Annotated in this window: 91 protein-coding genes and 2 tRNA genes (1 of these 93 running past the window's edge); 41 read left to right on the top strand and 52 right to left on the bottom strand. The window is 72.8% G+C overall.

Translation table 11 applies throughout. The features are described from left to right. Both K330_RS0101645 and K330_RS18455 read left to right on the top strand, forming a co-directional pair. Nucleotides 1-320, top strand: partial view of a class I SAM-dependent DNA methyltransferase gene (locus K330_RS0101645; RefSeq protein WP_022920116.1) — the 3' portion only. It extends 304 nt beyond the left edge of the window; only the last 320 of its 624 coding nucleotides appear in the window; the start codon falls outside the window, past its left edge; it ends in the stop codon at nt 318-320. 71 nt (nt 321-391) lie between these two features. Further along, nucleotides 392-2,323, top strand: a complete 1,932-nt coding sequence (locus K330_RS18455; protein WP_022920115.1) for an adenylate/guanylate cyclase domain-containing protein — start codon at nt 392-394, stop codon at nt 2,321-2,323. Nucleotides 2,324-2,375: 52 nt separating this feature from the next. On the opposite strand, the gene K330_RS0101635 is transcribed toward K330_RS18455, so the two are convergent. Further along, nucleotides 2,376-3,386 (bottom strand): MsnO8 family LLM class oxidoreductase, encoded by a 1,011-nt coding sequence (locus K330_RS0101635; protein ID WP_022920114.1) that lies wholly within the window; start codon nt 3,384-3,386, stop codon nt 2,376-2,378. Between the two features lie 47 nt (nt 3,387-3,433). Here K330_RS0101635 and K330_RS0101630 point away from each other — a divergent pair, with 47 nt between their 5' ends. Further along, on the top strand, nt 3,434-3,799 hold the full coding sequence (locus tag K330_RS0101630; protein ID WP_022920113.1) for a bleomycin resistance protein: 366 nt from the start codon (nt 3,434-3,436) through the stop codon (nt 3,797-3,799). Between the two features lie 48 nt (nt 3,800-3,847). On the opposite strand, the gene K330_RS18450 is transcribed toward K330_RS0101630, so the two are convergent. From K330_RS18450 to K330_RS18445, 3 genes are read right to left on the bottom strand one after another with little or no spacing between them, the layout of a single operon-like run. Continuing rightward, nucleotides 3,848-4,432: a GNAT family N-acetyltransferase gene (locus tag K330_RS18450; protein WP_022920112.1), complete on the bottom strand. Its 585-nt coding sequence runs from the start codon at nt 4,430-4,432 to the stop codon at nt 3,848-3,850. Nucleotides 4,433-4,459: 27 nt separating this feature from the next. Next, complete coding sequence (locus K330_RS0101620) at nt 4,460-5,884, bottom strand: serine hydrolase domain-containing protein (RefSeq protein ID WP_022920111.1); 1,425 nt, start codon at nt 5,882-5,884, stop codon at nt 4,460-4,462. Between the two features lie 43 nt (nt 5,885-5,927). Then, nucleotides 5,928-6,347 carry a winged helix-turn-helix transcriptional regulator gene (locus tag K330_RS18445; protein WP_022920110.1) on the bottom strand — a complete coding sequence of 140 codons (420 nt, stop codon included), beginning with the start codon at nt 6,345-6,347 and terminating at the stop codon, nt 5,928-5,930. 104 nt (nt 6,348-6,451) lie between these two features. Between K330_RS18445 and K330_RS0101610 the strand changes: the two genes are divergently transcribed. Both K330_RS0101610 and K330_RS0101605 read left to right on the top strand, forming a co-directional pair. Continuing rightward, nucleotides 6,452-7,345 (top strand): S1C family serine protease, encoded by an 894-nt coding sequence (locus K330_RS0101610; protein WP_169448449.1) that lies wholly within the window; start codon nt 6,452-6,454, stop codon nt 7,343-7,345. A 35-nt stretch (nt 7,346-7,380) separates the two neighbouring features. Beyond that, nucleotides 7,381-7,869 carry a mycothiol transferase gene (locus K330_RS0101605; RefSeq protein ID WP_029202194.1) on the top strand — a complete coding sequence of 163 codons (489 nt, stop codon included), beginning with the start codon at nt 7,381-7,383 and terminating at the stop codon, nt 7,867-7,869. A 6-nt stretch (nt 7,870-7,875) separates the two neighbouring features. On the opposite strand, the gene K330_RS0101600 is transcribed toward K330_RS0101605, so the two are convergent. Next, a complete protein-coding gene (locus tag K330_RS0101600) occupies nt 7,876-9,162 on the bottom strand; it encodes a serpin family protein (RefSeq protein WP_202804483.1) in 1,287 nt (428 codons plus the stop codon). A gap of 53 nt (nt 9,163-9,215) precedes the next feature. Further along, nucleotides 9,216-13,064, bottom strand: a complete 3,849-nt coding sequence (locus K330_RS0101595; protein ID WP_022920106.1) for a replicative DNA helicase — start codon at nt 13,062-13,064, stop codon at nt 9,216-9,218. 342 nt (nt 13,065-13,406) lie between these two features. Between K330_RS0101595 and K330_RS0101590 the strand changes: the two genes are divergently transcribed. Beyond that, nucleotides 13,407-14,714, top strand: a complete 1,308-nt coding sequence (locus K330_RS0101590) for an MATE family efflux transporter (RefSeq protein ID WP_022920105.1) — start codon at nt 13,407-13,409, stop codon at nt 14,712-14,714. 109 nt (nt 14,715-14,823) lie between these two features. Here the strand turns inward: K330_RS0101590 and mnhG are convergent, their stop codons facing one another. From mnhG to rpsF, 10 genes are all read right to left on the bottom strand, one after another. Continuing rightward, on the bottom strand, nt 14,824-15,207 hold the full coding sequence (gene mnhG / locus K330_RS0101585) for a monovalent cation/H(+) antiporter subunit G (protein WP_022920104.1): 384 nt from the start codon (nt 15,205-15,207) through the stop codon (nt 14,824-14,826). Further along, a complete protein-coding gene (locus tag K330_RS0101580) occupies nt 15,204-15,497 on the bottom strand; it encodes a monovalent cation/H+ antiporter complex subunit F (RefSeq protein ID WP_022920103.1) in 294 nt (97 codons plus the stop codon). Before K330_RS0101580 ends, mnhG begins: the two co-directional genes overlap by 4 nt. Continuing rightward, nucleotides 15,494-16,123 carry a Na+/H+ antiporter subunit E gene (locus K330_RS18440; protein ID WP_022920102.1) on the bottom strand — a complete coding sequence of 210 codons (630 nt, stop codon included), beginning with the start codon at nt 16,121-16,123 and terminating at the stop codon, nt 15,494-15,496. The genes K330_RS0101580 and K330_RS18440 overlap by 4 nt, the downstream gene beginning before the upstream one ends. Then, nucleotides 16,120-17,652: a Na+/H+ antiporter subunit D gene (locus K330_RS0101570; protein ID WP_040657602.1), complete on the bottom strand. Its 1,533-nt coding sequence runs from the start codon at nt 17,650-17,652 to the stop codon at nt 16,120-16,122. Before K330_RS0101570 ends, K330_RS18440 begins: the two co-directional genes overlap by 4 nt. Nucleotides 17,653-17,669: 17 nt before the next feature. Then, the gene (locus K330_RS18435; protein WP_022920100.1) at nt 17,670-18,158 is read right to left on the bottom strand and encodes a Na(+)/H(+) antiporter subunit C; all 489 of its coding nucleotides are present in this window, start codon (nt 18,156-18,158) and stop codon (nt 17,670-17,672) included. Then, the gene (locus K330_RS0101560) at nt 18,155-21,079 is read right to left on the bottom strand and encodes a Na+/H+ antiporter subunit A (protein ID WP_022920099.1); all 2,925 of its coding nucleotides are present in this window, start codon (nt 21,077-21,079) and stop codon (nt 18,155-18,157) included. The genes K330_RS18435 and K330_RS0101560 overlap by 4 nt, the downstream gene beginning before the upstream one ends. A 167-nt stretch (nt 21,080-21,246) precedes the next feature. Then, nucleotides 21,247-21,693 carry a 50S ribosomal protein L9 gene (gene rplI, locus K330_RS0101555; protein ID WP_022920098.1) on the bottom strand — a complete coding sequence of 149 codons (447 nt, stop codon included), beginning with the start codon at nt 21,691-21,693 and terminating at the stop codon, nt 21,247-21,249. Nucleotides 21,694-21,719: 26 nt separating this feature from the next. Then, on the bottom strand, nt 21,720-21,956 hold the full coding sequence (gene rpsR / locus K330_RS0101550; protein WP_022920097.1) for a 30S ribosomal protein S18: 237 nt from the start codon (nt 21,954-21,956) through the stop codon (nt 21,720-21,722). A gap of 69 nt (nt 21,957-22,025) precedes the next feature. Continuing rightward, a complete protein-coding gene (locus tag K330_RS0101545) occupies nt 22,026-22,640 on the bottom strand; it encodes a single-stranded DNA-binding protein (protein ID WP_029202191.1) in 615 nt (204 codons plus the stop codon). A gap of 61 nt (nt 22,641-22,701) precedes the next feature. After that, on the bottom strand, nt 22,702-22,989 hold the full coding sequence (gene rpsF, locus K330_RS0101540; RefSeq protein ID WP_022920096.1) for a 30S ribosomal protein S6: 288 nt from the start codon (nt 22,987-22,989) through the stop codon (nt 22,702-22,704). A 298-nt stretch (nt 22,990-23,287) separates the two neighbouring features. Here rpsF and K330_RS0101535 point away from each other — a divergent pair, with 298 nt between their 5' ends. Then, nucleotides 23,288-24,454 carry a nucleotide sugar dehydrogenase gene (locus K330_RS0101535; protein ID WP_022920095.1) on the top strand — a complete coding sequence of 389 codons (1,167 nt, stop codon included), beginning with the start codon at nt 23,288-23,290 and terminating at the stop codon, nt 24,452-24,454. A gap of 8 nt (nt 24,455-24,462) precedes the next feature. Beyond that, nucleotides 24,463-26,637, top strand: a complete 2,175-nt coding sequence (locus tag K330_RS18430; RefSeq protein ID WP_022920094.1) for an acyltransferase family protein — start codon at nt 24,463-24,465, stop codon at nt 26,635-26,637. Here the strand turns inward: K330_RS18430 and K330_RS0101525 are convergent. The 4 genes from K330_RS0101525 to rfbB are packed head-to-tail and all read right to left on the bottom strand — an operon-like array spanning nt 26,634 to nt 30,173. Continuing rightward, nucleotides 26,634-26,849: a biotin/lipoyl-binding carrier protein gene (locus K330_RS0101525; protein ID WP_022920093.1), complete on the bottom strand. Its 216-nt coding sequence runs from the start codon at nt 26,847-26,849 to the stop codon at nt 26,634-26,636. The two genes, K330_RS18430 and K330_RS0101525, sit on opposite strands and share 4 nt — an antisense overlap. Before the next feature lie 29 nt (nt 26,850-26,878). Beyond that, a complete protein-coding gene (gene rfbA, locus K330_RS0101520) occupies nt 26,879-27,742 on the bottom strand; it encodes a glucose-1-phosphate thymidylyltransferase RfbA (protein WP_022920092.1) in 864 nt (287 codons plus the stop codon). Then, nucleotides 27,739-29,157, bottom strand: coding sequence for a sugar nucleotide-binding protein (locus K330_RS0101515; protein ID WP_029202190.1), 1,419 nt, complete (start codon nt 29,155-29,157; stop codon nt 27,739-27,741). The genes rfbA and K330_RS0101515 overlap by 4 nt, the downstream gene beginning before the upstream one ends. A gap of 2 nt (nt 29,158-29,159) precedes the next feature. Beyond that, entirely contained in the window at nt 29,160-30,173 is a 1,014-nt protein-coding gene (gene rfbB / locus K330_RS0101510; protein WP_022920090.1) for a dTDP-glucose 4,6-dehydratase, read from the bottom strand. 58 nt (nt 30,174-30,231) lie between these two features. Between rfbB and K330_RS0101505 the strand changes: the two genes are divergently transcribed. From K330_RS0101505 to K330_RS18420, 3 genes are all read left to right on the top strand, one after another. After that, nucleotides 30,232-31,227: a glycosyltransferase gene (locus tag K330_RS0101505; RefSeq protein WP_022920089.1), complete on the top strand. Its 996-nt coding sequence runs from the start codon at nt 30,232-30,234 to the stop codon at nt 31,225-31,227. 75 nt (nt 31,228-31,302) lie between these two features. Continuing rightward, the gene (locus K330_RS18425) at nt 31,303-33,372 is read left to right on the top strand and encodes an acyltransferase family protein (protein ID WP_022920088.1); all 2,070 of its coding nucleotides are present in this window, start codon (nt 31,303-31,305) and stop codon (nt 33,370-33,372) included. Nucleotides 33,373-33,416: 44 nt separating this feature from the next. Further along, nucleotides 33,417-35,129 carry a glycosyltransferase family 4 protein gene (locus K330_RS18420; RefSeq protein ID WP_022920087.1) on the top strand — a complete coding sequence of 571 codons (1,713 nt, stop codon included), beginning with the start codon at nt 33,417-33,419 and terminating at the stop codon, nt 35,127-35,129. On the opposite strand, the gene K330_RS22360 is transcribed toward K330_RS18420, so the two are convergent. The 7 genes from K330_RS22360 to K330_RS0101460 form a co-directional block, all read right to left on the bottom strand. Beyond that, nucleotides 35,099-37,300: a glycosyltransferase family 4 protein gene (locus tag K330_RS22360; RefSeq protein ID WP_022920086.1), complete on the bottom strand. Its 2,202-nt coding sequence runs from the start codon at nt 37,298-37,300 to the stop codon at nt 35,099-35,101. The genes K330_RS18420 and K330_RS22360 overlap by 31 nt on opposite strands. Continuing rightward, nucleotides 37,297-39,855, bottom strand: a complete 2,559-nt coding sequence (locus K330_RS22355; RefSeq protein ID WP_022920085.1) for a glycosyltransferase family 2 protein — start codon at nt 39,853-39,855, stop codon at nt 37,297-37,299. Before K330_RS22355 ends, K330_RS22360 begins: the two co-directional genes overlap by 4 nt. Beyond that, nucleotides 39,852-40,250, bottom strand: coding sequence for a hypothetical protein (locus tag K330_RS0101480; protein WP_022920084.1), 399 nt, complete (start codon nt 40,248-40,250; stop codon nt 39,852-39,854). Before K330_RS0101480 ends, K330_RS22355 begins: the two co-directional genes overlap by 4 nt. Nucleotides 40,251-40,321: 71 nt before the next feature. Further along, a complete protein-coding gene (locus tag K330_RS18405; RefSeq protein WP_022920083.1) occupies nt 40,322-41,497 on the bottom strand; it encodes a glycosyltransferase in 1,176 nt (391 codons plus the stop codon). Further along, nucleotides 41,494-42,405, bottom strand: a complete 912-nt coding sequence (locus tag K330_RS18400; protein WP_022920082.1) for an ABC transporter ATP-binding protein — start codon at nt 42,403-42,405, stop codon at nt 41,494-41,496. The genes K330_RS18405 and K330_RS18400 overlap by 4 nt, the downstream gene beginning before the upstream one ends. Then, complete coding sequence (locus K330_RS0101465) at nt 42,392-43,303, bottom strand: ABC transporter permease (protein WP_022920081.1); 912 nt, start codon at nt 43,301-43,303, stop codon at nt 42,392-42,394. The genes K330_RS18400 and K330_RS0101465 overlap by 14 nt, the downstream gene beginning before the upstream one ends. Next, entirely contained in the window at nt 43,300-44,553 is a 1,254-nt protein-coding gene (locus tag K330_RS0101460) for a nucleotide sugar dehydrogenase (RefSeq protein ID WP_022920080.1), read from the bottom strand. Before K330_RS0101460 ends, K330_RS0101465 begins: the two co-directional genes overlap by 4 nt. Nucleotides 44,554-44,761: 208 nt before the next feature. Here K330_RS0101460 and K330_RS0101455 point away from each other — a divergent pair, with 208 nt between their 5' ends. The 4 genes from K330_RS0101455 to K330_RS0101440 all read left to right on the top strand — a co-directional run bounded on the left by K330_RS0101455 (nt 44,762) and on the right by K330_RS0101440 (nt 50,538). Then, nucleotides 44,762-45,850: a UDP-N-acetylglucosamine--LPS N-acetylglucosamine transferase gene (locus K330_RS0101455; protein WP_040657593.1), complete on the top strand. Its 1,089-nt coding sequence runs from the start codon at nt 44,762-44,764 to the stop codon at nt 45,848-45,850. Beyond that, on the top strand, nt 45,847-46,500 hold the full coding sequence (locus tag K330_RS0101450; RefSeq protein ID WP_022920078.1) for a hypothetical protein: 654 nt from the start codon (nt 45,847-45,849) through the stop codon (nt 46,498-46,500). Before K330_RS0101455 ends, K330_RS0101450 begins: the two co-directional genes overlap by 4 nt. A 74-nt stretch (nt 46,501-46,574) precedes the next feature. Then, complete coding sequence (gene wecB, locus K330_RS0101445; RefSeq protein WP_022920077.1) at nt 46,575-47,678, top strand: non-hydrolyzing UDP-N-acetylglucosamine 2-epimerase; 1,104 nt, start codon at nt 46,575-46,577, stop codon at nt 47,676-47,678. Nucleotides 47,679-47,688: 10 nt separating this feature from the next. After that, a complete protein-coding gene (locus K330_RS0101440) occupies nt 47,689-50,538 on the top strand; it encodes a hypothetical protein (RefSeq protein ID WP_022920076.1) in 2,850 nt (949 codons plus the stop codon). On the opposite strand, the gene K330_RS0101435 is transcribed toward K330_RS0101440, so the two are convergent. From K330_RS0101435 to K330_RS0101425, 3 genes are read right to left on the bottom strand one after another with little or no spacing between them, the layout of a single operon-like run. Beyond that, complete coding sequence (locus K330_RS0101435) at nt 50,493-52,259, bottom strand: glycosyltransferase family protein (RefSeq protein ID WP_156875644.1); 1,767 nt, start codon at nt 52,257-52,259, stop codon at nt 50,493-50,495. The genes K330_RS0101440 and K330_RS0101435 overlap by 46 nt on opposite strands. Then, nucleotides 52,256-55,240: a glycosyltransferase gene (locus tag K330_RS0101430; protein ID WP_169448447.1), complete on the bottom strand. Its 2,985-nt coding sequence runs from the start codon at nt 55,238-55,240 to the stop codon at nt 52,256-52,258. The genes K330_RS0101435 and K330_RS0101430 overlap by 4 nt, the downstream gene beginning before the upstream one ends. 40 nt (nt 55,241-55,280) lie before the next feature. After that, a complete protein-coding gene (locus tag K330_RS0101425) occupies nt 55,281-55,631 on the bottom strand; it encodes a hypothetical protein (protein WP_022920073.1) in 351 nt (116 codons plus the stop codon). 81 nt (nt 55,632-55,712) lie between these two features. On the opposite strand from K330_RS0101425, the gene K330_RS0101420 reads away from it, so the two are divergent. Beyond that, nucleotides 55,713-56,918: a glycosyltransferase family protein gene (locus K330_RS0101420; protein WP_022920072.1), complete on the top strand. Its 1,206-nt coding sequence runs from the start codon at nt 55,713-55,715 to the stop codon at nt 56,916-56,918. Between the two features lie 10 nt (nt 56,919-56,928). On the opposite strand, the gene K330_RS22350 is transcribed toward K330_RS0101420, so the two are convergent. Together K330_RS22350 and K330_RS0101410 are read right to left on the bottom strand one after the other, a co-directional pair. After that, nucleotides 56,929-59,046, bottom strand: a complete 2,118-nt coding sequence (locus K330_RS22350) for a glycosyltransferase family 4 protein (RefSeq protein WP_022920071.1) — start codon at nt 59,044-59,046, stop codon at nt 56,929-56,931. A gap of 78 nt (nt 59,047-59,124) precedes the next feature. Further along, the gene (locus tag K330_RS0101410) at nt 59,125-60,195 is read right to left on the bottom strand and encodes an inositol-3-phosphate synthase (RefSeq protein WP_022920070.1); all 1,071 of its coding nucleotides are present in this window, start codon (nt 60,193-60,195) and stop codon (nt 59,125-59,127) included. Nucleotides 60,196-60,320: 125 nt separating this feature from the next. Between K330_RS0101410 and K330_RS18390 the strand changes: the two genes are divergently transcribed. Together K330_RS18390 and K330_RS18385 are read left to right on the top strand one after the other, a co-directional pair. Then, nucleotides 60,321-62,603: a transglycosylase domain-containing protein gene (locus K330_RS18390; protein WP_022920069.1), complete on the top strand. Its 2,283-nt coding sequence runs from the start codon at nt 60,321-60,323 to the stop codon at nt 62,601-62,603. A gap of 3 nt (nt 62,604-62,606) precedes the next feature. Then, nucleotides 62,607-64,025, top strand: a complete 1,419-nt coding sequence (locus K330_RS18385; protein WP_156875642.1) for a glycosyltransferase 87 family protein — start codon at nt 62,607-62,609, stop codon at nt 64,023-64,025. Here the strand turns inward: K330_RS18385 and K330_RS22345 are convergent. The 3 genes from K330_RS22345 to K330_RS0101385 are packed head-to-tail and all read right to left on the bottom strand — an operon-like array spanning nt 63,987 to nt 68,720. Next, complete coding sequence (locus tag K330_RS22345) at nt 63,987-66,425, bottom strand: acyltransferase family protein (RefSeq protein WP_022920067.1); 2,439 nt, start codon at nt 66,423-66,425, stop codon at nt 63,987-63,989. The two genes, K330_RS18385 and K330_RS22345, sit on opposite strands and share 39 nt — an antisense overlap. Then, nucleotides 66,422-67,201, bottom strand: coding sequence for a hypothetical protein (locus K330_RS0101390; protein ID WP_022920066.1), 780 nt, complete (start codon nt 67,199-67,201; stop codon nt 66,422-66,424). Before K330_RS0101390 ends, K330_RS22345 begins: the two co-directional genes overlap by 4 nt. Then, on the bottom strand, nt 67,194-68,720 hold the full coding sequence (locus K330_RS0101385; RefSeq protein ID WP_022920065.1) for a CCA tRNA nucleotidyltransferase: 1,527 nt from the start codon (nt 68,718-68,720) through the stop codon (nt 67,194-67,196). Before K330_RS0101385 ends, K330_RS0101390 begins: the two co-directional genes overlap by 8 nt. Before the next feature lie 79 nt (nt 68,721-68,799). Here K330_RS0101385 and K330_RS0101380 point away from each other — a divergent pair, with 79 nt between their 5' ends. The 7 genes from K330_RS0101380 to trxA all read left to right on the top strand — a co-directional run bounded on the left by K330_RS0101380 (nt 68,800) and on the right by trxA (nt 79,118). After that, nucleotides 68,800-69,282 carry an NUDIX hydrolase gene (locus tag K330_RS0101380; RefSeq protein ID WP_022920064.1) on the top strand — a complete coding sequence of 161 codons (483 nt, stop codon included), beginning with the start codon at nt 68,800-68,802 and terminating at the stop codon, nt 69,280-69,282. A gap of 7 nt (nt 69,283-69,289) precedes the next feature. Beyond that, nucleotides 69,290-71,920 (top strand): DUF6049 family protein, encoded by a 2,631-nt coding sequence (locus tag K330_RS18375; RefSeq protein ID WP_022920063.1) that lies wholly within the window; start codon nt 69,290-69,292, stop codon nt 71,918-71,920. Next, nucleotides 71,917-75,930 carry a murein biosynthesis integral membrane protein MurJ gene (gene murJ / locus K330_RS22340; protein ID WP_022920062.1) on the top strand — a complete coding sequence of 1,338 codons (4,014 nt, stop codon included), beginning with the start codon at nt 71,917-71,919 and terminating at the stop codon, nt 75,928-75,930. The genes K330_RS18375 and murJ overlap by 4 nt, the downstream gene beginning before the upstream one ends. Further along, nucleotides 75,927-76,502, top strand: a complete 576-nt coding sequence (gene sigM / locus K330_RS0101365) for an RNA polymerase sigma factor SigM (protein ID WP_022920061.1) — start codon at nt 75,927-75,929, stop codon at nt 76,500-76,502. Before murJ ends, sigM begins: the two co-directional genes overlap by 4 nt. A gap of 178 nt (nt 76,503-76,680) precedes the next feature. Next, nucleotides 76,681-77,601: a hypothetical protein gene (locus tag K330_RS18365; RefSeq protein WP_022920060.1), complete on the top strand. Its 921-nt coding sequence runs from the start codon at nt 76,681-76,683 to the stop codon at nt 77,599-77,601. A gap of 145 nt (nt 77,602-77,746) precedes the next feature. Then, nucleotides 77,747-78,733, top strand: a complete 987-nt coding sequence (trxB, locus tag K330_RS18360) for a thioredoxin-disulfide reductase (RefSeq protein ID WP_022920059.1) — start codon at nt 77,747-77,749, stop codon at nt 78,731-78,733. A 61-nt stretch (nt 78,734-78,794) separates the two neighbouring features. Continuing rightward, on the top strand, nt 78,795-79,118 hold the full coding sequence (trxA, locus tag K330_RS0101350) for a thioredoxin (protein ID WP_022920058.1): 324 nt from the start codon (nt 78,795-78,797) through the stop codon (nt 79,116-79,118). A 94-nt stretch (nt 79,119-79,212) separates the two neighbouring features. On the opposite strand, the gene K330_RS0101345 is transcribed toward trxA, so the two are convergent. The 8 genes from K330_RS0101345 to rpmH form a co-directional block, all read right to left on the bottom strand. Then, nucleotides 79,213-80,346 (bottom strand): ParB/RepB/Spo0J family partition protein, encoded by a 1,134-nt coding sequence (locus tag K330_RS0101345; protein WP_022920057.1) that lies wholly within the window; start codon nt 80,344-80,346, stop codon nt 79,213-79,215. Continuing rightward, nucleotides 80,343-81,449: a ParA family protein gene (locus K330_RS0101340; RefSeq protein WP_420329249.1), complete on the bottom strand. Its 1,107-nt coding sequence runs from the start codon at nt 81,447-81,449 to the stop codon at nt 80,343-80,345. The genes K330_RS0101345 and K330_RS0101340 overlap by 4 nt, the downstream gene beginning before the upstream one ends. A gap of 198 nt (nt 81,450-81,647) precedes the next feature. Beyond that, a complete protein-coding gene (rsmG, locus tag K330_RS18355; RefSeq protein ID WP_022920055.1) occupies nt 81,648-82,412 on the bottom strand; it encodes a 16S rRNA (guanine(527)-N(7))-methyltransferase RsmG in 765 nt (254 codons plus the stop codon). A gap of 42 nt (nt 82,413-82,454) precedes the next feature. Further along, a complete protein-coding gene (locus tag K330_RS18350; RefSeq protein ID WP_022920054.1) occupies nt 82,455-83,135 on the bottom strand; it encodes a Jag family protein in 681 nt (226 codons plus the stop codon). 75 nt (nt 83,136-83,210) lie between these two features. Continuing rightward, a complete protein-coding gene (gene yidC / locus K330_RS0101325) occupies nt 83,211-84,191 on the bottom strand; it encodes a membrane protein insertase YidC (RefSeq protein ID WP_022920053.1) in 981 nt (326 codons plus the stop codon). A gap of 30 nt (nt 84,192-84,221) precedes the next feature. Further along, the gene (gene yidD, locus K330_RS18345) at nt 84,222-84,608 is read right to left on the bottom strand and encodes a membrane protein insertion efficiency factor YidD (protein WP_022920052.1); all 387 of its coding nucleotides are present in this window, start codon (nt 84,606-84,608) and stop codon (nt 84,222-84,224) included. Continuing rightward, nucleotides 84,605-84,991, bottom strand: a complete 387-nt coding sequence (rnpA, locus tag K330_RS0101315) for a ribonuclease P protein component (RefSeq protein WP_022920051.1) — start codon at nt 84,989-84,991, stop codon at nt 84,605-84,607. The genes yidD and rnpA overlap by 4 nt, the downstream gene beginning before the upstream one ends. Before the next feature lie 25 nt (nt 84,992-85,016). Beyond that, on the bottom strand, nt 85,017-85,154 hold the full coding sequence (gene rpmH, locus K330_RS0101310) for a 50S ribosomal protein L34 (protein ID WP_022920050.1): 138 nt from the start codon (nt 85,152-85,154) through the stop codon (nt 85,017-85,019). A 486-nt stretch (nt 85,155-85,640) separates the two neighbouring features. Here rpmH and dnaA point away from each other — a divergent pair, with 486 nt between their 5' ends. The 8 genes from dnaA to K330_RS24425 all read left to right on the top strand — a co-directional run bounded on the left by dnaA (nt 85,641) and on the right by K330_RS24425 (nt 97,781). Then, nucleotides 85,641-87,113, top strand: coding sequence for a chromosomal replication initiator protein DnaA (gene dnaA / locus K330_RS0101305; protein ID WP_022920049.1), 1,473 nt, complete (start codon nt 85,641-85,643; stop codon nt 87,111-87,113). A 591-nt stretch (nt 87,114-87,704) separates the two neighbouring features. Continuing rightward, nucleotides 87,705-88,838 carry a DNA polymerase III subunit beta gene (dnaN, locus tag K330_RS0101295; protein WP_022920047.1) on the top strand — a complete coding sequence of 378 codons (1,134 nt, stop codon included), beginning with the start codon at nt 87,705-87,707 and terminating at the stop codon, nt 88,836-88,838. A 100-nt stretch (nt 88,839-88,938) separates the two neighbouring features. Further along, entirely contained in the window at nt 88,939-90,033 is a 1,095-nt protein-coding gene (gene gnd, locus K330_RS0101290; protein WP_022920046.1) for a phosphogluconate dehydrogenase (NAD(+)-dependent, decarboxylating), read from the top strand. A 28-nt stretch (nt 90,034-90,061) separates the two neighbouring features. After that, complete coding sequence (locus tag K330_RS0101285; RefSeq protein ID WP_022920045.1) at nt 90,062-91,294, top strand: DNA replication/repair protein RecF; 1,233 nt, start codon at nt 90,062-90,064, stop codon at nt 91,292-91,294. Next, nucleotides 91,287-91,880, top strand: a complete 594-nt coding sequence (locus K330_RS0101280) for a DciA family protein (protein ID WP_022920044.1) — start codon at nt 91,287-91,289, stop codon at nt 91,878-91,880. Before K330_RS0101285 ends, K330_RS0101280 begins: the two co-directional genes overlap by 8 nt. Nucleotides 91,881-92,138: 258 nt before the next feature. Continuing rightward, the gene (gyrB, locus tag K330_RS0101275; protein ID WP_029202184.1) at nt 92,139-94,196 is read left to right on the top strand and encodes a DNA topoisomerase (ATP-hydrolyzing) subunit B; all 2,058 of its coding nucleotides are present in this window, start codon (nt 92,139-92,141) and stop codon (nt 94,194-94,196) included. 238 nt (nt 94,197-94,434) lie between these two features. Continuing rightward, nucleotides 94,435-97,038, top strand: a complete 2,604-nt coding sequence (gene gyrA / locus K330_RS0101270; protein WP_229665807.1) for a DNA gyrase subunit A — start codon at nt 94,435-94,437, stop codon at nt 97,036-97,038. Next, nucleotides 97,035-97,781 (top strand): DUF3566 domain-containing protein, encoded by a 747-nt coding sequence (locus K330_RS24425; protein WP_268238289.1) that lies wholly within the window; start codon nt 97,035-97,037, stop codon nt 97,779-97,781. The genes gyrA and K330_RS24425 overlap by 4 nt, the downstream gene beginning before the upstream one ends. 64 nt (nt 97,782-97,845) lie before the next feature. On the opposite strand, the gene K330_RS0101260 is transcribed toward K330_RS24425, so the two are convergent. From K330_RS0101260 to K330_RS18340, 3 genes are read right to left on the bottom strand one after another with little or no spacing between them, the layout of a single operon-like run. Further along, nucleotides 97,846-98,088, bottom strand: a complete 243-nt coding sequence (locus K330_RS0101260; RefSeq protein ID WP_022920041.1) for a helix-turn-helix transcriptional regulator — start codon at nt 98,086-98,088, stop codon at nt 97,846-97,848. A 6-nt stretch (nt 98,089-98,094) separates the two neighbouring features. Further along, a complete protein-coding gene (locus K330_RS0101255; protein ID WP_022920040.1) occupies nt 98,095-98,955 on the bottom strand; it encodes an ABC transporter permease in 861 nt (286 codons plus the stop codon). Further along, a complete protein-coding gene (locus K330_RS18340; RefSeq protein ID WP_022920039.1) occupies nt 98,952-99,893 on the bottom strand; it encodes an ABC transporter ATP-binding protein in 942 nt (313 codons plus the stop codon). Before K330_RS18340 ends, K330_RS0101255 begins: the two co-directional genes overlap by 4 nt. A gap of 133 nt (nt 99,894-100,026) precedes the next feature. On the opposite strand from K330_RS18340, the gene K330_RS0101245 reads away from it, so the two are divergent. The 3 genes from K330_RS0101245 (at nt 100,027) to K330_RS0101235 (ending at nt 100,404) form a co-directional block, all read left to right on the top strand. Then, nucleotides 100,027-100,103, top strand: a tRNA-Ile gene (locus K330_RS0101245). Nucleotides 100,104-100,134: 31 nt separating this feature from the next. Next, a complete protein-coding gene (locus K330_RS24100) occupies nt 100,135-100,263 on the top strand; it encodes a DLW-39 family protein (protein ID WP_022920038.1) in 129 nt (42 codons plus the stop codon). Between the two features lie 68 nt (nt 100,264-100,331). Further along, a tRNA-Ala gene (locus K330_RS0101235) sits at nt 100,332-100,404 on the top strand. A 135-nt stretch (nt 100,405-100,539) separates the two neighbouring features. On the opposite strand, the gene K330_RS0101230 is transcribed toward K330_RS0101235, so the two are convergent. From K330_RS0101230 to K330_RS0101220, 4 genes are all read right to left on the bottom strand, one after another. Continuing rightward, nucleotides 100,540-101,589 (bottom strand): Fic family protein, encoded by a 1,050-nt coding sequence (locus tag K330_RS0101230; RefSeq protein ID WP_022920037.1) that lies wholly within the window; start codon nt 101,587-101,589, stop codon nt 100,540-100,542. Between the two features lie 464 nt (nt 101,590-102,053). Continuing rightward, nucleotides 102,054-102,287, bottom strand: a complete 234-nt coding sequence (locus tag K330_RS23075) for a helix-turn-helix transcriptional regulator (RefSeq protein ID WP_229665802.1) — start codon at nt 102,285-102,287, stop codon at nt 102,054-102,056. 107 nt (nt 102,288-102,394) lie between these two features. Continuing rightward, nucleotides 102,395-103,612: a site-specific integrase gene (locus K330_RS0101225; protein WP_022920036.1), complete on the bottom strand. Its 1,218-nt coding sequence runs from the start codon at nt 103,610-103,612 to the stop codon at nt 102,395-102,397. Beyond that, entirely contained in the window at nt 103,609-103,857 is a 249-nt protein-coding gene (locus K330_RS0101220; protein WP_229665803.1) for a helix-turn-helix domain-containing protein, read from the bottom strand. The genes K330_RS0101225 and K330_RS0101220 overlap by 4 nt, the downstream gene beginning before the upstream one ends. A gap of 376 nt (nt 103,858-104,233) precedes the next feature. Between K330_RS0101220 and K330_RS0101215 the strand changes: the two genes are divergently transcribed. The 4 genes from K330_RS0101215 to K330_RS23065 all read left to right on the top strand — a co-directional run bounded on the left by K330_RS0101215 (nt 104,234) and on the right by K330_RS23065 (nt 112,550). After that, on the top strand, nt 104,234-105,493 hold the full coding sequence (locus K330_RS0101215) for an IS256 family transposase (RefSeq protein ID WP_022920034.1): 1,260 nt from the start codon (nt 104,234-104,236) through the stop codon (nt 105,491-105,493). An 80-nt stretch (nt 105,494-105,573) separates the two neighbouring features. Next, entirely contained in the window at nt 105,574-107,511 is a 1,938-nt protein-coding gene (mobF, locus tag K330_RS23070) for a MobF family relaxase (RefSeq protein ID WP_029202179.1), read from the top strand. After that, nucleotides 107,402-109,252 carry an ATP-dependent DNA helicase gene (locus K330_RS22335; protein ID WP_229665808.1) on the top strand — a complete coding sequence of 617 codons (1,851 nt, stop codon included), beginning with the start codon at nt 107,402-107,404 and terminating at the stop codon, nt 109,250-109,252. Before mobF ends, K330_RS22335 begins: the two co-directional genes overlap by 110 nt. A gap of 574 nt (nt 109,253-109,826) precedes the next feature. Further along, a complete protein-coding gene (locus K330_RS23065; RefSeq protein ID WP_084617014.1) occupies nt 109,827-112,550 on the top strand; it encodes an HD domain-containing protein in 2,724 nt (907 codons plus the stop codon). A gap of 292 nt (nt 112,551-112,842) precedes the next feature. Here K330_RS23065 and K330_RS0101195 read toward each other — a convergent pair whose 3' ends face one another. Both K330_RS0101195 and K330_RS18325 read right to left on the bottom strand, forming a co-directional pair. Continuing rightward, on the bottom strand, nt 112,843-113,343 hold the full coding sequence (locus K330_RS0101195; RefSeq protein WP_022920032.1) for a hypothetical protein: 501 nt from the start codon (nt 113,341-113,343) through the stop codon (nt 112,843-112,845). Between the two features lie 344 nt (nt 113,344-113,687). Continuing rightward, a complete protein-coding gene (locus K330_RS18325) occupies nt 113,688-113,906 on the bottom strand; it encodes a hypothetical protein (RefSeq protein ID WP_420329248.1) in 219 nt (72 codons plus the stop codon). A gap of 144 nt (nt 113,907-114,050) precedes the next feature. Here K330_RS18325 and K330_RS0101180 point away from each other — a divergent pair. Next, nucleotides 114,051-115,216, top strand: a protein-coding gene (locus tag K330_RS0101180; protein ID WP_156875640.1) for an IS3 family transposase whose coding sequence is annotated in 2 segments (ribosomal slippage) — nt 114,051-114,335 and nt 114,338-115,216 — 1,164 coding nt in all. Because the reading frame shifts where the segments join, the coding sequence is not laid out codon by codon here. The last annotated feature ends 127 nt before the right edge of the window (nt 115,217-115,343 follow it).

Below are 115,343 nucleotides of genomic sequence, written 5' to 3'. Positions count from 1 at the left end.
CGCCCGGGCGCTTCGACCTCATCGTCTCCTCGCTGGTGCTGCACCACGTGCGCACGCTCCGGCCCGTCCTGGAGGGCCTGGTGAGCATGCTCGAGCCGGGCGGGCACCTGTGCGTCGCCGACCTCGACGCCGAGGACGGCTCCTTCCACGGGCACCGGCACGACTTCGACGGCCACGACGGCTTCGACCGCGGCGACCTGTCGCGCTCCCTGGAGGCCGCGGGCCTGACCGACGTGGTGATCTCGGACTGCACGACCATCCTGCGCGAGGGCAGGCCCTACTCCGTCTTCCTGGCCACCGCCCGCAAGCCGGTCGACTAGGCCGTCGCGGGCCGCGCACCACCCTTGTGCGGCCCCCGCGGTGGTGACACCATGAGGCGGTAGGGCACCTCATGACCCAGACCGCCGCGACTCCCGACGCCGGCCGCCAGGCAGCAGCGCTTGGCCACTGGAGGGACGCCTACGCCGCCTTCGCGGAGGCAGACGCGAGCGCCCTGGCCCCCGAGGACGTCGAGGTCTACGGCGAGGCGGCGTTCTGGACCTGCCGCCAGGACGAGGCGATCGCGCTGCGGGAGCGCGCGTTCGCGGGCTACCTCGCGCAGGGGGACCTGGCCGCGGCAGCACGGGTGGCGGCGTGGCTGTCCTGGGACCACGTCAGCCGCAACTCCTTCGCGGTGGCGCACGGCTGGCTGGCGAGGGCGGAGCGCCTGCTGGTCGGCCAGCCGGAGTCCGTCGCGCACGCCCACCTCGCCCTCGTCCGGGGGGTGCAGCAGATGGAGTCGGGCAACGTGGCCGAGGCCATGGTCGACCTCGACCGGGCCATCGACCTGGGTGCGCGCTCGGGCGCCAAGGACATCGAGTCCATCGCGCGCGTCTTCAAGGGCCACGGTCTGGTCCGGGGCGGTGAGGTCGACGCGGGGATGGCCCTGCTCGACGAGTCGGCGGCGGCGGCGCTGAGCGGGGAGCTGCCGCCGTTCCCGGCCGGGCTCGTCTACTGCGTCACCATCGACACCTGCCAGGAGGTCGGGGACCTGCGCCGGGCCGCCGAGTGGACCGACGTGGCGAACACCTACTGCGACCGCTTCGACGTCAGCGGGTTCCCAGGGGCCTGCCGCATCCACCGGGCGCAGATGCTGCGGGTCCGGGGCGACTGGGCGGCCGCCGAGGAGCAGGCCACCACCGCCTGCGAGGAGCTGCGTCGCTTCAACTACTGGGTCACCGGCAACGGCCTGTACGAGATCGCCGAGATCCAGCGCATCCGGGGTGACTTCGGAGCGGCGCTGCGCACCTACCGGGAGGCGCACGAGCTCGGCCGCGACCCGCAGCCCGGTCTGGCCCTGCTGCGGCTGACCGAGGGCAAGGTCGAGGCGGCGGCCGCGGCGGTCCGGCGCGCGCTGGAGGCGACGGGTGAGCGGCTGACCCGGCTGCAGCTGCTGCCGGCGCAGGTCGAGATCGCGCTGGCGGCGGGCGACCTGCGCACGGCCCGCGCCGCGCGCGAGGAGCTGGAGAACGGCGTGGAGTCGTTCAAGATCGCCAACCGGGTGGCCCCCGCGTTCGACGCCACGGTGGCGTTGGCGTCGGGACGCATCGCGATGGCCGAGGGCGACTGGGCGCAGGCCGAGCGGGCGCTGCGACGGGCCCGTGACGGCTGGCTGCAGGTCGGGGCCCCCTTCGAGGTGGCGCGGGCGCGCCTGCACCTGGGGATGGCCTACCGTCGGCAGGGGGACGAGGACGGGGCGACGGCCGAGCTCGAGGCGGCGCTGGCGACCTTCGAACGGCTCGGTGCCCGGCTGGACGAGGAGCGTGCCCGCGAGCTGCTCGGGCGGCTGAGCACCCGGCGCACCTTCGTCTTCACCGACATCGTCGGCTCCACCCAGCTGCTCGAGAGCCTGGGCGACGACCGGTGGCGCCGGCTCCTGGCCCGGCACGACGAGCTGGTGCGCACCCAGGTGCTGGAGGCGGGCGGCGAGGTCATCAAGCAGACCGGCGACGGGTTCTTCGCCGCGTTCGAGCAGCCGCAGGCGGCGGTGCAGGCGGCGGTCGGCGTGCAGCGCGCGCTCGACGCGGAGATCGTCGCTCCCGACGTGCGGATCGGGGTGCACACCGGCGGCGCCTTCCACCCCGAGGGGGACGAAGCCGACTACGGCGGCCAGGGCGTGCACATGGCCGCCCGGGTGGGTGCGGCCGCCGGACCCGGGGAGATCCTCGTCAGCAGGGAGACCCTCGACGGCGTCGCGGGCGCGTTCAGCCTCTCCGAGCCACGCGAGATCGCGCTGAAGGGCTTCGCGGAGCCCGTCGGGGTCGTGGCGGTGGACTGGCGCTGACGTTCCTGGGGACCGCCTCCCGGACGTGCGGCCCTCAGGCACGCCCGGGCCGTCAGGTCAGCCCGTCACCCCGGAGCGCGGCGAGCGCCGCGTCCGCCTGCGCGAGGGCGTCGCGGTCGTAGGTCGAGGTGGACGCCAGCACCTCGACGGCTCCGGTGCGTTCGACGAGGCGGGTCAGCTCGTGCGTGACGTCCTCCGCCGTCCCGTGGACGGACAGTGCGAGCTGCTGCTCGACGACTCCTTCCTGGCGGGCTGTCAGCCGCTCCGGCGGGTCGGGCCGCAGGGGCGGGAAGGCACCGGTCGCCCGCGACTCCGCCATCGCCCACGCCTCGGGCAGCAGCAGCTCACGAGCCTCCTGCCTCGTCGCGGCGATCATGACGTCGAGGCTGATGATGACCTGCGGCTCGGCGCACCGGTCGCTCGGCCGGAAGGCCTCGCGGTAGGCCGAGAGCGGCTCGAGGTCGCCGCGCAGGAGCGGCCCGCCGACGACGACCGGTAGCCCCAGGCGGGCGGCGACGCCCAGGCCGCTGCCGGTGGCCAGGACGAGGACCGGTGGCGGGTCCACGCCACGCGGCATCGCGGTCACCGGCCCGTCGTCGTCGAGGTAGGCGAACACCGCCGCAAGATCCTCGGCGAACCGCTCGGGGCCGTAGCGCTCCACCCCCAGGGCCCGGCGCACCGGCGCGGTGAACCCCAGCGAGCGGCCCAGCCCGAGGTCGATGCGCCCAGGGTGGAGGGCCTCCAGCATCCGGGCCTGCTCGGCGACCACGATCGGCCGGTGGTGGGCCAGCATGACGCCGCCGGAGCCCACCCGGATCCGGGACGTCCGCGCGGCGACCTCGGCCATCAGCACCGGCGGGCTGCCACTGGCGATGCCGGGCACCGCGTGGTGCTCGGCGACCCAGAAGCGGCGGAAGCCCAGCTCCTCGGCCCGCCGGGCCCGCTCGACCGTGCCGAGCAGGGCGTCACCGGGCGCCTCCCCCCGGCGGGTGCGGGAGCGGTCCAGGAGGGAGACGGGCACCGGCAGCCTCGCGGTGCCCGGGCGGGCAGCGTCGTCGTCCATCGCCCCGACCGTATGCCACGCGGCCCCCGGCAGCGCTACCGTCAGACATGGACCACGCGACCCCCAACCTGCCCGCACGGGACCTCACCGCCACCGCGCAGTTCTACGGGCACCTCGGCTTCGAGGAGGCCTACCGCGACGAGTACTGGATGATCCTGACCCGCGGCAGCGTCATGCTCGAGTTCTTCCCGGACCCGCACGTGGACCCCGCGACCAGCAACGTCAGCTGCTGCCTGCGGCTCGACGACGCCGACGCCTTCCTCGAGGTATGCCGTGGCGCCGGTCTGCCCGAGACCGACCAGGGCTGGCCGCGCGTCCACCCGCTGCACCGCGAGGCCTCCGGGCTGCGCATCGGCGCCCTCGTCGACCCGGACGGGTCGCTGCTGCGGGTCATCGAGAACCCCTCCGGCTGACCGGCCACGTGGTGCCCGTCCGGGTGGGGGCGCACCACCGTGGTGCGCTCAGCCGCCGCTGCGCACCTGACGGGCCGAGGAGTCCCACTCGTCCGCGAGCAGGCCGAAGCACAGGCTGTCGGACCAGCCCAGCTCGCGGTGCAGGCCCTCCCGCACGAAGTGGGCCTCCAGGCGCAGACCGACCTTCTCCATGACCCGCCGGGAGGCGTGGTTGCCGGCGAAGCAGTTGGCCTCGACCCGCCGCACCCCCAGCTCGAAGGCGATCGTGACGAGCTCGCGGACGGCCTCCGTCCCGTAGCCCTGACCCCGGTGCGCCGGTGCGACCGCCCAGCCGAGCTCGGCCTGGGTGCCCCTGGCGCGCTCGGCCGCCTCCCGCTGCGCCCAGCCGTCGCGGACGGAGAGCATGAGGTCGCCGACCACCTCGCCGTCGTGCTCGACCACGAGTCCTCTCACGCCGTCGAGCAGCGTGGCGGCGACCTCCTCCACCGACGTCGCGACGGCGCTCAGCCAGTAGGTCGTCGCGGGGTCCGAGCGGTAGGCGTGGACCGCGTGCATGTCCTGCAGCAGCGGCGGCCGGAGCAGGAGCCGCTCGGTGCGACGCGGCCAGGCGAGGTCGGTCAGCGCGCGGGACACGCCCCTGACGCTACTCCCGATGGAGCGTCAGGGGTCGGCGGAGAGCCGGCGCAGCAGGGCCGCGGCCTCCCCGTCGTCGGGGTCGAGCCCGAGCGCGCGGCGCGCGTGCTCGACGGCGTCCGCGGGCCTGCCGTCGACCTCGTGCGCCCAGGCCGACGTCGACCACATCGCCGCCGACCCGGGCCGCAGCCGGCGCCACAGGTCGAGCACCGGTCGGGCCACGTCGGTGCGGTGCATCTCGACCGCACCCCACACGGCGTCCTCCAGGCCGTCGTGCTCCGCGTCGGCGAACCGGGGATCGTCGGCCACCAGCTTGCGGTGCGCCTCGACGGCCGCCGGCACCCCATACCTGTGCAGCACGGGCCCCAGCGGGACGGCCGCGGGCGGTGGTGGTGGGTCGGGCGGTGTCCGGCCGAGCAGCACGTCCACCGCGGCCTCGGCGAGCTGCATGATCGGCGCGGTGTTGCTGTCGGCCAGGACGACGACCCCGAGGCCGAGGTCGGGCCAGAGGGCCAGGTGGGTCTCGAAGCCGGGGTCGGAGCCGGAGTGGTTGACGACGGGGAGCCCGCGGCAGGTGCCCCAGAACCAGCCGAGCGCCGTCTCCGCCTGCCAGACGCCGCCCGAGGGGCCGCGGGGCCTCCACATCGCGGCGTGCGCCTGCGGGGACAGCAGCCCCGCGCCTCCCGCCAGGTGCGCCACCATCCACGTCCCGAGCTCGGCGGCACCGGCGTGCAGGCTCGAGCTGGGCGCGTGCTGCCGGGTGTAGGGGTAGGCGCCGTCCAGCACCCGTGACGGAAGACCCAGGTGCGGGCGCGCGCCGAGCCCCTGCGGGACCTCGGCGGGGAGGAAGGTGCTCGTGGCCATGCCGGCCGGTCGCAGCACCCGGTCCCGCAGGTGGTCCTCGAAGGTGCGCCCGGAGACCACCGCGAGCAGGTGGCCGAGCACCTCGTAGGCGGCGTTGGAGTAGGCGTAGGCGCTGCCCGGGTCCCGCTCCAGCGGCCACCCGGCGACCTGGTTCGCGAACCGGCCCAGCGCCCCGTCGTCGAGCTCGGGCTGGTGCCAGCCGTAGTCGCTGACGTCGCCGATGCCGGAGCGGTGGGAGAGCACGTCGACGAGCGTGATGTCGCCGGCCCGCGGGTCGGCCCACGGCAGGTCCGGCAGGTAGGTCGTCAGCGCCCCGCCGAGGTCGAGCTCGCCCGCCTCCACCAGCTGCATCACCGCGGTGGCCACGAACGACTTGGAGATCGAGGCGAGGTGGAAGGGCGTGTCCGGCGTGACCGGCTCGCCGGTGGAGCGGTCACGGGTGCCGAAGCCGCGTGCCATCACCCGGTCGCGGTCGTGCACGACACAGACCGCCAGGCCGGGGAGCGCCCAGGTGTCGAGGACCTGCTGGACGAACGGCCACAGCAGGGCCTCGACGCGGTCCTCGATGGCCGCCGCCGCGCCGCCCACGGCACGAGGCTACTCCCCTGCGGTGCTGCGCGCCGGGGACGGCTCAGCACCACACGTCGGCGGTGACCTCGTCCCCGGCGACCGCGCGGTCGCACGTCGGGCACCACGGCCGGGTCCGCACCACCGACCCGCACGCGCCGTGCGTCATCCCTCCCGGACGGCCCTCGCGCACGGCGCCCCACTCCGCGAGCGCGACCACCGCCCCGGCCAGCCGGGCCCCCTCCTCGGTGAGGGCGTAGCGCATCCGCACCGGCCGGTGCTGGTAGGGCACGGCCGTGACCACACCCTCCCCGGCCAGCGCCCGCAGGCGGGAGGAGAGGACGTTGGGGGCGATGCCCTCCACCTGCGCCGCCAGCGCGGAGAACGTCCGCTCGCCCTCCAGCAGCGCCGCGACGATCCGCAGGCTCCACCGGTCACCGATCCTGCTGACCGCGCCGTCGAGCGAGCCGGGGTCGATCGTCATACCGGCATCGTAGGCGGAAGTCACTTGCAATGTGCAAGTGACCGTGCTGCGATGGGTCTGTGCAGTGCTCGCCGAGCACTCGCGACACGTGACGGGTGATGAGCATGGACGTGCTGCAGGCGCTGGAGGACACGGCCCGGACGACGCTGGAGCGCGTCGGGCCGTCGGTGGTCTCGATCGGGCGGTCCGGCCGGGGCACCGGCTACGTCGTGGGTGAGGGTCGCGTCCTGACCAACGCCCACAACCTGCGCGACCGCACCACCCAGGTCGGCTTCACCGACGGCAGACGGGTGCAGGGCAACGTCGTCGGCAGCGACCTCGACGGCGACCTGGTCGTGCTCGACGTCGACACCGGGGACGCCCCGGCCCTGGTGTGGGGCGCCGATGCCGCCCGCACGGGTGACGTCGTCCTGTCGGTGACCGCGGGCGGGCACCTGCTGCGCGTCACCTGGGGCCAGGTCACCGGGGTCGAGCGCGGCTTCCGCGGGCCCCGCGGTCGTCCCGTCCACGGGGCGCTCGAGCACACCGCACCGGCCGCGCGCGGGTCCTCCGGCGCGCCGCTCCTCGACCGCGCCGGCGGCGTCGTCGGCGTGAGCACCCACCGTCTCGAGCACGGCTTCTACCTGGCCAGGGCCGCGGACGCCGCGCTCCAGGAGGCGGTCGCGGGTATGCAGCAGGGCCGGCGCCTGGAGCCGGTGCGCCTCGGGGTCGCGCTGGCCCCGAGCGACGTGGCGCGCCGGTTGCGCCAGGCGGTCGGGCTCGCGGACCGCGAGGGGGTCCTGGTCAGGACGGTCGTCGACGGTTCGCCCGCCGACGCCGCCGGCCTGGCGGTCGGTGACCTGCTGGTGGGCGCCGGCGGGCGCGCACTGCATACCCCCGACGACCTGATCGCGGTCCTGGACGGTCTGCGCCCCGGGGACGAGCTGCGGATCGAGGTGATCCGCGGCGAGAGCCCGACCGAGGTCACGGTCCGCTTCGAGGCCGACGACGGTTCCTGAACCCTCGTGCGACCCGCCTGCCGTACGGTGCGGGGATGACGACGCCCGAACGCCGCATGCTGCAGGCCCACCTGCGGGCCGGGCGCGACCACGTCCTGGCCGCCGTCGAGGGCCTGGGCGAGGCGGACCTGACCCGCACGGTCGCCCCCTCGGGCTGGTCCGTGGCCCGGCTGCTCAACCACCTCACGCACGACGTCGAGATCTTCTGGGGGTGCGCCGTCGTGGGCGGGGACGAGGAGGCGCGCGGCCTGCTCCAGGACGGGTGGGCCGTCCCCGTCACCTCCGGCGCGGAGACGGTGGAGCGCTACCGGGCGTGGTCCGGGCGCACCGACCGCGTGCTCGCCACAACCGACCTCGACGCACCGCCCCGGTGGTGGCCGCCGGCCGACCTCTTTCCCTTCCCGCCGTTCGGCACCGCCCGGCAGGGCGTCTTCCGGCTGCTGGTGGAGACCGCCACGCACGCGGGCCACCTCGACATGGCCCGTGAGGGCATCGACGGCCGCCAGCACCTGGTGGTCGGGTAGCGGCGCCTACTCCTCCTCGCCGCGGGGGTCGGCGACGTTGGCGAGGAACAGGGGCCACCCGGTCTGCCGGTCGGCGACGCGGACCAGGTAGGGGCGGTCGACGACGACCTCCAGCGGGGGCTCGATCGGGGCGGAGCCGGCCATCCCCATCTCGGTCACCGCAGCGGCGACGGTGCCGTCCTCGTCGATGACGAGGACCCCCTGCTGCACCGCCTGGCTGACCAGGAGCGGCTGGTCGCTGATGCCGGAGAAGCCGCCACGCAGGGCCGAGGGCGCGCTCTCCTCCAGCAGGCCGAGCAGGTCGAGGCTCGAGCTGCCGTCGACGGTGGGCATGCGCAGCAGCAGGGTCGTGTGCTCGGGCTCGTCCAGCCCCGAGAGGATCCGGGACAGGAGCGTGGTGTCCAGGTCGGCGGGCAGGGTGCCGTGCGGCGGCAGGAGGACCTCGGCGGCCAGCCGCCCACCCGTGTAGGGCAGGCGCACCGCCTGCCACCCGTCCACCTCGGCGTAGGCGGTCTCGCGGGGCTCGCCGGTGCTCATCATGTCTACCTCCACCTCCTCCCCGGAGCTCAGCGTGAACGGCGCCGGGTGGGTCAGCTCCGCCAGGAAGGGCTGCTCCCAGCGGGCGGCCAGCACGACGGCGTCCTGCAGGGCGAGCTGCAGCTCGGGACCGGGGACGATGGCGGAGCGAGGCACCAGACCTCCGGTGTGCTCCTTCACCCACGCGTCGAGCACCGCCCTGGCGTCGTCACTGCCCAGGTCGGTGGTCTGGGCCGGGGCGTCGTAGGAGCGGGCGAGGGCGTCGACGAACGTCTGCCGCACCGTCAGCGCGTCGTCCAGGACCAGCCGGCTCGCGCGGTGCACGACCGGGTCGGCGGGCAGCTCGTCCTCAGCGACCACGGACGGGTCGCCGTCCAGGTCGGCGAGCGAGGTGGTCAGCGCGTTGACCCCCTTGCCCCGGTCGGGCCCGGCCGCGCCGACGAGCGTCTCCAGCTCTGCCAGCGTCGCGCCGTCCGCACCCTCGGCGAGCATCGACAGCGTGACCTGGAGGCTCGCGGGCGAGGTGACCGTCGTCTCCGCTCCCCCGAGCGCGAGCATCTGCAGGCCCAGGGCGTCGGCGGCGGCGACCAGGTCGGGCAGGGCCACGGCGTCGGAGGGGCTCACCGTCTCCCGGTCCACGTCACTGGTCAGCTGCGCGGCCGCCGGCGCCGGCCGGTCGCCGCACGCGGCGAGCCCCGCCAGGGAGCACATGGCGACCGCCGCCCAACCGGCGAGGGTCCTGGTGCGAGACCGCATACCCGGCACACTAGACGGGACCGGGACACCGCCGCCGGAGCCCGGGTGTCGGTCTAGAAGTTGCTCGCCATGTTGGTGAAGCGGCTGTAGTGGCCCTGGAAGGCCACGACGACGGTGTCGGTCGGGCCGTTGCGGTGCTTGGCCACGATGACGTCGGCCTCGCCCTCCCGGGGCGACTCCCGCTCGTAGAGGGACTCGCGGTGCAGCAGGATGACGACGTCGGCGTCCTGCTCGATCGAGTTGTGCACCGCGATGCCGTTGGCGATGAAGTTGTGGTGACCGAGCACCGTGGCGTCGTAGACCTCCTCGACGCCGTCCAGCTCGACGCTAGCGACCTCGTCCCAGAAGACGTCGTTCACGGCGAACAGCTCGAGCTCGGCGCTGTCGAGGACCGCCGCGACCCGTGCCAGGCGCTCACGCGTCGGCGCGCTCTTGTAGAGCGCGCTGCCGCTGTAGGACACGCCGAGGCCCTCCTGGAACTGGCGGGTCGTCATGCCCTGCTCGGCCATGACCCGACGGACGTCGCCCCAGACCTCGGTGGGGACCGTGTCGACGTTGGTGCTGGCCTGGCGGTCGCGGATGACGTGGAGCAGCTGCGCCGCCGAGGCCGACCGGCCGCCGAACACCCCGATCTCCTGCAGGAACCGGCGCTGGCTGTCGCTGCCGGAGATGTCCAGGGTGTAGCCGTCGCGGTAACCAGCCTTGCGCACCGTCCGGATCCGGGTGCTGATGCCGAACCTCAGCAGCAGGCGGGACACGTCGTCGATCAGCTGCCGGCTCGTCGAGGCGTAGTAGACGCGTCCGCCCGTCTGCGCCTTGTTGACGGTGACCGAGCCGTCGGTCGCCCACAGGTGGCGCAGGAAGAGCGCGATCTGCCGCTTGGAGGCACGGAACACGCGCTCGGGGACGAGCTTCTCGTGGCTGCGCAGCCCGAACACACCCAGGTCGTCCAGCCACTCCGCGATGGGGTTGCGGCGGCCGCGCGCAAGGCGGTAGGGCGAGCGCAGGCGCAGCGTCGTGCACCGGGCCGCGGGGTCGTCGTCCCGCACCGCCATCACACCGAACGACAGCGCGGCGGTGGTCACCGCGCGCAGGTTCTCCTCGTCGACCGAGGCGTAGCGCAGGGGCTGGCGCGGCAGCATGGACCCGTCACCGAGCAGGTGGGCCAGCAGGACGAGGTGGTTGTCGTCCTCCCAGGGATCGTGCACCTCCGGCGCCGGCACGTGCCGCGGCACCGCGACACGGTCCCCGGTCCGCAGGTCACCCAGCTGCTTCCAGCCGTCGTAGGTGAGGAAGGGGTGGTTCTCGGTCGCCCGGATCGTCTTGCCCGAGGTCAGGGTCAGGCGGAAGACCGGACGGGTCCCGGTGGGAAAGACGTGCGTGAGGTGACGGCGGACGTAGCGCAGGGACTCGTCGAGGGACCACACCGGCACGTCGGTCGCGCCCGTGGCGTGCAGCTCGCGCATGGTCACCTCGGCACCGGTGTCCGCGCGCAAGACCCGGGTGTCGGCGGTGAGGCAGCCGGACTCGCGAAGGTCGCTCATCTGCGGCTTCTTGTCCGTGCGCTGCTCAGGCCCACGGTTCAGCTGCGAGAGCGCGATCAGCGGCACCTCCAGCTCCTTGGCCAGCAGCTTGAGCGCACGGCTGAATTCCGCCACCTCCTGCTGGCGTGACTCCACGCGCTTGCCCGAGCTCATCAGCTGCAGGTAGTCGACGATGACGAGCTTGAGGTCGTTGCGCTGCTTGAGCCGTCGGCACTTGGCCCGGATCTCCATGAGCGACATGTTGGGCGAGTCGTCGATGAACAGCGGGGCGTCGTGGATGCGGCCCTGCGTCTCGGCCAGGCGGGTCCAGTCGCGGTCGCGCATGTTGCCCTTGCGCATGTTCTGCAGCGGGATCTCCGACTCGGCGGAGAGCAGACGCATGGTGATCTCGGTGCGGCTCATCTCCAGGGAGAAGACGACGCTGGGCATCCGCGCCTTGATCGCCGCCGCGCGGGCGATGTCTAGGGCGAAGGTCGAGTTGTGGGTCGGGATCATCGACCGCCCGGCCAGGTAGAGGTGGTCGGGGCTAGTGACCTGCACGCACCGGACCGGCGTGGACGGGACGGGACGCACGGCGGTGATGAACCGCGAGTTCCTGCGCTGCAACGACCGCTGCCGCAGTCGTTTGTGCAGCAAGTTCTTGCGCTCCAGACGGAAGATGTCCTCGTCTGCGGAAAACGTGAGGGTGTAAGCCACCGATGTGTCGGTGCTTCGCCCGCGGACCACCTTGCGGCTACGCCCACAGCGGTAGCCCAGACCCACGATGAGCTCGTAGACGTCGTCCGCCAGGCGACGCGATGTCGTCGTGAACTGCGGACAACCACCGGCCGTGACGGTGCCGTCCGTGTCGAGGAGCCCCGAGAGCAGCGCGCGCCGCTGGGTCTCGTCGGCACGCTGGTAGGAGGCAGGGATGTGCTTACTCCCCAGGACACCCACCTTGCGCAGCAGCGCCTTGACCGAACCATGATCGTGGAAACAGGACTGGCATCGACGTCCCCCGCTCGAGGGTCCTCCGCAGTCGACGCACGTCGCTATCGACGGCTCACCCAGACCGCGCGACCGCCCACCACACTTTCGCCCGCAAGTCTTGACCTGGGACGTTTGCGGGATGAATGTCGTGCCGCAAACCACGCAGTCCCGCTCGGCGATCTGTTCCTTGGGAAGGGTCAAGGAGTAGAGCATCCCCCCCATCGGCCGCACATGCAGACCCTCGCCCTCCAGCAGCATGACCATCTCTGGGTCGGCGGAGGTCAGACGCGCGCCGGCCGTCTCACCATCACCCAGCCATGCGCCCAGCACGTAGGGGGACAGAGGAAGGTCGGCGGGCGGCAGAGAGAGTGGCTGTGTGAGGGCGACACTGTGATTCAGCCTGCGGTCCGCCGTGTCACAACGAAGCGTGTTGCGAATGTCGACGGTGCTTCGTGCCGAACTCTCTCCATCGCGCAGGCCGCGGCGTTCCGCCCGCGTGCTCGTCTGCCACAGGTGCTCGGCATCAGCGACGATCGTCGAGCCGTCGGAGAACTCGACCTCGAAGCAGGGACGCCCTTCCATCACCTCGGTCGCTGCCACCACGGTGGTCGGCCGACCGTCGGCCCCAAGCAGCTCGTCACCCACCGCGACGTCGCCCATCGTTGTCCAGCCGGTGGGTGTGGGCAGGGGCGTTTCGAGGGCAAGAGCCTTGCCCACGGCCGGCCTGGCCGCCACGATGATCATCTGCCCCGGGTGCAGGCCGTTGGTCAGCTCGTCGAGCTCGGTGAAGCCGGTCGGGACGCCGACCATGTCCCCCGAGGACGACGCGTTGTGCTCGATCTCGTCGGTCGTCGGCTGGATCAGGTCGCCGAGGGCGTGGTAGTCCTCACCCCCGCGGCGGTCGGCGACCGCGAACACCTCGGCCTGGGCGGCGTTGACGATCTCCTCGACGTCTCCCCCGCCGTAGCCGATCTGCACGATCTTGGTGCCGGCCTCCACGAGGCGGCGCAGGATGGCCCGCTCGGCGACGATCTCGGCGTAGTAGGCGGCGTTGGCCGCGGTCGGCACCTGGGCGATGAGCTGGTGCAGGTATGCCGTGCCGCCCACCCGGGCCAGGTCGCCGCGCTTGGTCAGCTCGTCGGCGACGGTGATCGCGTCGACCGGCTCGCCGCGCGAGAACAGGTCGATGACCGCGTCGTAGATCCGCTCGTGGGCCGGGCGGTAGAAGTCCGGCGCCTTGACGATCTCCGAGCACTCGCCGATGGCATCCTTGGACAGCAGCATCGCGCCGATCGCGCTCTGCTCGGCGGCGACGTCCTGAGGGGGGAGACGGTCCTCCGCGGGGCTCTCCGAGGCCCCGTAGGCCTGCTCCAGCTCGCTCAGCGACATACGCCCTCCCGCTCCTCGTCCGACCGTGCGAGCAGTCCAGCACCGCCCACTGACACACGAGCTCGCCCGCCGGTCATCAGGTCACCGTAGGGCGTGCCCCGACCCCCACCAAACGGGCCTGTGGACAACATGTGGACCAGGTGTGGAGAGACCGTGGACGACGCGCCGCGCGGGCGCCCCGCGGCTGTGGACAGCCGCTGTGGACCACCAGATAGTTCGCGCGCAAAACCATGGCTGACCTGCGGAGACGCAACACACAGGCTGTGGACGAAAACTCGTCTGCCAGACTCCTCCCTCGTGAGCCACTCCGATCCCTCCCCGTCGCAGGAGCCCGTCCGGGGCATGCGTCGCGAGGTGCTCCGGCTGGCCGTCCCCGCCTTCCTGGCCCTCGTCGCCGAGCCCTTGTTCCTGCTCGCCGACTCCGCGATCGTCGGCTACCTGGGCACCGCCTCCCTCGCCGGCCTGGGCGTGGCCAGCGGGGTGCTGCTCACCGCCGTCAACATCTTCGTCTTCCTCGCCTACGGCACGACGGCAGTGGTCGCCCGCCGCCTGGGCGCCGGCGACCAGCGGGGCGCCCTCGGCGCGGGGGTCGACGGCCTGTGGCTCTCGCTCGTCCTCGGCCTGCTCGCCGCCCTGGTGATCGCGGTCTGGGCCGAGCCCCTCGTCACGCTGTTCGGCGCCACGCCCGACGCGACGGCCGAGGCGGTGACCTACCTGCGGGTCTCGACGCTCGGCATACCCCCGATGCTCATGGTCCTGGCCGCCACCGGCGTCCTGCGCGGCATGCTCGACACCCGCACGCCGCTGGTCGTGGCCACGGTCGGCTTCTCCGTCAACGCGGCACTGTCGCTCCTGCTGGTCCACGGGGTGGGGTGGGGCATCGCCGGCGCCGCGTGGGGCACGGTCGTGGCCCAGACCGGCATGGCCGTCGCCCTGGTGGCCGTGGTCGTGCGGGGCGCCCGGCACCTGGGTGCGCCGCTGGGCTTCACCGCCGGCGGGGTGCTGCGCGCCGCCGTGGACGGGGTGCCGCTGCTCGTGCGCACGCTCGCGCTGCGCGCCGTGATGCTGCTGACGGTCTGGGTCGCCGCCGGCCTGGGCGAGCCGGAGCTGGCGGCCCACCAGGTCGCGATGACGGTATGGAGCGCGCTGGCCTTCGCCCTCGACGCGCTCGCGATCGCCGCCCAGGCGCTGACGGGCCGCTCCCTGGGCGCCGGCGACGTCGAGGGCACCCGGGCCGTCACCTGGATGATGGTCCGCTGGAGCGTGTGGTTCGGGGTGGCCCTCGCGGTGCTCATCGTCGCCCTCCACCGCGTCATCCCTCTCGGCTTCAGCAGCGACGAGCAGGTGCGGGCCGCCCTGGCCGCGGCCCTGCTGGTGGTCGCGGTCGGGCAGCCGGTGGCCGGCGTCGCGTTCATCCTCGACGGGGTGCTCATCGGGGCCGGGGACGCACGCTGGCTGGCCGTCGCCCAGACCGTCTTCCTCCTCGCCTACCTGCCGATGGTGCTCGGTGTCTGGGGCTCCGGCGCCGAGGGTGTGGCCGGCCTGGTCTGGCTGTGGGTCGCCTTCACCGGCTACATGGCCGTGCGGTCGGCCGGGCTGGTGTGGCGGGCCCGCGGTGACGCGTGGATGGTCACGGGCGCCGCGCGCTGAGCGGCGCCATCGCCCTCGTGCGGTCGACCCCGCCCGTGCGCGACCGACATCGCCCAGGTGGGCGATGTCGACCGCCGAAGGGCGACCACGTGGTGCCCCGCGACCCGGCTCAGGGCCGTTCCGGCTGCTCCGCCACGGGCTGCTCCGCCCCCGGCTGCAGGCGCCGGGCACGGCTGCCCAGGTGGATGTCGGCCAGCTCCACCTGGCCGGTGCGGAAGCCGGCGCGGCCGACCATGTGCGCGCCGGCGGGGATCGTCAGCAGCTGGAAGACCCCGATGAGCACCAGCATCCCCACGTCGAGACCGGAGCGGGTGCGCAGCCCCACCCCGACGATGACGAGCAGCACGCCCAGCACCTGCGGCTTGGTGCCCGCGTGCATCCGGGTCAGCAGGTCGGGGAAGCGCAGCAGGCCGATCCCGGCGACGAGGCACAGCGCGGCCCCCAGCAGCAGGAACACCAGGCCCGCGACGTCGGCGACGGTCGTCCAGGTCATCGGGGTGCCTCCGGGTCGCGGTCGCGGGCGACGAACCTGGCCACCGCCACCGAGCCCATGAAGCCCACCAGCGACAGCGAGATGAGCAGCGGGAGGGTGGAGGAGCCGTCGGTCAGCGCCGCCTGCGCGCCCAGGGAGCAGACGACGATCGAGACGAGCACGTCGGAGCCGACGACCCGGTCGAGCACGCTCGGGCCGATGGTGATGCGGATGAGGGCCAGCAGGGCCGACACGGCCAGCAGCCCGCCGATCGCCCAGGCGAGCACGCTCTCGAGCAGGTCCAGGGTCATGCGTCCTCCTCGGCCACGACGTCGTGCGCGGCCCGCCGCAGACCGCGCGGCTCGTCGGGCTGCACCTGCGCCAGCGCCGGCACCGCGGGCCGGCGGCGCGGGTCGAGCACGGATTTGGGGTCGGGGTGGAAGGCGCGCAGGACCCGGGCCTCCTGCGCCAGGACGCGTCGACGCACCGTCTGCGCCTGCCGCAGCGTCGTGACGTCGAGGGCGTGCAGGGTGAGCAGGCGCTTGTGCGGCTCGAGGTCGATGACCACGGTGCCGGGCACGAGGGCGACCATCTCGGCCGTGATCGTCTGCAGCAGCTCCTCGTCACCGGCCAGCTCGATGTCCATGACCGCCCCGCGGGTCGTCGGGCCCCGGGCGACCGCGAGCCAGGACACCTCGAGGGAGGCCTTGACCAGGTCCCACAGGAACCGGGCGAAGAGCAGCACGGTGGCGGCCGGTCGCACGACGAAGCGCACCCGCACGCGCGGCAGCGGGAAGAGCAGCAGCACGACGACCGCCACGAGCACGCCGCCCACCAGGGTCAGCGGCGTCGGCGCACCCCACAGCAGCACCCACACCGCCGTCAGCCAGACGACCGAGCCCCAGGCGACCCGTCGCCGGGAGAAGCGAGGATTCACAGCGACACCCCCGCCCCGAGCACCGCGTCCAGGTAGGGCTGGCGCATCATCAGGTCCACGGCGGCCCGCGTGGTGACGTCGTAGAGCGGGCCGGCCAGGACGCTCAGCCCCACGGTGACGGCGACGAGGGCGGAGGTGGGCACGAGCACGCCCAGCCCCAGCGCCTCGTGGTGGCCGCCCCGGACCGGGCCGCTGCCGGTGACCCCCTCAGGGTTCTCCGACCAGAAGGCGCGCCCCCAGACCCGCGCGACGGCATACAGGGTGAGCAGTGAGGTCACCACCGAACCGACCACCACGGTCAGCGCCAGCCAGCTGCCGTCGTCGACGCCGGCCTGGAGCAGCCCGACCTTGCCCAGGAAGCCGGTGAAGGGCGGGATGCCGCCCAGGTTCATCGCGGGGATGAAGAAGAGGATGCCCACGACCGGCGAGATCCGGGCCAGGTCGCCCAGGCGACCGGTGTCGCTGGAGCCGCCGACGCGCTCGATGAGGCCCGTCACGAGGAACAGCGTGGTCTGGATGAGGATGTGGTGCACGACGTAGAAGATCGCCGCCGCCAGGCCGATCGTGCTGCCCACGGCGATCCCGAAGAGCATGTAGCCGATGTGGCTGACGAGGGTGAAGGACAGCATCCGCTTGATGTCGTCCTGGACGACCGCGCCGAGGATGCCCACGACCATCGTCAGCAGCGCCGCCCACAGGAGCAGGTCCTCGAAGCGGGACGTGGGGAAGAGCAGGGTCTGCACGCGGATGATGGCGTAGATGCCGACCTTGGTGAGCAGGCCTGCGAACACCGCGGTGATGGGCGCCGGCGCGGTGGGGTAGGAGTCGGGCAGCCACCCGGACATCGGGAAGACGGCCGCCTTGACCGCGAAGCCGATGAGCAGCATGAGCTGCAGGACCGCGACCGTGCCGCCGGGCAGGTCGCCGATCCGCTGGGCCAGCAGCGCCAGGTTGATGGTGCCGGTGGCGGAGTAGACCAGGCTGATCGCGATGAGGAAGATCAGCGAGGACAGCAGCGAGACCAGCACGTAGGTGGTGCCGGCGCGGACCCGTTCTGCGGTGCCACCGAGGGTGAGCAGCACGAAGCTGGCGGCCAGCAGCATCTCGAAGCCGACGTAGATGTGGAACAGGTCCCCGGAGATGAACGTCGTGGTCACCCCGGCGGCGAGCACGAGGATCGAGGGGTGGAAGACGGGCAGGGGCGAGTGCCCGTCGCTCTCGTCGTCGAAGGAGCTGCGCCCCTGGCCGATCGAGTAGCCCAGGACCCCCATCGTGACCGTCGTCGAGACGATGACCATCAGGGCGGCGAGCCGGTCGACCACCAGCACGATGCCCTCCCACGGCATCCACCCGCCCACGTAGACGACCTGCGCACCCTCCTGGTCGGCGGCCCAGAGCAGCACGCCGGCGAGGACGAGCATCGAGCCGAGCACCGTCATGCTGACGACGCGCTGGACCCAGGTGCGGCCGGCCGCCGCCAGCGCCAGACCCGCGCCGACGAGCGGCAGGACGACGAGCAGCGGCACCATCCAGGCGTATGGGGTGATCACCGGTTTTCCCCGTCCTCGCCGCGGGCGGGCCGCCCGGTGTCGCCGTCGTGGTAGCGGCTCTCGGTGCGCTCGCCCTCGGCCGCGATCTGGTCGGAGACCGCGCGGGCGGAGGGGCTGCCGGTGTCGTCCGCCTCGGCCCGGGCGTGGATGCGCGCCGACTCGGTGTCGTCGGTGACGAGGTCGACACCGGAGAGCTGTCGGGCTCGGTGGGCCAGCGCCAGCACGAACGCGGTCATCCCCAGGGTGATGACGATGGCGGTGAGCACCAGCGCCTGCGGCACGGGGTCGGCCATCGGCCCCTCGGTCTTGCCGACCAGCGGCGGCGCCCCGGCGGGCCCGGAGGCGACGATGTAGAGCAGGTTGGCGCCGTTGCCCAGGAGCAGGAAGCCCATGAGGGCACGCACCAGGGACCGCGACAGGAACAGGTAGGTGCCGGTGGCGACGAGCACGGAGGCCACGACGATCGTGGTGATGTTGGGGCTCACGCGTCCACCTCCTCGCGCTCGGCGGCCTGCTCGCGCTCGGTGCGGATCTGGTCGTCGATGCCGGAGCCGAAGCTGCGCAGGATGTCGAGCATCAGCCCGATCACCACAAGGTAGACACCGAGGTCGAACAGCAGCGAGGTGACCACGTGGACGTCTCCGAGCAGGGGCACGTGGACGTCGGCGACCCAGCTGCGCAGCGGCGGCGAGCCGACCAGCATGGGCAGGCCGGCGGAGCCGGCGGCGATGAACAGCCCGGTGCCCAGGAGCGATGCGGGCCGCACGGGCAGCGCCGCCCGCAGCTCGGCGCCGTAGCCGGCCAGGTAGCGCAGGCACAGCGCCAGACCCGCCACGATGCCGGCCGCGAAACCGCCGCCCGGGTCGTTGTGGCCCGAGAACAGCAGGTAGACCGACCACAGCATGATCGTGTGGAAGACCAGGTGGGTGACGATCTCCAGGATCGTGGAGCGACGGTCGGGGTCGAGGACGTCGGTGCCGGCGATCCACGAGGTGCCCGACGGGGTCACCGGCTCGGCGTCGGGCTCGACGCGGGCACCGGCCCACCGGGAGCGGGCGCGCAGCAGCCCCTGGGCGGCTCGCTGGAGGTTGTCGTCACGCAGGAAGATGAGACTGGCGACGCCGGTCGCGGTCGCGAGCACCACGGAGAGCTCGCCCATCGTGTCCCAGGCGCGGACGTCGACGAGGATGACGTTGACGACGTTGGCGCCGCCGCCGTAGTCGTAGGCGCGCTGGCCCAGGCCGATCCCCGCACGCTCGTGCACCCGCGAGCCCGCCGCTACGAGGGCCAGCACGCCGACGGTCGTGCCGACGGCGATGCCCAGCAGCGCCCGCACCCGACGGGTCAGCCGCGTGGGGTCGTCGGGGAAGCGGCCGGAGAGGCGCCGCAGCACGAGCACCAGCACGACCAGCGTGACGGTCTCGACCAGCAGCTGGGTCAGGGCCAGGTCGGGGGCGCCGTGCAGCAGGAACAGCATCGCGGTGCCGTAACCGGTCACGCTGACCAGGAAGACGGCACGCAGCCGCCGGCGGGCACGCGTGGCGAGGAAGGCGCCCAGGACGACGAGCGCGCCGGTGAGCACCTGCGCCGGGGAGTCGGCCCAGCGCACGTCGTTGGGCCAGGAGATCCCCCGGACGACCATCGTGACCCCGGGCAGCACGACCACGACGGTGAAGATGATGCCCAGCAGCACCGGCAGCGAGCCGCGCTGCATGAAGCCCGTGGTCTCCAGCGCCACCCGGTCGACACCGCGCATGAGGTGGTGGTAGCTGCGGCCCGCGTCGAAGGGGACGAGCGGGACCGGCACCTCGACGGGCCGCCGGGCCTGGGCCCACCACCAGGCCAGGCCGAGGGACCAGATGCCGACCGACACCAGGAGCGGGGCGCCCACCCCGTGCCAGAGGCCGAGGTGCACCTCGTGCGACTCGGCGACGTGCGTGACGGTGGTGGTGTGCGGCTCGAGCACCTTCTCCAGGGAGGTGGAGGTCACCCCGAGGACCAGGCCGCCGAGCGAGAGCAGCGAGGGGACGCCCACGAGGACCCACGTCGGGGGGTGCCAGCGCGGCGGGGTGGGCTTGCCCATCGGCGGGCGCGCGCCGTCGGTGAAGGCGCCCCAGACGAACCGGGTGGAGTAGGCCATGGTCAGCACCGAGCCGAGCACGACCGCCACCGCGGCGGCGCCCTGCAGCGACCACCAGCCGTCCGCCGGGTGGATGACCGACGCCACGGCGGCCTCCTTGCCCACGAACCCGAGCAGCACCGGCAGCCCGGCCATCGACATCGCCGCGAGGGTGGCGAAGAAGGCCAGGACCGGCATGTGCTGCCGCACCCCGACCAGGCGGCGGATGTCGCGGGTGCCGGTGGAGTGGTCGATGGTGCCGACCGCCAGGAACAGGCTGGACTTGAAGAGCGCGTGCGCCACGACCAGGGTCAGGCCGGCCAGGGTCGCTCCGGTGCTGCCGTAGCCGAGGAGCAGGATGAGGAACCCGAGCTGGCTCACCGTGCCGTAGGCCAGCAGCAGCTTGAGGTCGTTCTGCCGCGTCGCCCGGAAGGCACCGAGGAGCATCGTGCTGCCGCCGAGCACGAGCACGACGACCTGCCAGGCCGGCAGGTCGCCATACCCCGGCGCGAGGCGGGCCACGAGGTAGACGCCGGCCTTGACCATCGCGGCGGCGTGCAGGTAGGCGCTGATCGGGGTGGGGGCGACCATGGCGCCGGGCAGCCAGAAGTGGAAGGGGATGAGCGCCGACTTGCTCACGGCACCCACCAGCAGGAGCACGATGCCGACGGTGACCGTGGGGGAGGTGACCGGGTGGGCCACCAGCTCGCTGATCCGGTAGGTGCCCGAGGCGTGCCCCACCAGGACGATGCCCACGAGCATGGCCAGGCCGCCCGCGGTGGTGACGATCAGCGCCTGCTTGGCCGCGCGCGTGCTCGCCTGGCTCGTCGACAGGTAGCCGATGAGCAGGTAGGACAGGACGGTCGTGATCTCCCAGAAGACGTAGAGCAGCAGCAGGTCGTCGGCGGTGACGAGCCCGAGCATCGCCACGGCGAAGGCCACGAGGCAGGCGGCGAGCAGCCCGACGTTGTCCTCGCCCTCGGCGTCGACGTAGTGGGCGCAGTAGACCAGGACCAGCGCGCCGACGCCCGAGACGATCAGCGTCATCACCCAGGCCAGGGTGTCGAGGCGGAAGACCAGGTCCATGCCCAGGTCGTCGACCCAGGACATCCGCTCGGAGTAGGGGTCCTGCGTGCCGGCCGCGGCCAGCTGGGTGACCGCCCAGGCGGCGGTGCCGGCCGGGACGAGGGCGAGGACCGCGAAGGCCCGGGAGCCGAGGACCCGGACCAGGGTGGGAGCCAGGACCGCGGCCCCCACGTGCATCAGCAGGAGGATGGCGACGGTCACGAGCGCGGGCCCTCCTCGGGTCTGCTGTCGGCTGGCTGAACCAGCAGTCTACCGGGGCCCGGCAGGCGCGACCGACGCCCCTTCGCACCGGACGCGCTCCGGCCCCGGTCCGCACAGGGCGGGCCGGGGCCGGAGCGACCGTGACCGGGCGAGCCCGGTCACCTCCCTCAGGAGGCGGTGACGGTGATGGTGAGGTCGGCGGAGACGCCCTCGTGCAGGCGCACGTGGACGGGGTGCTCGCCGACGGAGCGGATCGGGGTCGGGACCTCGATCTGGCGCTTGTCGACCTGCGGGCCACCGGCGGCGACGATCGCGTCGGCGATCTCCGACGGGGTGACGGCGCCGAACAGGCGACCGCCCTGACCCGCACGGGCGGCCACGGAGATCGTGGTGCCCTCCAGGCGGTCCTTGGCCGCCGCGGCGTCCTCGGCCGACTTCAGGGCACGCTTGGCGCGGCCCTGGGTGATCGCGTCGACCTGCTTCTGGCCGCCCTTGGTCCACGGGGTGGCGACCTTGCGGGGCAGCAGGAAGTTGCGGGCGTAGCCGTCCTTGACGTCGACGACGTCACCGGCGGAGCCCAGGCCCGAGACGGGCTGCGTCAAAATGAGCTTCATCAGCTTCTCCTCTAGCGGCGCGGGGGTCAGCGGGCGGAGCTGCTGTAGGGCAGCAGCGCCATCTCGCGGGCGTTCTTCACCGCGTTGGCGATGCGGCGCTGCTCCTGGACGGAGACGCCGGTGACGCGACGGGCGCGGATCTTGCCGCGGTCGGAGATGAACTTGCGAAGCAGCGCGGTGTCCTTGTAGTCGATCGACTCGATCTTCGCGGACTTGAGCGGGTTCGCCTTCTTCTTGGGCTTACGCACTACGGGCTTGGCCATCGTGGTGCTCTCCCCTTTCGTGAGAGCCCGAGCTGTGCTCGGGATGGTGTTCTTCGGGTATGGAGTGGATCAGAACGGGGGCTCGTCGTAGGACGGCGCGCCGCCCCACCCACCACCGGCCTGCTGGCCGGACTGGCCGGACTGGCCGCCGGTCGCCCACGGGTCGGAGTCGGGCTGGCCGCCGGCGGCCTGGCCACCGGACTGTTGCCCGCCGGACTGGCCGCCCCAGCCGCCGGACTGCTGTCCGCCGGAGGAGGCGCCACCTGCTGCGGGCTGACCGCCCTGCTGGCCACCCCAGCCGCCCTGCTGACCGCCGCCGCGCTGGGCCTTGGTCACCTTGGCGGTCGCGTAGCGCAGCGACGGGCCGATCTCGTCGACCTGCATCTCCATGACGGTGCGGTTCTCGCCCTCCTGGGTCTGCCAGGAGCGCGAGACGAGACGACCGGTCACCACGACGCGGGCGCCGCGGGTCAGGGACTCGGAGACGTTCTCCGCCGCCTCGCGCCAGACCGAGCAGCGCATGAACAGCGTCTCGCCGTCCTTGAACTCGTTGGCCTGGCGGTCGAACTGGCGGGGGGTCGACGCCACGGTGAAGTTGGCGACAGCCGCACCGCTGGGGGTGAAGCGCAGCTCCGGGTCGGCCGTCAGGTTGCCGACGATGGTGATGGGGGTCTCTCCGGCCATGTCAGGTCGTCCTCGATCCGTTGGTCTTCGAAATGTCCTCGGGGGGTGTGCGCCTCGACGCTCAGGCGTCGCGGCGCAGCAGCTTGGTCCGCAGGACGGACTCGTTCAGGCCCAGCTGGCGGTCCAGCTCCTGGGCGGTCGCGGGCTCGGCGGTCATCTGGACGACCGCGTAGATCCCCTCGGCCTGCTTCTTGATCTCGTAGGCCAGGCGGCGACGTCCCATGACGTCGATCTCGTCGACGGAGCCACCTTCCTTCCCCACGACGGTCAGCATCTTCTCCAGCGTGGGCTGGAGGTTACGCTCGTCGGTCTCGGGGTCGAGGATGATCATCAGCTCGTACTGACGCATGCGTGAACCCACCTCCTTCGGTCTCATGGCGGTCACGGTCTCTCCGTGACAGGAGGGCTTCATACGTCGCCACCGCTCCGCACAGCCTGCCACCGGCCGCGCGGGCCGGACAGGAGTTGTCCACAGGCACGTGGCCCGTGGACGGTGGAACGGTGAACCCCTCCACGATACCGGGCGGGGAGGGGAGCCTCCTAATCCCCGTCCGCACCCGGCCGCGGGCCTGCCCTGCCGGCCTCATCCTGCTCTCACCGACGCCACGACATACTGGACCGGTCCGAGAGCAGCACGAGGAGCCTTGATGAAGATCGCCGTCGCCGGTACTGGTTATGTGGGCCTGTCCAACGCCGTGGTGCTGGCCCAGCACCATGAGGTGGTGGCCCTGGACATCGACGAGGCGAAGGTCGGGCTGATCAACGCCCGGCGCTCCCCGATCGTGGACCCCGAGCTGGAGGACTACCTGGCGCACAACCACCTGGGCCTGCGGGCCACGACCGACCCCGGTGAGGCCTACGACGGCGCGCAGGTGGTGGTGATCGCCACCCCGACCGACTACGACACCGAGACCAACTTCTTCGACACCTCCTCGGTGGAGAAGGTGCTGGTGGACGTGCTCGCGCGCGCCCCGGAGGCGACGGTGGTGATCAAGTCCACGATCCCGGTCGGGTTCACCGAGCGGCTGCGCGAGACCCACCCGGGCGCGGCGGTGCTGTTCTCCCCCGAGTTCCTGCGCGAGGGCCGGGCGCTGCACGACAACCTGCACCCGTCCCGGATCATCGTCGGCGACACCGGGCAGCGGGGGCGGATGTTCGCCGACCTGCTGCTGGAGGGGGCGGTGGACAAGGACGTGCCGGTGCTGCTGACCGGGTCCACCGAGGCCGAGGCGATCAAGCTGTTCGCCAACACCTACCTGGCGATGCGGGTGGCCTACTTCAACGAGCTGGACACCTACGCCGCCACCCGCGGCCTGGACACCCGCCAGATCATCGAGGGCGTCGGCCTGGACCCGCGCATCGGGGACCACTACAACAACCCCTCCTTCGGCTACGGCGGCTACTGCCTGCCCAAGGACACCCGCCAGCTGCTGGCCAACTACGGCGACGTGCCCCAGACCCTGATCACCGCGATCGTGGACGCCAACACCACCCGGATGGACTTCATCGCCGCCGACATCCACGAGCGCCGCCCGGCCACCGTGGGCATCTACCGGCTCATCATGAAGGCCGGCTCGGACAACTTCCGCGCCTCCTCCATCCAGGGCGTCATGTCCCGCCTGCAGGCCCGAGGCACCGAGATCGTCATCTACGAGCCCGCCCTGGACGCCGACACCTTCCAGGGCGCCCGCGTCACCGACGACCTGGCCGAGTTCACCGCCGCCGCCGACGTCATCATCGCCAACCGCCTCGACGAGACCGCCGCAACCTTCGGCGACAAGCTCTACACCCGCGACCTCTACAGCCGCGACTGACGCCCCCCGTGACCGCAGCGACCGGCACCACCGCCCCGGCCAGCACGCCGGCGGACGAGCGCCCGCCTCGCCGCGCCCCGCTGCGGGGGGACATCGAGGGGCTGCGCGCCGTCGCCGTGCTCATGGTGCTGCTCTACCACGCGGGCGTGCCGGGCTTCGGCGGCGGCTTCGCCGGCGTCGACGTCTTCTTCGTCATCTCCGGCTACCTCATCACCGGCCAGCTGGTCGCGGAGGCGCGACGCTCCGGGACGGTCTCCCTGACCCGGTTCTACGCCCGGCGGGCACGGCGGCTGCTGCCGGCGGCCTCCCTGGTGCTCGTCGTCACGGCCGTGGCCGGCTGGTGGCTGCTGCCTGCGGGCCGTCGGGGCGAGCTCGGCACCGACGTCGTGGGCGCGACGCTGTATGTCGTGAACTGGGTCCTCGCCGGCCGCGAGGTGGACTACCTCGCGGAGGACTCGGCCCCGTCCCTGCTGCAGCACTACTGGTCGCTGTCGGTCGAGGAGCAGTTCTACGTCGTCTGGCCGCTGCTGATCCTGCTCGTGCTGTGGCTGTGCCGGCGGCTGCGGCTGTCCCTGACAGCCGGGCTGACGCTCACCCTGGGGCTGGTGGTCGCCGCGTCCCTGCTCTGGTCGGTGGTGCACACGGCGCAGTCGCCCGGCACCGCCTACTTCGTCACGACCACGCGGGTGTGGCAGCTGGGGGTGGGCGGGCTGCTCGTCCTGCTCACCCCGCAGCTCGCCCGGCTGCGCCGGCCGGCGGCAGCCGGACTGGCCTGGGCCGGCCTGGTGCTCATCGGGCTGACGGTCGTGCTGGTCGACCCGGGCACGCCCTGGCCGGGCAGCGCCGCCCTGCTGCCGACCCTGGGCACCGCCGCCGTCGTCGCGGCGGGGGCCGCCTGGGCGCACAGCCCACCCGCCCGGCTGCTCGGGGTGGGGCCGATGCGCTTCCTCGGCGGCCTGTCCTACGGCCTCTACCTGTGGCACTGGCCCGCGCTCCGGCTCCTGGAGGAGACCCGCCCGGACTCCGGGCTGGCCGCCCGCCTCGCCGTCGCCGCCGGCTCCGTCGTCCTGGCCTGGGCGACCCTGCGCCTGGTCGAGAACCCCATACGCTTCCACCCGGCCCTGGCCCGCCGGACCGGCCGGGGCCTCCTCTACGGCGCGGCCAGCATGGCCGCCACCGCCGCCGTGGGCGCGGCCGTCCTCCAGACCGCTCCGCAGTTCGACCCGCGCCAGCTGGGGGACGTGCCCCCCACCGCCGGAGCCGTCGGGCTGGTGGACCCCGCCAGCCGGACCACGGACCGGCTGCAGCCCGTGCCCGACCCCGAACGGCTCTTCACCACCACCGGGACGGTCTACCCCGACCCCGACATCGCCGTCGAGGACACCCCGCGGGCCGCCTACGGGGCGGGCTGCCAGGTCGCCCAGGGCTCCAGCGAGATCACGCCCGACCACGTCTGCGTCTTCGGCGACCGCGAGGGCGAGGTGTCCGTCGCCCTGGTCGGCGACTCCAAGGCGCTGCAGTGGGTCTCCGCCCTCGAGCCGATCGCGGTCCAGGAGGGCTGGCGGGTCAAGGTCTACACCAAGTCGGCGTGCGGCTTCGTCGCCGTCGAGCAGGAGCCGGACTGCGTCGACTACAACGCGGCCCTGTCCGAGCGGCTCGGCTCCGCCGAGCACGTGCCCGACCTGATCCTGACGTCGATGGGCCGCTACGGCGGGGAGGAGATGGCGACCTCGCTGGTCGAGCACCTGCAGCCGGCCGTCGACGCCGGGGCCCGCGTGGTCATGCTCGCGGACAACCCCGCCCCGGACCGGGAGGAGCTGCCGGACGGGCTCACGTCCTACGAGTGCGTGGGGGCGCACCCCGACGACTACGGCGCCTGCGCCTACGAGTCCGGACGGGGCTCGGGCACCCCGGTGCTGACGCTCGCCTCCGAGGAGCTGGGGGTGCCGCTGCTGGACCTCAACCGCTGGGTGTGCCCCGGCAGCGGTCCGGAGCCGGCCTGCCCGTCGGTGGTCGGTGACGTCCTGGTGTTCCGGCAGGGCAGCCACCTGACCGCGACCTACGTCCGCTCCCTCACCCCGGTGCTCCACCACGAGCTGGTCGGCGCCGGTGCCGCCCGGACCCCGCTGGAGCAGATCGAGTGGCGGGTCGCCGGCCTCGGCCGGGCGACCAGCGGCCTCTAGCCGATCACCACCACGACGTCGCCCTCCTGGACGACATCGCCGGGTGACACGTGGACCTCCACCACCGTCCCGGCGGCCTCGGCCAGCAGCGGGATCTCCATCTTCATCGACTCCAGGAGCACCACCTCCTCGCCGGCCTCGACCCGCTGGCCCACGGTGACGTGGACCTGCGCGACGCTGGCGACGAGCTCGGAGGCGATCTGCTGCGGCATGGGCGGCATCGTCTCAGACCCCGCTGGGCTCAGCCGTCGAGGAGGGCGAGCAGGTAGTCGCCGTAGCCCGACCTGCGCAAGGGCTGGGCGCGTTCGGCGAGCTGGGCGTCGGTGAGGAAGCCCATGCGCCAGGCGACCTCCTCGGGGGCCCCGACCTTGTAACCCTGCCGGGCCTCGAGGGTGCGCACGTAGGAGGAGGCGTCGTTGAGGGAGTCGAAGGTGCCGGTGTCGAGCCAGGCGGTGCCGCGGGGCAGGACCTCCACGTGCAGCTGGCCCTGCTGCAGGTAGCGGCGGTTGAGGTCGGTGATCTCCAGCTCGCCGCGGGCCGAGGGCCTCAGGGCGCGGGCGTGGTCGGTGACGTGCTCGTCGTAGAAGTACAGGCCCGGCACGGCGTAGGAGCTCTTCGGGCGGGCGGGTTTCTCCTCCAGGGAGACCGCCCGGCCGGCGTCGTCGAACTCCACGACGCCGTAGGCGGTGGGGTCGGCCACCCGGTAGCCGAAGATCGCGGCGCCGACGAGGTCGTCGAAGCGGCGCAGCTGGGTGCCCATGCCGGGGCCGTAGAAGATGTTGTCGCCCAGCACCAGCGCGCACCGGTCGCCGGCGATGTGGTCGGCCCCGAGCAGGAACGCCTGGGCCAGCCCGTCGGGGGAGGGCTGGGTGGTGTAGCTGATCGAGATGCCGAACTGGGACCCGTCGCCCAGCAGCCGGGTGAACTGGTCGGCCTCGTGCGGGGTGGTGATGACCAGCACGTCCCGGATCCCGGCGAGCATGAGCGTGGACAGCGGGTAGTAGATCATCGGCTTGTCGTAGACCGGCACCAGCTGCTTGGAGATCGCCAGGGTGATCGGGTGCAGCCGCGAGCCGGTGCCCCCGGCCAGGATGATGCCCTTCATGCCTGCTCCTCGCTCGTGCCGGCGCGGGCGGCCAGGTATGCGCTCAGCGCCGCGGTCTGGTCGGTGGGGGTGAACCCGGTCGTGGTGATCCGCTCCAGCGACAGGACCGAACGGGCCGGGCGGGGTGCGACCGGCCCGCTCGATGCTGCCGCGGCGGTGTAGGCCTCGGTGGTGGTGTCGCTGACCGTTGCCGGGTCAGCCCCCAGGTGCTGGTAGACCTCGCGTGCGACGTCGGCCCAGCTGCACGGCTTCCCGGTGGAGGTCACGTCGTAGGTGCCGTACGGGGCACCCGTGGTCAGCAGGTGGGTGGTCGCGGCGGCCAGGTCGGCGGTGAAAGTCAGCCGCCCGACCTGGTCGGCGACCACCGCCGGGACCACGCCGCGGGCGGCGAGGTCGGCCATCGTGGCCACGAAGTTCCTGCCCTCGCCCACGACCCAGGAGGTGCGGATGAGGTAGTGCCGTGGGGTCAGCGACACCGCGAGGTCACCGGCGGCCTTGGACGCGCCGTAGACCCCCAGCGGCGCCAACGGGTCCTCCTCGTCGTAGACCTCCTGGGTGCCGTCGAAGACGTAGTCGCTGGAGTAGTGCACCAGCGTGAGACCGTGCTGCACGGCCGCGCGGGCCAGCGCCGCGACGCCGGTGGCGTTGGTCGCCCACGCCTCGCGCCGCCCCTGGGGCGTCTCGGCGGCGTCGACCGCGGTGAACGCCGCCGCGTTGAGGACCACCTCGACCCCGGAGAAGTCGAACGCGGCCACGGCGTCCGGGTCGGCCAGGTCCAGGTCCTGGTGGCCCAGCCCCTGCGCACCCGGCAGCGCCGCCAGCAGGGCCTTGCCGAGCTGGCCGCCGGCGCCCAGGACCAGGGCCCGTCGTGGCGGCACCGGGGTGACGTCGGCCAGGAACGGGTGGTCCCGGTCCTTGGCGGAGACGACGGCCTGCTCCAGCGGGACCGGCCAGTCGATCCCGACCGTCGGGTCGGCCAGGTTCAGCATCGTGTAGGACGCCTCCGGTGACCAGTGGTCGTTGACCAGGTAGGAGTAGACGACGTCCTCGGTCAGGGTCTGGTAGGAGTTGGCCACCCCGCGCGGGACGAACACCGCGGTCCCCTCGTCCAGGGCCTGGGTGTGCACCGCCCCGAAGGTGGGCCCCTCGCGCAGGTCGACCCAGGCCCCGAACGCCTTCCCGTGGACCAGGGAGACGAACTTGTCCCACGGCTCGGCGTGGAACCCCCGCGTCACCCCCACCGGGCCGTTGGAGGCGACCGAGTGCTGCACCGGGGCGAAGTCCGGCAGCCCGGCCGCGACCATCCTGGCCCGCTGCCAGTTCTCCTTGAACCAGCCCCGCTCATCACCGTGCACCGGCAGGGACACCACCAGCAGCCCCGGGATGCCGGTGGGGCTCACCGCCAGCTCGGCCACGCTCACTGCCCCTTGGCCGCGTAGGCCGCCTCGACCCGGGCCTTCTTCGGGCGCCACCAGTCCGCGTGCGCGGCATACCACTCGATCGTGCGCGCCAGCCCCTCCTCGAAGGAGGTGAAGCGCGGCACCCAGCCCAGCTCGGTGCGCAACCGGGTCGGGTCGATCGCATACCGCAGGTCGTGCCCGGCCCGGTCGGTCACGTGGTCGAAGTCGTCGGGGTCGCGGCCCATCAGCTCCAGGACCAGCCGCACCACCTCCAGGTTGGACCGCTCCCCGTCCGCCCCCACCAGGTACGTCGCCCCGATCACACCGCGCTCCAGGATCGCCAGCACCGCACTCGAGTGGTCATCGGCATGGATCCAGTCACGCACGTTGGCCCCCGACCCGTACAGCTTGACCCGCCCCCCGTCCAGCACGTTCGTGATCTGCCGGGGGATGAACTTCTCCACGTGCTGCCACGGACCGTAGTTGTTCGAGCAGTTCGACAAGGTCGCCGCCACCCCGAACGAGCGCACCCACGCCCGCACCAGGTGGTCCGCCCCCGCCTTGGACGCCGAGTACGGGCTCGAGGGCCGGTACGGGGTGGACTCGGTGAACCGGCCCGGGTCCTCCAGCTCCAGGTCGCCGTACACCTCGTCGGTGGACACGTGGTGCAGGCGCACCCCGTGGGCCCGCACCGCCTCCAGCACCGTGAACGTGCCCACGACGTTCGTCGTCACGAACGGCGAGGGATCGGCCAGGCTGTTGTCGTTGTGCGACTCCGCCGCGAAGTGCACCACCGCACCCCCCTCCGCGTCCGCGAGCTCGCCCACCAGCGCACCGACCAGGCCCGCGTCGCAGACATCCCCCTCCACCACCCGCACCCGATCGGCCGGCAACCCCTCCAACGCCTCCCGCGACGCCGCATACGTGAACGCGTCCAGCACCGTCACCCGGGCATCGGTGTGCTCCAGCACGTGATGGACGAAGTTCGAACCGATGAACCCGGCACCACCGGTCACCAGGAGACGACGCATGCACCGACCCTATCCATACCTGGCACCCGCCGAGGGGAGCGTCAGGCACGATGTGCCCATGGCGATCTCTCGTGACGTGACGACGACCGTCCGCCGGCGTGCCCGCGGCGCAGCCCGGAGGCTCCGCGTCGCAGGCCGGGTGCTGGTCACCGGGCAGGGGGCCCCGGCAGGTGCCGAGGCCGCGGAGGTGACAGCCGTTCCCGCGCAGGGCAGCGCCGACCCGGTCTACTTCGGCTGGACCCGCTACAGCGCCCACTTCACCGACGACAAGGGCCTGGCCTTCAAGGCCAGCAAGCGGTTCAAGGACGAGAGCGCCTACCTGGACCACCTCTGGTCCCCGGAGCGGATGACCGCCCGCGACCAGATCTTCCTCGATCTCGCCGTGCCCGTGCTGCAGCGCTGGACGGAGAGGCACGACTACCGGCACGTCGTCACCTACTCCCCCGAGATGCCAGAGCCGTGGATCGGGCGGCTGCGCGCGGCGGCCGAGCGGTATCCGGTGCTCTCCCTGCACCCGGTCGAGGACGGCGGCATCAACGAGATCGTGCGTCGGACCCTGGAGGCAGAGCGTCCCGGCTCCCGCCCCGTCGTGTGGCTGCGGGTGGACGACGACGACCTGCTCAGCCTCGACTTCATCGACGTCCTCGACGGGCACGTGCGCTCGCACGGTCCGGGGTGGGCCGTCTCGCTGTCCAAGGGGCTCGAGGCCGTCTACCACGAGGGCCGCGTCACGCACCTGCGTGGGCGCCACTACGTGCTCGGCGCCCTGGGCCAGGCGGTCGTGGGGAGCTGGGACGCCGAGCAGGGCACCCTCGACCTGCCCCGTCCCGGCAACCACATGACGGTGGACACCCGGTTGCCGACCGTGCTCGACTCCCGGCGGGCCACCTTCGCCTACCTCAAGCACACCGGTCAGGACTCACGCACCACGAAGCCGCCGACGATCGAGGAGCTGGTGGCGACCCATCTGCGCAACACGGCCGTGGTGCGGCACCCCCACAACGTGCTGCCGCGCTTCCCGACCCTCGCCGACGTGTACGACCCTGAGGGATAGCCGTCTCACAGGTTGCACCCCGCAGGGCGTGAGACCATCTCTCGCCCCTGTACCCCAGCCAGGACCTCACCTCCCGTGACCTCTCCCTCTCCCACGCCCCCGTCGCACCGGCCGGTCCGCCGGGACATCGAGGGACTCCGGGCCGTCGCCGTCGGCACCGTCCTGCTCTACCACCTGCACGTCCCGTGGTTCCCGGGCGGCTTTGCCGGCGTGGACGTCTTCTTCGTGATCTCGGGCTTCCTGATCACCTCCCTCCTGCTGCGCGAGGTGGCCAGGACCGGCACCGTCTCGCTCCTGGAGTTCTACGCCCGCCGGGCCCGTCGCCTGCTGCCCGCCGCGTCGGTGGTCATCGCGTTCACCCTGGCAGCCGGCTGGCTGGTGCTTCCCGGCAGCGAACGGACCAACCTGCTCAGCGACGTCCTCGGCTCGACGCTCTACGTCGTCAACTGGGTGCTGGCCGCGAGGTCGGTCGACTACCTCGCCCAGGACGCGGGGGTCTCACCGCTGCAGCACTACTGGTCGCTGTCGGTGGAGGAGCAGTTCTACATCATCTGGCCGGTGCTGATCCTCTTGGCCGTGACGTTGGCGGCGCGCTACCGGCTCCGGCCCCGCCGGGTCGCGCTGCTGCTGCTCGCCGGCCTGGGTGCCGCCTCGCTCGTGTGGTCGGTCCTGGAGACCCGGGCCAACCCCGCCACGGCCTACTTCGTCACGACGACGCGGCTGTGGGAGCTGGCCGCGGGCGCCGTGCTCGCCTTCCTCGTGCCCCGGCTGACCCGGATCCCCCGGTGGCTCAGCCAGGCCGGGGTCCTGCTCGGGCTGGCGATGATCGGGTATGCCGTGGTCGCCCTCGACGCGAGCACACCCTGGCCGGGGTCCGCCGCCCTGCTGCCCGTGCTGGGCTCCGTGCTCGTGATCGCCGCGGGGACACCTGGGCACCGCACCCTGGGCGGCAGCGTGCTCAGCGTGCCCGTCATGGTGTGGGTCGGCGGACTGTCCTACGCGATCTATCTGTGGCACTGGCCTCTCGTCGTGCTGGCCGAGGCGCGCTGGGGATCGCTCGGCGTCCCCGCGCTCCTGCTGCTCGGCGTCCTGTCCGTCGGTCTCGCCTGGGCCACGAAGCACCTGGTCGAGGACCCCGTGCGCTACCAGCGCAGGCTGGCGGCCCGACCTGCGCTGTCCCTGGCCGCCGGCGGGACGACCATGGCGGTCATCTGCGCCGTCGCGCTGGCGGGCTGGGTCACCCGGCCGAGCCTGCCCAGCACCGTCACCAGCCCGGGTCCGGCCGCCCTGGTCGTCGACGCGGACGCCACCCCCTGGCAGCCGTTGGAGGACCCGGCACCGGCCTACCCCTCGGAGGGCGAGCTGCAGCCGCTGCCCGAGCTGGCCACCGAGGACGTCCCTCCCTACTACGACGACGGGTGCCAGATCGCCTCCGGGGAGCCCGACCCCCGCCAGGACTGCGTCTACGGGGTCCCGGGGTCGCAGACCGAGGTCGTGCTCTGGGGCGACTCCAAGCTGGGTCAGTACTTCTCCGCCTTCGAGGGGATCGCGCAGCAGGAGGGGTGGCGGCTCACCACATACCTCAAGAGCGCCTGCGCGGCCACCGTCAGCGGCGGCGAGGAGGACTGCAACCAGTTCGGTCGCACGGTTGTCGACAGCCTGCTGGAGCGGGAGCAGAAGCCGCACCTGGTCGTCGTCTCCTTCGGAGCCACCGCGCGGCCGGCGCTGCACGAGGGGAGCACCGCCGCCCTGGCGGAGCTGCGCGCTGCCGGCATCCCCGTCGTCGTGATCCCCAACAACGCCCACCCCGGCCAGGAGGCCTACGAGTGCGCGGCCGAGCACGCGGACGACCTGCGCGCCTGCGACTTCCGGGCGAACCCGGAGGCCGCCGAGCTGACCACCGAGGTGGCGCAGGACGCACAGGTCCCCGTCCTCGACGTGCTCCCGTGGATCTGCACCGACCCGGCCCGGTGCCCGGTTGCGATGGGCGGCCAGCTCGTCTACCGCCAGGGCAGCCACATCACCGACACCTTCGCCCGCTCGCTCACCCCGTTCATCTACCGCGAGCTCAGCGCCCTCGGCCTCACCGCCGCGGAGGCGGAGGACATCGAGCTGCACGAGGTGCCGGTGCGGGCGGCCGGCTGAGTCGGGTCGCGGCGGACGACCTCCTGCCGCGTATCGTCGGGCAGGTGGCTGATCTCAAGCGCTGGGCCGACCGACTCCGCCGCCGCCTCGCCGCGGGACGTCCGTCGACCTCCGACACCTCCTCCGAGCCGGCCCCGGCACCCGCGGTCCCGGACCGGCCCACGTCGGGGCCGATCGACGTCGACGACCACCCGGTCGCCCGGCACCTGGCCACGCTCACCCAGGAGGGCCGGCACGCCGAGGCCCGGGCGCTGGCCGCTGCCGAGCTCGACCGCCTGGAGCGCGAGGGCGGGGAGGACCACACCCTTCTGCGGCAGATCCAGCTCAGCGCCGTGAAGGCCGGGGAGATCAACCTGCACCTGCGGGTCCTGCGCCGGCGCCTTGAGCTGTTCCCGGGGGACCCCGGCCTCACCCGCCAGCTGCGCACGCAGGAGGGCAGGTGGCGCGAGACCGACACCGGCTGGCTGCCCACGGTCGACCCCGCCGTGCTGGCCGGCCTCCCGGCCCGGGACGCACGGCGCGAGCCGTCCGGCCGGGTCCTGCACCTGCTCAAGATCGGTATGCCGCAGCGCCAGAGCGGGTACTCGATGCGCAGCATGTACACCCTCACCGGAGAGGTCCGCGCCGGTCTGCAGCCCGTCGCGGTGACCGCGCTCGACTTCCCCCGCACGGTCGGCGTCGCCGACGCCCCGCCGGTGGACGAGGTGGGCGGCGTCCGTTACGTCCACCTGTTCCGGGACCAGATCCCGCCCCACGAGCCCTGGGACGCCTACCTCGACGCCTACGCGAGCGCGCTGGCCCCGGTGGTCGCCGCCGAGGACCCCGACCTGATCCACGTCCACTCCGGCAACCGGGGGTATGAGGCAGCCCTGGTCGCGCTCGCCGTCGGACGGGCCCTCGGCCTGCCGGTGGTCTACGAGGTGCGCGGCTTCTTCGAGTCCCTGTGGACCTCGGAGACGGCGTGGGCCGAGCGCTCGGAGGTCTACGAGCGCCGCCACGCCCAGGAGGCCCGGTGCATGCGGGACGCAGCCGCCGTGGTCACGCTCAGCGAGTCGATGAAGGACGACATCGTGGCGCGGGGCATCCCGGCCGGGCACGTGCGCGTCGTGCCGAACGGTGTCGACCCCACCGTCTTCGTGCCGCGGGAGCGGGACGCCTCCCTCACCGCGCGGCTCGGCCTGCACGACCGCTTCGTCTTCGGCTACGTCTCCAACCTCGACCACTACCGCGAGGGCCAGGAGCTGCTCATCGACGCCGCCGTCGAGCTGCGCCGTCGCGGCGTGCCGGCGACGGCGCTCGTCGTCGGCGACGGCAACCGCCGGGAGCAGCTCGAGGCCCGCGCGGAGCAGATGGGCGCCGGTGACGCCGTCCTCTTCACCGGCAAGGTGCCGCACGACGAGGTCGGCGACTACTACGCCCAGCTCGACGTCTTCGTCATACCCCGCATCGACGAGCGGGCCGCGCGCCTCGTCACCCCCCTGAAGCCCTACGAGGCCATGGCCCTGTCGGTCCCGCTCGTGGTCTCCGACCTGCCGGCGCTGCGCGAGATCACCGGTGACGGCGACCGCGGCGAGACCTTCGCCACCGGGGACGCCGCGGACCTCGCGGACGTCCTCCAGCGGCTGCACGACGACCCCGCGCGCCGGCGCTCGCTCGCCGCCACCGCCCGGGAGTGGGTCGTGGCGGAGCGCGACTGGGCGCGCAACGGCGAACGCTACCGCGCGATCTACGACGCGGTGCTGCTGCCGAGCAGCTGACGGTAGACGCCGTCGACGGCGTCGGTGATCCGGTCCCAGTCGCGCTCCGCCACGACCCAGGCCCGGGCGGCCCGACCCAGGCTGCGGCGCTGCTCCGGGTCCTCGATCAGCTCACCGAGCACCCGTGCGAGGTCGTCCGCGTCGCCCTTGGTGAAGAGGCGTCCGGTGACACCGTCCTGGACGATCTCCGCGAGCGCGGCCACGTCGGAGGCGACGACGGCCTTCTCCATCGCCATCGACTCGAAGGGCTTGATCGGGGAGATGAGCTCGCACACCGGCAGCGGCTTGCGGGGGAAGGGGGTGATGTCGACCAGCGACAGGTAGTCCTCGACGAGGTCGTGCGACACCCGCCCGGTGAACGTCACCCGGTCCTCCACCCCCAGCTGGCGGACCGTGCGGTGCAGCGCCCGCTCGTGCGCCCCGTCGCCCACGACGAGGACGTGGAAGTCGTCCCGGGTCCGGCCGAGCCGGGAGACCGCCTCGAACAGCAGGTCCAGACCCTCGTAGTGCACCAGGCCACCGACGTAGCCGATCACCGTCGTGCCGCTCAGACCCAGGCGCTGCGCCAGCTCCTCGTCGCGCTCACGCGGCTCGAACCGGGACACGTCGACGCCGTTGGACACGACGGTGACCCGGTCGGGGTCGACCCCCATCGCCACCATCTGCCGGCCGAGCGCCTCGGTGATGACGAACAACGCGTCCGCCTCGCGGGCCACGGTCCCCTCGAGCAGGTCGAGGTAGCGGTGACGCGGCGACTCGGCGAACTGCGGCTGCCGGGCGCTCTCGAGCAGCTGCTTCAGGCCGCGCATCTCGTAGACGAACGGCACGCCGACCTGCCGGGCCGCGGTCAGCCCGGCCATGCCCACGTCGTAGAGGCTCGAGGCGTGGACGAGGCTGGCCCGGTGCGTGCGTGCCAGGTCGGCGATGCCCTGCGCACCGGCCTCGACGTAGGGCAGGAGCGGGGTGCGGGGGTAGGAGCGCGCCCCCTCGGGGAGCAACCGGTGGTAGGGGACGCCGTCGACGACGTCCACCGGCGCGACGACCCGGTCGTCGTCGTGGCTCCACCACAGGTCGTAGGGGAAGCCGAGCCGCGTCACCGCGTTCATCGTCCAGCCGCGGCGCACGAGGCTGGTCAGGATGCCGTGCGAGCGGGTCGCGTAGCCGCCGGAGCGCAGCGGCAGCGACTGGCCCAGGACGGACACCACGCTGACCGGGTCGAGGGCCCCGGGCTCGGGCCGACGCCCGTCCCGGGCGGGTGGCGTCCAGCCCTCGGCGGTCGTGCGGGCCTCGTCCTCGCCGGCGGCGACCATGCCCCGGAGGGTGCTGACGACCTTCTCCTCGTCGGGCAGCCCGGCGACACCGGGCAGCGCGAGCTCGGCGCTGCGCCCGGCCAGCTCGCTCCAGCCGAGGCTGGTCGCCCGCTTCGCCACGTCCCGCCAGGTGCCGGTCGGCACGCGGGCCGCCTGCTCGTCGGTGAGCCCCGCGACGAGCACCTGGAGGTCGTCGAAGCGCCGAGCACCCATGAGCGCACGCACCACCCGGCTCGGGCCGGAGGGGTGCTGCAGCGCCTCGGCGACGATCTCCTCCAGCGCGGCGCCGCGCCGGAGCTGCTCGGCGAGACGGACCTGCAGGATCGCCTCGTCGACCTCGTCGAGGTCGAGCTCGGGGGCAGCCCTGGCGGCACGCTCCCGCCACTCGATCAGCCGCGGCAGCTGGGCCGGCTCGACGTGCCGCAGCACGTCCACGCTCTGCCGGACCCCGCTCATGCGCACCGGCGTCAGCCCCAGCAGGTGGTCGACGGCCTGGCGGGCACGCTCGGTGTCGCCGGCGGCCACGGCGGCCCGGCGCAGCCGCAGCGTGTCACCGATGCCGGCGTAGCCCTGCTCCACGGCGCGGGAGTCCAGCTCGACGACGCGCTCGTGCCGCTTGGCGCGGGCGGCAGCCTGCGCCGCGAGGCGCCAGACGCGAGGCGCCACCCCGGGTCCGAGCTCGGCCTCGAGCGCCTCCAGCGCACCGACCGGGTCGCTCTTGATCCGCCGGCCGGCAGCCTCCACCCGGGCGTCCCTGCCCAGCCGGCGCACCGGTGCCGGACCGAGGTCTCGCGGCAGGAACCTCGCGGCCCGGAGCAGCGCCGCGCGGGCTCGACGGGTGACGGGACGGGCAGGGCTCATGCTCGGGCTCCTCGAGGGCTCTCGACGACGGTGGTCAGGGAACGGACCGCCTCGGCCCAGGTCTGCAGCCGTGCGTGGGGGGTCGCGGAGGCCGGGTGCGGGTGCGACACGGTCGGTGCCGCGTCGCGTGCCCGGGCCGCCTGCGTCCCGGCGATCTCGAGCAGCTCAGCCGTGGCGGCGTGCACGCCCGCGGGCTCGACGCAGCGGACCGACTGCGCGGGCACGGCGCCGTCCGTGTCGTCGGGAGGTGCGAGCCCAGCTGTCGCCGCCGGCGCCGGCAGCACGCACGGCAGCCCGGCGGCGAGCGCCTCCAGCGCCGCGACCTCCGCGGTGACGTCCCACTCCCCCTGGTAGACGAAGACGTCCAGGTGGCTGAGGAACTCGCGTGACGTCATACCCGTCCCGGCCAGGGAGAGCCAGGACGGGGGGGGCAGCGTCCGCCGGAGGGCGCGCGTCGGGGTCGCGGCGCCGTGCAGCAGGCGCACGTCGAGCCCGTCCTCGGGGTAGGCGGCACGGATGTCGTCCGCGGAGCGCGGCCAGCGCGCCCTGCGGTCCGGGAGGTGGTGACCCACGACAGGTGGCCCCGTCGGGCGCCCGAGCGCGGGGTTGCCACGCCCGACGCAGGTCGCCGCGGGGTCGACCACGGGCAGCAGGTCGGCGTCGAGGAGGCGGTCGGCCGGCAGCTCCTCCCGCAGGCCCGGCCACCGGCCGAGCGGACCGCCCCACCGCGGGAGCCGGCCGAAGAGCTCCTGGCAGCGCGCGTCCACGGCGGCGACGGACCACCCTGCCGCGGCGGAGGGCGGTGCGTCGGCGACGACGAGCACCTGCCCGACCGACAGCCCCCCACCGGGCAGGTGCAGGAGGGCAGCGGGACCGTCGACGACGAGCAGCGCCACCTCGTCGGGCTCGTCGACGTCGGTGAGGGCGAGGCGTCCGTCGCTCACGGCAGCCACCGCCGCGGGCAGCAGGTCGGGGCGGCGGGTGGCCAGCGGGTCGGGCACCTCACCGTGCGCCAGGGCGGTGGTCCGGCCCGTGGCGGCCAGCGCGACCGCCAGGGCCGAGGTCCGCCCGGCGGAGGGCTGCTCGGCCCGCAGGTCGCCGAGGACGACCAGCTCGTGGGTGCGGGGCCCGCTCTCCCGGGGCGGGTCCGGGGCCCAGGCGGGGTCGGGCAGGGGGAAGGGCCGCCGCGCGGCCGGCAGCACGGCGTCGGCGCGGCCGGCGGCGATCCGGCGGTGCCACTCCAGGTAGAGGTCGCGGTAGGCCAGCCGCGTCCACCGGGTCCATCCGGGGACGGCGTCGGTGCGCGACAGCGACCCGCCGCGCAGCTGGGTGATCGCCAGCGGTGCCGGGTGGCGGACGTCGCGGTGGCTACCGGGCCGGACGGCGTTGAGCCGCAGCGGCAGCTCCATGTCGGCCGACTTGCGCGTCGCGTCGAAGGCACCGACCAGGCGGGTCGTCTCGAGCCGGTCCACGAGCAGCGAGGAGGCGTTGAGCCGCTCGGGCGGGTAGCCGACGTAGGTGAGCGTGAGGTCCGGGTAGGCCCGCAGGGTCCACGTGCGGCAGGACAGCAGGCCCCGGCGGTCCTGCAGCGCCTGCACCTGCACCTCGACGCGGCGGGGGTGGGTCCAGTCGTCGCTGTCGTGGAAGGTCATCCAGCGGCCCCGGGCTGTCCGCAGGGCGAGGTTGCGCGCCTCGTAGGTCCCTCCGTTGCGGGGCGCACGCACGACCCGGACGCGCTCGTCCAGGCCTGCGACCTCCTCGAGCAGGGCCTCCGAGCCGGGAGGCGAGGCGTCGTCGACGACGAGCAGCTCGACGTTGGTCCAGCTCTGGGCCAGCACCGACCGCACCGCGGCCAGGATGTCGTGGTCCGGACGGTAGGCCGACATCACGACGGTGACCAGCTCGCCGTCCACCGTCGACCCGGGCTCCGCCGTGAGCCGTTGGTATGGAGTGGCCCCGGTCGGGGCCAGCCGCACCGGCTCGAGCCCGTCCGCGGCGTGCACCTCGTTGAGCACCTCGAGCCAGGCCAGCTCGGCGGCCTCGTCGACCGCCGGGGTCGGCGAGGCGTCGGTGCGCCAGGGGTTCGCCAGGTCGGCGCGCAGGCCCCACCGGTCGATGTTCGACAGCGGCAGCGGGTCGTCCTCGTCGGCCAGCAGGGCGCGCAGCTCGTCGTCGCGGCCCGACCTCAGCAGCAGCTGCGCCCAGGTCGTGGCCGCCCGTCGGCCGAGGGCGTGCGCGGGGACGCGGCGCACCAGGGCCTCGAACACCTCGGTCCCACGCTCCCGCGCGTCGGGGCGCGGCCCGAGCGCGAGCAGCCGCGCGGTGGCGGCGCCCCAGACGGGGTCGAGGCCGGGGGTCCCGCCCGCGCGGAGGTCCTCCAGGAGCGAGGCCAGGTCGTGCGTCCCTCCGCTGGCGGCGAGCGCCACCGTGTCCGCGGCCAGGGGGCTGCGGGTGCGCAGCGCGAACTTCTCGACCGCCTCGGCCGCGGCGTCGTCGCGGTCGGGCAGGGCTCGCGCCGCGGCGGCGGCGAGAGGGTCGGCCGGCGTGGTCCTCACCGCCCGTCGCGGGAGCGGTCGTGCAGGGCGTCGAGCAGCTCGACCCGGGTCCGCTCGGTGCTCGCGACCAGGCGTGCGCCCAGCGCGTCCACCCGTCGCTGCAGGTCGGCCAGCTCCTCGCCCCCGCCGGCTGCGGGCCCCGCAGAGGTCGGCACGGTGGTCGTCGACGAGCCCGACGCGGCCGGGACGGCTCGCGCGCGGCCTGCGCCCCACGGCCCGAGCACGGCGACGGCGGTCCCCAGCTGCAGGGCGACCAGCCCGGTGACGGCCAGGGCCCACTGCTCCGTCACCGCCAGCACGACCGTGAGGGCGCCGACCAGCCCGAGCACGGCGAGCACGGCTGTGCGCGACACCCTGCGCAGGGCTGCGCCGGCGGCGCGTCTGGTCCGGACCACGGTCGTTTCCCTCCCGCCCGGACGCGGCGCCCGGACCTGTCCAGGATGCCACGGCGTGCGGCGAGGTCCGTTCACTCCCCGCCCCGCCGGGACCCGTCGGCGGCGGCCTCCATCGCCCTGACGAAAGCGGGAGCCTGGCTGGTCCAGTCGAGCTCGGCGCGGGCGAACGCGTGACCACGACGGCCGACCTCCTGGGCGCTCGCAGGGTCCTGCGCCCACGCCAGCGCCTGCTCGACCGTCTCCTCCACGTCCTGGAAGGGCACCAGCACGCCTCCTCCGCTGCGCTCGACCAGGTCGACGGCCGTGGGCAGCGGGGTGGAGATCACCGGCACCCCCTGGGCCAGGTACTCCACGATCTTGGTGGGCACGCTGGGACGGAAGTTGGCGATGTCGTGCAGGGTGGACAGCCCGGCCAGCGCCCCGCCCAGCATCGACAGCGCACGGTCGCTGGGGACGAAGCCCTCCCAGTCCAGGAGGCGCTCCGCGCGGGCCGCCTGCATCACGGCCTTGGCCGGGCCGTGCGCGGGGCCGATCACCTGCAGCCGCACCGTGCCCGAGGAGGCCTCCTGCAGACGCCGGCCGATGGTGACGAGCTCGTGCACCCCGCGCTCGACCGTGACGCTGCCGAGGTAGACGACGCGGCGCACCCCCTGCTCGTCCGGGACGGCCGCCACGGGTGGCTCCTCCGGGACGACGGTGGTGTTGAGGACGACCGGGTGCGGTCCGGCGAAGCGGGCTGCGTAGTGCTCGTCCGCCAGCAGCAGGGCCATGCGGCGCTCCGCGAGCCGCTCGACGCCGCGCACGCCGCCGGCCACGAGCGGGCGGAGCCGGTCCGGCAGCCAGGGGCGCACGGCCACGGCGGCCGCCGTGTCCTCGTGCACGTCCCACACGACCGGAGGCAGCCGCAGACCGAGGGTCGTCGGAACCAGCTCGGGGTCGTGCAGGAGGACCACGTCGTGGGCCGGTCCCTGCGAGCGCAGCACGGCGCGCGCCGAGCGCTGGGCGGCCAGACGGGCACGGCCGACGGCCCGTCGGACGTCCACCGTGGTCAGTCCCTCGGGCGCGCGCTCGGCCTCCACCCCGTAGTCGGTCCACGGGGCCGCGTAGGTGACCTGCCAGCCGGCGGCGAGCAGGGCCGGGATCTGGCGGTGCCGGATGCGGGCGTCGTGGGGGTGGTGCACGACCGTCACCACGAGCGCCCTGCGCCCGCCGCCGGTCCGCCCGTCCTCGTGCGCCGCCGCGCTCACGGCGCCGTCCGCCTCTCCCAGCGCCGGAGGTAGCGGGCCGCCGCCTCGGGGCCCTCGACCTCCTCGATGCGTGCCGCCTCCTCGAAGCGCTGTCGCCACACCTGACGGTGCCTGCCGTACTTGCGGGCGTAGAGGCCGTTGACCGGGCCCGGTGCCCCGTCGGCCAGCAGCCGGCCCTCGTCGATCCACAGGGCGCGGGTGCACATGCTCTTGATGGTCTTGTCGCTGTGGCTGACGATGAAGACGGTCCCGGCCGCCTCGCGGATCTGGGTGATGCGCTCCTGGGCGCGGGCCCGGAAGTGCGCGTCGCCGGTGGAGAGGGCCTCGTCCACCACGAGGATGTCGGGGGTGACCGCGGTGGAGATCGCGAACCGCAGCCGGGCACCCATGCCGGAGGAGTAGGAGGCCATCGGCAGGTCGAGGAAGTCACCGATCTCGGCGAAGTCCACGATGTCGTCGAAGCGCGCACGCACCTGCGCCGGGGTCAGCCCGAGGGCCTGGGCGCCGATCCAGATGTTCTCCCGGCCGGTCAACTGGGGCATGAGGACGGCGTTGACGCCGAGCAGCGAGGCCTTGCCGCCGAGCCACAGGCTCCCCGAGGTCGGGGGGACCAGGCCGGCGATGGTCCGCAGCAGGGTGGACTTGCCCGACCCGTTGCGGCCGACGATCCCGATGGACTCCCCGCGGTAGGCCACGAAGGAGACGTCGCGCACGGCGTGCACCTCCCGCACGCCCACGCCGCGGGTGCTGCGGCTGAGCAGCCGCCGCACCGACCCCTCGGCGTCGTTCTCCTCCCGGCCGACGCCGTAGACGCGGTAGGTGATGGACACGTGCGAGCACACGACGGAGGGCGTGCGCCCCTCGTCGCTCGTGCCGGCCGGCGCGCGGTCCGTGTCAGGTGCGGCCATAGGTGCCCTCGGCGCGCCAGAAGACCAGGAACCCGGTGAGCAGGAAGAAGGCCGCCCAGCCGCACGCGACCGCCCACGTGGTGCCGTCCAGCGGCAGGCCGCTCATCAGCGTCTGCCGCACGATTGTCAGGGCCACGGCGCCGGGCTGGAACTCCAGCAGCGGGCCGAGCCACACCGGGGCGTCGTCGATGGCGGCGACCCGCGCCTCGATAGAGAAGAACACCCCGGAGACGTAGCGCAGCAGCCGGACCACCAGGGGGACGACGTTGGCCAGGTCGCGCGCCGCGTGGACGACCCGCGCGACGAGCATCGCCATCCCCAGGCCCATCGCCGCGACGACGAGCAGGGCCACGGGGAACAGCAGCCAGGACCAGGTGACCGGCTCACCGGTGGCCAGGGCGATGAGCAGCAGCACCAGGAAGGCCGGGATGTTGGACACGAACCCGGACAGCACCACGACGAGGGGCAGCAGCACCCGGGGGAAGGCCAGCGAGCGCATCACGCTGACCTTGCCCAGCAGCGCCTTGGCGCCCGAGGTGAGCGCCGCGGAGAAGAAGACGAAGGTGAACAGCCCGATCGTCAGGAAGGCGATGAAGTTGTCGACGTCGCGCTTGAGGTCCAGCAGCACCCCGAAGATGAGGTAGTAGGCGACCCCGAGCATGATCGGGTTCAGCACCGCCCAGAGCAGCCCCAGGTAGTTGTCCCGGTGCTGGCTGACGAACTCTCCCCGGGCCATCGACCAGGCCAGGTGGCGGTAGCGCCACAGGTCCCTCAGGTACGAGCCCAGGGTGGGCCTGACACCGACCTGCTCGAGGCCGTGCCGGGCGGCGAAGGCCTCGGCCTCCTGCTCGGTGAGCGCCTCGGGGAGCCGGGTCGGGTCGGGCCCCAGGTCGGTCACAGCCGGTGGACCCTCTCCCCGGGCTGGGTCTTGCCGCGGGTGTCGAAGAACAGCTGGGCGGCGCCGGTGAGGGCCTCCAGGTCGTACTCGCGGTGGTTCTGCACCAGGACCGTGAGGTCCGCCGCACCCGCAGCGGCCGCGGCGTCCTGGACCCGGACCGCGTCGGGCACCGCGCGCCAGTCGGACACGTGCGGGTCGTGGTAGGTCACCACCGCGCCCTTGGCCAGCAGGTTCTTGGCCAGCGGCACCGCCGGGGACTCACGCTGGTCGGCGATGTTCGGCTTGTACGTCACGCCCAGCAGCAGCACCGTCGAGCCCTTCAACGGCTTGCCCGCCGTGTTCAGCAGGTCCTGGGCCCGCGAGACCACGTACGCCGGCATCCCGGTGTTGATCTCCTGGGCCAGCTCCACGAACCGGAACGGGTAGCCCAGCCGCGCCCGCACGTTGTGGCTCAGGTAGTTCGGGTCGATCGGGATGCAGTGCCCACCCACCCCCGGACCGGGGTAGAACGCCTGGAACCCGAACGGCTTGGAGCTCGCCGCCTCGATCACGTCCCACAGGTCGATCCCCAGCTCGTGGCAGAACCGGCTCATCTCGTTCACCAGCGCGATGTTGATGTGCCGGTAGGTGTTCTCCAGCAGCTTGGCCGTCTCGGCCTCCCGCGTGCCCCGCGCCCGCACCACCGAGTCCACGAACGCCCCGTAGAACTCCGCCGCCGCGTCCCCGCACTCCGGGGTGTGCCCACCGACGACCTTGGGGGTGTTCTTCGCCCCGAACTGCTCATTCCCCGGGTCGATCCGCTCCGGGGAGAACGCCAGGCAGAAGTCGGTCCCCGCGACCAGCCCACCAGCCTCCAGGCGCGGACGCACCACCTCATCGGTCGTGCCCGGGTAGGTCGTGGACTCCAGGATCACCAGCATCCCGGGGCGCAGGTTGCGCGCGACCGCGTCCACCGCCGACTCCACCGCCCGCAGGTCCGGGCCACCCTCCTCCGACAACGGCGTCGGCACGCAGATCACCGCGACCTTGGCCTCGGCGATCCTCGACTCGTCCGTCGTCGCCTCAAAACCCCCGGCGATCATCTCCGCGATGTCCGCGTCCGTCAGGTCGTCGACGTGGGACCGGCCCGCGTTCAGGTCCTCCACCACACCGGAGTTGATGTCAAAACCCAGGACCTTCTTGCCCGCCCGGGTCGCCTCCTGCGCCAACGGCAGACCCACATACCCCAGGCCCAGAATGACGGCGTCCACAGTAGCCACGGTGGTCGTTCTCCTTGATCGCACGGGCGAGCCCCACCCGGTGATCACGACCGCACCAGCACCCTGCCGGCACGCCGCTGCTCGAACCACACCCTCACCCCCGCGGGGGCGGGCGGCCTCGCGCGGGCTCGCACGCCGAAGAGCACGGCGCGCCAGCATCATAACCGCCGGACCCCCGGTGCATGTCATCATCGGGGTCATGCCCGCCACGCCCACCGTGCTCCTGCTGTCCAGCAACGGCGCGGGTATGGGGCACCTGACACGGCTGCTCGCCTACGGCCGCCGGCTGCCGGGGCAGGTGCACCGGCACGTCCTCTCGCTCTCCCAGGCGGTGCCCGCCGTCGAGGCGGAGGGGCTGACCTGGGAGTACCTCCCGAGCCAGGGGGCCTCGGGGCTGCGGCCCGCCACGTGGCGGGCCCTCTTCGCCGACCGCGTCACCGAGGTGCTCGAGCGCGTCGACCCCGACGTGCTCGTGTTCGACGGCACCCACCCCTACTCCGGCCTCGACGTCGCCCTGGCCCGGCACCCGCGCACCCGGGCGGTGTGGTCCCGGCGGGGCATGTGGAAGCCCGGCCGCAACGGCCACCAGCTGCAGAAGGCGGCGTGGTTCGACAGCGTCCTGGAGCCGACCGACCTGGCGGCCCCGGCCGACACGGGGGAGACCGCGGACGCCGAGGCCGTGCGGGTCCGGCCGGTGACCCTGCTGGACCGCGAGGAGCTGTCGGGCCGGGCCGAGGCCCGTGCGGCGCTCGGCCTGCCGGCCGACGGCCCGCTCGCACTCGTCTCGCTCGGGGCCGGCAACATCAACGACACCGACGACGAGGTGGGTGCCGCGGCCGCGGCGCTGACGGCGAACGGCATCGGGGTCTGCGTGACCGCGCCCTCCATCGCCGAGCGCGCCTACGCCGGCTCCGACGTCCACCTGGTGCGGCACTTCCCGCTCTCGAGGCACTTCCGCGCCTTCGACCACGCGGTCGTGGCCGCCGGCTACAACTCCTTCCACGAGACGCTGCGCCTCGGCGTGCCCACGCTCTTCGTCCCCAACACCGCGACCTCCCTCGACGACCAGGCCGCCCGGGCGCGGTATGCCGATCGCCGCGGCTGGGCGCTGGCGGCGCCGACGCTGACGGACGGACGGGCTCCGGCCCTCGTCGCCGAGCTGGTCGAGCGGGGGCCGGAGCTCGCGGCGCAGGCGCAGGCCGACGACCCCGGCAACGGCGCGGCCGACGCCGCCGCCGAGCTGCTGCGGGTGGCCGCCCTGCCGACCCGGACGGGAGCCGCCCGATGAGCGCCCGCCCCGGCACCGTCCGCGCGCGCCAGCAGCAGCTCGCCCGCTGGGCACGCCGCACGCCTGGCTACCAGGCCACCGTGCAGCACGTGCTGCCCGCGGTGCGCCGCAACGCCACCCTCACCGACCTCGTCTGGCGCGTCTTCATGCCGCAGCACGGGGTCGGCACGCTCCCGGTGCCCTTCACCGGCGGGCGCCACGTCGGCGGACGCGACGCCGCGCTGCTGCCCGTCGTGGGGGTGCTCGCCCTCGGGCTCGACCACGACGAGGTGGAGCGCCTGGTCGAGCAGGTGGCCGACCTGCAGCGCTGCGAGCGCTCCTTCCGCCCGCTGCTCGTGCTCGACCGGCCCGACTTCGCGACGGCCCGCCGGCACGGGTACGTGGTCGAGCTGGTCGTGCCGCAGCAGCACTGGGCGGACCACCCCCAGGCGGGCTCCCGGACGGAGGGTGCGGCCACCAGCTGGTCGGCCTACCTCGGGCGCCGCCTCGCCGACATCGTCGACCACTACCAGCTGTGGCACCTGGCCCGGGTGGGCCCGGTGGGCCTGGACCCCCTCGACCTCGCGGTGCTGCGCGCGATCGCCCCGCGACTTCCCGCCACTCTCGAGGTGAGCGTCCCCACCGAGCAGCCACCGGGCCCACCGGGCTGACCGGCCCGGGCCCCACATCTGGGTGTGGCAGCATGACGCGAACCCGCTCGACCGTTCCTAGGAGGACTCTCGTCGTGACCGGCTCCCAGCCGCTGGTGGTGCACATCACCGGTGCCCGCCCCAACTTCCCCAAGGCCGCACCGGTCATCGCCGCGCTCGCCGAGCACCCGGTGCGCCAGCTGCTGGTGCACACCGGTCAGCACTACGACGAGCGGATGAGCGAGGTCTTCTTCCGCCAGCTCGGCCTGCCCGAGCCCGACGTCAACCTCGGCGTCGGCTCCGGCCCGCACGGCGCCCAGACCGCGGCGACCATCGTCGGCCTGGAGGAGCTGTTCACCGCCGAGCGCCCCGACCTGGTCGTCGTCTACGGCGACGTCAACTCCACCGTGGCCGCGGCCCTGGTGGCATCCAAGATGGGCATCCCCCTGGCGCACGTGGAGGCCGGGCTGCGCTCCTTCGACATGACCATGCCCGAGGAGATCAACCGACTGGTCACCGACCGGCTCTCGGACCTGCTGCTGGTCACCAGCCCCGACGCGATCGCCCACCTGGGCAACGAGGGCGTGCACCCGGACAAGATCCACCTGGTCGGCAACCCGATGATCGACACCCTGCTGCGCCACCTGGACGCCCTGGACACCGCCGCCGTCGCCGACTCCGTGGGCCTGGACCGCACCGAGCCCTACCTCGTGGCCACCCTGCACCGTCCCGGCAACGTCGACGACCCCGCCGACGTGGCCGAGCTGGTCCGGGCCGTCCACGCGGTGGCCGACCAGGTCCGCGTCGTCATCCCGCTGCACCCCCGCGGGCGCGGGCGCCTGGAGCAGGCCGGCTTCATGGACCACGACAACCTGCTCGTCATCGACCCCCTCGGCTACGTGGAGTTCCTCGGCCTGGTCCGGGGCGCGGCCGCGGTCGTCACCGACTCCGGCGGCGTGCAGGAGGAGACCACCGTGATGGGCGTACCCTGCCTGACGCTGCGGCCCAACACCGAGCGCCCCGTGACCATCACCCACGGCACCAACCAGCTCATCACCCGAGCCTCCCTGCCCGCCGCCGTCGCCGACGTCCTCGCCGCCGGCCCCGCCGAGCCCGGCACCACCCCCGTCCCACCGCTGTGGGACGGGCACGCCGGCCCCCGCATCGCCGCCGTCCTCGCCGCCTCGCTCGGGGTCTGACGGCCGGCCCGTGAGCCAGCAGCCGCCGGGCGTGGCGCCGCTGTCCTGCGTCCGGCACGACGCGGCGGGCGAGGTCGACGAGGGCCTGGTCCTCGACGGGGCCCACGGCCACGGCTACCTGCTGCTCTCCGCCGGGGTGCCCGCCCCGGCCGCGGTGCACGGCTGGCGCCGGGTCGACGGTGCGCTGCCCGGCCTGCACCTGTTCCTGCACCCCCGCACCGTGCTGTCCCGGGCCGCCACCGACCGCGGGACCGTCGTCCTTCTCGGGCACCCCGTCGACGTCGCGGCGGGCACCGCCGACGGGGACCGTATCGCGGCCACCCTCGCGGCGGCCTGGGCCGGTCCGGGCGCGGAGGCGATGGTGCGCGAGGCCGCATACCTCGGCGGGCGCTGGACGCTGCTCGCGCGGCGGACCGGGAAGGACGGGGAGGCACCCGACCTGCTCGTGGTCCCCGACACCCACGCCACCCAGCCTGTCTTCCACGCCACCAGCGGTGGGCGCCTCGCCCTCGGCAGTGCACCGTCCCTGCCGGCCGAGGCCCTGGGCCTGCCGGTGGACGAGGGCGAGGTCGCCCTCCGGGAGGAGCTGCGCCGGCGTCGCCCCGGCGCCGTCACCTACCTGCCCGGACGCCTCACGGGATACCGCGGCGTCGACCCGCTCGTGCCCAACTGCCTGCTGCGGGTGGACCTCGACCCGGTGCGGGTGGAGCACCGCCGTTTCTGGCCGTGGCAGGAGCACGCCGAGACCGAGGACGTCGACGCGGTGTACGAGCGCTTCCGGGCACGCATCGGCGCGCACGTGGAGCTGCTGGCCGGCCTCGGACGGCCCGCCGTGAGCCTGACCGCCGGAGGGGACAGCCGGGTGACGGCCGCGGTCGCGCACCGGGTGGTGCGCGACGGGGGTGGCCTGGCCTTCACCTACGTCAACCCGCGCGACGCGCGCCGCAGCGCGGCGGCCATGGCGGACGTCACGGGGGCGAGCGCCGTCGCGGCGCAGCTCGGCCTGCCCCACCGGGTGCTGAGGTGGCGCCAGGCCCCGCCGGACGGCACCTTCGCGACGCTGCACCGGCGCACCTTCGCCCCGCTGCCCGGGTCGCACGGCGCGGCGTTCGCCATGTGGTCGGACCTGCCCGGCGACCTCGTGCAGCTGCAGTCCAACTGCGCCGAGACAGGGACGGCCTTCCTGCGGCACCGCACCGACGAGCCCCTGGACCCGCTGCGGCTGGCCCGCATGATGATGCACGCGACCGAGGGCCTGGAGGACCTCGCCGGGGCGATGTACGGCGACTACCCGGACTACGCCCAGATGACGCCGGCCCGGATGCTGGGCCACGACCACCACGACCTCTTCTACTGGGAGCAGCGCATCGGCCGCTGGGGCTGGCAGAAGTTCGCCGACGGCGACCTGGGGCACCGCGTCCTGCTGCCCTTCAACGACCGCGCGCTGGTCGAGACGATGCTGTCGCTGCCCTACCCGCTGCGGGAGTCCAAGCTGCTGCTGAGGCGGATCCTCGAGGAGGAGCCGGCGGCCCGCCTGCCGGTCGTCCCGTCCACGCTCGGCTCACGGCTGAGCACCCGGCTGCGGCGGCTGCCCGGCCCGGTGCGGCGACGGGTCGTGCCCCGGGTCCGGCGGGCGACGGAGCGCCCCGGGGTGGCCCGGGCCACCTTCCCGGGCGGGTATGCGGTGCTGCCCTCCGACGGCGCCGGCGTCACCGTCCCCCGTGGGTGGGCTCGGCTCGCCCTGCCCGAGGGGGTGCTCGGGCGCGCCTCCGGGGTCGAGCTGCGCCACCACCGTCGCCTCGCCCACGCCCTGGCGGGTGACGCGGAGGGGTGGGTCCTCGTGCTGGGCGAGCCGGTCCTGGTGGGGGCGGGGCTCGTCGGCGCCCGCCCGGTCGCCGACGCGCTGGCGCGCACGCTCGCCGGGCCCGGCGCGGCGACGCCGCGGGGCCGGGGCGAGGTGCTCGACTCCGTGGTGCTGCGGGCGGCCTGCCTGGCCGGTCGCTACCTGGTCCTCGCCGGGGACGTGCACCGGACCGTCGCCGTGCCTGACCCGCTCACCGCCCTCGGCGTGCAGCTGCTCGACGGTGGGGGCGGGCGCCCGGGCGGCGGGACGGGTGCCGGGCTGGTGTCCCACCCGCTGCTGGCCACCGGCCGGACGCGGCCCGTGGGGCCCGACCAGCTGGTGGTCGTCAGCCGTCGCGGGGGCGGGGCCGGGATGGGCGTCCGCCCGCTCGGCTCGACGGTCGACCTGCGCTCGGTCGTTCTCGACCGCCACCCGGAGGAGGCCGTCACCAGGGACGGGCGGCTCGCCCGCCACGCGCAGGTCCTGGCCGGGCGGGGGACGCCGTGGCTGGGGCTGACCTCCGGCCCCGCGAGCGCCGGGCTGCTCCCGCACGTCGCCGCGGCCGGTGGGTCGGCCCTCACCTGGTGGGACCGGGCGGCGGGCGACGCCGCCGCGCACGAGGTGTTCGCCGCGTCGGCCCTCGCGCGGGGGGCGGGTGTCCCGCACCGGGTCGTGGGGCTGCGGGAGGACGTGGACGGCAGGGACACCGAGCCCGGCAGGACGGCTCGCGCCGTCGCCGCACGGGGACTCGCCGCCACCTGGGGGCCCGGTGCGGACGACACCCTCCCGGTGTCGGCCGCCGTGGCCCGGGCGCTGCCCGGCGACGCCGTCGTGTGGTTCGGCTCGCGACCGGGCGAGGATGGCCTCACCGCCCTGGCCGCGAGGCCGTGGGAGCTGCTGCAGGACGCTCGTCCGTGCGCCCTCCCGTGGTCGGACCGCCTGCTGGACCTCCTACCCCCGGGCGGGTGGCGTCACGGCCCGGGCGGGCACCCCTCCGGCGGCACGGCAGGCGCCTGACGGTCGCTCCCGTCCCGCCGCAGGACCAGGTAGCCCTCCCGCTCCCTGGGCGGGCCGTAGCCCTCGTCCAGCGCCGCCACGACCGGGTCCTGCGACGCCAGCGCCTCCCACCCCCCGGCACGCTGCACCGCTCCCGGGTGGACGACCGCGACGTCCGGCCACCGTCCTGTCCGCTCCCACCAGTCCACCGTCCAGGCGTTGGCCTCGCCGAAATCCGACAGCCACACGATGTTGGTGTCCATCCGGGCCGTGCTGTAGGCGTAGCCACCGGGCCGGGCGTAGAAGAAGACGCTCTCCCCCGCCCCCACCCACGCCGGCACGAGGGCCCGAAGCCGGCAGTCGGCCTCCAGCAGGTCGGCGTCGGTCAGCAGGCCCGCGAGGGGGCCGGCCGCCACGCGGCCGACGAGCTGGCGGGGGTCGGCGTTGTGGAAGGTCCGCAGCGGGTGTACCGCCACCAGGGACCCGACGAGCGCGACCACGGCCAGGCCCGCGGCCCAGGGCCGCCCGTGCCGGGCGGCGCCGAGGACGACGGCCGCGCCGAGCGCACCGAAGAGGGGTTGCACGGGCGGGGCCGCGACGCCCCACTGCACGTGCGCGGAGCTGAGCATCGAGAACGAGACGACACCGACGACGGCGAGCGGGGTCGTCAGGGCCAGGAGCGTCCGGACCTCGCGTACCCGACGCCGGTGCGCCCAGACCGCGACGGGCAGCCACAGCAGGGGGGTCACGACCAGGACGAAGGCACCGCTGTGCAGCCCCAGCGGCTCACCCGGGACGATCGTGGACGGCACGACCGCCCACGCCGCCGCCGCCGCGGCGACCGGCACGCCCGCTGCTGCCGCCGCACGCCAGCCGTCGGGCAGGCGGGGCAGCACGGCGAGGGCGGCCAGCGCCGCCGCCGGGGTGAAGCGCCAGCTCCGCACCCCGTCCAGGTAGCGGAGGGTGGCCTCCCGCAGGCGCTCGAGCGGCGGGCGGCGACCCGCCTGGTACTCGGCCGTGTAGGCCAGCGTGTCGCTCAGCGCCGTCAGCCCCGGGCCCACCACGAGCAGGAGGACGATCAGCAACGACACGGCTCCGCCGCCGGCGAGGACACCGAGCCGCACAGGTCTTCGGCGTGCGAGCACCAGCAGGGTCAGCGCCATCACGGCACAGGCCGGCAGGCTGGCCGGGTGCGACAGCACAGCGACGGCGAGGGCGGCGCCGGAGGTGGCCGACCAGCGCGGTGAGCCCGTGACCAGCGCCGCGAAGCCGGCGCAGGCCGCCAGCCCGAGGGTCAGCACCGGCATCGTGTTGTAGCTCGTGACCAGCAGCCCGTAGGGCACGGGACCGAGCATCAGCACCGCGGCCGTCAGGGCGGCGCCCGGCGGCAGGGCGACCCGCAGGGCGCGGTAGCACAGGGCCCCCACCCCGAAGGCCAGGACGAGGTAGAAGAGGCGCGAGGCCAGCACGATGCCCTCGACCCCGACCAGCTGCAGCCACAGCCACACGAAGGGGACGGCCGGCAGCGAGCCGAACGCCTGGACGTTCATCTCGTCGGCCAGCACCGCGTCGCCCTGGGCCATGCGCATCGCGAGGGCGACGACGTGCGTGCCGTCCGACAGGTCGGCGCCGACGCTCGCGCGCCAGACCGCGAGGACGGCGAGCACCACGGTCACCAGCGGCACGAGCACCCCGCGTCCGGCGGGGCGCGGCGCCCGACGGGTCGGCGCGCCGGTGCTCACGAGCGGCTCTTCGGGGCGGGCCGCCCGCCCGGCGCGTGCAGGTGCAGCTCGCGGGCGCCGGCGCACCGCTCCCAGGACAGCCCGCCCTCGGTGCGCAGGTGCGGCCCGGGCACGACGGTCACCTCGCCGTCGCGGCACAGGACCGCGGCCCAGACCTCGCGCCAGGCGTCCACCACCCGGCGCACCCCCGCCTCGAGCTCGTCCTGGCCCGGCAGGGTCATTACCTCGCCCAGCTGCCGGACCGCCTCGCCCGGAAGGGTCTCGTGGACGAGCACCAGCTGGTCGGCGCGGCTGCCGTCCGCGGCGGAGCGCAGCGCCACCGCGCTCACCGACAGGGCAAGCCCGGCGGGAGCGCGGACGTCGACCTCCAGCGGCGGCCCGGGCGGGCCGCCCGGCCGGACCAGCACCGTCGCGACCGCCCCGTCCCGGGCAGGCGCCGGGCCGGGCTGGTTCCCCGGTCCGGTGACCGCCCCTACCGGCGGCGCACCCAGGAGGCCCTCGAGCCGCCGGACGAAGGAGGCGTGCGAGTAGCGCTCGCGGACGAGGTCCTGCACCTGCGCCACCCGGGCGCGGTAGCGGTCCGGCTCGGCGACGTAGCCCTCGATGACGGCGCGCGCCTCCCCCGGCAGGGCGTAGTCGAGCACCTCGCCGAACACCCGGCGGTGCTTGGGGTGGGCGACGACGAGGACCCCGGAGGCGGCCGCCTCCAGCAGCACCCGCCCGAAGGCCTCGTGCCGGCCGGGGTGGTCCTGGTAGAGGAAGACGTCGAGCCCGGCCAGGAGCTCGCGCGGGTCGACGGAGCCGCCGGGCAGCATCTGCCACTCCCGCGGGGTCGGGGTGTCCTCCGGCAGCCCGGCCTCGACGGCCAGCCGCCTCCACGTCGCCCGCGCCCCCATGAGGCGCACCACATACCCCGGGCCGAGGTCGTAGGCCGCGAGCAGGTCTGCGTGGGTGGCCGGGAACTTCAGGGGGTGGTCGCGGGAGTAGCGGCCCACGACGACGGGTGCGCCACCCGCCCCGGGCGCCCGGTCGTCGCGCACGTGCCAGGCGTCCACGTCGATCAGGCCGGGGTTGTCCCACTGCGTCAGCGCGACGCCCGGGTCCTGGTCCCGCAGCACGTCACGGACCACCGGCCCCTGCGGCACCCAGACCGGTGGCACGCCGAAGAGCTCCTCGGCCCGCGCGGTGACGTCGGCGACGACGTAGCGCTGGTCGGAGCCGTCCGGCTCCAGCGGCGCCTGGTTCGCCACGACGAGAAGGTGCCGCGGCCGCAGGCTCCGTCCGGCCGGCACGTGCGGCGGGTGCTGGAGGACGAGGGGGTAGCGGACCATGAGCACGTCGACGTCCACGTCGTCGTCGACCTGCACCCACTCGACCTCACCCCGGCGGACCAGCTCCGTCACGGGGGCGCACAGCGGAAGGTCCTTGGTCGTCGCGAAGCGCAGCGCCTCGAGGTGCAGCACGCCCACGCGCAGACCGGCCTCGCGGGCCGCGCGGATCTCCTCGAGCATCGAGCGCTGGGGCCCGCCGTAGCGGCGCCAGTCACCGCCGAGCACCAGGTCCAGGTGCCGGGGCGGGGGGAACGCACCGCTCAGGGGCCGGCGCCAGCGTCGCGGCTCGGGGAAGACGCGCGGGCCGTCGGGGTCGAGGTATGCGGTCGCGCCGTCGGCGATCTCCTCGTGCCAGGGCGTGTAGACGGCCTTGTAGGCGTGCCGCGCGGGGTGGCGCCACATCCGGGAGAACTCCGAGGAGGAGAGGGTGTCCTCGCCCGAGCGCAGCAGGAGCAGGCACTCGTCGACCGTGCGCACCGAGCGGCGGCCGAAGGCGGCCTGAAGCCGCCGGGCGTACTCGGTGTCGGCGCTCTTGCGGGTCGGGTCGAAGAATCCGACCCGTGACAGTGCCGGGTCCAGCCGCACCAGCAGGGTCGGGGCCGCGACCGCGCGGTGCCGGTAGCCGAGCCGGACGAGGCGCAGGTCCTCCGACACCCGTGCGCCCAGGGCCCGCGTCGCGACCAGCCCCGGGTCGGCCTCCAGCGTGCGCACGAGCGTGGCGACGGCCTGGGGGTGCAGCCAGTCGTCGGAGTCGAGGGTGGTCAGGTAGGCGCCCCGGGCCTGGCGCAGGGCGGTGTTGCGCGCCCGGTAGGTGCCGCCGTTGACGGCCTTGCGGATCACCCGGACGCGCGGGTCGAGAGCCTCGACCTGCCGCAGCCACGGCTCGGCCTCCGGGCCGGACGCGTCGTCGACGACGAGGACCTCCAGGTGCTGCCAGGTCTGGGCCAGCAGCGACCGGACCGCCGTGAGCAGGGGCGCACCGGGGCGGAAGGTGCTCACGGCGACGGTGACCAGGCGGTCGCCGTCGACGTCCGCGCGCGGCAGCGGGTCGGTCGTGAGCCGGTCGAACGGCGGGCCGGGCCGGTCGGGGTCGAGCCGCAGCGGCGCAAGGGCGTCGGAGTGCAGCGCGGCGCCGAGCAGGGACAGCCACCCCTCGACGCCCTCCTGCGGGAGGCGGTCGCCCGCGACGGGGTTGGCCAGGTCCGCGCGGACGGCCGCGGCTGCGTCCTCGGGGACCGCGGGGTGCGCCAGCAGCGCCCGGCACCCTTCCTCGTCACCGTCCAGCAGGCGCAGGTGGAGCAGGACCAGCACGGCCTGCGGGTGGAGCGCGTCGAGCCGGCCCGCGGCGGCGAGCGCCTCGAGCAGGGTGCGGCCGCGGGTTACGTCGGCGGGGTCGGCGGTCTGCAGGGCGTAGACCCTGGCCAGCTGCCCGAGGTGGAAGGCGTCGGCGCCCTCCGGCAGCCCGGCGGCACCCGGTCCGCAGCTGCGGGCCGCCGCGGCCCAGGTGTCGACCTCCTCGGCGGAGCGTCCCGGCCAGGCCGTCTCGACGAGGACCTCCCTTGCGTGCAGGGACCGGGTGCGCAGGGCCGTGACGGCGAGCGCGTCCGGGTGGTCCCGGAGGATCTTGTTGCGCGCGGTGTCGCGGCTCACCCCCGCACGGGTGGCGACCGGACCCTCCGGGGTCGGCCGCTCAGCCCCGGTCATCACGTCGGCGCAGCGCCTGCTCGACGGTGTCCTGGAGGCGGTCGAGGCGCCCGGTGTACTGGGCCTGCAGGACGCGGACGGTGCCGACCACGTCCTCGGTGCTGGGCGCCGCGCGGCCACCGGTCGTGTCGATCGCGGCGACCTGCGCGCGCACGAAGGTGCGCAGCTCCCGGACCCGGCGGTCCGCGTCGAGGGCGACCAGGAGCGCGGCGCTGACCAGGAGCATGCCCGCGAGGACGACCAGCCACCACCAGTGCAGCACGGCCGCGACGACCGCGACCACGGTCAGGACGCCGGACGCACCGGCGCCCGCCAGGAGGAGCTTCTGGGCGCGCACGGCGCCACGCTACCGTCCCGGGACCGGCGCCCGGGGAGGTGCCCGGCCCCCGACCGGGCGTGCACCTCATACAGTGTCGCCATGGTGCCGCCCGACCGCTCCCCCGCCGGCCCGGGCCACGGCGCCGCACGGGACCTGGTCGTGGCGTTCGCGTTCGCGCCGTTCGTGGACACCGCGGCGGTCGTCGCGGCCAAGCGCGTGCACGAGACCGGTCGGCCGGTGGACCTCATCACCAACGACATGTCCTCCCAGCGCGCCGTCGACCCGGCGCTGGACCAGATCGCCGGCGACCTGGTCCGCCGGCGCGCGACGCTGGCGACGCCCACGTGGTTCTCGTCGTGGAAGGCGGTCGAGCGCTTCACCGTGGAGGGACAGCCGCAGGCGCTGGCCTGGGACCGGGAGGGCCACGGCTACGAGCGGGTCTACAGCCGCGCCCACTGGGTGCCCAGCCACGTGCTAGCCGCGCGGTTCAAGGTCGAGCGGCCGCACGTGCGGTGGACCGCCGAGTTCTCCGACCCGTTGTCCGTCTACGTCGACGCGACCGAGCGCCACTCACCGGTGGCGGAGGGTGCGCTGCTGGACGCCCTGCGCCGGGACGTGCGGGCCGCCGGCTTCCCCCCGCCCGGCGACAACCTCTTCGAGTGGGTCGAGACCCTGCCCTACGCGCTGGCCGACGAGCTGCTCTTCACCAACGCCCACCAGCGCGACCTGATGCTGAGCCGGATCTGCGACGAGGCCCTGGCGGCCCGTGCCCGGCAGCGCTCGGTCGTGCGTCCCCACCCGACGCTGCCGCCCTCCTTCTACCGGCTCGCGTCGCCGGAGGCGGAGCTCGAGCCCCGCTGCCGCCACATCGGCTACTTCGGCAACTTCTACGCGAGCCGGGGCATGAGCACCGTGCTCACCGCGCTGGCCGCCCTGCCGGAGGAGCTGCGCGCGCGCCTGCGCCTGCACATCTACACCGGCCAGCAGGAGGACCTGCGGGCAGGCGTCGCCGCGCGGGGGCTGCAGGACGTGGTCCGGGTGCGCCCGTTCGTCGGCTTCCTCGACTTCCTCGCCCTGAGCGCGCGGATGGACGTGCTGCTGATCAACGACGCGGTGACCGAGGGCATTTTCCCGGCCAACCCCTACCTGCCCTCGAAGTGGAGCGACTACCGCGGCAGCGGGAGCAGGGTGTGGGGTGTCGTGGAGCCCGGCAGCACCCTGTCCGGACAGCCGTTGGACCACCGCTCGCCGGTGCGCCACGTCAGCGCCGCCCTGCAGGTCCTGGCGCAGATCGCCCGGGGCTGACCCGGCTGCCTCAGCCCCCGCCGCCCAGGACGACGGCGGCGAGCCGGTCGGCCGGTGCCGGGGAGAGGAACCGGGAGGTCACCTCGGCCCGCGCCTCGGCGGAGGCGGGGCCCCACGCCTGCGGGGACGCGTGGTCGAGCACCCGCCGGACGGCCTCCTCGACCGTGTCCACGACCCAGTCCGGCGGAAAGAGGCGTCGGGCGCCGTCGAGCGGGGCGAAGATCGGCCAGCTGCGCACCACCGGGACGGCGCCGGACGCCGCCCCCTCCACCAGGCCCAGGCCGAAGGACTCACGCCGGCTGCTGCTCAGCACGAAGCCGGCCGCGGCGAGGCAGGGCGCGACGTCGGTGGTCTCGCCCACGAACTCGACCCCGCCGCACACGTCCGGCTGCACCAGCCGCCGCCGGAACTCCTCCACGTAGTCGGCGCCCGACCGGAGCGTGGCCGGCGAGAAGTCGGGTCCTACCAGCAGCAGCCGCCAGGCGGGGTCGTGCGCGCGCAGCCCGGCCAGGACCTCCAGCGCCCACACGGGGTCCTTGACGCGCTGGGCCCAGCCGATCATGAGCACCGTCCGGTCGGCACCCTCGGCCTTGCCCCCCTCCGGCAGCCGGGTCGTGTCGACGGCGTTGGGCACGACATGGACCCGGGTGCGCCCGAGCCGCGGACCGACGAGCCGGACCATGAGGTCGCGGAGGTGGTCGCTGACGACGACGAGGTCGTCCACCCGGCCCCAGTCGAGGAGGTGCACCCCCGGGGACAGGGCGTCCATGCTGTGCACCCGCAGCGTCACCGCCACGCCGTCCGGGACGGTCATCAGGGCGGCGACGGCGCCGCGGTCCGCCCAGTCGACGAACACCGCGTCGGCGCCGGCGACCTCCTCGGCGAAGGTCTCGTCGACCACCACGTCCTCACCCAGCGCCTGCCGCAGCCGTGCCTCGACCAGCTCACCGCGCACGGCCAGCCCGCGCAGGTGACCGCGGGAGGCCAGGTCCACCACGTCGACGTCCGCGTGCCGGCGCAGCACCTCCGTCACCTGCGTGGCGAACCGGGGGTAGGACCCCGGGACGACGACGACGCGGGGACGTGCCCCCGTGGCCGGGGCCGGGCCGGCGTCGCGCCGGGCAGAGCCGTCGCCGGACGGCGACCCGGCGAGGGTGGCGCCCACCCGGGAGTCCCGCCAGGCGGCGAGGAAGGTCTCGGGGTCCTCGACCAGGGGGGAGGACAGACCGTCGGAGTGCAGCTCGGGGTGGAAGAGCAGCCGGAGCGCCAGGGTCGCCAGGGCCGCGGTGCGCGGCACGTCCCCGGTCTCCAGGACGTCATCGGCAGCCGTGATCAGCGCGGCGGCCGCGGCCCGCAGGTCATGGTCCTCCCGACCCTCGACCGAGGTGCGCAGGGCGGCGGCGACGGCACGCCGGCGCGCGGTCTCGACCGGGTCGTTGGCGTCCGGCTCGAGGTAGGGGAGCAGTGCGGCCGCACCTTCCACGCCGGTGGTGCGCAGCAGCTCCTCGAGCAGCTCGGTCAGGTCGCCCTGCGAGCCGGCGGGCACCGCACCCCCCATGATGGCGACCCGCTCGGCCAGGTTGCGGGCGTAGCTCTCGCTGAGGCGACCGTGCCGCACGCGGCCGCGCAGCTGCCTCCAGGTCCGGGGCAGGGCGGCCCATCCGGCCAGGTCCGCGTGCGGCACCACCGGGCACCGGTCACGGGCGACCTCCTCGGCGACCTCGCGGGCACGGTCACCGAACGCGACGACGGCGTCGGCGCGTGCGAGCGCGCGCTGCAGGTCGGGGTCGAGCCGGGCCGCCCCGAGCAGCGAGAGCCGGTCGCCGCGCCAGTGGGCCAGGGGCGTGCCGGTCACCTGCCGGGCCAGCCGCAGCGGGGACCGTGCCAGCCGGGGCCGGATGGGCAGGCGTGCGCCCGGCAGCTGCACCGCGGGCAGCTCGCCCTCGAGCCAGGCCAGGGTCAGGTCGTGCCCGCCCGCCGTCAGCCCGCGCAGGAAGCTGCGTGAGCGGTAGAGGTCGCTCGCGTCGTGCGCCAGCACGACGAGCCGCTGGCCGCGGCGCGTGGACAGGACCGTCCCCTCCGCCGGCGGGGGCACCAGCTTGAGGTCCTGCAGGTCACGGGAAGCCACGACGGGAGTGTATGCCGCTCGCGCGCACCGGGGCGGGTGCGCGCCGGTGTCGCCCCGCAGGTCAGGCGGGCGTCGGGCTCACTCGCCGCGGATGAACGCCTCGACCTCGGCGCGACCCTTGTCGTCCGGCATCTGCACGGGCGGGGACTTCATGAGGTAGGCCGAGGCGCCGATGACGGGGCCGCCCTCGCCGCGGTCCTTGGCGATCTTGGCCGCCCGGATGGCGTCGATGATGATGCCGGCGGAGTTGGGCGAGTCCCAGACCTCGAGCTTGTACTCCAGGCTCAGCGGGACGTCGCCGAAGGCACGCCCCTCCAGGCGAACGTAGGCCCACTTGCGGTCGTCGAGCCACTGCACGTAGTCGGAGGGGCCGATGTGGACGTCGCGGTCGGCGAACTGGTGGGCCACGTTGGAGGTGACCGCCTGGGTCTTGGAGACCTTCTTGGACTCCAGCCGCTCGCGCTCGAGCATGTTCTTGAAGTCCATGTTGCCGCCGACGTTGAGCTGGTAGGTGCGGTCCAGCTGCACGCCGCGGTCCTCGAAGAGCTTGGCCATCACGCGGTGCGTGATGGTGGCGCCGACCTGGCTCTTGATGTCGTCGCCGACGATCGGCACGCCGGCGGCGCGGAACTTCTCGGCCCACTCGGGGTCGGAGGCGATGAAGACCGGCAGGGCGTTGACGAAGGCGACCCCGGCGTCGATGGCGCACTGGGCGTAGAACTTGTCGGCCTGCTCGCTGCCGACGGGCAGGTAGGAGACCAGGACGTCGGCCTGGGTGTCCTTGAGGACCTGGACGACGTCGACCGGCTCGGCGTCGGACTCCTCGATGGTCATCGAGTAGTACTTGCCCAGACCGTCGAGGGTGTGGCCGCGCTGGACCGTCACCCCGGTCGGCGGGACGTCGGCGATCTTGATGGTGTTGTTCTGGCTGGCACCCAGGGCGTCCGCGAGGTCCAGGCCCACCTTCTGGGCGTCGACGTCGAAGGCGGCGACGAACTCGACGTCGCTGACGTGGTAGTCGCCGAACTGCACGTGCATCAGTCCCGGCACGGTCTGGTCGCGGTCGGCGTCCTTGTAGTACTCCACACCCTGCACGAGGGAGGTGGCGCAGTTGCCCACCCCGACGATCGCGACGCGAACCGATGCCATCTTGAAGATCTCCTTGAGTCACGGCTCGGGCGGTCCCCCTCGGACCGCCCGCCTCACAGCACAACCATCCACGGTACCCCCTGATTCCGACCGTTCTCACAGCACCCAGCAGGCACAATGGCCCGGTGAGCCGATCTGCCTCGTCCCCACCCACCCGTCGCGAGCGGTCCCGGCGCTCCGCCCGGCGGCGGCAGCGGCCCGGCCGCTGGCGCCGGATCCTGCTGTGGCTGGCCGGTCTGGCGCTGGTGGCGGCCATCGCCGTCACCACGGCCTTCGCGGTCGCCTACGCCCGCACGGAGATCCCCGAGCCCAACGACTTCGCGGACGCCCAGAGCACGATCCTGTTCTACGCCGACGGCGAGACCGAGCTGGCGCGCTTCACCGGCGGGATCGACCGCGAGGTGGTGACGCTGGACCAGGTGCCCCAGCACGTCCAGCACGCCGTGCTGGCCGCCGAGGACCGTTCCTTCTACGAGAACGAGGGCGTCTCGATCACCGGGACCGCACGCGGGGCCTACCGCACGCTGCGGGGGGAGGGTGTGCAGAGCGGCTCGACCATCACCCAGCAGTACGTCAAGAACTACTACCTGACCGCCGACCAGACGCTGACCCGCAAGTTCCGCGAGATCCTCATCTCGGTCAAGATCGACAACGAGCTCTCCAAGGACCAGATCCTGGAGAACTACCTCAACACCATCTACTTCGGCCGGGGCGCCTACGGCATCCAGACCGCCAGCGAGGCCTACTTCCGCAAGGACGTCTCCGAGCTCACCGAGGCCGAGGGCGCCTTCCTGGCCTCGGTGATGAACGCGCCGTCGCTGTTCGACCCGCACTACGCCGAGGGCAACCGCGAGCGCGCGGAGGAGCGGTTCGGCTACGTGCTGGGCGGCATGGTCGAGATGGGCTGGCTGGACCAGGCGGCCCGTGAGGACACAGAGTTCCCGGACGTCGCCGAGGCCGCGCCCTCGACCGCGGTGCAGGGCGTGGAGGGGTATGTGGCGCAGGAGGCCCGGGAGGACCTGCGCGAGCTGCTCGACCTCGACGACGCCGCCATCGACACCGGTGGGCTGCGGGTGACGACCACGATCGTCGAGAAGCACCAGGACGCGGCGAAGGAGGCGGTCGAGGCCTACCGCCCGACCGGCGAGGGCACCGACGACATCACCACGGCCCTGACCGCGATCCGACCTGATGACGGGGCGATCACCGCGATGTACGGCGGTGCGGACTACCAGGAGACGCAGCTCAACGCGGCGACCGCGGCGCGGGTGCAGGCGGGGTCGCTGTTCAAGCCGATCACCCTGACGGCCGCGGTCGCCGACGGGATCGACACGCTCACCGAGCTGCCCGGGCCGTCGCCGATGACCTACGGCACCGGCGAGGGGGAGGTCGAGGTGCGCAACTTCCGCGACATCTCCTTCGGCACCCTCGACCTGCGCGTCGCCCTCGCCGAGTCGGTCAACACCGTCTACGTGACGCTCAACGAGATGGTGGGCCCGCAGAAGACGGTCGAGGCTGCCGTCGACCTCGGCCTGCCGGAGGACACTCCCGGCCTGGGCGCCGACCTCACCAACGTGCTGGGCACCGCCTCCCCGACCCTGGTGGAGATGACCAACGCCTACGCGACCCTCGCGGCGGAGGGACAGCGGGCCGAGCCCTACCTCATCGCCGAGGTCCGCACGGCCGGCGGGCAGACCACCTACGAGGCCGACCCGCAGACCGAGGACGGCGTCGACCGGGACGTCGCGGTCGACGTCACCGACGCGATGACCTACGTCATGACGCAGGGCTCGGGCACCACCGCCGGGGACCTCGGGCGCCCCTCCGCGGGCAAGTCCGGCACCAGCGAGGAGAACGTCTCGGCGTGGTTCGACGGCTTCGTGCCGCAGCTCGCCGCCGGCGTGGTGATGTACAAGGGTGACGGCACGGTCCCGATGCAGGACGTGGCCGGGCTGGACCAGGTCACGGGCGGCACCTTCCCCGCGCAGGTCTGGGGGGAGTTCATGCGGCTGGCGCTCGAGGGCGAGGAGGTTCTCCCCTTCCCGGAGCGGGTGGGCGTCGGCGAGGTCGTCGGCACCAGCGAGCCGCCGACCCAGACCCAGGTCGTCACGGTCGAGCCGACGACCGACGAGCCCACCGAGACCACCTCGGAGGAGCCGACGGAGACAGAGACCGCGACGGAGACCGAGCCGGAGCCGACGACGCCCGAGCCCACCACCCCCGAGCCCACCACCCCCGAGCCCACCACCCCGGAGCCGACCACTCCCGCCCCGACCAGCCCCACCCCGACGGTGCCGGCGCCGACCAGCCCGGCACCGACGGTGCCCGAGCCCCCCGCACCCCCGGGTGACGGTGGTGAGGAGCCGCCGGGCGAGGGCGGTGGCGCCGGGCCCGGACCCACCGGCTGAGGCGTGAGGCCACCGCGGGAGCGCACGCGGCGCGACGTGCCGTGGGTCGTGCCGTCCTGGGCCGACCCGGTGGTGGCGCGCGCCACCGGCGTCCTCGGAGGGCCTCTCGGCAGGTATGCCGTCGTCGGCGCGCGGGGTCTGGCCGGGGTCGCCGCCGTGCTGGTCGCCCTGGGCGCCGCCGTGCTGGCCCTGGGGGTGTGGCAGAAGGGTCACTGCCTGATGAAGGGCTGGAGCACCCCCGACCAGTTCTGGCGGGCCTGCTACTCCGACCTGCCCGTCGTGCACGTCAGCTCCGCCCTGGCCGACCGGCAGCTGCCGTGGGCGGGCGGGGTGCCGTCCACCCAGCCCCCGTTGTCGGGGCTGGCGATGTGGCTGCTCGCCCGGGTCTCGCCCGAGGCGGGGTCCGGCACCGGTGCGCAGCAGTGGGTGCTCGTCCTGTGGGCCCTGGCGTGCGTGCTGCTGCTGGCCGCGGGGGTGCTGGCGGTCGTCGCCCTGCGGCCCCGTCGTCCGTGGCAGGCCGCCCACCTCGCCGCCAGCCCGGTCCTGGTCACGCTCGCCCTGGTCTCGACCGACCTGCTCGGCGTCAGCCTGACGCTTCTTGCGCTGTGGGCCTGGCGGCGGGGGCACGGCTGGGGCGCCGGGGTCCTCCTGGGGCTGGCCTCGCTCGTGCGCCCCTTCCCCCTGCTGGTGCTGCTCGCCATCGTGCTGGTGGCGGCTCGCCGCGGGCGGGACGACGGACCTAGCCACGACGACATGGCCGGCCGTCACCTCGACCCCCCCGCGGCGCCGCTGCGGGCCGGACAGGCGGTCGTGGGCGCGGTGCTCGGTGCGCTGGCGGTCGTCGTGCCCCTGCTGCTCCTCGAGCCGCGCTCGCTCACGGCCGTCACGCAGTGGTGGGGCAGCGGCACGGCCGCCGGCTACGGCGCCCTGCAGATGGTGCCCGACCTGATGGGCTCGCCCTTGCTGCCGCTCACCTCGACCGTGGTCGCCGTCGTCGGGTGGCTGGCAGCGGCCGGGCTGGGCGTGTGGCTCGTCGGTCGGCCGGGACGACGGCTGGGTGAGGCCCAGCTGGCCGCGGCGATGACCGCCGTCGTGGTCCTGACCGCGCCGTCGCTGTCGGTGCAGTCCGGGCTGTGGGTGCTGGTCTTCCTGGCCCTCTCGGCCCGGCCCTGGGGGGAGCACCTGGTCTGGGCCCTCGTCGAGACCCTGCACTTCGTGGCGACCTGGCTGCACATCGCCTTCGCCAGCGACCCGGGCCGGGGGCTGCCGCCCGAGACCTACGCGCTCGTGGTCACGCTGCGCGCCGCCGCGTGGGTGTGGGTGCTGTGGCGGGTCTGGGACGAGGCCGACCCCGGCGCACCGCCCCGGGCCCGGCCCGCCGCGTCACGACCGGCCGATGCGCTCGCCCTCGAGCAGGGGTGAGCGGGCGGGCTCGGGCATCCGCGCGGTGGTCACGATCGGGCTGACCTGCTCCTCGACCAGCTCCCGCAGCGAGTCGACATAGGTGGCGGACAGGTGGTTGCTGTCCCGCCAGACCACGACACCGCCCACGACCGGCGAGCACGTCTGCGCGGGACAGATGGCGTCGTTGAGGTCGACGACCGGCAGCGCGGGGCGCAGCTCGAGCAGCTCGGGCTGGCCGCTCCCCGCACGCTCGAGGGCGTCCGCGCGCGGGAAGGCGCACTCGGCGACGGCGTCGGGGTTGCTCACCAGGCACTCGGGGACGTCGAAGGGCGGCCGGGGCACGTCGCGGATCAGCGCCGGCACGATCCCCGCCGCCCGCAGCCCGTCCACCTGCGAGGCCATGGCGGCAGCCAGCTCGTCCGCGTCGACCCGGCTGTAGGACGCCGAGGACATCAGCACCACGTCGGGGTCCAGCTCCAGGAGCCGGGGCCCGACGTCACGCTGGTAGTCGGCGCACTGGGTGTAGCCGTCCGGCTGGCCCGAGCGCGGCAGCGGCACCCCCGGGGCGGGCGGGCAGGAGGACTTGGCCAGCACGAGGACACGCCATCCGCGCTCCCGGCCGATCTCGTCCAGGGCGGTGACCCACATCCCCGCGTGGCTGTCCCCCGTCAGCGCGACCGTGACGTCGCCCTCCGGGTCACCCGCCTCGCAGACCCCGACCTCGGTCCCCGTGATCCCGACGAAGCAGCCCTCGGGCTCGAGGACCGGCAGGTCGTCGCGCACCTGCTCCAGCGGGATGGCGAGCGTGCCGATCCGTTCGGGGATGTCCGGCGCCGGGACACGCTGGGCCCCTGACCCCAGCGCCGAGCCGCTGTCGGAGCCGTCGGCGAGCGCGGCCGTCCCGTCCAGCTCGTCGTCGCTGCCGAGCCTCACCCCGCCGGCGACACCGTCGGCGATCGCTGTCACGGGGGCCCGGCCGAGGTCCCCCGGACCGGACCGGCCGTCGGCGGCCTCGGCCGCAGCGAGCGTGCCTGCACCCACGGGGGCGCGCAGCTCCTCGACGACCGGCGGGGTCCGCCAGGCGACCGGACCGCTCGTGCCGGTACCGGGGGCCACCGCCATCAGACCCAGACCGGCGAGCAGCCCCGCGAGCGTGCAGTTGAGCCCGAGGCGCAGCGTGCGCTGGGTGACCACACCCTGCGGAAGCCGCCGGGCCAGGACCCGGCCCCGCACACGGACCGGCTCCTCGACGTAGCGGAAGGACAGCCAGGCCGGGACGACCGAGACCACGACCGCCAGCACCCCCCAGTGGACGGGCAGCTGATCAGGTCCGCCCGAGCCCACCCGGGACAGGGAGGCGGCCGCCGCCACGAAGGGCCAGTGCCACAGGTAGAGGCTGTAGCTGATCCGTCCGGTCCACTGCAGGGGCCGGGCCCGCAGGACGACGTCCGGCCCCCATCCCGCGGCGGCGAAGCCGGAGACGATGACCAGCGCGGTGCCCACGGTCGGCAGCAGGGCGGCCGTGCCGGGGAAGGGTGTGGAGGCGTCGATGACCACCAGGGCGGTGACGATCATCGCCAGCCCGACCCAGCCCAGGGCTGCGGCGGGCACACGGGGCACCCGGGGCCAGCGGCGGGCGCCGAGCGCCACGACGGCCCCGAGCATGAGCTCGTGCACCCGGGTGGGGGTGACGAAGTAGGCCTGGCTCGCGTTCTGCTCGGTCCACCAGGCGGACAGCACGAGGGAGACCGCGAGCGCGGCCAGCGTCAGCCCCCAGGACCAGCCGACGAACACGCGGGCCCGGCCCCGGGCCACCAGCAGGAGGAGCAGGAGCAGGACCGGCCACAGGACGTAGAACTGCTCCTCGACGGCCAGGGACCAGTAGTGCTGCACCGGCGAGGGCGCCCGGTCGAGGTCGAGGTAGTCGACCGCCCGGTCGGCCAGGCGCCAGTTGACCAGGTAGCCGGCGGAGGCCAGCAGGTCGCCGCCGATCTCCCCCCAGCGGGTGCGGGGGATGAGCGTCACGGTCAGCAGGGCGGTGCCCAGCAGGGCGGTGAGCGCCGCCGGCAGCAGTCGGCGCGCCCGGCGCGCGTAGAACCGCCCGAGGTCGATGCGGCCCCGGGCCCGCGCCTCCTCCAGCAGGAGGGCGGTCATGAGGAAGCCGCTGACGACGAAGAAGACGTCGACGCCGACGAAGCCGCCCGGCAGCAGGGGGACCCCGGCGTGCCAGAGCATGACGCCGAACACGGCGATGGCGCGCATCCCCTCGATGTCGGTGCGGAAGTCGCGCGGCACCGGAGGCACGTGCAGCGCGTGCCGGGCCGCGCGCAGGGCGCGCAGGCGTGCCCGGGTGAGAGGGACGTCGCCCTCCCGTGCGCTCGCGGTGCTCGTCGCGGCCGAGGACGGGGTGGCGCTCACCGGGCACCTCCCACGGTGAGGGCAGGGGTAGGAGGTGCCGGGGCAGGGGTAGGAGCGTGCTGGGCGGTCGCCCGGGCGGCCGCGTCGTCCCCCTCGTTCTGCTCCCGGCGCCGCTCCACGGCCAGGGCCAGTAGCAGGGCGCCGCCGCCACCGACGACCCACGGCCACCAGGAGCCTCCGCCGTTCGGCCGGGTGGGCACGAGCGCGGCGCGGGTGAGGCTGAGGTCGGCGTCGTCCTCGACCACCAGCGCGGCGGCGGTGTCGGCGGCGAGCGCGGCGAGCCGCGGGTCGGGCGCCTCGGCGCGCACGACGACCGACTCCGGCTCGGGACGCTCCACGGCGATCTCCAGCGCCCCCCGCCACTGCGGCTCCAGCTCGACCCGGTCCTCGACCTGGTCGGCCAGGTCGGCGCGGGTGAGCGCGACGGCGGCCTGCGCGGCGGCCGGACGGCTCAGGGCGGTGACCGTGCTGCGCGCCTCGAAGCTGTCCGGGCGCAGCGCGTCGACCACGCCGCCGATGACCAGTGCCACCAGCACGAACGTCACCCACGGCAGCGCCATCAGGCGCCGCCCCAGCGGGACGGGGGCGTGCCGCGACCGCCGGTCCCTGCTGCGCTCGCGGCGCCGACGACGCTCGGCGCGGCGCCGGCGGCGCTGCTCCTCCCGGGCGGCGATGCGGGCCGCGCGACGGGGTGACCCGTGCCGGACGGGCTGGGGCCGGCGGGAGAGGTCGGTCGGGACGGAGGATGCGGGGCCGGCGGAGCGGTGCCTACCCACGTCCCGACTCCGGCTGGTCGGCCCACCAGCGCTCCAGCTCGCGGCGGGCGCCCTCCGGGCCGAGCGGGCCCTGGTCGAGGCGCACCGCCAGCAGGTGCTTGTAGGCACGGCCCAGCACCGGCCCCGGGGGGATGCCCAGGATCTCGCCGATCTGGTTGCCGTCGAGCTCGGGGCGCACCGCGCGCAGCTCCTCCTCCTCGCGCAGCCGGGCGATCCGCTCCTCGAGGTGGTCGTAGCTGGCGGCCAGCCTGGCCGCCTTGCGCCGGTTGCGGGTCGTGCTGTCCGACCGGGTCAGCCGGTGCAGGCGCCCGAGCAGCGGCCCGGCGTCGGCGACGTAACGACGGACCGCGGAGTCGGTCCACTCCCCCGTGCCGTAGCCGTGGAACCGCAGGTGCAGCTCCACCAGGCGCGACACGGCCCGGACGGTCTGCTTGTCGAAGCGCAGCGCCCTCAGCCGCGCGCGGGTCATCTTGGCGCCGACGACCTCGTGGTGGTGGAAGCTCACGCCCCCGCCGGGCTCGAAACGGCGGGTGGCGGGCTTGCCGATGTCGTGCAGCAGGGCGGCCAGCCGCAGGACCAGGTCCGGCCCCGGGACGGCGTCATCGGCGCCGTCCTCCGCCGGCCCCCCGCCCGAGCTGTCGCCGCCGGGGCTGTCGTCGCCGACCGACGGCGCGTCCTCGAGCGCGATGGCCTGCTCGAGGACGGTGAGGGTGTGCTCGTAGACGTCCTTGTGCCGGTGGTGCTCGTCGACCTCGAGCCGCAGGGCCGGGAGCTCGGGAAGGACGTGGTCCGCCAGACCGGTAGCGACCATGACCTCGAGCCCGGCCCGGGGGTCGGGGGCCAGCAGCAGCTTGACCAGCTCGTCGCGCACCCGCTCGGCGGAGACGATCGAGATGCGCGACGCCATACCCGTCATCGCCTCGAGCACCTCAGGGGCGGGGACGAGCCCGAGCTGGGCGGCGAAGCGGGCCGCCCGCATCATCCGCAGAGGGTCGTCGCTGAAGGACACCTCCGGGGTATGCGGTGTGCGCAGGGCCTGCGCGGCGAGGTCACCGAGGCCGCCGTGGGGGTCGACGAAGGTCAGGTCCGGCAGCCGCAGCGCCATGGCGTTGACGGTGAAGTCGCGGCGCACCAGGTCGTCGTGCAGGTTGTCGCCGAACGCCACGACCGGCTTGCGCGAGTCCTCCTCGTAGGCGTCGGCCCGGTAGGTGGTGATCTCCAGCGTCTGCTCGCCGCGGCGGCACCCGATGGTGCCGAAGGCGCGGCCGACGTCCCACACGGCGTCGGCCCAGCCGGCCAGCACCTGCTCGATCTGCTCGGGGTGCGCGGAGGTCGCGAAGTCCAGGTCCGGTGAGGGGCGCCCGAGGAAGGCGTCACGGACCGGTCCGCCGACGAGTGCGATCTCGTGCCCGGCGTCGGCGAACCGCTCCCCGACCTCGCTGAGCAGGGGCAGCGTCGGGCGCAGGTGCCGCAGCGCCTGGGCGAGGAGCACGCCGTCAGCCGTGGTGGAGGTGGACATATCTCATCAAGGGTAGGGGACTCGCCTGGGGGGTCGCTCATCCCTGGGCACTCCTCGCCACACTGGTTACAGTGTGAGGATGACCACCGCCTCCCGACCCCAGCCGTCCGCGCGACGGCTGCCGTCGGTGAGCGAGACCTCCGCGGGGGGTGTGGTGATCGACGTCCACGACGGCCGTGCGCGGATCGCGATCATCGCCAGGCGCAACCGCTCGGGGAAGGTCGAGTGGTGCCTGCCCAAGGGCCACGTCGAGCCGGGCGAGACGCTCGTGCAGACCGCGGAGCGCGAGGTGGCGGAGGAGACCGGCATCGAGGGCAGGGTACTGATCACCCTGGGCACGATCGAGTACTGGTTCACCACGCCCTCGCACCGGATCCACAAGATGGTGCACCACTACCTGCTCGAGGCGACGGGTGGCTACCTGACCGTGGAGAAGGACCCGGACCAGGAGGCGATCGACGCCATCTGGGTGCCGCTGGACGAGGTCCACCGCAAGCTCACCTTCCCCAACGAGCGTCGCATCGCGCGTGAGGCGTGGACGCGCCTGACCCGGAGCGCCTGACGACGTCGTGATCCGGTCAGCCCGCCGCTCCGCGTGGGCGGTTCGTCCCCGTGCCGCGGCCGCGACCGCCGGGGTCGTCGCGACCCTGTCGACAGCCCTGGCGGCCCTGCCTGTCGTCCCGGCCCAGGGAGGCGTCCCGGTCCCCGGGGCCTCCCCGGCCGCCGCCCCCTCGAGCGCGCTCCCCGGGTCCGGCACGGACGACGAGCCGGACGAGCCGACGGAGCAGGGCCTGGACGGCACGGTCCGGGTGGTCCTCGACGAGGTGGAGCCCACCGTCCCGCACGTCGGCGAGCCCGTCACGCTGCGCGGGCGCATCGTCAACGACAGCCCCGGCCAGCGCAGGCTGAGCACCGTCACGGTCCGCGCCGCGTGGTCCCCGCTGACCAGCCGGGCCGACGTGACCCACTGGCTCGAGGGACGCGACCAGCGCGAGACCGGCTGGGTGCTCGGCGAGGACGCGGTCGGTCCCGTCGTCGTGCCCGGCGCCTCCGTGCCGTTCACCGTCGAGGTGCCCGAGTGGGGCCTCAACGCCGTGCCCGGCGACCTGGCGGCCCTGGCGCTGCAGATCGAGGCTTCCGGCGAGCCGCCCGCCGAGGCGGGCTCGGGCGGTACCGCCACGGCACCCCCGGCCGAGCCCGTCGTGCTGCGCACCGTCCTGGCAGCCGCCCGCACGCACGCGGTCGCCGACCCGCTCGACGTCACGTGGGTGGTGCCGCTGACCCTGCCCGCCGACCCGGCGCTGACGAGCCGGGACGACCAGGACCGGCACACCGCCTGGTCGGAGGCGACCGGCCCCGGCTCGCCGGCGCGGACCTGGCTGGAGAGCCTCACCCTGCCGTCGGTGACGTGGATGGTCGACCCCGCCCTGCTGGTGCCGGTGGACCCCGCCGACGAGCTGGTCGAGGCCGCGCCCGAGCCGGGCGGACCCGACCCCGCGGACCCCGACGACCCCACGCAGGGGCCCGACGGCCGCCCGCCCCCGGACGACGACGGGACCACCTCGACCGCACCGCCGGACGACGCCGCCGTCACGACGGACGCGCCCGAGGAGGAGACCGCCGCACCCGGCGCCGACGGCTCGACGAGCACCGAGGCGCCCACCGGGCAGGACCCCGGCGACGGGACAGACGGCAGCGCGGCCACGGCCCCGGGCGACGGCGGTGAGGACGAGGGGCTGGACAAGGGCCAGGAGCTGGGCGGCGCGGCCGGGCCGGCAGACCCCGTGACCGCCGCCGACGTCGAGGACGGGCTCGTGGCCCTGCGCGGCCTGCTGGCGCGCTCCGCCGCCGAGCAGCTGTGGTGGACCCCGACCGCCGACCCCGACGTCGCCGCCCTGCTGGCCCAGCAGGCCGACCCCGCGACCGTCCGCACCGCCATGCACCTGCCGCTGCCGCAGTCGCCCGCCCAGGTGCGGCGCCTCCTGCAGCGCGGCCGCAGCGACGTGGCCTGGCCGGCCCTGTCCGCCCCCACGACGCAGCAGGTCACCGCGCTGGACCGCCTGTGGGCGACCCGGCCGGCGACCCCCGAGGGGGTCGCTGCGGTGGTGGTCCCGCGCGAGTCCCTCAGCGGGGGGTCCAACACCTCCGTGGGCGCCGCCGCCCGCCCGGTCGAGGGTGCCTCCGACGTCGTCGCCCTCGGCGCCGACACGCGTGCGGCCGCCCTCCTGGCGGGGGCCGCGAGCGACACGGCCGAGCTCGGGCAGGGGGCCGTGACGCAGCGCCTGCTCGCCGACAGCCTCACCGCATACCAGCAGGACCCGCTGGCCGGGCGGTCGATGCTCTACGCCCCGCCGAGGGGCGCGCAGGTCCCCGGTGGCGTGCTCGACGCCCTGACCGAGGGCTTCGAGACCGCGCCGTGGGCGCGGGCCGTCAGCGCCTCGGACCTGCTCGCCGCCGCGGCGGGCACGTCTGCAGCACCGCTGAGCGGGGTGGCACCCGCCCCCGAGGTGCTCGGGCGCACGCTGGTCGAGCGGGTGGAACCGGGGCCGAGCCCGCTGGGGGCCCGGCAGCTGCGCAGCCTGGCCCGGTTGCAGACCTCGCTCGCGGGGCTCTCGGAGATCCTCGGGGACACCTCGGTCCTGCGGACCTGGGAGCCGGTGCTGGGCCACCTGTGGTCGACCCGGTGGCGCGGTGACGCGGAGCCCTGGGCCGACGCCTGGCAGTCGGCCCGCCGACCGGTGGCACGGGTGCAGGAGGCGGTCCACGTCAACCCGAGCACGGTCAACTTCCTCTCCGACCAGGGCATCATGCAGGTCACGGTGGTCAACGACCTGCCGGTCGCCGTCGAGGGCGTGCGCGTGGAGGTGCTGCCCGACCGCAGCCTGCTGCGTATCGTCCAGCAGCCCGAGCCGATCTCGATCGGCGCCCGCAGCCGGGCCACCGTCTCGTTCACCGCCCGCGCCGTGACCCGCGGCGTCACCACCGTCAACGCACGCCTGACCACGCCCAACGGCACGGTGCTGGGCGACGACGCCCAGGTCAGCGTGCGGGTGCAGCCGACCGGGGTGTGGATCTACTGGGTGCTCGGCAGCATCGCCGGTCTCGTCCTCGTGCTGGGCCTGGTCCGCGCCCGGCGCACCGCGCCCCGCTCCGCGGTCGTCGCGGCGTCGTCCACCCCCACCGCGGAGGAGAACCGGTGACCTCGTCCTCGTCGTCGCACTCGTCGTCGGCCTCCCTGGCGCGGTCCAGCCTGGTGATGGCGGGCGGCACGCTGGTCTCGCGCGTGCTGGGGCTGGTGCGGGTGGCCCTCCTCGCAGCCGCCGTCGGGCTCACCACCCCGGCAGCCAACGTGTGGCAAGCCGCCAACTCCCTGCCCAACACCATCTACGTGCTCATGGCCGCCGGCGTCCTCAACGTCGTGCTGCTGCCGCAGATCACGCGGGCGATGTCCCGCGGCGAGCAGGGCCAGGACTACACCGACCGTCTCCTCACGCTGGCGGTGACCGTGCTCGTCGGCGGCACCGTGCTCTTCGTGGCGGCCACCCCGCTGGTCACCAAGCTCTACAACCTCAAGTGGGAGTGGGGCGGGCCCGAGCTGAGCCTGGCGGTCCTCTTCGCCTACCTGTGCGTCCCGCAGATCCTCTTCTACGGGCTGCACGCGCTGCTCGGCCAGGTGCTCTCGGCCCACCACCGCTTCGGCGCCTTCATGTGGTCCCCGGCCCTGGCCAACGTGGTGGCGATCACCGGGATCGTCGTCTTCATGCGCCGCTACCCGGACGCCAGCGTGCCGCCGGACCGCGGCGGGATCCCGTTGGAGGCCTGGACGCCCGGGATGATCTGGCTGCTGGCCGGCAGCGCGACCCTGGGCATCCTGCTGCAGGCCGTCGTGCTGCTGCCGGTGGTGCGCAGCACCGGGTTCCGGTGGCGCTTCCGCTGGGGCTTCCGCGGCGTCGGGCTGGGCTCCGCCTCGCGGATGGCGGGCTGGTCGCTCGCCGACGTCGGGGTCAGCCAGCTGGGCATGCTCTTCGTCTACAACGTGTTCGCGTGGGTGACGGTCGCGGCCCCGACCGCACCCGGCAAGGCCGCCTACGACAACGCCTTCCTCATCTACATCCTGCCGCACTCGCTCATCGCCCTCTCGCTGCTCACGGCGATCTACCCGGTGCTGTCGAAGGCTGCTGCCCGGGACGACCTCGAGGAGATGGCCGACCACACCTCCCGGGGCCTGCGGCTGCTCGGCACGGCGATGGTCCCGCTCGCGGTGGCGGTCGTCGTGCTCGCGCCCTACGTCATCCGGGTGATCTTCCCCGAGAACGTCGACCCACGCGCGATGGCGCCCATCCTGATGACGCTGACGCTGGGACTGGTGTCCTACGGGGTCTACCTGCTCTGCGCGCGGGTCTTCTACTCCTTCGAGGACGCGCGCACCCCGTTCTTCTTCCAGCTGGCCATCACCGGTGTCCTGCTCGTCGTCCTGCTCCTGACCCGCGGCCTGCCCCCCGGCACCGCCGCCGTCCTCGTCGCGCTGGGGCAGGCCCTGGGTCAGACGACCGCCGCGGTCCTGGGGCTGCGCGCCGTGCACCGCCGGCTGCCGGCAGGCCGGCTCGGTCTGCGCGGCGTCGCCGGCACCTTCACCCGGGCGCTGGCCGCCGCGCTCGTCGCGGCCCTGCCCACCTGGCTGCTGATGCGTGCGCTCGTGCCCGGCGGGATCGTCCGGACCCCGTCGGTGGACGGTGGTGAGTGGCTGCGCACCGTCGCAGCCCTGGCGGTGGGCGGTCTGCTCTACCTGGCCCTGTATGCCGTCGTCGCCCACCGTCTCGGGGTCGCCGAGCTCGCCGAGGCTGCCGGTCCGCTGCTGCGCCGGGTGCCCGGCGCCCCGCGGCTGCTGTCCCGGCTGCCGGGTACGCGCCGGTCCGGCGGGGAACGTGCGGAGGGGGCCGAGGAGGAGCCCGGGTCCGGGCCGGAGCCGACCGGGTCCTACCGCGCCATCTCCGACCAGCCCACCGGCCCCACGCCCGGTCATCCCGACGACAGCGGCATGCTGCCGCTGGCGCCGTGGCACGACATCCCGTGGGAGGACGACGAGGGACGGACCACCGTGCCCCCGCTCCACCCGGGGGCGGCCCTGCAGGTGCCCGGCATCGTCGACGCTCAGGCCCCGGGAGGTCCAGGACCCTCGGCGGCCTCCAGCCCCCTACCCTCGGACGGGGCGTCGGGAGGCGACCGGACCGATCGGCAGCCGGCTAGCGCGTCACGGACGGGGTCGGGCGCGGCAGCAGGCACACTAGGGTGGGACACCGCCCCACCTGGGGCGACAGGGAAGGACGGCGACATGGATCGGCTCGAGGTGGGCACCCTGCTGGGTGAACGCTACGCGCTGGACGAGCTCCTGGCCCGCCGCGACGGCGGCACGCTGGAGTACTGGTCAGCGCGCGACGTCACGCTGGGGCGCCTCGTCGCGGTCACCGTGCTCCCGGCCACCGGTGACTTCGAACCGGTCGCCCAGGCTGTCCTGGACGGCGCCCGCCGCGTGGCCTCCGTCGACGACCCGCGGCTCGTGCGGGTGCTCGACGTGGGCACCGAGCACGGGCTGTGCTGGATCATCGAGGAGGGCCTCAGCGAGGCCGAGTCGCTGGCCTCCCTCGTCGCCGACGAGCCGCTCGCGGCCGAGGAGGCCCGCCGCATCGTCGGGGAGAGCGCCGCCGGCCTGGAGTCGGCACGCCGTCGAGGGCTGCACCACCTCTACCTCAACCCGCACTCGGTGCTGCGCACCAGCGACGGGACCGTCAAGATCTCCGGCGTGGGGGTCGCCTCCGCGCTGGAGGGCACCGACGACGTCACGCCGACCGAGGCCTCGATCATCGACACCGCCGACCTGGTGTCGCTGCTCTACACCGGGCTCACCGGCCGGTGGCCTGGTGAGGACCTGCCCGGGCTGCGGCCGGCCCGGCGCACGGCCGACGGCTCGCTCCTGGCCCCGTCCGAGCTCGTGGGAGGCGTGCCGGGCGACCTCGACGCCCTGTGCCGCACGGTGCACGGCTCCGAGGCCGAGCTCGGCCGGATGCCGCAGACACCGGGTGAGCTCGCCCGGCAGCTGGCGCCGTGGTCCTCGGAGATGGTGCACGGTCGCCGGCCCTCCTCGATCAGCGCGCCGCAGAAGGACCGCGGTGCCGACCCCACGGCCGGCGTGCTGTCCGCCGCCTCCGGTGCGAGCGCCGCCGCGGCCGCGGCCCACCCTGCCGACACCGAGCACGCCGCCGACCCCGACGCCACCGCGGTGGTCCCCCGGGGTGGGGGTGCGACGTCCGGGCAGGCCCCCGCCGCCCGGGTCGACGACAGCGACCCGACCGACACCGGGTTCTTCGGCAGGGGTCGCGACGTCACCGGGCCGCACGCACCGGCCGGAGGGGGGCGTCCCTCGACCGCCGAGATGCTCGGCGTGCGCAGCACGGGCGACCCGATCACCCCCCGGCCGCGCGGTGGCGCTCGCCCGGTGCCGCCGCGGCGCCAGGAGGGCGAGCCCGCCACGCTGCGGGAGGAGCGTGGCACCGGCGCGCAGACGGCCGTGGTCATGCTGGTCCTCGTCGGGCTGCTCGGGCTGGCCATCGTGCTCGGCTGGAGCGCGCTGCGCGGCATCGGCGGCGGTGACGACGACCCGGCGGCCGTCCCCTCGGACGCCGCCGTGGGCACGCAGACCGCGTCCCCGGCCGAGGAGGAGCAGGAGACCGCTGCCCCGCCCGAGACCGAGGAGCCGGCACCGGCGGCCCCGCCGGCCGACGGCGGGACGGTCCCCGTGCTCGGCATCACCTCCTACGACCCGCAGGGGGACGGCGACGAGAACAACGACCAGACCCCGCTGGCCGTGGACGGCGACGCGGAGACCGCCTGGTCCTCCCACACCTACTACTCCGCGGGCTGGGGCGGGCTGAAGACCGGCACCGGGCTCATCCTCGACCTCGGCGAGGGCGCCCAGGTCAGCCAGGTCGAGGTGCAGCTCGGCGAGGGCGACATGGGGGTCTCTGCCTACCTGTCCCCTGACGCCACGATCGACGGCGCCACCGAGCTCGGGTCCGACGACGCGGCCAGCGGCACCTTCACCGCAGCCCCGGACGAGCCGGCCACGGGCCGCTACCTCATCGTGTGGTTCGACCGCGCCTGGTCCTCTCCGGAGGGAGAGGTCGTCAGCGTGCGCGAGATCACCGTCCGGTGACCGAGACCGTGGGCGTCGCGCGGGAGCTGACCGAGCTCGACGACCACACGTTGCTGCGCCTGCACCAGGACGGTGACCCCGAGGCGTTCGGGGAGATCTTCCGCCGGCACCGCGACCGGATGTGGGCACTGGCGCTGCGGACCACCCGGGACCCGGAGATGGCCTCTGACGCCGTCCAGGACGCCTTCCTCAACGCCTTCCGTCGCGCCGGCTCCTTCCGCGGCGAGGCGCAGGTGACCACCTGGCTGCACCGGATCACCGTCAACGCCTGCCTGGACCGCCTGCGCCGCGTCCGGCCCACCTCCGACATCGCCGACCACGACCCGGTCGAGCCGCGGGACCGGCACCACTCCGTCGACGTACGGCTCGACGTGCGCGCGGCGCTCGATCAGCTCCCGGAGGGTCAGCGCCTCGCGCTCACGCTGGTCGACATGCACGGGCTGAGCGTGGCCGAGGCGGCGCGCGTGCTGGAGGTCGCGGAGGGCACGGTCAAGTCCCGCTGCTCCCGTGGCCGGGAGGCCATGGCGCGCATCCTGCGCCTGGACGGCGCGGCCGAGGGGCCACGGGTATGACGTGGTGCAGGTCACGCGCGCGCGTCGCGCTCCGCCGAGGCCCGTCGGGAACCCTTGACCGGTCCCGCTCGTCGTACCCAGGTGAGCGGCTGCATGTCCAGGCTCACCGGGACCAGGTCCGCGCCCGGCGGGCACCCAGGACCGTTCCCGCCCGTCCCGACCGTGAGGAGGTCTGCGCGTGACGCCCAGCGACAGCCAGGGCCGGCGCTCCGGCGGCGACCCCGAGGCGCACGAGCACGACCCCACGGGCATCCGTGCCCTGCTCTCCGCCCTGCCCGACCCCGGCCCCATGCCGCAGGACCTGGTCGAGCGGATCGAGGCCCGGCTCGCGGTCGAGCACGCGCACCGGGAGCAGGCGACGGCGGGAGGGCTCGGGTCCCGCTCCGACTCGGTCGTCGACCTCGCTGCCGAGCGGTCCCACCGGCGGCCCGGACGCACGGTGGCTCTCCTGGGCGCCGCGGCGGCCGGCCTGCTCGTCGCCACCGTGGCCATCGGCGAGCTCGGCGGGGTCGGGACCTCCGGCGGACCCGCCTTCGACAGCGCCGCCCAGGTGCCGGCACGCTCAGCGGCCGACAGCGCCGAGCGCGATGCCGGCGCAGGCGGCGACAGCGCAGGTGACGGGCAGCAGCTGGGTGCGCTCGGCGGGGAGGGCGCCGACGGGGCCGGACCGGCCGAGGGCGGGGCTGGCACGCTGTCGGACGACGCCGCCACGGGCGACGCGCAGCAGGGTGCCGAGGAGGCCGGCGACCTCGACGAGGCGTTGCCCACCGACGTCCTCGTGCTCCCCGTGCTCGGTGCGGTCCACGCCGACGACTACCCCGAGCGCATCATGGCGCAGGCCGGTACGGCCGGAGCGGACAGCGGCACCGGCGGGCTCACCCCGGCCGCGGCACGGTCCTGCTGGCGCGCGGTCGAGACCGTCCGGCCGTGGACGACGGTGCATGCCGCGCAGGCCGAGATGGACGGTGACCGCGTCGTGGTGCTCCTCGGCGCCGACGGCCCCGACGCCGACCCGGGCCAGGCGCTGGTCCTGCCCTGGTCGTGCACCACCGGCGCCGACGTCGAGCCCCTCCACGCGGTGGCCTGGCCCGCACCCTGACCCACCCGTCCCGCCCGCCCCACCGCGCCGGGCCGGCGCCGCGGCGGGAACACCCGCGCCCTAGGATCGGTTGAACGCAACAGCCGGTCCTCGCGATGCGCTCCGGCGCACGCCCGTGCCCCGTCGACCGTCCAGGAAGGACCCCATGACCAGCCAGAGCGACGTTCTGACCCCCACGCCCCAGCCCGCCGGCGACGGCGTGCGCGAGGTCATCATCATCGGCTCGGGCCCGGCGGGCTACACCGCGGCCGTCTACGCGGCCAGGGCCAACCTCGCCCCCCTGCTGTTCGAGGGCTCTGTCACCGCGGGGGGCGCCCTGATGAACACGACGGACGTGGAGAACTTCCCGGGCTTCCCCCAGGGCGTCATGGGCCCCGAGCTCATGATGAACATGCGTGAGCAGGCCGAGCGCTTCGGTGCCGAGCTGGTCCGCGACGACGTCGTGGAGGTCGACCTGACCGGCCCCGTGAAGACGGTCACGGACGGCAACGGCGACGTGCACCGGGCACGTTCGGTCATCCTGGCGATGGGGTCCGCCTACCGCGAGCTCGGCCTGCCCGACGAGCACCGGCTCTCTGGCCACGGGGTGTCCTGGTGTGCGACCTGCGACGGGGCCTTCTTCCGGGAGCAGGACATCGTCGTCATCGGCGGTGGCGACTCGGCGATGGAGGAGGCGACCTTCCTGAGCCGCTTCGGCCGGACCGTCACGGTCGTGCACCGGCGCGACGAGCTGCGGGCCAGCAAGATCATGGCCGAGCGCGCGATGAACGACCCCAAGATCAGCTTCATCTGGAACGCCGAGGTCGCGGCCCTGCACGGAGACCCCAAGCTGAGCTCGATCACGTTGCGGGACACCGTGACCGGGCAGACCCGTGAGGTCGAGGCGACCGGTCTGTTCATCGCCATCGGGCATGACCCCCGCAACGAGCTCATCGTCGGCCAGGTCGACCTGGACGCCGAGGGCTACGTCCTCACCCAGGGTGGCGGCACCGCCACGAACCTGCCCGGTGTCTTCGCCTGCGGCGACCTCGTCGACCACACCTACCGGCAGGCCATCACCGCCGCCGGCACCGGTTGCATGGCCTCCCTCGACGCCGAGCGCTACCTGGCGGCCCTGCCGCAGACGGTCTGACCGACCGGCACGCCCCCACGATCCCCCGAAGAATTACGTCCCCACGCGGAAGGAACACCCCATGGCAACCAGCCAGACCACCGATGCGACGTTCACCGAGGACGTCCTGCAGCACGACGGCCCGGTGCTGGTCGACTTCTGGGCCCCCTGGTGCGGCCCCTGCAAGATGGTCGGCCCGATCCTCGAGGAGCTGTCCGAGGAGTGGGGCGACAAGCTCAAGGTCGTCAAGCTCAACACCGACGAGAACCCGCAGACCACCCAGGCCTACGGCATCACGGGCATCCCCACGATGAACGTCTACTCCGGCGGAGAGGTCGTCAAGACCCTCGTCGGTGCCCTGCCGAAGAAGAAGCTCGCGCAGGAGCTGGAGCAGTTCACCGGCTGAGCCGCATCACGGCAGACGGTCACCAGCCGTCCACACGGGTTATCCACAACCCTGTGGACGGCTGGTCTCGTTTCTGTGGAGAACCACGCCGGTGTCACTCGCCGGCGAGCGCCCCCAGGATGCGGTGCAGGTCGTCCTGACCTGCGAACTCGACAGTGATCTTGCCCTTGCGACGACCCATGGTGACCTGGACGCGGGTGTCCAGCCGCTCGGACAGGTCGGTGGCCACCTGCTGCAGCTCCGGCGTGGGAGCGGGACGTCCACCGCCCCGTCGGGGCGCCGGGGCGTCGTCCTCGCCCAGCAGCACGATCTCCTCGACCGTGCGCACCGACAGACCCTCGGCCACGATGCGCTGGGCGAGGCGCTCCATCGCCGCGCCGTCCTGCAGCCCCAGCAGCGCACGCGCGTGCCCAGCCGTCAGGACCCCGGAGGCCACCCGCCGCTGGACCAGCGGCGGGAGCTTGAGCAGCCGGATCATGTTCGAGATCTGCGGACGGGAGCGGCCGATCCGGCCGGCCAGCTCTTCGTGGGTGCAGCCGAAGTCCTCCAGGAGCTGCTGGTAGGCAGCGGCCTCCTCGAGAGGGTTGAGCTGGGCCCGGTGCAGGTTCTCCAGCAACGCGTCCCGCAGCATGTGCTCGTCACCGGTGCTGCGCACGATGGCCGGGACCGTCTCGCGGCCGGCCTCCCTGGACGCGCGGAGCCGCCGCTCGCCCATGACGAGCTCGTAGAGCGGCCCACCCGGCTCGGCCTCCTCGGGAGGTACAGGACGCACGACGACCGGCTGCAGCACTCCCAGCTCGGCGATGCTGGCCACGAGCTCGGCGAGGTCGTCCTCGTCGAACACCTGGCGCGGCTGCTTGGGGTTGGGGCGGATGGCCGCGACCGGCACCTCGGCAAAGGTGGCTCCGGGGACCGGCGCCAGTCCCTCCGGCAGGTCTGCCGTCGAGATCGTCCCGTCTCCCAGGCCCTCACCCGGTGCCTGGGTCTGCGTCTGGTCCTCCTCGTCCGCCCGGTTTCCCGTGAAACGGTCCACCGCGGGACCGGGGAAGAAGTCTGCGGCACCGTTTCCCGTGAAACGGTCACCCGGTCGCTCCTCCACGTCCACGGCGCGGGTGGTGCCGTCACCGTCCGTACGCGGGAAGAACACGTCTGCCGGACGCTCGCCGCTCGGCGCCGTAGGGATCAGCGCGCCGAGCCCCCGCCCTAGCCCACGTCGACGTTCACTCATACTGCTACCTCCTGGTGCTGCCGCATCTCCGCGGCAGCCTCGACATAGGACAGGGCGCCCGTGCTCGTCGGGTCGTAGGTGATGACGGTCTCCCCATGGCTCGGGGCCTCGCTGATCCGCACCGACCGGGGGATCGCCGCGCGGAGCACCCGGGGCCCGAAGTAGTCCCGGACCTGCCCGGCCACGTCGGCCGACAGCCGGGTGCGGGCGTCGAACATCGTCAGCAGGACCGTCGTGATCCTCAGCTCGCTGTTGAGGTGCTGCTGGATCAGCTCGACGTTCTTGAGCAGCTGGCTCAGTCCCTCCAGGGCGTAGTACTCGCACTGGATGGGGATCAGGACCTCGCGCGCGGCGCAGAAGGCGTTGACGGTGAGGAGTCCCAGGCTCGGCGGGCAGTCGATGAGCACCAGGTCGACGGCCTGCCCCGCCGGCCGGCTGTCGAGATAGGCGTCGAGCGCCCGTCGCAGCCGGTTCTCCCGCGCCACCAGGGGCACCAGCTCGATCTCCGCACCCGCCAGGTCGATCGTGGCGGGCGCACCCAGCAGGCCAGGGACGTGCGGGCTCTCCACGACGACGTCCTCCAGCGGCACACCGTCGAGCAGGACGTCGTAGATGCCGAGGGTCCCGCTCAGGTGCGGGATGCTCAGGGCCGTGCTCGCGTTGCCCTGCGGGTCCATGTCGATCACGAGCACGCGCAGCCCGGCCCGGGCCATCGCAGCCGCGATGTTGACCGTCGAGGTGGTCTTGCCGACGCCGCCCTTCTGGTTGGCCACCGTCATGATGCGCGTCCCGGACCACCCGTGCGTGGTCTCCGGCTCCTGTTCCGGGACCGGGGAGACCACGGCCTGCGTCTCCGCCCCTGTCTCGGCGACGGACGTTTCACGGGAAACAACGGTCGTCCGGCGTGGACCCCCGTCGCCGTTCAGGCTCCTCACCCCCGGGGAGGACACATCGAGCGTGCCTCGTGTTTCACGGGAAACGCCGCGCCCGACGCTGGCCCACTCCGGGTCATCGCCTTCCTCCACCGCAGGATCCTCCCCCGATGCTCCCGGCACCGAGGACGGTGTCGACGTTTCACGGGAAACCGACCCGCTCTCGCTCACGTCGGACCAGCCGACCCCGCCCTCGGCGGCCGGATGCTCGGGCCATCCGAGTGCGGAACGTGGGCTCGTCGTGGTCAACGAGCCAGGAGAGGCGGAGCGTGGTCCTGGCCACCCCAGGGACCCTCGGTGCGTCGTAGTCATGAGGTCCCCATCATCCCTGATGGCCTCCCGCTATCCCAACGCGGCCCGGCCCGTGTCTCAGGCGTCGTCCCGGGAGGAGCCTGCCCGTCGTCGACCACCTCGTCGGTGCCCGCTCCCGCGCGCCCGGCGGCCACCACCCGACCCTCGCCCGTCGGGCCGGGCGGGATCGGCCACCTGCGCCGGGCGCACGATCTCGACGACCCGCACCGGCTCGCTGACGCGGCCCTCGCCCACCAGGTGCACCGTCGACACCTCGACCCCTGCCCGGCGCAGCAGCGGGGCGACGCCGTCCAGCTCCTCCTGCGCGGATCCGCCCTTGAGCGCGAGCAGGCGCCCACCCGGTGTCAGGAGGGGGAAGGACCAGCGGATGAGCTTGTCCAGAGACGCCACGGCGCGCGCCGTGACCACCGGCGCGCTCAGGTCCACCTCCTCAGCCCGACCCCGGTGCACGACCACGTTGTCGAGGCCGAGCTGCTCGATCGTGCCGTGCAACCAATTCGTGCGGCGCAGCAGCGGCTCCACGAGGTGCACGGACAGGTCAGGTCGCGCCACGGCCAGCACGAGGCCGGGAAGCCCGGCGCCGGAGCCGATGTCGATCACGGTCTCACCGGCCGGCAGCAACGACTCCATGACCGCGCAGTTGACCAGGTGGCGCTCCCACAGCCGCGGCGCCTCCCGCGGCCCCACGAGGCCGTGCGCGATCCCCGTCGTCGCCAGCAGGTCGGCATACCGCTGGGCGAGGGGGAGCTGCGCCCCGAAGACGTCCACCGCCTCGGCAGGCGGCGGCGGTGCCGCAGAGGCGGGAGGCGGGACGTCGGTCACGCCGTCGTGCGGGCCGTGGTGGGGGTCATCCCGGTCCGGCCCTCAGGCGGAGGGCTGGATGACGACGTAGCGCGCGGGCTCCGCGCCCTCGGACTCCGAGTGCAGCCCGGCCGCGAGGACCTCGTCGTGGACCACCTTGCGCTCGAAGGCCGTCATCGGCTCCAGCTCCCGCGCAGTGCCCGACTCCTTGACCTCGGCGATCGCGCTCCTCGCCGCCTTGACGAGGGCGGTGCGCCGGTCCGAGCGGTAACCCGCGACGTCCAGCATCAGCCGGCTGCGCTCACCCGTCTCGGCCTGGACAGCCAGCCGCGTCAGCTCCTGGAGGGCGTCGAGGACCGAGCCCCCGGGACCCACGAGCCGCCGGGGAGCGGTGCCGTCCTCGGAGTCGACGATGGCCACGGCCGCCCGGTTGCCCTCGATGTCCACCTCGAGGTCTCCCGCGAGGTCGGCGATGTCGAGGAGCGCCTCCAGGAAGTCGGCCGCGATCTCCCCCTCCCGCACCAGGTCCTCGGTGCGGTTGCGACCGTCGGAGGCCGGTGCGTCCTCCTCGCGCGCCGGTGCGTCGTCCTGGACCGGCTGGCTCGCGTCGACACCGTCGGCCTGGAGACCCTCGTTGGTCTCGCCCGCCCCCTCGTCGGTTGTCGGCGCGTCGACAGCCTCCTGCGCGGGCAGGCCCTGGTCGTCGACGTCGGTGCGGGTGGTGCTGTCTGGGGTCGTGCTCATGTCTGTCTCCTCGAGGGTGGCCGGCTGTGCCGGCACTGACGGCAGGATGCCCAGGCGATGCCGGGCGAGGTCTGGTCAGCGCTTCTTGGCGCGCTTCTTGCTCTTGGGCTGGACCCGCTGGCCCCCGGCCCGCTCCACGGCGGCCGCCTGCTCCGCGGCGCCCTGGCGCTCCTTCAGCAGGTTCGGGTTCTTCAGCTGGATGCCGGAGGCGTCCCGCCCCTTGCGCGCCATCCGCTCGCGGTACTTCTGCTCCGCCGGGGACCCGGGGGCCGGCATGTTGCGGATCACGAAGAACTGCTGGCCCATCGTCCAGAAGTTGCTGACGGTCCAGTAGATGAGCAGCGCCACCGGGAAGTTCACGCCGGTCACGGCGAACACGACCGGCAGGATGTAGATCAGCATCTGCTGCTGCTTGGCCATCGGGCTGTTGAGCGCCTCCGGCGACATGTTCTGACGCATCAGCTGGTGGCTGGTGATGAACTGCGTGAAGGACATGACCACGATGAGCACGGCCGAGAGGATCTTGGCCGACAGGTCCGAGTCGTGCAGGAAGGTGGAGGTCAGCCCGGCGCCGAGGATGTCGGACTCGGCCATCTTGGTGGCCAGCTCGAAGGAGAACAGTCCCAGCGGCTCGGCCCGCCCCTCCGAGACGGCCTCGGCGCTGTTGAGCAACCGGAAGAGGGCGAAGAAGAACGGCATCTGGATGAGGATCGGCAGGCACGCGCTGAACGGGTTGGCCCCGGCCTCGCGGTAGAGCCCGAAGGTCTCCTCCTGGAACGCCTTCTGGGAGGCCTGGTCCTTCTTGCCCTTGTACTTGGCCTGGATCTTGGCCAGCTCGGGCTGGACCATCTGCAGTCGGCGCTGGCTCTTGATCTGCTTGATCATCAACGGCGTCAGCAGGGCGCGCAGCGTGATGACCAGGCCGATGATCGCCAGGACCCAGGTCCACCCGCTCGTGTCCGGCATGCCCAGCCGGGTCAGCAGCCACTCGAAGCCGACGAGGATCGCCGAGTCGAACCAGATGAAGGGGAAGAGGATCGTGTCGAAGAAACCCATGGAGTCCTCAGGGTCGGCGGCGAGCGGGGCTCACCGGGTGTTGTCGGTCGTCGCGCTGCCCTGCGGCAGGCTCTCTCCGACGTGGTCGTGGGTATGGCGTGCGCCGGCAACCCGGTCCGCAGGCGGCGGCACGTGGTCGACGCCCCCGCGGGAGAAGGGGTTGCAGCGCAGCAGGCGGCGCACGGTGAGCCAGCTGCCGCGCAGCGGACCGAAGCGCTCGAGCGCCGTCACCGAGTATGCCGAGCAGGACGGGTAGTAGCGGCACACGGGCCCCAGCAGCGGGGAGAGGGTGCGCTGGTAGAGCTGGACCAGCCACACGAGCGGCACCGCGCTCGGGCTGCGCCGCTCGCCCTCCGGGACGCCGCCACGGTGCACGTCGCGCAGGTCGTCGTGCCGGTGGCCGGCGGTGCGGGTCACCGGTCACTCCCGGAGCGCCCGAGCACCCGGGCGAGAGCGTGGTCCAGCGCCTGCCCCAGGGCGGCCGAGCTGGCGCCCGCCGCGGCGGGCTGGGCCCGGACCACCACGTCGGTCCCCTCGGGGAGGGACCCGAGACGGTCGCTCACGAGCGCCCGCAGGCGCCGCACGACCCGGTGCCGGACGACCGAGCCGCCCACCGCCCTGGACACCACGAAACCCACGCGCGGGGGACGGCGCGTGGGCTCGGGTGCTGCGGGGCCGTCAGGCAGGGCCGCGTGCACGACCAGCAGGTCGGTGCCCGCCCGTCGCCGGCGCTGCCGACCTCCACGCAGCACGGCGCGGTAGTCGTCCGGGCGCGTCAGGCGGTGGCGACGGGGGAGCATGGCGGCTGCCGGAGGCGGCCGCGGGTCAGGCGGAGACGGAGGAGCGGCCCTTGCGACGGCGGGCGGCCAGGATGGCGCGGCCCGCGCGGGTGCGCATCCGCAGGCGGAAGCCGTGCTTCTTGGCGCGGCGACGGTTGTTCGGCTGGAACGTACGCTTGCTCATTGCTGGTACTCCGGTGACGGGGACCGACGGGGACGGTCCGTGGATCAGGACGGTCAGCACGCTGCGGCGCAGCGACGTGACCGGTGCGACTTCGGCCGCCAACGAAAGCCCACACGCGCGGATCGGATGGCGGCGGGCCGGCACGGGGCTCGGTCCCCCGGTCCGGTGCACCCGTGGGCAGGCGAAAGCGGCCGAAAAGGCCTCGTCCCAAGGTACGGGAGCCCCGCCCCACGGTCAAACCCGGGATCCCGGAGCGTCGACCGTGCGGCCAACGCTCCAGCATCGCCCAACCCGCACCCCCGTCGAGGCAGACACGCCGAGGTGGTGCAAGAATGACGTCCCGGATCCCAGAGAGGTACTTGCCGGAGGCTCACGGGTGCTGTTAGCGTCGCCGCTTCGACCCTTTTCCACCGGTTCGTCCACAGTCTGTGGACAACTCTGTGGACAACTGTACGTGCCGGCCCAGACGAGGGGGATGAGCAGTTCGTGACCTCGCAGTCCCCGGCCGAGTCTGCCGAGGTGTGGCAACGGGTTGTCTCCCAGCTGGAGTCGCAGGGCGTCACGGCTCGTGACCGTGCCTTCCTCCGCCTGACGCAGCTCGTCGGTCTCCTCGACACCACCGCTCTGCTCGCCGTGCCCTACCAGCACACCAAGGAGACGCTCGAGACGACCTTGCGTCAGCCCATCGTCGACGCCCTCGCCGGCGAGCTGGGCCACGACGTCCGCCTGGCGATCACCGTCGACGAGGACCTGCGCCGCCAGGTGGAGGACGAGGGTGACCCCGCCCCGGGGCCGGCCGTGACCGAGCAGGTGCCCTCCGACCCGGACCGCACCCCATACCGGTCCAACGGTGCCGGACCCGGTGAGCCGCGGTCCGACGGGCACCGGACGCCCTCGGGTGCGGTGCAGACGGCGAGCGCCGAGGACGCCCGGCTCAACCCGAAGTACACCTTCGACACCTTCGTCTCCGGCTCCTCCAACCGCTTCGCCCACGCCGCCTCGCTGGCGGTCGCCGAGTCACCGGCCCGCGCCTACAACCCGCTGTTCATCTACGGCGAGTCGGGGCTGGGCAAGACGCACCTGCTGCACGCGATCGGGCACTACGCCCGCAGCCTCTACCCCGGCGTCCGGGTGCGCTACGTGAACTCCGAGGAGTTCACCAACGACTTCATCAACAGCATCCGCGACGACAAGGCGGGCGCCTTCCAGCGCCGCTACCGCAACGTGGACTTCCTGCTCGTCGACGACATCCAGTTCCTGCAGGGCAAGGAGCAGACGGTCGAGGAGTTCTTCCACACCTTCAACACCCTGCACAACAGCGAGAAGCAGGTCGTCATCACCTCCGACCAGCCGCCCAAGCGGCTGTCGGGCTTCGCCGAGCGCATGCGCAGCCGCTTCGAGTGGGGGCTGCTCACCGACGTCCAGCCCCCCGACCTCGAGACGCGCATCGCCATCCTGAAGAAGAAGGCGGCGCAGGAGGGTATGCAGCTGCCCGACGAGGTGCTCGAGCTCATCGGCAGCAAGATCAGCACCAACATCCGCGAGCTGGAGGGGGCGCTGATCCGCGTCACCGCGTTCGCGTCGCTGTCCAGCACGCCGCCGGACGCCGCCCTGGCCTCGCACGTGCTCAAGGACATCATCCCCAACAGCGAGTCGGCGGCGATCACCGTGCCGACGATCATGGCCGAGGTCGCCGACTACTTCCAGATCAGCAACGACGACCTGTGCGGCACCTCCCGCTCGCGCACGCTCGTCAACGCCCGCCAGATCGCGATGTACCTGTGCCGCGAGCTGACCGACCTCTCCCTGCCCAAGATCGGCCAGGAGTTCGGAGGTCGTGACCACACCACGGTGATGCACGCCGAGCGCAAGATCCGCCAGCTCATCGGCGAGCGACGCGCGCTCTACGACCAGATCACCGAGCTCACCGGCATCATCCGCAAGGCGTCCGCGCGCTGACCGCGAGCCCGCGGAGCGCCGCGAGCCCGATCCACTCTCGGTTGTCCACAGGCTGTGGACGGCCCTGTGGGTTGTCACCGTGCGTTCATCTGCTGCTCTCCACCACCCTCGGGCCACTTCCGTCACGCCCCGTACCCCTGAGGACGACCTGTGGACAACCTGCGGACGGTGGCGCCGTGCCTGGGGACGAGCAGGGGCCGAGGCGCAAGACGGGTGTGGACGGACCCGGAGCGTCCACAGCCGGGCCTGCTCGGCCCCCAGCCCTGTCCACCCCGCGTGCACAGGCGCCGACCGGGGCCGCAGGTGCCCGGACCTGCGCGGAAGACCTGCGGAGGGACCTTCCTCCACAGTGTCCACACCCCCGATGATGACGACGAGACCCTCTACGACAGAGATCTCGTCCCACGTCCCTGGGGACAGCTCGGTGCCCGGCGAACGGGGCATGGCAGAGTTGGCGGCACGCGACCTCCCGGCGACCGACACCCACGATGGACTGTGCAGCAGAACTCATGACATGCTGCTCACCCCGCGCGTCGCCCCCGGCGAGATCGCGCCCGTTGTCGTCCCGATCGAGCCGAGAGGCACACTGTCGTGAAGTTTCGCGTCGAGCGCGATGTCCTGTCCGAGGCTGTGGCCTGGGTGGTCCGTGGGCTCAGCAACCGTCCTCCCGTCCCGGTCCTGGCCGGCGTCCTGCTCACCGCGGACGAGGAGGGCACGCTGACGCTGTCGGCCTACGACTACGAGGTATCGGCCACGGTGACGGTCGAGGCCGACGTCGCCGTGGGCGGCCAGGTGCTCGTGCTGGGCCGCCTGCTGGCTGACATCGCCCGCAACCTGCCCGCACGTCCGGTCGAGGTGTCGACCGACGGCGCGAAGGTCCAGCTCACCTGCGGCTCGAGCCGCTTCGCCCTGATCCAGATGCCCGTGTCGGACTACCCGCAGCTGCCGACCCAGGCCGAGGCGAGCGGCAGCATGGCCGGCGACACCTTCACCCAGGCCGTGCACCAGGTCTCGATCGCGGCCGACCGCGGTGACACCCTGCCGATCCTCACCGGTGTGCGGGTGGAGATCGACGGGGAGAAGGTCACCCTGCTGGCCACCGACCGCTACCGGCTGGCGATGCGCGAGCTGACCTGGAACCCCGGTTCCTCCGACGCGAGCCACGTGTGCCTGATCCCCGCCCGGACGCTGTCGGAGACGGCCAAGGCGCTCGGGGCCGCGGCCTCCGTCAACGTCTCCTTCGGCGACGCGCAGCGCTCCGACGGCCTGGTGGGCTTCGAGGCCGGGCAACGACGCACCACCACGCGCCTGCTCGACGGCGAGTACCCCAAGGTGACCTCGATCTTCCCGTCCTCGGTCGACACGGTCGCCGTCGTCGACACCCAGGCCCTCATCGAGGCGGTGCGCCGCGTCGCCCTCGTGGCCGAGCGCAACACCCCGGTGCGCCTGCGCTTCACCGACGGCCAGCTGGCGATCGAGGCGGGCACGGGCGACGACGCCCAGGGCAGCGAGGCGGTGGAGGCCTCGCTCACCGGGCCCGAGGTCGAGATCGCGTTCAACCCCCAGTTCCTGCTCGACGGGCTCGGCGTGCTCAACGCCCCGTTCGCGCGCCTCGCCTTCACCCAGCCCTCGCGGCCGGCGGTGCTCTCCGGGCAGGCTGAGATCGACGGGGAGTCCGACGAGTCCTACCGTTACGTCCTGATGCCCGTGCGCTTCGCCGGCTGACCTGGCCGGCTGGGACGGGGGCGGCCCGACCGGCACCGCCCGGAGGTCCGGACCCGCACCGCACGAGCCGTCCGCCACACCACCGAGACGAGGAGACGCGATGAAGATCGGGATGATCGGCCTGGGCAAGATGGGCGGCAACATGAAGGAGCGCCTGGCGAGGGCCGGGCACGAGGTCGTCGGCTTCGACCTGGACGAGGACCTGCGTGACGTCGACTCCGTCCAGGCGCTCGTCGAGGCGCTGGAGCCGCCGCGGGTGGTGTGGGTGATGGTGCCGCACGGCAAGCCGACCCGCAGCACGGTCGAGGAGCTCGGCGACCTGATGGACGAGGGGGACCTCGTCATCGAGGGGGGCAACAGCCACTTCTCCGAGGACGCCGAGCTCGACGCGATCCTGGAGCCCAAGGGCATCGGCTACGTCGACTGCGGTGTCTCCGGCGGCATCTGGGGGCTGGAGAACGGCTACGGCCTGATGTGTGGTGGCCGGCCCGAGCACGTCGAGATGGCCATGCCCGTCTTCGACGCGCTGCGCCCCGAGGGCCCGCGCGAGGAGGGCTTCGTGCACGCCGGCGACGTCGGCGCCGGCCACTACGCCAAGATGGTCCACAACGGCATCGAGTACGGCCTGATGCACGCCTACGCCGAGGGCTTCGAGCTGCTGACGGCCAAGGACATCGTCAAGGACGTCAAGGGCTGCTTCCAGGCCTGGACGCGGGGCACGGTCGTGCGCTCCTGGCTGCTCGACCTGCTCGTCAAGGCCCTGGACGAGACCCCCGGCCTGGAGGGCATCAGCGAGTACACCACCGACTCCGGCGAGGGTCGCTGGACCGTGGAGGAGGCCATCGAGATGGCGGTCCCCATGCCGGTCATCAGCGCCGCGCTCTTCGCCCGCTTCGCCTCCCGCCAGGAGAACTCCCCCGCCATGCAGGCCGTGGCGGCGCTGCGCGGGCAGTTCGGCGGCCACGCGGTCCAAATGCTCGACGACGCCTCGAGCAAGGACGAGGACCAGGTGGAGGTCCACCACGGCGCCGAGCCCAAGCACGACGAGCCCGGCGAGCGCCGGGTCGGTGACGACGAGGCGGACGGCGCCCAGCAGGAGGCGGCCGCCGCGGAGGCCGGGCCGTCCTCGGGCACCGGCGCGACGGAGAGCCCCGCCGGCCCCACCTCGGGCAGCGGCGACACCGACGACCGGTGAGCGCAGGAGCCCTGACCGCCCTCCCTCCGTGCACCTGAGCCGGCTGTCCCTGACCGACTTCCGCAGCTACCCCACCGCGGACGTCGCGCTCTCCCCGGGAGTCACGGTCCTGCTGGGCCGCAACGGCCAGGGCAAGACCAACCTGGTGGAGGCGGCGGGGTATGTGGCCACGCTGGCCTCCCACCGGGTCGCCCAGGACGCCCCCCTGGTGCGGGCGGGGGCCGACAGCGCCGTCATCCGGGCCACCGTGGTGCGCGAGGGGCACGAGACCCTCGTCGAGCTCGAGGTGGTGCCGGGCCGGGCCAACAAGGCCAGGCTCAACCGCTCCCCGGTGACCCGGCAGCGGGACGTGCTCGGCAGCCTGCGCACCGTCCTCTTCGCCCCCGAGGACCTGGCGCTGGTCAAGGGTGACCCGTCCGAACGGCGCCGGATGCTCGACGACCTGCTGGTCGCCCGGCAGCCGCGGTGGGCGGGGGTGCGCGCCGACTACGACCGTGCCCTCAAGCAGCGCAACGCCCTGCTGCGCTCGGCCGCGCCGCTGTGGCGCGAGCCCCGGCCGGGGCGCAGCCGCGGTGCCGGACCCCGGCTGGCGCCCGGCGAGACGCTGGAGGAGGCGCGGGCCTCGGCGCTGGCCACCCTCGCGGTCTTCGACACCCACCTCGCCCAGATCGGCGGTGCGCTGGTCTACGCCCGCCTGCGGCTGCTGCGCGACCTGCGCCCCTACCTGGCGCAGGCCTACGCCACCATCAGCGACAGCGACACCCTGGCCGAGGCGACCTACCGGTCGTCGCTGTCGTCGGGGACGGTCGCGGCGGAGGTGATCGCCGAGGGCGGCGTGCCGGAGCAGGAGGAGGTCGTGCAGGCGATGCTGGGCTCCATGGAGGAGCTGCGCGGGCAGGAGCAGGAGCGGGGCGTCAGCCTGGTCGGCCCCCACCGCGACGACCTGCTGCTCGGCCTGGGCGACCTGCCGGCCAAGGGCTACGCCTCGCACGGGGAGTCGTGGAGCCTGGCGCTGGCGCTGCGGCTCGCGGGCTTCTCCCTGCTGCGCCACGACCTGGGCACCGACCCGGTCCTCGTCCTGGACGACGTCTTCGCCGAGCTCGACAGCGGTCGGCGCGAGCGGCTGGCCGACCTGGTCGCCGACTGCGAGCAGGTGCTCGTCACCGCGGCCGTCGCCGAGGACGTCCCCGCCCGCCTGCTGGAGGGCAGCGAGGGGCGGGTGCTGGACGTCGTCCTCGGCTCGGTGAGCGTCCGTGACTGACGACCCGACGGGGCCGCGTGGAGGTGCCGACGAGGCGACGGAGGCAGCCGGAGACGTCCCGGACCCCGACGCCCAGCCCGGCCCCGAGGAGCTCGACCCGCTGCACGCCGCGCACGACGCGCTGGCCCGGGCGCGCCGCAGCGCACGGGAGCGCGGGCTGCGCCCCGGGGCGCCGGCGGGGGCCGGGCGACGCCGGGCCGCCGGTCAGCAGCCGCCCAAGGACCCCGACAAGCGCGACCCCCACCCCCTCGGCCTGGAGGTCGAGCGCCTCGTGGCCAGCCGCGGCTGGGACGCCGACGTGCAGGTCGGCTCGGTCGTGGGGCGCTGGGCCGACATCGTCGGCTCCCAGGTCGCGGCGAACGTCGAGGTGGTGGCCTTCGAGGGGACGGTCCTGACCGTGCGGGCGGTCTCGACGGCCTGGGCGACGCAGATGCGCCTGCTGCTGTCCACGATCCTGGCCCGCATCGACCAGGAGGTCGGCGTGGGCGTGGTCACCGAGATCGTGGTGCGCGGACCCGGGGGCCCGTCCTGGCGCAAGGGCCCGCTGTCCTCGGGCGGACGGGGACCGCGGGACACCTACGGCTGACCCGCGGGAGGGGTGGCGCCCGCCTCGACGACCGGGTCGCTGGACGGCGGTCTGCGCGCCTGAGGACCCCTCGGACGTGGAGGGGGTGGGTCGGGGGCCGCTTCTGCGGCGAGATCGGCACGAAACGGCTCCAGAAGGCCCGTGGAATGCGGGTTTACGACCCCTGAACGGGTAACATCGACCTGTTGTCCCCGTAAGGCCCCCTACCCGAGGAGCACCGTGCCTGAGGTCGGTCCGCAGATCCCTGACGAGCCCGCGATGCCGGAGCTGCCGGAGGCGTCACCTGTCGAGGGAGACCCTGGGTCGCTGGCCACCAGCCCGGCCTACGACGCCTCGGCCATCCAGGTCCTCGAGGGCCTCGAGGCGGTCCGCAAGCGCCCGGGTATGTACATCGGCTCCACGGGCGAGCGCGGCCTGCACCACCTGGTCTACGAGATCGTCGACAACTCGGTGGACGAGGCGATGGCCGGCTTCGCCGACCAGGTGCAGGTGACCCTGCTGGCCGACGGCGGCTGCCGGGTCGTCGACAACGGGCGCGGCATCCCCACCGACATCCACCCGGTCGAGAAGCGACCGGCGGTCGAGGTCGTGCTGACGGTGCTGCACGCCGGCGGCAAGTTCGGCGGGGGCGGCTACAAGGTCTCCGGCGGCCTGCACGGCGTCGGCTCCTCGGTCGTCAACGCCCTGTCGGACCGGATGGAGGTGGAGGTCCGGCAGAAGGGCCGCGTCTACCGGCAGGCCTACGAGCTGGGCGTGCCGCTCGCGCCGCTGTCCGAGGACGAGGAGATCCCGGCCGACGAGACCGGCACGACGATCACCTTCTGGCCCAGCCCCGACATCTTCGACACCGTCGTCTTCGACTTCGAGACCCTCCGGGCGCGGCTGCAGCAGATGGCCTTCCTCAACAAGGGCCTGACGATCTCGCTGACCGACGAGCGTCCCGTCGAGCGCACCGAGGACGAGGAGGCCATCGAGGAGGACACCGACAGCGACGCCGGCCAGGCCGACAAGGACCGCGCGGTCAGCTACCGCTACGACGAGGGCATCCTCGACTACGTCAAGCACATCAACCGCAGCAAGCGGGCCGAGCCGATCCACGAGGGCGTCATCGCCTTCGAGCTGGAGGAGCCTGCGCGCAAGCTCAGCCTCGAGGTCGCGATGCAGTGGACCGCCGCCTACAGCGAGTCGGTCCACACCTACGCCAACGCGATCAACACCTACGAGGGCGGCACCCACGAGGAGGGCTTCCGCGCCTCCCTGACCCGGCTGGTCAACGACTTCGCCCGCACCAACAAGCTGCTCAAGGACAAGGACGACAACCTCACCGGCGACGACGTCCGCGAGGGGCTGACGGCGGTCATCTCCGTCAAGCTCGGCGAGCCGCAGTTCGAGGGCCAGACCAAGACCAAGCTCGGCAACTCCGAGGTGAAGGGCTTCGTCCAGGCGGCGATGACCGAGCGCTTCGGCGCCTGGCTGGAGTCGCACCCGCGCGAGGGCAGGGCGATCGTGAGCAAGGCCGTCAACGCGGCGACGGCCCGCATCGCGGCCCGCAAGGCCCGGGACGCCACCCGGCGCAAGGGCCCGCTGGAGAGCCTGGGTCTGCCCGGCAAGCTCAAGGACTGCCAGTCCAAGGACCCGGCCGTCTCGGAGGTCTTCATCGTCGAGGGTGACTCCGCGGGCGGCTCGGCCGTCTCCGGGCGCAACCCCTTCAACCAGGCGATCCTGCCGATCCGCGGCAAGATCCTCAACGTCGAGAAGGCACGCCTGGACAAGATCCTGGCCAACCTCGAGGTGCAGGCGCTGATCAGCGGCTTCGGCACCGGCATCGGCGAGGACTTCGACATCTCCAAGGCGCGCTACCACAAGATCGTGCTGATGGCCGACGCCGACGTCGACGGCATGCACATCCGCACGCTGCTGCTGACGCTGATCTTCCGGTTCATGCGCCCCCTCGTCGAGCACGGCTACGTCTACCTGGCCCAGCCTCCGCTCTACCGGATCAAGTGGTCCAACGCCGACCACCAGTTCGTCTACTCCGACCGGGAGCGCGACGCCCTCATCCAGGAGGGCACGGCCAAGGGCTGGCGCCTGCCCAAGGACTCCGGTGTCCAGCGCTACAAGGGTCTGGGCGAGATGAACCCGCAGGAGCTGTGGGAGACCACGATGGACCCCGAGACCCGTGTGCTGCTGCAGGTGACGATCGACGACGCCGCCGCGGCGGACGAGATCTTCGCCGTGCTGATGGGCGAGGACGTCGAGTCCCGCCGCGGCTTCATCCAGCGCAACGCCAAGGACGTGCGTTTCCTCGACATCTAGGCACTCCGCCACCCTCCGCCGTAGGCGTGCCGGGGGGTGGTCGGGGGGCAGAGCCCCCTGACTGACTGCATACCTGACCGACCTGACCAGACCAAGGTGAACTGTGGCTGACGACGAGACCCCCGACCTGCCCGCCGACGAGACCGGCGTGGACGTGGACGAGAACCCCGACCCGCAGACGGCGCCGGTCGACCGCTCCCCGGGCGACACCGACCGCATCGAGGCGGTCGACCTCAACATGGAGATGCAGCGCAGCTACATCGAGTACGCGATGAGCGTCATCGTCTCCCGAGCGCTGCCGGACGTCCGCGACGGCCTCAAGCCGGTGCACCGCCGCGTCGTCTACGCGATGTTCGACGGCGGCTACCGGCCCGACCGGGGGTTCAACAAGTGCGCCCGCGTCGTCGGCGACGTCATGGGTCACTACCACCCGCACGGTGACAGCGCGATCTACGACGCGATGGTGCGTCTGGTGCAGCCCTGGTCGCTGCGCTACCCCCTCATCTCCGGGCAGGGCAACTTCGGCACCCCGGGCGACGAGGGTGCCGCCGCCCCCCGGTACACCGAGTGCCGGATGGCGCCGCTGGCCCTGGAGATGGTGCGCGACATCGAGGAGGGCACGGTCGACTTCGTCGACAACTACGACGGCAAGACCAAGGAGCCGTCGGTGCTCCCGTCGCGCTTCCCCAACCTGCTCGTCAACGGCTCGGCCGGCATCGCCGTCGGCATGGCCACCCAGATCCCCCCGCACAACCTGCGCGAGGTCGCCTCCGCCGCCCAGTGGCTGCTCGAGCACCCCGAGGCGAGCCGGGAGGAGCTGCTGGAGAAGACCATCGAGCTGGTGCCCGGGCCCGACTTCCCCACCGGCGCGCTCGTCATGGGCCGGCGCGGCATCGAGGACGCCTACCGCACCGGCCGCGGCTCGATCGTGCAGCGCGCGGTCGTCGAGGTCGAGGAGATCCAGGGCCGGCAGTGCCTCGTCGTCACCGAGCTGCCCTACCAGGTCAACCCCGACAACCTGGTCCGCAAGATCGCCCAGCTGGTCAACGAGGGCCGGCTGGCCGGCATCGCCGACCTGCGTGACGAGACCTCCGGACGCACCGGCCAGCGCCTGGTCATCGTGCTCAAGCGCGACGCCGTGGCCAAGGTCGTGCTCAACAACCTCTACAAGCACACCCAGCTGCAGGCCAACTTCAGCGCCAACATGCTCGCGCTGGTCGACGGGGTGCCGCGCACCCTGCCGGTCTCGGCGTTCGTGCGGCACTGGGTCGACCACCAGGTCGAGGTCATCGTCCGGCGTACGCAGTACCGCCTCGACGAGGCCGAGAAGCGCATCCACGTCCTCCGCGGCCTGCTCAAGGCCCTCGACATGCTCGACGAGGTCATCGCGCTCATCCGCCGCAGCCCCTCGGCCGACGACGCGCGCGAGGGCCTGATCGAGCTGCTCGGCATCGACGACATCCAGGCCCGTGCCATCCTCGACATGCAGCTGCGCCGGCTGGCCGCCCTGGAGCGTCAGCGCATCATCGAGCAGCACGACGAGCTGCAGTCCCTCATCGAGGACTACCAGGACATCCTGGCCCGTCCCGAGCGGCAGCGCTCCATCATCAGCGACGAGCTCGGCACGATCGTCGAGCGCTACGGCGACGACCGCCGTACCCGCATCGTGCCCGACGAGGGCGACGTGTCGATGGAGGACCTCATCCCCGAGGAGGACGTGGTCGTCACCATCACCCGCGGCGGCTACGTCAAGCGCACGCCGGTGCGCGAGTACCGCCCGCAGAACCGCGGTGGCAAGGGGCGCCGCGGCGCCGCGCTGCGCGCCGACGACGTGGTGGAGCACTTCTTCATCACCAGCACCCACCAGTGGATGCTCTTCTTCACCAACATGGGCAGGGTCTACCGGGCCAAGGCCTACGAGTTCCCCGAGGGCGGCCCGACGGGCAAGGGTCAGCACGTGGCCAACCTCATGGCCTTCCAGCCCGACGAGCGGATCCGTCAGGTTCTCACCATCGAGGACTACCAGCAGGCCCCCTACCTGCTGCTGGCGACCCGCAACGGCCTGGTCAAGAAGTCGCGCCTGGGCGACTACGACTCGCCCCGTTCCGGCGGCCTGATCGCGATCAACCTGCGCGACGGTGACGAGCTGGTCGGTGCGCAGCTGGCCAGCGCCGAGGACGACGTCCTGCTGGTCTCCCGCAAGGGCCAGTCGGTGCGCTTCACGGCCACCGACGACGCCCTGCGCCCGATGGGGCGGGCCACCTCCGGCGTCACAGGTATGAAGTTCCGCAGCGACGACGAGCTGCTCTCGATGTCCGTGGTCCCCGACGGCGAGGACCCCTTCGTCTTCGTGGTCTTCGAGACCGGCATGGCCAAGCGCACCCCCGTCTCGGCCTACCGGGTGCAGGGCCGCGGCGGTCTGGGTATCAAGGTCGCCAAGACCAACGGCCGAGGCGGCGAGCTCGTCGGTGCGCTGACCGTGCACAACGGCGACGAGGTGCTGGTCGTGATGGAGCGCGGCAACGTGGTCCGCTCCGGGGTGGACCAGGTGCGGATCACCGGCCGCGACACCGCGGGCGTCATCTTCGCCTCCCCCGCCAAGAACGACTCGATCGTGGCCGTCGCCCGCAACGCCGAGAGCACGGCGCTGGAGGAGGTGGAGGAGATCGCCGCCGACGTCGACCTCGACGAGGACCTGCCCGCGCCCACGGCTGACGGCATACCTGCTGGTGGCGGCGCGGAAGATGTGGCCGACGGGGCCGATGGCGTACCGTCGGAGGGGTCGGTGGGTGACGGACCGGCCGACGAGACCAGCGAACCCCCCACGGGAGACGATGCATGAGCACCACCCACGGCGCCCAGCCGGGTTCGTCGACGTCTGGTGACGAGACCCAGGTCCACCCGCGGCCCGGCTCCGACGGCGGCACCCGGGCCCCGGAGGGCCGCACCGAGGGTGGCGCCTCGGCGCCCGAGTCCGGCGAGGACCGGTCGACCGCCGCCAAGATGCGTGACGGTGCCATGGCCCGCACCGCCCAGGGCCGCGACCTCGCGGCACGCAAGGCGCGGGCGCTGCGCAGCACCACGGCCGGCCTGGCCGCCGGGTCCGCCGCCGGGGCGACCGCCGGCCGGGGTGCCCCCCCGCGCGGCGCCGCCTCCTCCTCCCGTCCGGCCAACGCACCGGCCCGCGGCGGCCGTCCCGCACCGCGGCGCGGAGGACCCCGTCGCGTCCGGCTGACCGCCCAGCGGATCGACCCGTGGTCGGTGCTCAAGATCAGCTTCCTGGTCTCGGTCGCGCTCGGCATCGCCGGCGTGGTCATGGTCGCGCTGCTGTGGACAGTGCTGTCGGGGATGAACGTCTTCTCCACCATCAGCGACTTCTTCACCCAGGTGACCAGCGGTGAGACCGGCGGCCCGTCGTTCGACCTGATGGACTACTTCGGCTTCGGCCGGGTCGTGTCGCTGGCTGCCGTGCTGGGCGTGCTCAACGTCTTCCTGCTCACCGCCCTGGCCACGCTGACGGCGTTCCTCTACAACATCTGCGCCGCGCTGGTCGGCGGCACCCAGGTGACGCTCTCCGACGAGTGAGCTCACTCGGGGGCCCCGCCCCCGAGCACCCCCGCTGGGGCTCCGCCCCAGACCCCGGCAGCCCTCAGCTGCCGAGGCGGGGGAACGCCTCGAGCGAGAACACCACCTCGACCGGCACCTCGAAATAGGCGGCGATGCGCAGGGCCAGGTGCAGCGACGGGCTGTACTCACCGCGCTCGAGGTAGCCGACGGTCTGGTAGTGCACGCCCAGGGCGTCGGCCAGCTGGCGCCGGGTGATGCCGCGCTCGACGCGCAGCATGGCGATGCGGTTGTGGATGGTCTCGCTCGGAGCGGGCTGGGGGGTCATCGTCGCTCAGTAGCCCCGCTGCATCACGCGCTCGCGGGCGGCGGCGACGAGGCTGCCGGACTGGCGTCGCGCCATGCGCCGCAGCAGGACGGGCGCCACCAGGAGCCCGACGACCGCCCAGGCCAGCAGGACGACGAGGGTCAGGCCGACGTTCCACGACCCACCGATCTCGACCGCCCCGGACGCCTCGGGCAGCAGCACCGCCCGGAAGGCACGACCGATCCAGTAGAGCGGGGTGGCCTGGACCAGCCACTGCGCCCAGGCCGGCATCAGGGTCGCCGGGAAGAACAGCCCGGAGACCGCGGCCAGCACGTAGATGCCGATCATGGCCCACGCGAACCCCATCATCGAGCGGAAGACCGCGCCCAGGACCGCCCCCCACGGCATCATGGCGGCCACCGTCAGCAGGAAGACGACGAACAGGAGGGCCCACCGACCCACGCCGGTCGGCATGGTGCCCTCGGGCAGCAGCAGTGCGGCACCGACGACCGCGGGCACGACCGGGATCAGCGCGTCCACCGGGGTGACGAGCAGCTTGGACAGCAGGTGGCCCGTCATCCCGTGCGGCACCGCCTTGGCGCGCAGCAGGGTCCCGTCCTCACGCTCGGTCTGCAGCTCGCCGGCCACGCCCATGATCGCCGCCGCCACGACCCCGAAGCCCAGGAAACCGGCGAAGACATAACCTCCCGCGGTGACCAGGCCGTCGGAGAAGTCGGCGTCCCGGACCCAGAAGAGCACGACCAGGATCACGAGCGGGACGAAGAGGTTCCCGAGTCCGCTCGGCGTGCTGTACTTCCGGACCAGCGTCGTCCTGGCCTGGCGCACCGCGGCGCGCAGCACGGATGCGGGGATCGACGGGCGGCTCATCGGGTCACCTCTCGGAGGGGGTCGATGGTCGGGAGGGGGCCGACACCGTCACCGGACTCCGCCCGGCGCACGATGTCGAGATAGACGTCCTCGAGCGAGGCGGCGCGGACCTCAACCACCTGCACCTCCCCCGGGCGGCGGGCCAGCACCTCGGTCAGGTATGCGGTGGGGTCAGGCTCGGTGTGCACCGTCACCTCCCCCGTGGCCAGGTCACGGAGCCGCACCTCGCTGGAGCGTGACAGCTGCAGACGCAGCTGGTCGGGACTGCCGTCGGCCACGATGGATCCGCCGGCCAGGATGAGCAGCCGGTCTGCCACCTTCTCCGCCTCGGCGAGGTCGTGCGTGGTCAGCATGATGGTGGTGTCCAGGTCGACGAGGTCGGCGACAAGCTCGTGGACGTCCCGGCGGCCGGCGGGGTCCAGCCCTGTCGTCGGCTCGTCGAGGAAGAGGAGCTCGGGCCGGCCCACGAGGCCGACGGCGACGTCGAGCCGGCGTCGCTGACCCCCGGAGAGCCGGTCGATCCGCTTGCCCGCGTGCTCGCTCAGGCCGACCCGGTCGAGCAGCTCGTCGGTGTCCCAGGGTCGGGGGACCGCCGCGGTGCCGTATGACGCGTAGTAGCCGCCCACCACGCGCAGCAGGTCGGTCACCCTCCAGGTGGCGTGATCCCGCCAGCTCTGCAGCACCACCCCCACGCGGGCGCGCCACGCCTCCGGGGCATGCTCGGGGTCGGCGCCGAGCACGTCCACCGTGCCGCCGCTGCGCCGGCGGAACCCCTCCAGGATCTCCACCGTCGTGGTCTTGCCCGCGCCGTTGGGTCCCAGGAGCGCCACCACCTGGCCCCGCGGCACGTCGATGTCGATGGAGTCCAGCACGACGTTGTCGCCGTAGGCCATCGTCAGCCCGCGGCAGCTGATGACCGGTGTGCCAGGAGCAGTCATACGCATGAATATAGCAGGAATGCTACGGAACGGGGTAGAGGTGCTGGCACCCGGACGGTGGTCGACGCAGGCAATTTGGGTGCCGCCCGACCGTGCGGTAATCTCGTTCGTCGCGTGCCGCACGCGATCTCAAGGGCCTATAGCTCAGTCGGTTAGAGCGCTTCCCTGATAAGGAAGAGGTCACAGGTTCAAGTCCTGTTAGGCCCACCAGCACCGTCGCCGTCGTACGAGGGAGACACCCGTGAAGCGTCTGATCATGCTCGCCGCCGCAGCGGTCGGTGTGGCTGTCCTGAAGAAGATGCAGGACACCCAGGCCGAGCGTGACCTCTGGGCGGAGGCGACGGACGACGTCCACACGCCTGGTCAGTGAGCTGACCGGTACGGCGCGAAGACAACTCAACATCCCTGGTCCGCGGCCCTTCGGTCAGGACCGATCACGGGGGCGTGGCGCAATTGGTAGCGCACCTGCTTTGCAAGCAGGGGGTTAGGGGTTCGAGTCCCCTCGCCTCCACCCCAGGTCAGAGGCCCTTCCCGCACTGCGGGAAGGGCCTCTTTCGTGCCCCGTACCCCAGGAAAGTACGGCTGCAAACGCGGCGATCATGGGCCTGACCTGCAGGTATGGGGTGACGTGCGTGGTGCAACGCCGTCAAGCACTGAGCAGGACGTCGAGGACGGCAGGGGCGAAGAAGCGGCGGCGGTAGGTCTCACCCGTTGACGAGAGGACGCCGAGGTCGACCAGCTGACCGACGAGGCCGTTGGCCCGGCCGTAGGAGAGCTCGAGGTCGCGTTGGACCTGCCGCACCGTGAAGGAGGGGTGCGCGACCGCGTAGTCGACGAGGGTGTGGGCCTTGTCTGCGCGCAGAGACGAGGCGCGGATCGTCTCCTTCAGGTCCGACTGCACGTCGACGAGCCTCAGCATCTGCCCACGGGTGGTCCGCGCCGACTCCTCGAGCCCCTGGGCGAAGAAGGAGATCCACTGGTCCCACTCGCCGGCGCAGCTCACCGCCAGGAGGCGGTCGTAGTACTCGGTGCGTCGTGCCTCGAACCAGGGCGACACCGTGAGGGTCGGCTCGCTGAGGACCCCAGAGGCGTAGAGCTGCAGGACGATGAGAAGGCGGCCGATGCGTCCGTTACCGTCGTGAAAGGGGTGCAGGGTCTCGAACTGGTAGTGCGAGAGCGCCGAGACGACCACCGGGTCCATGGTGTCCTTGTGGTCCGCGGCCATCCAGCGCACCAGGTCGCGCACGTTCGCCTCGAGGTCCAACCCGGGAGGAGGGGGGACGAACCGGGCGGCCTTGACCGGGAGCTCCCCGACGGCAGCCGTCCGGCGTTGCCCGATGACGACCTGGATCGTCCTGATCTGCCCGGACGAGGGGCTCTCCGCCGGGGTGCCGCGGACCAGCGTCTGCTGCAGCTCGGCGAGCATGGGGACGGATAACGTGCGCCCTTCGTTCACCCAGCGGAAGGCCAGGTCGGCCATCGTCACGAAGTTGAGCACCTCGCGCATCGTGAGGCTCACCGGGCCCTCGTCGTCGGCGGTCAGCACCGCGTGCAGTGGCTCGTAGGTGCCCTCTAGCGCCGAGGTGCTCTGGGCTTCCCTCTGCAGTGAAGGTCGCCGGAGCAGCTGGGGGTTGGGCAGTTGACGCGCTGTGCTGTCCAGTGCCGCGAGGGCAGCGCGCGCGTTGGCGACTCGCATCCATGTCTGATAACTCAGGTCGGGCAGGTCCTCCGTCAATGGCGCGGGAACGAAGGCGGAGTGTGTCCACTCCCCGGATCGTGGGTCCACACCCGAGATCGGCACGAGGGTTCCGGTTCTCTTGTTCCCGAACATTTCGACGTCCACAATGTCAATCTACACGGACATCACAGAAACTGCGTTGGTGTGATTTGCAGTAAGCGCACATGTGTTGCCCACAGCAGCAGTGATGCGGTCGTTCCCAGCAAGAGTCCTGTTCACAGCGCTAGTCAGCCGAGTTCCGGGTGGCCTCGCACGCGCGTGGAAGGCGCGGAGCCCGCGGGTGGACCTGCGAGCGACGGCAGTGGCGACACGGACGAGCCAAGGTGCCCCCCACCTTCATCGAGCTGTCCGGCCAGGACGCCGTCGAGGTAGACGTCCAGGAATGCCGTCACGAGCCGCCCTCGAAGAGACCGGCAAACGGGTCATCGTCCGCGGCCTCGGTCACGGGGGTGGTGACCAGGTCGACCGCAAGTCCGAGGGCGGCAAGGACGTCGAGGCACCTTGCCGATCTCGGCGGAGGGACCCTTCCCCGCTTCCACGCGGGAGAGCCACTGGCGGGAGACCCCCGCCCGGTCGGCGAGAGCGTGCTGACTGAGCCCGGCCTCCCGGCGTGCTCGGCGCACCGCAGCACCGACGTCTCGGACCGTCCTGAGCATGCGACCCACTTCCCCACCGTAGATGTCACATATCTGTGACATCTTGAAATGTCACGGTACCGCGACATGTGCCCTTGTCGTCGAACTGCGACATCTTCATTCGGGGTCTAGCCAACCGAGCCGCCCAGTCGTCCGCCGAGCTGGCGCAGTGCCTCGCGCGTGGCCTGCGACGAGACCTGGGAGTAGACCTCCATGGTCATCGAGATCCGGCTGTGCCGGAGCACCGTCATCGCCACCCGCGGGTGCACGTCGAGCGAGACGAGCAGGCTCGCGCAGGTCCTCCGCGTCGCGTGCACGGGGATGATCGGGACGCCGGCCTTGCCCGCCCGGGTCTTGAACGCCGTGTGGAAGTTGCGCGGGTCGAGCGGGTCACCGAGACGGGTCGTGAAGACGAGGCCGCAGTCGCCCCACATGTCGCCGGCGGCCGCCCTTCGCCGATCCTCCTCATCCCGGTGCCGCTCGAGCGCCTGCACGGCGATGTCCGGCAGGGGCAGCGGCGCATCCGAGGAGGGGGTCTTCGTCCGTCGCCGGAGCAGCTGTCCGTCGACCCGCTGCACCTGCCAGGCGATGTACGCCTCGCCCCGCTCCAGGTCGACGTCCTCCCACGCCAGGCCGAGCACCTCGCCCCGCCGCAGCCCGAGCACGAGGAGCAGCACGTAGGCCGCGTACATCGCATCCCCGGCATCACGGGCCGACTCGAGGAACCGCCGCGCGTCGTCCACCGACCACACGGCCGATCGCTTCGCCCGGGGCACGGGCACGCGCACGAGCGCGGCCACGTTCCGGAAGGCGAGCTCCTCCCGCATCGCCTGGGTCAGTGCCCCGCGGAGCACCCGCCACGCCTGGTGGACGGTCCAGTCCGACGCGACCTCTTGGCAGCACTGCCCACGTGCGCAGCACTGCGGCTCCGGCCGGGCGGCGTCCTTGCCCTGGAAGCAGCACTGGCACCGCACCCGCAGCTCGTTGACCCAGGTCTGGACGTCGCGGACCGACAGCTTCTCGAGCTTGCGGTCCCCCAGGTCGGGAACGATGTAGAGCCGGGAGAACATCTCGTAGTTGCTCGCCGTGGCCGGGGAGAGCCCGGGGCGGACGGTCTCCGTCAGCCACTGCTCCAGGAAGTCGCGCAGGCGGGGCGAGACCGGAACGACCGGTCCGCGCCGCGCCTGCTCGTGCAGGCGGAGCCACTTCTCGTGTACCTCGGCCCGGGTCTTCCCATAGACGGACTTGCGCTGGCGCCGGCCCGCGGGGGTGGTGATCCACACGTGCGCCGCGAAGCCGTTCCGGTACGGGTAGATCGACCCCTCGCCGTTCGCGCGCCTGCTCACGGCCAGTCCGCCTCCGCCTCGGCGGCCCGCTTGGCGACGTACTCGTCGACCCACGCCGGCAGGATGCGCCTGGACCCGCCGTCCTTGAGCGATCGCAGGTCGCCGGAGATGCACATCATGCGCACCTTCGTGGGCCCGTAGCCGAGCATCTCCGCCACCTCGGGCACGCTGTACCACCGCCGCTGCAGCGGCCCCACCGGTGCCTTGCTCCGCTGCTCCGGACTCCCGCTCGCCATCGTCGACATGTCCACTCCCTTCGTTCAGGGACCAACCTCCAGTAGGCCAGATCCCGTGCGGACCAGACAGGCACTCGACCGTCCCTGTGGATAACCCACCGGACGACGAACCCGTCTACCCCCTTAAGCGGCCGAGACCCCCCTCCGGGACTCACTTTCTTGAACCTTTTTTCTGAGCAGCTCCGCGACCGACCGACACCCAGCACCAGCAGATCAAGGACACACCTGGTGCACTCGGCGAAACTCGTGAACCCCTGGGGCTCAGTGGAGTCCTGCAGAGTGGTGTACGAGCACCCGGGTGAGCGTGTCCTGCTGAAGTAGGCGCGGCCACCGGTGTGATCCTTCGAGTGATCTCTCACAACCGACTCGAGAAGGAAGCACCACGATGGCCGCTGGCCCCATTATCGACCCTGAGCAGTTCCTGCACGAGCAGCTGGCCCAGGCCAGTCCGGACCTGATGCGCGAGCTGCTGGGCACGTTCATCAACAGCCTGCTCTCGGCACAGGCCGACAGCGTGTGCGGCGCCGACTACGGCACCCGCACCACCGAGCGTACGAACCGCCGCAACGGGTACCGGCACCGCGACCTGGACACCCGCGTCGGCACCCTCGACGTGGCGATCCCCAAGCTGCGCGAAGGGTCCTTCTTCCCCGACTGGCTCCTCGAGCGCCGCCGCCGCGCCGAAGCAGCGCTGACCACGGTGGTGGCGACCTGCTACCTACTCGGTGTCTCGACCCGGCGGATGGACAAGCTGGTCACCGCCCTGGGCATCACCGGCCTGTCCAAGTCCCAGGTGTCCACGATGGCCGCCGAGCTCGACGAGCACGTCGAGTCCTTCCGCACCCGACCCCTGGAAGGCGGCCCGTACACATTCGTGGCCGCCGACGCCCTGGTGCTGAAGGTCCGTGAGGGCGGCCGCGTGGTCAAGGTGTCCGCCCTGGTCGCGACCGGGATCAACGCCGAGGGCTACCGCGAGATCCTCGGCATCCAGGTCGCCACCGGCGAGAGCACCGCATCCTGGCTCGGTTTCTTCCGCGACCTGGTCGCCCGCGGCCTCACCTCAGCGGGGCCGGTCGGGCTGGTCACCTCCGACGCCCACGCCGGCCTGGTCGAGGCCATCGGCGCCACCTTGTCGGGGACGGCATGGCAGCGGTGCCGCACCCACTACGCCGCCAACCTCATGTCCGCCACCCCCAAGTCGTCCTGGCCGTGGGTCAAGGCGCTCCCTCACAGCGTGTACGACCAGCCCGACGCCCCGGCCGTGCACGCCCAGTTCGACCGCGTCCTCGACGCGCTCACCGAGAAGCTGCCCGCCGTCGCCGCGCACCTCGAAGAGGCGAAGGCGGACATCCTGGCGTTCACTGCCTTCCCCAAGGAGGTGTGGCGCCAGATCTGGTCGAACAACCCCAACGAGCGGCTCAACCGTGAGATCCGCCGGCGCACCGACGTCGTCGGCATCTTCCCCAACCGCGAGTCCATCATCCGCCTCGTCGGCGCCGTCCTGGCCGAGCAGCACGACGCCTGGGCCGAGCAACGCCGCTACATCGGCCTGGACGTCCTCACCCGCTGCCGAGCAGCCCTTACCGAGCCAGCCGAACCGACCCAGGAGGTGAGCACCACCCTCGTCCCCGCACTGACCGCCTAACCACTCATCGAGGGATCACCGCGTACACCACTCCACCGGACTTGACCCTGGGGCTCCTTCGGCCGCCTTTGGTATACGTGATGACCTTGCACAAGCTCGCCGCAGGCAGCGGGTACACGTACCTGACGAAGCAGGTCGCGGCCCACGACGCGACGGAGAAGCGCCAGGCCGGCCTCGCCAGCTACTACGAGGAGAAGGGCGAAGCGCCCGGTCGTTGGCTCGGCACCGGCCTGGCCGGCCTGGACCTGCAGGTCGATGACGTGGTCACCGAGGAGCAGATGAAGCTGCTGTTCGGGCAGGGCCTCCACCCCCGGTCCAGCGAACCTGACGCGGCCGTCCATGGGTGGGGCAGTTTGGGGCGGGCGTTCCCGACGTTCGACGCCACGACGTTGCGGCAGGTGACGGCCCGGGCGTTCAGCGAGCACAACACCGCCCAGGGGTTGGCGTGGAACCACCCGATACCCGCGGAGGAACGCGCGCTGATCCGCACGCGGGTCGCCCGAGAGGTGTTCGAGCAGCGGCACGGCCGCGCACCCGTCGACTCGGCCGAACTGACGACGTTCATCGCGAAGGCGTCAGGGCCGGCGCAAGTGCCGGTGGCCGGGTTCGACCTGACGTTCTCACCGGTGAAGTCGGTCTCGGCCCTGTGGGCCCTGGCGCCCGCCGAAGTCGCCCAGGAGGTGGAGGCCGCGCACGAGGACGCGGTCCGCAAGACGCTGGCGATGCTGGAGCGCGAGGTGGCGTTCACGCGTGTCGGCAAGGGCGGCGTCCGTCAGGTCCCCGTGAACGGGCTGATCGCGGCGGCGTTCGACCACCGTGACTCGCGCACCGGTGACCCGGACCTGCACACCCACGTCGTCGTCTCGAACAAGGTCCAGTCGCTCCCGGAGGAGGGCGGCCGCTGGCTGACCCTGGACGGGCGGATGCTGTTCAAGGCCAAGGTGATGGCGTCTGAGCACTACAACACCCACCTCGAGGCCGGCCTGGTCCAGCGGCTCGGCGTCCGGTTCAGCGACCGCCCCGGGATGGAGGGGAAGCGGGCGGTGCGGGAGATCGACGGCATCGACCCTGCCCTGCTCAGCGCCTGGTCGTCGAGACGTCAGGCGATCGAGGCCCGGCAGCGCGAGCTTGCCTCGGCCTTCCTGGCCGACCACGGCCGGAACCCCACGACTGTCGAGTCGCTGGCGCTGGCGCAGCAGGCGAACCTGGAGACCCGCCCGGGCAAGCACGAACCCCGCTCCGAGGCCGAGCAGCGCGAGGCTTGGAACGCGCAGGCTGCCGCCGTGCTCACGCGTGAAAGAACGAGCCCGCAGGAGATGGTCGCCGCGGCGGTGGGAGCGGGGTGGGGACGCAACCAAGGACGCGGTAGGGACGCGGGCATCGTCGCAGGTCGGTGGGTAGGGACGTATCCGGGTACGTTCCCAGGGAGTGGTGGGGACGTGCGTCCCCAGGTGCTCGCTGCGCGTGTAGTGAAGGTGCTGGAGGGATCGCGGGCGACGTGGCAGATCTGGCACGTGCGCGCCGAGACCCTGCGCCAGCTCCGCACCGCCCAGGTTCCCCTGGCCCGGCTGGAGGGGTACGGACGTGAGGTGGAACGCTGGGTGCTGCAGGGCTTCTCGGTACCGGTCGGGGTCCCGCCGGAGCTGGGCGAGCCGGAGATGCTGCGCCGCCCGGACGGGCAGTCCGCGCACACGGTGCACGGCAGCCGGGCCTACACCTCCCGGGCGATCCTGGCCGCCGAGGACGAGCTCCTCGCCCTGGGGCTGCGTCGCGACGGTCGCCAAGAAGACCCGGCCGTGGTCGAGACCGTCCTGGCCGCCCAGCGCGCGGACGGTCCGAGCCTGGACCGGGTCCCAGACGGCGATGGTCCGCGCTCTGGCGACGAGCGGGTGCCGGGTGCAGGTCGCCCTGGCCCCGGCCGGGGCCGGCAAGACCGCCGCCCTGGGCGCCTTCGCGAGGGCGTGGGAAGCCTCCGGCGGCACGGTCCTGGGTTTGGCACCGACCGCGGTGGCGGCTGACGAGCTCGGTCGCGCCACCGGGATCCGCGCGGACACCCTCGCGAAGTACCTCCACGAGAACACCGGTGCCCGGGCCGGTGCGTCACCGGGGGCGGGGACGACGTCTGCCTTGGCTGGAGCGGTCGGCCCGGGGACGATGGTGCTCATCGACGAGGCCGGCATGGCAGGTACCCGTGACCTCGCAGCGGTGGTCCGACAGGTCGTCGACGTCGGAGGCAGTGTCCGGCTGGTCGGGGACGACCAACAGCTGGCCGCCGTCGCCGCAGGTGGGATCTTCCGTGACCTGGCCGAGCAGGGACACGCGCACGGCACCACCGCCACCCTGACGGAGCTGCACCGGTTCACCGACCCCGTCGAAGGGGCGGCCACCCTCGCGATCCGCGACGGCGACCCCGCCGCCCTGGATCACTACCTCGACCACGGACGGATCCACACCGGCGACACCGGGGACGTGGTCGAGGCGGCGTACGCCGCCTGGCGGGCCGACCAGCAGGCCGGGCTGTCCAGCCTGCTGCTGGCCGCCACGCGCGACACCGTTCGTGAGATGAACCAGCGCGCCCGGCAGGACCGCCTCGACACCACCGGACAGCCGCCCGCGCACGAGGTGACCCTAGCCGACGGCACCCGCGCGAGTGCCGGTGACACCGTGATCACCCGCCGCAACGACCGGCGGCTGCGGGCCGGGGACGGGTCCTGGGTCAAGAACGGCGACCGGTGGCACCTCCTGGCCGTCCACCCCGACGGGTCCGCCTCGGTAGAACGCCGGGCCCACAGAGCCCGGAGCAAGCCGGTTCATGTCACCCTGCCGGCCACCTACGTGGCCGAGCACGTGCAGCTGGGGTACGCCAGCACCATCCACGGCGCCCAGGGCGCCACCGTCGACACCACCCACACCCTCCTCACCGGGGCGGAGACCCGGCAGGCGATGTACGTCGCGCTCTCCCGCGGCCGGGAGACCAACCAGCTCTACCTCGGCGCACCCACGTCCTCCCTGGACGGTGTCGGCCCCGAGATCCATGACACGGCCGTCGACCCGCGACAGGTGCTGACCGGCATCCTCGCCCGCGACGGCCGCACACTGTCGGCGACGACCGTCGTGCGCGGCGACGCCGCCCAGCTGCTGCGGCAGGCGGTGCTGGCCTACGAGGACGCCCTACCCGTCCTGGCCCAGCAGCGCCTCGGACTCGAGCGGATGGCGGCGCTGGACGACGCCCTGGAGCGGTGGCTACCGGGCGTTACCGGACAACCGGCCTACCCGCACCTGCGGGTCAGGTCGCGCTGCGCTGGGTCGACGGCACGCCACCGCAGAGGGTGGTCGAGGAGGCGACCTGGTACCGCGGCACCCGGTCCATCACTGAGGCCGACGACCCCGCGGCCGCCCTCGCATGGCGCATCAGTGGTGCCACCCCGCCGCCCCGCCGCGACGCGCCCCTGCCCTGGCTGCCCAACGTGCCACCCGCCTTGCGGCAGGACGCAAAGACGAGCGACTACCTCGACCGGCTCACCCACCGGATCGACGACCTCAAGCAGCGTGTCGCCGACGAAGCCCGGCAGGCCTGTGCGTGCGCCCGCAGCCCTTGGCAACGGACCCTGCCCCTGGGCGTCGACGACGAGCTCGTCGGCGACCTCGCCGTATGGCGCGCTGCCAACGACATCCCGTCCACCGAGTCAAACCCAACAGGTCTCTCCAGCAGGGATCCTCATGCAGCTCAACACCAGACCCGACTCATTAGGCGACTAAGCACGGCGTCTCCAGCTCTCGCGGCGCCCAAGGCAAATGCCAGCGGCAGCCTCCGATCCAGCCAACGGCGGGCGCTACAAGCGCTCCATCCGGGTTCCTCTCAGGAGGTGCTTGGTCCACACCGCTAGCATTCCGCCGACGTCCACCCCGGCCGCGCCGCGGCCCACCCTGATGTGGGCGCCGATGTGTCCCCACCCTCCGAGAGATCTGTCGGTGATCCGACGGCGCCCAAGGTCGGCAACATGGCGGGCCGCTGACATTCGAATGCCAAGCAACCGGCCTCTCATTGCCCTCAACCCCGGTGAAGATAGTGCGGCCGACGTATCGCGCGGCCAATCGAAGTGGACCTCTGCTGGCTAACCACGCTTCGAACGAGGGTGAAGACAATAATGCAGGTTGACGGGGGTGTCGGAAACCCAGAAGCCGCCCCGGCTCAGACTACTCGGTCACCGGGGACGATCTAGCGCCCCCGCCCCCACTGGTCGCCCGGGGGGCACTGACGTGGGCACTTGCGACTCAGGCGTACGCTGCGTGCAAGGACCGCCGCGGTATACGCCTTTGACGGGAGACGAACGTGTCACTTGGCTACGAGGAGACCTCACTCTGGACCCGATCTTTGGGCGCCCAAAGCCAGGACCCCCATGGAGCACAGCGAGCTAAGCTGGCGTCGGCGTACCATGCCTTCCGAGAGCGAGCCGCGGTCCTGGCCGCAGAGATTCCGCAAGACCTTCGCGAATACACAGTTCACGACGTCACTCATCTCGACGCGCTCTGGGAAATGGCGGACGAGATCACCAATGGCACCGTCGAGCTAACTCCCACGGAAGCGTTCGTGCTTGGGGGCGCATTCCTTATCCACGACTTGGGCATGGGTCTCGCTGCATGGCCAGGCGGACTGGCGGAACTGCAAGAAGAAGACGGATGGCAAGACATCCTGGCCACCTGCATCTATCACTGCACCGGCGAACCGCCGCAGGGTGACGATCTAGCAGATCCTCCGGAACGCGCCTTACTCATGGCTAAAGAGACCGCGCTACGAGAGAGACACGCTTCACGGGCGTCGCGGTTGGCCTTCGTAACTTGGGAATCGCGCGCTTCAGGTGCGAGTTACCAATTGCTTGAGAATACGGAACTGCGGGAACGGTACGGTTCTTTGATCGGAGAAATCGCAGCGAGCCACTGGTGGAGTATTGAAGAGGTAGCAGCGCGCTTCTCAAGCGACGAGCCAATTGGTGCGCCCGTCGATTGTCCTGCGGATTGGACTGTCGATGAGTTGAAATTGGCGTGCCTGATGCGCTTAGCTGACGCTGCGCATCTAGACGAGCGACGAGCCCCGGGGTTCTTGAGAGCGATCCGCGCACCGCATGAGTATTCCGATTTGCATTGGTCATTTCAGGGACGACTTCAGCGCCCACGTTTAGCTGGGGATAGACTGGTCTACACGTCCCCGCGCGCGTTTGATGTCACGGACGCACAGGCATGGTGGGTTTGCTACGAGGCCCTTCAAATGGTGGACCTTGAACTCCGATCTGTGGATGCGCTTCTGGCCGAAAGAGACCGGCCACGTTTTGCGGCTAAGGGAGTTCGCGCAATCGAGGAACCCCGCCGCCTAGCAGAATACATCCGGACTGAGAACTGGCAACCTATCGATGCTCGACCGAGAATCAACAACGTTCCTGGGTTGGTCCGACAACTGGGAGCCGAGCGGCTTTACGGCGAGGAGCCCCTAGTAGCAATGCGTGAGCTCATTCAAAACGCACGCGATGCGTCTCGCGCGCTACAGCAAGTACTCGGAGAGCAGAGTCGTGCGATCCAAGTGGAACTGCAAGAGTCTGCAGATGGTCACTGGTTCCTGACTGTGAACGATTTCGGTGTGGGTATGTCCTCTGCGGTGTTAAGTGGCACTCTATTGGATTTTGGCCAGAGCTACTGGGGATCGCAATTGATGCGACAAGAGCACCCTGGTTTAGGCGCCAGCGGATTCTCCGCGGTTGGCAGATTCGGGATCGGCTTCTTCTCCGTCTTCATGCTAGGCGACGAAGTTAGCGTGATATCTCGGCGTTATGATGCAGCCTCGGCGGCGACGCAGGTTCTGCACTTTGGTGGCGGTGTGGCCACCCGCCCCATACTCCGTTCGGCGGAAGGCCGTGAGGTAAGGCACCATGGAGGCACATCCGTATCAGTTCGTTTGCGCCTGAACCCTTTCGAGGATGGCGGTTTGCTCCGTCACCAAGGCCGCCAATTCACGCTTGACGAGGCGTGTGCATATATGGCCCCCGCGGTCGACTGCGACATTGACGCGCGTGTCGGAGATGAGCCTTTGCGCAGGGTTATTAACGCCAACGATTGGAGGGCGATCCCCGGCTCTGCACTACTGCGTCGCATTACCGAGCGACCGAATTACGATTACGTCTTCGGGCGGGCCGCCGCTCCCGTCGAAGAAGTTGCCGAGCGCTTGGACGAGATAGTGGTTGCTGGCGAAGTCGTCGCGCGCGCGTCACTCTCGCCTGTTCCGCCGTCCATCGGCTCGAACGACGGCGTGTTCCAGGCTTCCGCGTGCGTTGCCATCGGCGGATTTCGCGGAGGAGGGGACTTGGGAGGTGTCACCGGAATCGTGAAGGGCATGCCCACTACGGCCGACCGCTTGCGTTACGACCTTGTCCCGGATCGGCAAGCTTGGTCTGCCTGGGCAAGCGGACAAGCCGAGCGATGGTGCGATTGGGTAAATGCCGAGATCGCTGATGGAAACGATGAAGCCTTCAGCATTCCTCAACTCGTCCTACGCCTCGGCGGGGACACTCAGGCGATGGTGTTTGCTCAGGTGCGCTCGGGATTTATTGATAGTTGCCAGTTCGCTGAATGGGCCCGCGAACGGAGTGAAATCGTCTTCGTTCCGCGATATACCGTAGACGTGCAATCAGGTGGGGATGACGCACATCGAGTTTGGCACAGAGACGACCACGCGTTAATTCAAATTGCAGACAACGTCGTTCTCTCTGGAACCTACGGCCAGTATGGCTCATGGAGACTATATGGCGATGAGAGGCCGGACAAAAACTTTGCGCACGAGTTGACTGACTTTGGACGGCCTCGCAACGCAAGGGGGTATTACTATGTGAAGCAACTAGATTTTGAAGGTTTGCTGATGCGAATCATCGCCGAGGCGTGGTCGGTCGACCTAGCGAGTGTGTTGGATGGGTTACTCTTTTATGGCGACGGTGAAGCTGTGGTGGGCCATGACTGTCAGGACATGGCCCACATGGCGGCCCGGGATGGGTGGATCGCGCGGCGGCCGTGAGTTGTCATTAGGCGTCTCATGCGCTTGGAGGACGCCCCTGAACAGTGGGAGGATCAGCGGGGCGCGGCCGGCCAAAGGAATTCAGGGCGCTCTCCAAGTGGCTTGGTTCCGCTGCGGCCGCAGTGTTTAGAGATGGCCCGTGGCCGGCGTTTCTTACACACAGTCGGGGGTCCCTGGTGCGGACAAGTGGCAGAGGGAAAGCGGACGACGTAGAACCGCAACGAGAATATCGGTGCTACAGCCCCGTGTAGCGTCGACGCGGCTGCGTGCGTCTTGCCGCCGGGACAGCGGGTTATGTTGACGCCACGAGGTTCATGTACGGGCCGAGTAGGAGCCAGGCGGCTGCTGCGGTCCAGACCGCAACCATTATGGTCAAATAGAACTCCTTCCACCGCCAAATGTTGCCGAATGAGGGGTCGTCACGTCCCATATCATTCGCGAATCTAAGGGTTATGCGTTGCTCCTCCCTTCTTAGATCAATCCAAGAGAACATGTTGCCGACCATCGAGGCGACAAACGCCGCTCCCGTTAGTGCCGTGAGAAGTGCGGCAGTCTTAAGGACGGCCATGGACGCTTCGGTAGTGAGGGACCATGCCTCGGCCTGGAGCACGACGAGGGAGACCGCTGCCACAGTTGCAGTTAAAATGCCCTGAAAGAGGGTGAAAGACGTATGGGTGTTAGCATCGAGAGATGACTGTTCGGCTAGAACATGCTTGTAGCGCTCTAGGGCGAAGTCGTTGCATATCACGACGGTGCGTTGGTCATGGTTCGCGCTCGGGGGCTCAGCGTTCACTACGGTCTCCTTTTAGTGCGACGCACGCTGCGCCAGTGGGATCGTGCTCCTGGGTCAGGGGTGAAACGATCGCCCCAGAGGGGCCACCGCTGGACGTGCAGACGCAGGAATGGTCATCGACACTTTACCGACGGCTTGCCCCTCCCCTGGCCGAGTTGTGCCAGCTCGGCCGAAGCCCCGTGGGACTGGTGCACTGATCCTGGATCCGCCGAGCGGGTTCGTGAGAGGCGTCGCGCGTCGCTGAAGACGATATGTGGAGCGGGTCGGGGTTCTGGGCGTGGGAGGTCCGCCGGTCTGCCCGGCTTTTCCACGTGGGTCGTTCCTCGAAGGGGCAGGGGGCAGGGTCAGGAGGGGGCGTAGGCGGCGTCGAAGAGGCCTAGCCAGGCGTCCTGCCAGGGCCAGTTCGTGGGCAGGTGCAGGTGGAATCGTCGGGCGCGGTTGGCGATACGGGCGGGGATGTTGATCAGCTGGTCGCGGATCGTGGCCGGACGGGACCGGGCGTGCGCGACCGAGGCGAGGACCCCGGCGGCGCGGGTCAGGTTGAACGCGATCGCGGCCAGCACCGTCCAGGCACCGTTGGCGCAGAAGGACCCTGAGGGGGCGTGGGCGAGCGGACCGGACTTCAGGTCCGCGATGACGGGACTGCTGCACGGGTAGGTGACATCTGATCTGTGACGCTTCGTGGCGTCGCTGGAAGGATGTGCACTGTGCCCAAGCCCTATCCCCAGGAGTTCCGTGACGACGTGGTCAACGTCGCGCGCAACCGTGAGCCTGGACAGACGATCAAGCAGATCGCCGCCGACTTCGGCATCGCCGAGTCGTGCCTGCGCAACTGGATGCGCGCGGCCGACGTCGCCGACGGTGCCCGGCCCGGGACCACCGCGGCCGAGAACGCCGAGCTGCGCGAGGCCAAGAAGCGGATCCGGCTGCTGGAGCAGGAGAACGAGGTCCTGCGCCGCGCCGCGGCCTACCTGTCCCAGGCGAACCTGCCGGGAAAATGATGTACCCGCTCGTCCGCGAGCTGGCCGGCGACGGGATCCCCGTCACGGTGACGTGCCGGGTGCTCAACCTCGCTCGCCAGCCCTACTACCGGTGGCTCGCGGACCCGGTCACCGATGCCGAGCTGGCGGCCGCCTACCGCGCCAACGCCCTGTTCGACGCGCACAAGGACGACCCCGAGTTCGGCTACCGGTACCTGGTCGACGAGGCCCGCGACGCTGGTCAGGACATGTGCGAGCGGACCGCCTGGCGGCTGTGCTCACAGAACGGCTGGTGGTCCGCGTTCGGCAAGAAGCGTGGCAGGAACGGCAAGAAGCCCGGGCCTCCGGTGCACGACGACCTGGTCGAGCGCGACTTCACCGCCGAGGCACCGAACCAGCTGTGGCTGGCCGACATCACCGAGCATCGCACGGGCGAGGGCAAGCTCTACCTGTGCGCCGTCAAGGACGTCTTCTCCAACCGGATCGTGGGCTACTCGATCAGCGACCGGATGAAGTCACGCCTGGCCGTCGACGCCCTGAGCAGTGCCGTCGCCCGCCGCGGTGACGTCGCCGGGTGCATCCTGCACACCGATCGAGGGTCCCAATTTCGCAGCCGGAAGCACGTCCGCGCCCTGCACCGCCACGGCATGGTCGGCTCCATGGGCAAGGTCGGCGCGGCCGGTGACAACGCCGCCATGGAGTCCTTCTTCGCCCTGCTCCAGAAGAACGTCCTGGACCGACGCACCTGGACCACCCGCCAGGAGCTGCGCATCGCCATCGTCACCTGGATCGAGCGCACCTACCACCGCCGCCGCCGACAGGACGCCCTCGGCCGGTTGACCCCCATCGAGTACGAGACCATCATGACCACACCGGCCGCTCACGCAGCCTGACCCAACCTGTCACCTACCCGTGCAGCAGTCCCGTCGGACGCTACGCGTTCACAGCGGCATGGTCGGACGCTACGCGTTCACAGCGGCATGGTCGGACGCTACGCGTTCACAGCGGCATGGTCGGACG

The organism is Ornithinimicrobium pekingense DSM 21552, from assembly GCF_000421185.1.
Lineage (GTDB): Bacteria > Actinomycetota > Actinomycetes > Actinomycetales > Dermatophilaceae > Ornithinicoccus > Ornithinicoccus pekingensis.
This window is presented reverse-complemented; position numbering and strand designations above follow the sequence as displayed.

Excerpts from the sequence above, each read along its gene's own strand:
- K330_RS18455 (WP_022920115.1), top strand. The coding sequence starts at position 392 with ATGACCCAGACCGCCGCGACTCCCGACGCCGGCCGCCAGGCAGCAGCG.
- K330_RS0101635 (WP_022920114.1), bottom strand. The coding sequence starts at position 3,386 with ATGGACGACGACGCTGCCCGCCCGGGCACCGCGAGGCTGCCGGTGCCC.
- K330_RS0101630 (WP_022920113.1), top strand. The coding sequence starts at position 3,434 with ATGGACCACGCGACCCCCAACCTGCCCGCACGGGACCTCACCGCCACC.
- K330_RS18445 (WP_022920110.1), bottom strand. The coding sequence starts at position 6,347 with ATGACGATCGACCCCGGCTCGCTCGACGGCGCGGTCAGCAGGATCGGT.
- K330_RS0101610 (WP_169448449.1), top strand. The coding sequence starts at position 6,452 with ATGGACGTGCTGCAGGCGCTGGAGGACACGGCCCGGACGACGCTGGAG.
- K330_RS0101605 (WP_029202194.1), top strand. The coding sequence starts at position 7,381 with ATGACGACGCCCGAACGCCGCATGCTGCAGGCCCACCTGCGGGCCGGG.
- K330_RS0101600 (WP_202804483.1), bottom strand. The coding sequence starts at position 9,162 with ATGCGGTCTCGCACCAGGACCCTCGCCGGTTGGGCGGCGGTCGCCATG.
- K330_RS0101595 (WP_022920106.1), bottom strand. The coding sequence starts at position 13,064 with ATGTCGCTGAGCGAGCTGGAGCAGGCCTACGGGGCCTCGGAGAGCCCC.
- K330_RS0101590 (WP_022920105.1), top strand. The coding sequence starts at position 13,407 with ATGCGTCGCGAGGTGCTCCGGCTGGCCGTCCCCGCCTTCCTGGCCCTC.
- mnhG (WP_022920104.1), bottom strand. The coding sequence starts at position 15,207 with ATGACCTGGACGACCGTCGCCGACGTCGCGGGCCTGGTGTTCCTGCTG.
- K330_RS0101580 (WP_022920103.1), bottom strand. The coding sequence starts at position 15,497 with ATGACCCTGGACCTGCTCGAGAGCGTGCTCGCCTGGGCGATCGGCGGG.
- K330_RS0101570 (WP_040657602.1), bottom strand. The coding sequence starts at position 17,652 with ATGGTGCCGCTGCTCGTCGTCCTGCCGCTCGTCGGCGCGGGTCTGGCG.
- rplI (WP_022920098.1), bottom strand. The coding sequence starts at position 21,693 with ATGAAGCTCATTTTGACGCAGCCCGTCTCGGGCCTGGGCTCCGCCGGT.
- rpsR (WP_022920097.1), bottom strand. The coding sequence starts at position 21,956 with ATGGCCAAGCCCGTAGTGCGTAAGCCCAAGAAGAAGGCGAACCCGCTC.
- K330_RS0101545 (WP_029202191.1), bottom strand. The coding sequence starts at position 22,640 with ATGGCCGGAGAGACCCCCATCACCATCGTCGGCAACCTGACGGCCGAC.
- rpsF (WP_022920096.1), bottom strand. The coding sequence starts at position 22,989 with ATGCGTCAGTACGAGCTGATGATCATCCTCGACCCCGAGACCGACGAG.
- K330_RS0101535 (WP_022920095.1), top strand. The coding sequence starts at position 23,288 with ATGAAGATCGCCGTCGCCGGTACTGGTTATGTGGGCCTGTCCAACGCC.
- K330_RS0101525 (WP_022920093.1), bottom strand. The coding sequence starts at position 26,849 with ATGCCGCAGCAGATCGCCTCCGAGCTCGTCGCCAGCGTCGCGCAGGTC.
- rfbA (WP_022920092.1), bottom strand. The coding sequence starts at position 27,742 with ATGAAGGGCATCATCCTGGCCGGGGGCACCGGCTCGCGGCTGCACCCG.
- rfbB (WP_022920090.1), bottom strand. The coding sequence starts at position 30,173 with ATGCGTCGTCTCCTGGTGACCGGTGGTGCCGGGTTCATCGGTTCGAAC.
- K330_RS0101505 (WP_022920089.1), top strand. The coding sequence starts at position 30,232 with ATGGCGATCTCTCGTGACGTGACGACGACCGTCCGCCGGCGTGCCCGC.
- K330_RS22360 (WP_022920086.1), bottom strand. The coding sequence starts at position 37,300 with ATGAGCCCTGCCCGTCCCGTCACCCGTCGAGCCCGCGCGGCGCTGCTC.
- K330_RS18400 (WP_022920082.1), bottom strand. The coding sequence starts at position 42,405 with ATGGCCGCACCTGACACGGACCGCGCGCCGGCCGGCACGAGCGACGAG.
- K330_RS0101455 (WP_040657593.1), top strand. The coding sequence starts at position 44,762 with ATGCCCGCCACGCCCACCGTGCTCCTGCTGTCCAGCAACGGCGCGGGT.
- K330_RS0101450 (WP_022920078.1), top strand. The coding sequence starts at position 45,847 with ATGAGCGCCCGCCCCGGCACCGTCCGCGCGCGCCAGCAGCAGCTCGCC.
- K330_RS0101420 (WP_022920072.1), top strand. The coding sequence starts at position 55,713 with ATGGTGCCGCCCGACCGCTCCCCCGCCGGCCCGGGCCACGGCGCCGCA.
- K330_RS0101410 (WP_022920070.1), bottom strand. The coding sequence starts at position 60,195 with ATGGCATCGGTTCGCGTCGCGATCGTCGGGGTGGGCAACTGCGCCACC.
- K330_RS0101385 (WP_022920065.1), bottom strand. The coding sequence starts at position 68,720 with ATGTCCACCTCCACCACGGCTGACGGCGTGCTCCTCGCCCAGGCGCTG.
- K330_RS0101380 (WP_022920064.1), top strand. The coding sequence starts at position 68,800 with ATGACCACCGCCTCCCGACCCCAGCCGTCCGCGCGACGGCTGCCGTCG.
- trxB (WP_022920059.1), top strand. The coding sequence starts at position 77,747 with ATGACCAGCCAGAGCGACGTTCTGACCCCCACGCCCCAGCCCGCCGGC.
- trxA (WP_022920058.1), top strand. The coding sequence starts at position 78,795 with ATGGCAACCAGCCAGACCACCGATGCGACGTTCACCGAGGACGTCCTG.
- K330_RS0101345 (WP_022920057.1), bottom strand. The coding sequence starts at position 80,346 with ATGAGTGAACGTCGACGTGGGCTAGGGCGGGGGCTCGGCGCGCTGATC.
- K330_RS18350 (WP_022920054.1), bottom strand. The coding sequence starts at position 83,135 with ATGAGCACGACCCCAGACAGCACCACCCGCACCGACGTCGACGACCAG.
- yidC (WP_022920053.1), bottom strand. The coding sequence starts at position 84,191 with ATGGGTTTCTTCGACACGATCCTCTTCCCCTTCATCTGGTTCGACTCG.
- rnpA (WP_022920051.1), bottom strand. The coding sequence starts at position 84,991 with ATGCTCCCCCGTCGCCACCGCCTGACGCGCCCGGACGACTACCGCGCC.
- rpmH (WP_022920050.1), bottom strand. The coding sequence starts at position 85,154 with ATGAGCAAGCGTACGTTCCAGCCGAACAACCGTCGCCGCGCCAAGAAG.
- gnd (WP_022920046.1), top strand. The coding sequence starts at position 88,939 with ATGAAGATCGGGATGATCGGCCTGGGCAAGATGGGCGGCAACATGAAG.
- gyrB (WP_029202184.1), top strand. The coding sequence starts at position 92,139 with ATGCCGGAGCTGCCGGAGGCGTCACCTGTCGAGGGAGACCCTGGGTCG.
- gyrA (WP_229665807.1), top strand. The coding sequence starts at position 94,435 with ATGGAGATGCAGCGCAGCTACATCGAGTACGCGATGAGCGTCATCGTC.
- K330_RS24425 (WP_268238289.1), top strand. The coding sequence starts at position 97,035 with ATGAGCACCACCCACGGCGCCCAGCCGGGTTCGTCGACGTCTGGTGAC.
- K330_RS0101260 (WP_022920041.1), bottom strand. The coding sequence starts at position 98,088 with ATGACCCCCCAGCCCGCTCCGAGCGAGACCATCCACAACCGCATCGCC.
- K330_RS0101255 (WP_022920040.1), bottom strand. The coding sequence starts at position 98,955 with ATGAGCCGCCCGTCGATCCCCGCATCCGTGCTGCGCGCCGCGGTGCGC.
- K330_RS18340 (WP_022920039.1), bottom strand. The coding sequence starts at position 99,893 with ATGACTGCTCCTGGCACACCGGTCATCAGCTGCCGCGGGCTGACGATG.
- K330_RS0101230 (WP_022920037.1), bottom strand. The coding sequence starts at position 101,589 with ATGCGAGTCGCCAACGCGCGCGCTGCCCTCGCGGCACTGGACAGCACA.
- K330_RS23075 (WP_229665802.1), bottom strand. The coding sequence starts at position 102,287 with ATGCTCAGGACGGTCCGAGACGTCGGTGCTGCGGTGCGCCGAGCACGC.
- K330_RS0101220 (WP_229665803.1), bottom strand. The coding sequence starts at position 103,857 with ATGTCGACGATGGCGAGCGGGAGTCCGGAGCAGCGGAGCAAGGCACCG.
- K330_RS0101215 (WP_022920034.1), top strand. The coding sequence starts at position 104,234 with ATGGCCGCTGGCCCCATTATCGACCCTGAGCAGTTCCTGCACGAGCAG.
- mobF (WP_029202179.1), top strand. The coding sequence starts at position 105,574 with ATGACCTTGCACAAGCTCGCCGCAGGCAGCGGGTACACGTACCTGACG.